Below are 115343 nucleotides of genomic sequence, written 5' to 3'. Positions count from 1 at the left end.
CTGCCCGATCTGCGCGCTCGGGATGTGGCTCGCGATGGCGAGCACGGGCGCGCCGGAGCGGTTCGCGTCGTAGAGGCCATTGATGAGGTGCAGGTTGCCCGGGCCGCAGGAGCCCGCGCAGACGGCGAGTTCGCCCGTCACCTGCGCGTCGGCGGACGCGGCGAAGGCGGCGACCTCCTCGTGGCGCACGTGGATCCAGTCGATGCCGCCCTTCGCGCTGCCGCCGGTGCGGCGCACGGCGTCGACGATGGGGTTGAGGCTGTCTCCGACGATGCCGTAGATGCGGCGCACACCGGCGGCCTGGAGCTGGGAGACGATCTGATCGGCGAGCTTCATCGAGCTGACTCCTCCGGCGGCACCTGCCGCCTCGTTCGTGAACACGTTTTGATTCCAGTCAAGTACGCGCGGCAGATCCCGTCAACGAGGCTGCGATGTGAAGTCTGGCATCCGCCACCGACAACCCCGTCATTCCGCGGCTTTCGACACCTCGCGGCACCCCTCGACGTGACGAAAGAGGCATTCGCAGGCACCCTGCCGACAAGGTGCACGCCGCGCGTCACGCCTCGACGATGTTCTGGCCCAGGTATTTTCCGGGCCGCGGGGCGCTCGGCAGCAGGTACACACCGGAGCCTATGGGCGTCGTCCAGGTGTTGAGGAGGTCGGCCTCGGCGAGGCGGCGCTGGATCGGCACGAACTGCGCGGCCACGTCGGCGCAGAACGCGACGAAGATCAACCCGCGGTCGCTCGTGCCGTCGGCGCGCGCGTCCTCGTAGTTGTAGGGGCGGCGCAGGATGCGCTCCCCCGTCTTCGCCGGCCGCGCCCGCGGCACGTGCGCCGCCGGGTTGATGACGCTGAGGCCGAGCTCGTCGGTCTTCTCCAAGTCGATCGGGTCGTGCGGTGACGCGCCCGTCAGCGGGGCACCGTTCGTCAGCCGCCTGCCGATCGCGTTCTCCTGGGAGGCACGATCGAGCGTCTGCCACACGTCGACGTCCATGCGGATACGGCGGATCACCATGCTGGTGACGCCCTCCATCCACGGCGCGTCGGTGGTGGCGGCGTTCCACACGCGGTCGGCCTCGTTGCCGTCGACGTTCGGCTGCTCCTGCCCGTCGAGCTGGCCGAACAGGTTGCGCGTGACACCTGCATCGCTCGGGCGCGCGCCGGCGTGGAAACCGCGCTGCTGCCAGCGCGGCGTCGCGATGCCCTTGAGCGCGCTGACGAGTTGCGTCGCCGCGTGACTCACCCCGACGGGGTTGGCCGCGTCGATCTGGATGACGAGATCCGTCTGATCCCAAGGCTTCTCGAACCGATCGATCGGCATCGTGGCGATCGGCGCGAGCCACGACGGAGCCTTCGCCCGCACGCCGCGCAGCGTGAACACGCGCGGCCCGAGGCCGACGGCGATCGCGACGCCGCCGGCATCGAACGCGAGTTCATGCGCGACGTCGGGCAGCGGCGTCGACCCCGCGACGAAGCGCGACGCGGTGTCGTCGACGACGACGAGCGCGCGACGCAGGTCGTCCTTCGTCGCATCGCGCGCGAGGTCGAGGCCAAGCCAGTGCGCGTGCGTGCCGGGCTGCGTCGTCACACCCGACTGACGCGGCGCACCGCTCGGCACCTGCCAGCGCGCCGGATGCGCCGACGCGCTGGCACGTGCGCGCTGAGGGGTCGAGGCACTCGAGGATCCCGAACCTACCGCCGCGGAACCTGGCCCAGCCCCTGACGCCGACGCGCCCGACCCCGCGCGATCGCACGCCGCGAGCGCAACGGCACCGAGGCTCGCGAACGACCCGGCGATCACTCCCCGCCGCGAGGCCCTGCCCCCGTCGGCGATTCCTGTCCCCTTCTGCGATTTTCGTCCACCTTCGCGCGCCACCCCGGCCGTCGCCGCCGCCGGGCCGGCTGGGCACTGCGGATCCACGCGTGACGGACCATCACCTGACCCCTCCTCGTCCTGACCGCGGCCCGCGCGGGGCACCTCTGTCGAGGCACCCCGCGCATCGTCACGATGCTGACGGCGAAGGCTCACTGGCCGCGACGGCGCCGCGCCATGAGCGCGACTCCGATGCCGACCACCACGACGACACCCGCCACCGCGGCGATGACGCTCCACGCGGCGCTGCCGTCAGCGTCCTCGTGCGCTTCCGCGGCAGGTGACGGAGCGGGCGAGTCGAACGTCGTCGTGGCCGTCGCGCGCGGTGACGGCGACGCGGCGCCGCCCGAGGACGACGCCCCCGTCGACGGCGCCGCAGTGCTTGCAGTGCCGCCCTTCAGCGTGAACGTGTACGACCCGCTGATGGGGTGGCCGTCGCTGGAGACGACGCGCCACGTCACGGTGTATGCGCCGTCACCGTGGCCGGCGAACGGGGCGCTGACGGTGCTGCCGTCGACCTTCGGCGTGGCCTTCGACGTCGACCCGTCCGGTGCCTTGACGGAGATCTGGTTGCCGACGGCGAGCGGCTTCTCGGCGAACGTCAGCTCGAGCGATGACGGCGCGCTCGTCACCGTCGCGCCGTTGTTCGGCGTCGTGCCGGTCAGTTCGTCGTGGGCGGATGCGGCGGGCGCGAACGCGATCGTCGTGGCGAGCGCGAGGGCGGCGTAGGTCTTCTTCATCGTGGGAGCCTTTCGGGCCGTCAGGTCAGTGGGAGGGGGTGGTCGACATGCCGGGCATGGTCGAGCCGGCCGAGTGCGAACCCATGCCGCTCGAGTGGGCGTCGCCGGAGTGGCTCGCTTCCGACGAGTGCTGCGCGTGGCCGGAGCCCGCGTACTTCTCCTTCGCACCGTCATAGGCGCGTACGGGGAAGCTGACGTCGGTGTGCGAGCCGTCCTCGAACGTCACGGTGAGCTTCTGCGTCTCGCCTGCCTTGAGCGCGTGCGAGAGATTCATGAACATGAGGTGGCTGCTGCCCGGCTTGAGCTCGAGCGAGCCGCCGGCGGGCACGGTGAAGGACTTCGTCTCCTTCATCTCCATGCCCGTCGCGGTCTTCTGCGTGACGTGCAACTGCACCGGCCCGGCGTCACCGCGAGCGCCGGTGACGACGATGGGCTTCGTCCCGGTGTTCTTCAGCGTGCCGAACGCGGCGCTCATGCCCGAATCGGCGGCCTTCGCCCAGGTGTCTGACGGCGTGATGCGCGACGCCATCGTGGCGTCGGCGCTCGACGTGGCTGACGTCGACGTGACCGGCGCCGACGATGCGGCGCTCTTGGAGTCTCCCGAGGTGCCCGAATCGTCCGACGAGCAGGCGGTGAGCGCTGCCGGCGTGGCGAGCGTCAGAAGGGCGACGGCCGTCAGGCGGCGGGTGCGGCGGGTGGCGGACGTGATGGTCATGTTCATGGTGAGGTCTTTCGTTCTGGGTGCGACGTGGCGTCGCGGCGGCTCTCACGGCCTGGGGAGTCGGTGGCGTCGCCGATGGATGCGACGAACGCTGCGGTGATTTCACGGCTGCCGGAAAACGCAGGACGCGCGGGGCGCCCGGGCCGCTCGATGCGCGACGGGGTGACGCCGACGTGGCGCGCGGCCACGGGCTGCTCATGCCGTCGTGCGCTCGTCAGGCCCCCTGACACCAGGGCTCACCGCACCGGCACGATGCGGACGCTCGGTCGACAGCAGTGAGGCGCATGTCGACAGCCCTGATGGCCAGGCCCGTGAGAGAGGGAAAAGATCCCGAGGATCAGTGCGAGAGAACGAAACTCACCGGTGGGGCGCGGCTGGCCCGCGGGGCGTGCAGCGTCACCAGGCGGGGCGCACGAATGTCGTCGAACACCGTGCAGGCCGTCGGAAATTCACCGAACGGCGCGAGCTGAATCTGCGGCACGAGGACGCGGATCGTCCAGGCGAGCGCCCTCTCGCCGTACGCGAGGAGCGCGGCGAACAGCCATGTCATGCCGATGTGGCTCGCGGCCATCGTCGCGCTCGTGCCGTCGGCGCTGACGTCGGCGGCGCTCGCGTGGTGCGGCATCGTCATGGAGGCGGGCATGAGCGTCGACATCGCCGCGTGCAGCGCGAGCTGCGCGACGGCCATGACGCCGACGAGCTGCGCGAAACTCCAGCGTCGCGTGCTCACCGCGTGCATGATCGGCGTGCCGATGACCGTCAGGCTGATGAGGAGCAGCACCGGTGCGCGATGCCCGCCACCGGCGACGTGCGCGGCGCCCGCCGAGCACGCCGTCAGGGCAGCGACGAGCAGGCTGCGCACCCAGCGCACCTGCTGTTTCTGCCCGAGCTCCACCCAGTCAGTCTACGAGCAGCACCCAGCGCGCCCGCCCAGCCACGCGGTGAGGCCGGGTACACCGCGTCCTCGGCGTGCGGGCATGCTCACCGCCCACCCCAGATGCGTGCCCCCTCGGGCGTGAAGCGTGCACAAGTCTTCGCTTCGGCCACACCTCTCGACGATGCCCATTTCCATGCTGGGCAGATGCGAACGTGGTATGGCGCACCCGCGACATGGCCGTCATCGCCGCTAGCGGCGGCAAGCGGCTGTTCGCCGATGACGGCATCAAGACGCGCCTGACGCTCGGCGAGAGCCAACAGTTCGCCAACGGCATCAACTTCGCGGTGTTCGACGTGGCACGCTGACCCCTCTTCCGCCCACCGGCCCGGCGGCGCATACCTGACGAAGGGCGCACCCCCCACCGCCCGCCATCGTCGTCTGCGGCCGTTGCCCGCCAGCCTCCCCCGGCAGCTCTTCGAACCGAGGCAGCATGCCGCGTCATGCCGAAAAACAGCCCCTTGTCCGCCCCAACCTACCGGCCCTAAGGGAAAAAATGACCCAAAGGGTGAAGCTGTTCATCCGAAAGACGCGCCCCCTTTACGTGAGCTCCGACACAGGAGATGGTCAGCATGGCGTCCTTCACACCAGGCGTCGATCGGTGGTTGCGTCACGTGGGCGCGTCCATCATCGCGGCAGGCGCCCTCTTCAGCGCCCCCTTCGTCCTGTGGGCTCTCGCGTACAAGACGTACACCTACGCCGAAACCGGGCACTGGTACGCCTGGGGCGCGCCGACTCAGATCGGCGTGTGCAACCGGATCATCTCCTACGCGCTCGTCGTGCTCAGCGTCATCGGCATCACCTTCCTCGGCGCCGGGCACGTCATGGCTCTTGTCCGCCGACGGCGCGCCGCAGCCCCCCGGAGCCACTCACCGATCATCGGCGCCATACGCCGCTGACGGCGTCGCTCACAGCCGCACCGCTTCTCTCGCGTCGCCGCCGACCGCGTCAGGATGACGCGCTGCGCAGATGACTCAGGCATGACGCGTCGCGCGAGTCACGAATGACGCACGCCGTCGCCGTCCAGCACGGCGGCGTAGCCCTCGCGATACGTCGGGAAGTCGAACGCGAACCCCGTGCGCCGCAGTCGCGAGTTGTCGAGTCGACGGCTCGCACTCCACTCCCCGCGCCACGACGGGTCGGCGTCGGCATCCAGGCGTTCGGCCAGGTACCTGGCAACCTCACCCGCCGACGCGGGCGCGTCATCGGTGACGAGATACAGCGCGTCGGGCTCCGCCGTCATCGTCAGCAGGTGCGTGATCGCGCGCGCCAGATCGTCACGATGCACGCGATGCGTCGTCCGTGACGGATCGCCGACGTCGCCCTCGCTCACCCGGTTGACGAACCATTCGCGACCCGGGCCGTAGATGCCGCTCGGGCGCACGACGATGCCCCGCGTCGACGCGGGAAGCGCTGCGAGAAAAAGCTGTTCGGCCCCGGCGAGCACACGGGCCGTCGGCGTCTGCGGAGCGGGCGGCGTGTTCTCGTCGACGAGACCGCCGGACGAGCAGACCGCCGTCGACGACACGAACAGGGCCCGCTCGGGCGCCCAACCCAGCGCGGCGATCGCCGCGAGCGCAGTACCCGTGGCCTCGACGAACGTCGCCCGATAGGCCTCCTCGTCGCGCGCGTCGGGCGTGAGGCAGACGACGACACGTTGCGGCCCACGCTCCCAGCCGCCGCGCTTCGTCAACGGTTCGAGCGCCGCGCGCACCGCGTCGACGCCCGCGCCGAGGTCGCAGGAGATGCCCGTCAGCGGCTCGGGCACGCGATCGGCGTGGCGTCGCAGCGCGACGACGTCATCGCCCGCGCGCGCCAGGTCGAACCCGATCTGCGTGCCCAGATCGCCGGCGCCGAACAAGAGAGAAGTAGCCATGCCCCCATCCTGCACGTCTCTGCCCCGACGATCTGCGTGCAAGTGCACCCGGGTGCATCTGGACGCAGATGGGGTGGCCCAACTCAAACACCTCCTGCGCCCAAGTGCACCCGGCGCATTTGGGCGCAGGAGGGGAGGGGCTACCCCCAGCCCGTCGCGGCGGCCATGACGGCCGACGCGCCCAGCCGCGCGGCCTGCGTCACCGGCCATCGCCGACGCTGCCAGCGGCCCAGGCCGCCGTCGGCGTTCAGCACCCGGGCGAGCGTCACTGCGTCGATGATGGCGTCGCTCGCGCCACGCGCGAGGTTCGGCAGCGACCCGTGCGCCGCGTCACCGATGACGACGAAGCGGCCCTGCACATAGCGACGCATCGGCGGGGCGACCCACAACCGCGTCGCGACGGTCGTGTCGTCGGCTGCGGCCAGCGCTGCCCGGACGGTGGGTGCCGCACCCGCGAAACGTCGTCTCGCCTCGTCGACGACCGCCATGACGTCGAGCTGCTCCGGCGCATACGCCCCACGCATCACGCCGACCCCGTGATCGGACGTGTCGCCCTGCGCCGACGCCATCGCGTGCGCGGTGAACCAATACCTGCCACCGCTCACCGGAGCGTCGCCGAAAAGCCTTCCCGCACCCCAGAACTCGCGTGCAAACGGGTTCGTTCCGTCCAGACCCTCGAGCGCGGGCGCGATACCGCGCAACGTAACCCAGGGCGTCGCACGTCGTTCGGCACGCCGAGGGTCGACGATGCCCCTCACCCGCGAGCGCACGCCGTCGGCACCGACGACGACGTCGGCGTCCAGTTCGCGAGGATCGTCGACGCGATGCGCGACGGGCGCGGGCGCCACCGCCCGCAACGCCACCATGAGATGCTCGCGCCGAACCTGCGCGACGGGTGGCGCGGGCGCCCGCAACAGCCGTCGCCCCGTCATCGTGTGCAGGTCGACTCGCTCGCACCTGCGAACCACTCCAACTCCAGATGACACACCGACTCCGCGGGCCCTACCGGGCGCAGCGCCGCTCACACCGTGCCCGCCGCCGAGCTGCACCCCCAGCTCTGCAAGCGCGCGCAGAGCGTCAGGCCACAACCCGAGGGCCGCGCCCGTCCGACGATCGGGTTGCGCCTCATGGACGGTGACGTCGAAACGCGCCGGGTCGAGCGCCGCTGCCAACGTCAGTCCTGCGACTCCACCGCCGACGACGGCCACGCGACGAACCACCATGTCTCCCAGCGTAGGACCCCGGCATGTGTCGAGGGACGGGGATCCAGGGACGGGGATCACACCCACCTGGACGCAACCTATAGATTTTCCATGCGTCTGCCCCTACGACATCCCCGCCGAAAGGAACACCGATGCGTTTCACTCGCACCACCACCGACACCGTCGCGGCCCTGTCGCTCACCGCTCTCACAGCGTGCGGCTCGGACTCGTCCAACTCCGCCTCCTCCGCGACGAGCGCCGCCTCCGGCGCAGCCGCGAGCGCGACGTCCTCCGTCTCCGGCGACGCCAGCTCCAACTCGAGCGCCAGCGGCTCGGGCGAGGCATCGTCGTCCGCGTCGTCCTCGTCGAGCGCCAAGCCGATCGACTGCCCGACCGAGAACACGCGCAAGTTCGCCAAGACGCGCTTCGCGACGGACATCGGCCTGACGGCCGGCACATTCCACCGCTACCTGTGGAAGCCCTACAAGGCCGGCACGTTCCAGAAGGGCGCCGACGGCCGCACGAAGGCCCTGATCAAGGGTGGCGCGACCGCCGCACTCGACCTCAAGCTGCTCGACAACGCCGTCAAGAACGCCCAGGCCAACCCGACGCTGTGCAAGACGATCGCGCAGCCGCTCGGCACCGCCGTCGAGAGCGTCAAGAACATGAAGGGCGACCTCACCTCGGGCAACTTCGCCTCGATCATGGCCGCCAACACGGCGCTGTCACAGATCATGTCCGGCTCGCAGCAGCAGGGCATCAAGATCGACGAGACGACGGACGAGTCGAAGCAGAACGAAGGCTGACCTCCCCCGTCCACGCGAGACCCCGCTGCACCGGCGTACCTGGTGCGGCGGGGTCCCGTGTCTTCGGATGCCGGCACCCTCAGTCGCTTCCACCGAACCGCGGCGCGGGAGCGGGCATCGTCACGCCGTCGACGTCGACGAACGCCTCGCGCCCCACGGCATGCGGGTGATGCGGTGCTTCCCAGGGTGTGAGGACGGGCGTGACGCACGCATCGGTGCCGTCGAACAGCTGCGCCCACTCGTCACGCGTCTTCGTCGCGAACGTCGCCGTCAGCACCTCACGCCAGCGCGACCATCCCGCGGCGTCGGTCTGCGCGGGCATCGTCGTGGCGTCGAGGCCGAGCCCGTCGACGAGGGCCGCGAAGAACTGTGGTTCGAGCGCTCCGACGGCGACGTGCCGGCCGTCCGCACACGTGTACGTGTCGTAGAACGGTGCGCCGCCGTCGAGCAGGTTCGTGCCGGGTTCGCCGCTCCACAACCCCACGGCGTGCAGGCCACGCAGGAACGTCGAGTACAGCGACGCGCCGTCGACCATCGCGACGTCGAGCACCTGCCCCCGGCCCGTCGTCGCCCGTGCGACGAGGGCCGCGAGGACGCCATTGGCAAGCAGCATGCCACCACCGGCGAAGTCGGCGAGCACGTTCGTCGGCGGATTCGGACGCTCACCGGGTCGCGCGAGCGGGTACAGCATCCCCGACAACGCGAGGTAGTTGATGTCGTGCCCCGCCGTCTGCGCGAGCGGGCCGTGCTGACCCCACCCCGTCATGCGCACGTAGACGAGTCGCGGGTTGAGAGCGAGCAGGTCGTCGGGGCCAACGCCGAGGCGCTCGGCGACTCCGGGACGGTAGGCCTCGACGAAAACGTCTGCCGCTGAGGCGAGTTCGCGGACGGCGGCGAGTCCGTCAGGCGTCTTGAGGTCGGCCACGATCGTCGTCTTGCCCCGGTCGAGCGCCGCCGTCGGAACGTCGAGCGCACCCGAACCTGGACGTTCGACACGGGTCACGTGAGCGCCGAGATCGGCGAGCATCATGCAGCCGAACGGTGCGGGCGCCAGGCTGGCGAGTTCGACGACCGTCACTGCCTCGAGGGGTTTCATGGCTTCTCCTGACCTTCGCTGGTGACGCCATCATCGCGCGCCGCAGGAGGCGCACGCGCAGTTCGGCGACCACTCGATGCGATCGGCCTCTAAGGTTCCATCGGGTCGGAATGTTCCCGTCCCACGATTCGAGGAGACACTCAGCCCGTGAGCACCGCTTCCCCCACGTCGCCCTCCCCCGCGCAGGACGCCCCCGACCTGCTCGACACCCACGACGTCCCCCGCACCCTCGACGAGGGTCACGCGCCGCGCAACCTCGGCCTGCTCGACCAGCTCGGCATGTGGGCGAACCTCGGCATGAGCCTGCTCGCGTTCGCGGGCGCGCTCGTCGTCCTGCAGCCGATGGGCGCGCCGGGCATGGGCGTCGGCGCGGCGCTCAGCGCACTCGTCGTCGGGACGCTCGTCGGCACAGCCGGCGTCTCGGCGATGGCGCTCGCGTCGTCGCAGCAGGGGCAGCCGTCGATGGTGATGCTGCGCGGCCTGTTCGGTGGGCGTCTGTCGTACGTGCCGAGCGTGCTCAACATGGTGCAGCTCGTCGGCTGGGGAACGTTCGAGATGGTGACGACGGCGTTCGCCGTCAAGACGCTCTGGGACGTGCCGAGCTGGCCCGTCATCGGCGTCATCGGGCTCGTGACGATCACGCTCGCGATCTACCCGTTGCACTGGGTCAAGGTGCTGCGCAAGTACGTGACGGTGGCCGTCATCGTCGTGCTCGTCTATCTCGCAACGCAATTGGCGACGCGTGACCTGCCCGCCTACCACGGCCACGGCTGGGACGGCTGGATGATCGCCGTCGACGCGATCATCGGGCTGTGCGTGTCGTGGGTGCCCGTCGCGGGCGACTACGCGCGCCACTCGACATCGCACCGCGCCGCCGTCATCGGCAGCTACGTCGGGTACAGCGTCACGCAGATCGCGGTGTACTGCATCGGCATGGTGGCGCTCGTCATTGCCGGTGGTGACGGTGACAAGGTGTTCTCGATCTTCCTCGGCATCACCGGCGGGACACTGTGTTTCTGGGTGCTGACGCTGCGCGAGATCGACGCGTGCTTCGTCGACGTGTACTCGCCGACCGTGTCGGCGCAGAACATGCTGCCGCGCGTCGATCGTCGCCTCATCTCGACGGCGCTCGGCATCATCTCGATGGTGCTCGCGTGGAGCATCGACATCTACGGTTTCGCGACGTTCCTCTCCCTCATCGGCTCGGTTTTCGCGCCCCTGCTCGGGGTGTTCCTCGTCGACTACTACGCGTTCGGCGGGCGTCGGCGCTGGAACACGTCGGTCGACGCCCCGGGCCGACCGCTCATGCTGCTGCCGTGGTTCGCCGGGTTCGTGATGTACCAGCTCATCTCCCCGGGCGAACTCGGCTGGTGGTCACGGATGTGGCACGACGTCGCGGGCACCCTGCACTTCACGGCACCGAGCTGGATGAGCGCGAGCCTGACGTCGTTCCTCACCGCGGTCGTGCTGACGGCTGTCGTCAACGGGGTGACGCGACGTGGCGCTGAGGCGAACACGACGGCCCAGGGCGTGTCCCGTTGAACGCCACCGCCTGGGCGCTGCTCCCGTCCGCGCCGCGTGAGCGTTCCGGACATTGAGGGCCGAAACCCTGCAGTGCGGCGTTTCGGACCTCAAGGCCGAGAGCGGATGGACGCGCGACGTGTCAGCAGACGGTCGATGCCCCAGAACGCGAGCGCCAGCACGAGGCCGAACAGCAGGATGACGACGAGCGTCACGGCCACCGAGCCGTACCCGTGCGCGTGCACGTTGACGAATGGGTACGGGTAGGCGTCGACGACGGCGCCGCGCACGAGCATGTAGACGATCCACACGCCGGGGATGGCGAAGCATGACGCGACGGTGCGCCGATCGATGCGGCCGCGCGGGCCCCAGACGAGCCACACGATGACGGTGACGAGCGGCACGGCGATGTGCTGCCACGGGTTCGTCACGAGGTCCCAACCGGTCGGGTGCGACCCCGGCGCGAGCAGCAGCGCGTAGACGATGGCCGTCACGGTGATCATGATGAGCGCGTCGAGGCGGACGACGCGCCGCCACCGCGTGTCGGCGTGCGGGGCCAGCGCGAGGAGCGTGCAACTGATCGCGACGATGACGTTCGACCAGACCGTGAAGTAGCTGAGCGTGTCGAACAACCGCGAGAGCGCTCCTGCGAAACCGCCGGGATGCACGCCGTACTCGTGCGGAGCGGGCGTCACGTGCGCGTACTGATCGGTCGCCGACAGCACGCAGACGAGGACGAACCCGATCCAGGCGAGCGCAGCGTTGAAGGCGAACGCCGCACGGGCGCCGGGTCGAAGCGTCATCGGATCAGGGTGCCACAGGTCCGCGCTCGAGATGCGCGGACCCGCGGCGACCGCCGTCAGGCCCCGGGGCTCGGCGAAGCAGGTTGCGCCCGTCGGGGATTCGACCAGCGCGAACAGCTCAGAGCTTGACCATCGGCATCGGGTTGAGACGCTTGCGCTCCTTCAGCCCCATGACGAACCCGCGCCCGAGCATGAGGTGCATGCCGTTGTCGGGAAACCGCTTCAGCATGGCGCGGTAGTCGTCACGGCTGACGTGCGGCGGAAGCGGCAGGCGGTAGACGTCCGTCGCGTCGGCACGTCGCATCGCCTCGACGAGGGGGTGCGGGTTGCGCGCCGGCCGGACGCGGTGGTGCTCGTCGATCATCGCGGTGACGAGCGCGGCGTCACCCTCGTGGCCGGTTCGCGAGAGCTCCTGCGCCGCAAGGCTTTCCGAGCCGGGCAGGTAGTCCCACGTGTGCTCGAACCAGATCGCCGCGTCGTGGTAGTACGAGGCGACGGCGACCGGCCCGACCCACTCGGGGCGCATGTCGACCTGCCCCATGACGAGCGCGGCGACGCGGCCAGTGGCCACTCAGACGTGCGGCATGCGGCGTCCAACGCACTGTGTCCAACTGGCGGGGTCCAAGTGACGCGACCCGACGGGCGGCCTGCAACGGGCGCCGCGCGGCGTACGGACAGTCCGAGCCCGAGTGCTGCCATCTACCCCGTCATGATCGGATGGAGCCATGCCTCGCCCCAGCATTCCTCGCGACACGCCGTTCCTCGCCCACTCCGTCTCCTGGACGGGTGGGGAGCCGCATCTCGTCATCGCGAGCCCCCGCGAGACCGAGCGACGAACGCTGAACCTGGTCGGTGAACGTCTCGCGTTCCACGTCGACCCGACGGGGCGATTCTGCACCGGCGTGTTCATCGCCACGGGGTCGAGCGGCGGCCGTCATGAGCCCTGCGACGGCGCGCGTCTCGCCACCACGGGCCGTCAGTGCGAGCGGTGCGCGAGTCGCGACGAGTCGCGCTTCATGCACCACGCGCATCGCGGTGGCCATGTACCGGAGGCGCTCGGTCGCTACCTGGCGCAACCTCACTGGCTCTACATCGCGACGTTCGCGGACGGCGCGCACAAGGTCGGTACGGCGTCCGATGCGCGCAAGCGAGTTCGTCTCGACGAGCAAGGCGCGGTGCGGGCCACGTACGTCGCACGCACGGACGACGGGCTCGCCGTTCGAGTTCTCGAGGACGCCGTCACCGAGCACGTCGGTGTGCCCCAGACGCGTCACAAGACGAGCAAGGCCGCCGCTCTCACCCGGGCGCTGCCCGAAACGGCGCTCGATGTCGCGCACGTCGACTGCGTCGCCGCCGTCGAGGCGCACCTGCGAACGCGCGGCCTCTGCGCGCGCTCGATGCCCCACGAGGCGTGGCAACCCCCGGCGCTGCACGCGGCGTTCTTCGACGCCGGCCGTGGCATCCACCCCGTCTACGCCCACCCCGTCACCGGCGGATCCCACTGCCTGACGCCCGTCAGCCTCGTCGGATCGGTCGCGCTGGTTCAGGTCAACGCTGCGTCCGAAGCCGAAGCCGAAGCCCAAGGCGCGGCCGAAGCCGAAGGCGTGGCCGGGGATGCGGCGGAAGGCACGGCCGATTCGCTCATGCTCGTCGACCTCGACGCACTGGGCGGGCGCCGCGTCACGTTCGACGACGCCGCTCGCTCGCCGGAATCCGTCGCGCAGCACAGTCTGTTCTGACGGGGTGCCGGGGGCTGACAGATGCGCGGTCGCAGGGCTCACGTACGTCTCAGGGCGCGTCGCACACCTCGCCCAGGCTCTGTTCTCCTGCCATGAGCGACATCGACGTCACCACCAGGCAGCCCCCATGCGCCCATATGCATCTGAGCCGACGAGCTCGTGCATCGCGATCGGACCTCATGCACCGTGGCTCACGCTTCCCCGCGCTCTCGCCGACCTTCTATCGCCGCCCTCTCTCCCACTCCGTCCCGCCACCAGGAGGCCCCGTGAACACCGACTACGAACTGCTCGATTCCGCACCGGATCTCGAGACCTACCTCGAGCTGCGACGAATCAGCGGCCTCACACCCCGCACCGCCGAGCAGGGCGCGCCGGCCCTGACGAACTCGTGGGCATGGGTGACGGTTCGTCATCGCGCGAGCGGCGACGTCGTCGCGATGGGCCGCGTCATCGGTGACGGCGGGTGGTACTTCATGGTCGCCGACATGGCCACCTCGCCGGAGCATCAGCGTCAGGGCCTCGGGCGGGCGATTCTCACTCGGTTGCTCGCGCGCATCGAACACGACGCGCCGTCCGGTGCCTATGTGACGCTCATGGCCGACGCGCCGGGCCGGCCACTGTACGAGAGCCTCGGCTTCGTCGAGACTGCGCCCCGCAGCGTCGGGATGCGTCTTGAACGTCGGCGTCCTCAGCCGTCGGACAACTCATCAACCTGACGCACCCGTCGACGCGACGCAGCCCCGCCTGTCCTCAACTGCTGGTCTCACCGCCTCGTCCGACGGCTGATAGCGCCTGCCGAGCAGCATCCGCACGACGAGGCCCAGAATGCCTGCCATGAACGCGATCATGATGACCGAGAAGAACACCCCGGGCAGCTCCCCGCCTTCACGACGCGCGGCGACACCCGTCATCACGCTGATCGCGGCGAACAGCAGCGTCGTCAGAGCACCGATGAGCATGAGGTCCTCGCGAACCAGCCGTTCGAAGTGTCGCAGCCGTTGCGGCGTCTGCAGCCAGTACTCCTTGTTCGGCGCGTTGATGCCTTGCGGCCAGCGCAGGACGAGCGACGTCACGAGGCGCAGCACGGCGCCGATGGCGATCGGGCCGACGACGAACGCGACGAGCGCCCCGGCGCGGCTCGACCAGTCGTCGGGTTTCGAGCCGTCCCAGTGCGTCGGGACGCGTTCGGGCAGGGTCGAATAGACGACGAGAACAGTGACGAGCCAGACGGCCACGGCCCCACCGACGATCACGCGCACGCCCCGGCTCATCGGTTCGGTCGGCAGCTGACGCGCCTGACGGGCCGTCTCGCGCAGTTGCTCGGGGTCGGGAAAGCCGGTGTCCCAGCGGGAGGTCTGCGTCACCACCTCACGCTATGCCACGCCCGGCACCTCTGGGGGAGACGGGCGCATCGACCCCGGCGCAACCCGTCCGGCGCATGGCCGGTCGCCCTTCCCCCTGCCCACGGACGAAGGATCCGCGCGCACCTGAAAGACTGCGACGACCCGTCATGCCGTCGCGAAGGAGCATCGATGTCCGCTCTACGGGAACTAATGCAGCCGAGCCGCCTCACCGAGGTCGTCGACATCGGCGCGAACCCCCTGGTCGACACCCCGCCCTATCTGCCGATGCTGCGCGACGGTCTGTGCCGCGTCACCGGATTCGAGCCGCAACCCGACGCCCTCGCGCGTCTCGAGCGCGCCGCCGGGCCGCACGAGCGCTACCTGCCTGCGGCCATCGGTGACGGCGAGCGTCACACCCTGCACGTGTGCGCCGAATCGGGATTCACGAGCCTGTTCGAACCGGACGCCCCGCAACTCGACCTGCTCACCGACTTCCCGCGGCTCGCCGAGGTCGTCGACCGCGTCGACGTCGACACGACCCGCCTCGACGACATCACCGAGATCGAGTTGCTCGACCACCTCAAGATCGACGTGCAGGGCGCCGAGCTGATGATCTTCCGAAACGGCCGCGAGCGCCTGCGCACGGCGACGAGCATCCAGCTCGAGGTGAACTTCCACCGTCTCTACGTCGATCAGCCGACGTTCGCCGAGGTCGACGTCGAGCTGCGCGCGCAGGGGTTCGTGCCACAGGCGTTCGTCGCGACGAAGACCTGGCCGCTCACACCGGTGCAGTGGGCCGATCGCGACGAACCGACCGACGAGGCGCACGCACGTCAGCTCGTCGAGGCCGACATGCTCTACGTGCGCGATCTCGCCCGCCTCGACGACGCCGAGACCGTCGACGACGAGGCACTCAAGCACCTCGCGCTCGTCATGCATCACGTGTACGACCAGCACGGCGTCGCGCTGCTCGCTCTGCGCGAACTCATCCGTCGCGGAGCGCTCGACCCGTCAGCCGAGGCTGCCTACCGCAGCCACCCGGTCTGACGCGCGGAGCGACGCCACCCGGACGACGCCATCGGGCCGCCCGTCAAGCCCGCCGTCACACCCCGTCAGGCGGGCAGGTCGCGCATGCGGGTGAGCCAGTCGGCGACGAGGGCGCTGACGAGGTCGGGGCGCTCGAAGTGAACGTTGTGGCCGGCGCCGTCGAGCGTCGCGAACGTGGCGCGCGGGTAGTGCTCCAGGTGGCGCAGCGCGTCGCCGAAGCCGACGAGGTGGTCCTGGCGGCCGGTGAGGATGAGCGTCGGTTTCTCGAAGGGCGCCTCGTCCTCGGGCTGCTCGCCCAGCTCGTAGTTCTCCGTCAGCTTCTTCATCGCGTCCTTGTCAGCCAGTTCGGCTCCGGGCGCGGCGAACTCGAGGAAGTGACGGGCTGTGTCGTCGCTCTGCACCACGGCGACGGCCGTGTAGTCGTCGGCCTTGTCCCCGGCCTGGGCGACGGCGTCGTCATCGCGTCGCAGCACCGTCTGCTCCGGCGTCTTACGGGCATCGGAGTCCGCGACGAATACCGCTGCAAGCAGGCCCAACCCGAGCACCTGCTCGCGACGGCGGTGCGCGACAGCGCGGGCGATCATCCCGCCGAACGAGTCACCGAGGATGGCGAACGGTGCGTCACCGATCTGCTCGTCGACGAACGCAAGCACACGCTCGACGACGTCGTCGGTGCTCGCTGCGTCACCGATCGGGGTGCTGCCGAAGCCCGGCAGATCGGGATAGAGACGACGCCAGCCCGTCGTCGCGACGTCCTCGCGCGCCGCACCCGCGGTGAAGGCCGACTCCAACGGCAGCACGAGCCGGTGGTCGGCGTCGAAGCCGTGAAGCAGCACGATGGGGGTACCGGAGCCGTGTTCGACGAAGTTCATGCCACGAGCCTAGAGACCCGGGGCTCCGGCAAACAGCGAACAGCGAACAGCGAACAGCGAACAGCGAACAGCGAACAGCGAACAGCGAAAGACCATGCCGCACAGGACGAATGACACCTCGCCCGGCAGGTCCGCGGGATATGTTGATCTGACGATGGATCTGCAGACGAACGACATCCTCACGGCCGAGGTGGGCCGGCGCATCTTCGACGCCGTCCTCACCCTCGACGAGGATGCGCTGCGCGCCGAGTTCGCTCGTGCTCGCGACGAACACGGCATCGATGCCCTCGTCGCCGACGTCCTCGTGCCCGCGCTGCACCACGTCGGCGTCATGTGGTCGGCCGGCGAACTCAGCGTCATGCACGAGCACCACGCGTCGAACATCGTCCGCTCCGTCGTCTCGGAGTTCAGAGGCGAGGCGGTTCGCACCGAGTCAGAGCGCGACGCGCGCCCCCGCGTCGTCCTGACGTGCCCGCCCGGCGAACTGCACGACCTGCCCAACCACCTGTTCTCGTCGATGCTCGTCGAACGTGGCTGGGCGCCGCTCGTGCTCGGCGCCAACACCCCGTGGGCCGCGACGAGTGCCGCCGTGCGCGCCACCAGCGCGCGGGCGTGCGTCATCTCGGGGATGAAGGCGACGTCGTTCGCGGCCCGCCGTTCGGAGCTGACGGTCATGGCGCGTTCGACACCCGTCTACGTCGCCGGCCCCGGCGCGACCCTCGCGGGCGCGCCCGGCGTCGTCGCCCTCGGGGACGACTGGCGCGAGGCCGCCGACGTCGTGACGGGCCGGCTCGCTGCGCCTCTCGTCGACCCGGCGCGGGTACCTCGCTCGGCCTGAACGCACCCGATGGCGTGTGAGGGTCGACACATCATCGTCCCGGCTGATCCGCCGGCCAGCGGCGGCGCAGCGCCCCTCGGGCCCTCAGCTTCTTGAGGGGTTGCGCCGAAGCGGCTCCCAGCCTCGCCATCCCCTCAACACCCTACGCGCACAGGCCGTTACGTCGTCTCACGACGTGGTCACCTGGCGTCCAAACCCCACCTTCGCAACCCGCGACGGCGACGAATCGACAGTCGATCTTTTGTCAATCTGCTTGATTTGCAGCCAGATTGCTGTTTGATGCCGGGTCGAGAACTCCCATAGCCTCGCGAAGAAACGTCAGACAACCGACCCACGTGTGAAAGGGGCAAACCACATGTTCGGACCGGACAGTGTTCGTCGACGATGGTCTGTCGACGAGGTGACGGTGACGCACCCCGACGTCATCAAGCGCGCCATCGGCGCCGCCGCGATCGGCAACATCACCGAGTGGTACGACTTCGGTGTCTACAGCTACATGGCGCTCACGATCGGTGACGTCATCATGCCGCTCGAGGGCTCCGCCGCGACGCTCATGACGTACGCGCTCATGGCCGTCGCCTTCCTCTTCCGCCCGCTCGGCGGCATCATCCTCGGCCCGCTGTCCGACCGCATCGGTCGCAACAAGGTCCTCGCGATGACGATGATCATGATGGCCGGCGCGACCGTCGCCATCGGCCTCATCCCGGACTACGCGCACGCCGGCGTCTGGGCCTGCGTCCTGCTGTTCCTGTGCCGCGTCCTGCAGGGCTTCTCGACCGGTGGTGAATACGGCAACGCGATGACGTTCATCGCCGAGTACGCGCCCGACAAGAAGCGCGGCTTCCTCGGCAGCCTCCTCGAGGTCGGCACGTTCACCGGTTACCTGCTCGGTGCCGGCATGTCGGCGCTCGTCATGGCGCTGTGCACGACCGATCAGCTGCACTCGTGGGGTTGGCGCCTGCCGTTCTTCCTCGCGTTGCCGCTCGGCTTCATCGGCGTCTATCTGCGTTCGAAGCTCGGCGACACCCCGGCGTTCGAGGCCCTCGAGGCCGAGTCGGAGCAGCGCGAGAAGGACAACAAGGTCTCGCTCAAGGACACGTTCAAGATGTGGCCCGCCATGCTCGTCTGCGGCGGCCTCGTCATCGCGTGGAACGTCACGAACTACATGCTGACGGCGTACATGCCGAGCTTCCTGTCGACGGTCACCGACCACAAGGGCGGCCAGGGCATCAGCGACAACATGAACAACGTCTCGCAGATCATCGTCATGGCGGTCTGCCTCGCGATCATCCCGCTCATCGGTCTGGCCTCCGACCGCATCGGGCGCAAGACGATCGTGCGCATCGGCTCCGTCATGCTGATCGTGCTGGCGTTCCCGTCGCTGATGCTCATCACGCGCAACACCGAGGGCTCCGTCATCGCGGGTCTCATCATCATGGGTCTGTCCCTCATCTGCTTCAGCGCCACGATGCCGTCGACGCTGCCGTCGCTGTTCCCGACGGCCGTGCGCGCCGGTGCGCTGTCGATCGCGTTCAACATCTTCATCTCCGCGTTCTGCGGCACGACGGCTCTCTACACGGGCGCTCTCGTCGACGCGACCGGCAACCTCATGTGGCCCGCGTACATCCTCATCATCGCGGGCGTCATCGGCCTCGTCTCGGTGCACTTCCTGCCCGAGTCGAACGGCCGACCGCTGTGGGGTTCGGCCCCGTCGGTCGAGCACGACCACGAGGCGCACGGCGTCGTCAAGGATCTGCACGCCCAGGCCGACCAGCTCAAGGCCGCCGGCGTCCGTGAGGACGCTCCGTACGAGGAGGCCGACGAGGTGCTCGCCAAGAGCTGAGCTGCGCACCTCGTCGCATGCCGAGCGGGCCGCCCCTCCCGCGTGGAGGGGCGGCCCGCTTCGTATGTGCGGGGCTGGACTGACGGGCTGAACGACAGGTGCCCGCCGCGCGTCGCTCGCGTCCGTCGATCGTCTCGAACGCGTGCCGCGAATGCCCGGCTCGTCGAGGACGCTGCGGTCGCCCGCCGGAGCGGTGCGTCAGACTGAATGGCATGCCCTATAACCCGCCGCACGACGCCGTCACGGACGTCGAGACGATCGCCGCGTTCCTCGCGGAACATCCGCTCGCGACGCTCATCACGCACGACGGCGTCACGCCGCAGGCGGACATGGTGCCGTTGCTGCTCGTCGACGATGACGACGCCCCGACGGGCAAGGCGCTCATCGGGCACGTGGCGCGTGCGAACCCCTTGTGGGAGAACGGCCGTCACGAGGGGCTGACGCTCGCGACGTTCGGGCCGCTCGAGCACTACGTCTCGCCGAGCTGGTATCCGAGCAAGGCCGAGCATCACCGCGTCGTCCCGACGTGGAACTACCTCGTCGCTCATGCCTGGGGAGAGTTGGAGGTGCACGACGACCCGAGGTGGGTGCGCGGCGTCGTCGCGAAGCTCACGGGCGCGATGGAGGGCGGGCGCGACGAGCCGTGGCGCATGGGGCAGGCACCGGGCGACTACCTGGACGACATGCTGACGAAGATCGTCGGCATCCGGATTTCCGTGCAGCGCATGGAGGCCCGGTTCAAGGTGTCGTCGCATCGCAGCGACGCCGACCGTCTCGGCGCGCGTGACGGCATCGCCACCGAGCTCGACGGACGCGGCGCGGCAGAACTCGCCGACGCGATGGGTGAGAGCTCAGTCGTCGTGATGCGGCAGCGTGATCTCGACGTGACGCAACCGCTGCCCGGGCTCGATCAGGAGACGTGATTCGCTGATCGCGCGCAGCAGGCGCAGCGACCCGTAGGTGAGGATGAACGCGAGCGGCAGCTCGATGAACGCTGCTGCGAGGATCGACCAGATGCGATCCTCTGGCGCCACCGTCGTCACGTCGAACCAGGCGTCGCAGACGAGCAGCATGCCCGTCGTGAACTACCCGAGGATGACGAGCTGACGCCGCTGCCACGCGCACCACGCCGTCACCGCCATGAAGGCGAGCAGCATGACGTCGAATCCGACCCACGCGAAACGCCAGTTGTGCGCTTCGTACACAGGCGGCAACGCGAACGCGAGATAGATGATCCATGGCACGAGCGCCAGCGTGCACACCGTCATGAGGATGATGCGGACGCGCCGCACCGCGCCGAGACGACTCACGAGGCGCGGCGAGATCGTCGGCGGTCGTTCGAGCCGACGCATGAGGTCGCGTCGTTGCTCGAACGTCATCGCCCGAATCTCGTCGTCACTCAGCATGGGTTCACCTTCCACGCGTGAAGCCATGACGGGTCCGCGTGGCGAGGGACCAGTCATGCTGTGCGGAAGGAACGCCGGCTCGCTTCACCATGACGCTGGCCGCGTTGGGGAGTGCTAGCCACTCTCGGTCGGCTGGCGTTCGGTGCCATCCCTCTCATCGGCTCCCCGCCGACGCCACGGGCTGTCGTAGCAGGCACAGCAGCGCTTACCTCACACCGCACGCACGCACTGTCATCCTCAGAGAACCGATGTGTGCCGGCTACGGCCGTTGCGCATCGCGGCAACGCCTCCTGCGGTTAAGCCGTACGCCTACACGTTGCTCCTGGACCGTGGTTCTGCGGAGCGGACCAGGCTCGCAGCCGTAGCTGGCGTGCGCGAAGGGGAGGCGTCTGTTGACCCACTCATCTCCCCTCGTGGCGGAAGAGCCCCGCAGGTGGATTCGCTGCGCTACTTTAGCCATGCGCATGGCCACGCTAACTATCTAGCCTGCGCGCGCCCCCGACCACGGGGGCCTAGCAGCGGCGTGAGGCCGATTGCCGAAGCTCCGATAGACAAGGTACAACTACATGAGTACGCCTGCGGATCCGAACCAGAGCCAGCCAGCCACCCACAAGGAAGCAAAAGCCAACGCCAAGGCGTCGAAAGCCTACGCCAAGGCTTCGCGCCCCTGGTACAAGAAGAAGCGTTTCTGGCTCCTTGGCCTAATCGCCCTCATCATCGTCATCACCGTGGCGACCAAGGGCGGCTCAGATGACAAGTCGACGAAGAGCACCTCAACCAGTCAGCCCTCGGGCGGCGGGTCGGCAGCCGCGCAGAACGACCCCGCGGCCAAGCTCACAGACGTGCAGAAGAACGCGCGCAAGGCAGGCGAAAACTACCTGTCCACTATGCCCTTCTCGAAGCAGGGTCTCATCCGGCAGCTTTCGTCGGACGCCGGTGACAAGTATTCAGTCGCTGACGCCACCGCCGCGGTGAACACCCTTGACACGAACTGGAAGGAACAGGCGGGCAAGGCCGCGAAAAACTACATGAACACTATGCCGATGTCGTGCGATCGCCTCATCCAGCAGCTGTCCTCGGACGCAGGTGATAAGTACACCCAGGAGGAGGCCACGTACGGGGCAAAGCAGACCACCGCTTGCGCGAAGTAACCTCGACGGCCTGGCGACGAGCTCGAATGTGGATCGTCGCCACGTCTTCTCAACAGTGCGCGAGGCGGGTGACCTACACGACGGGCCACCCGCCTCGCGCACTTTTCGCAGGATCCACTCGATTAGAGACGCGCCGGTGCCCAGCTATCTCCGGACGCGAAAGGTCAGACGGCGCCCCGGTGAGACGTCACTTCGTCTGCTCGTATGCCGCGAGTGCGGCCTTGCGCGTCTCGGCGAGGTCGACGATGGGTTCGCGGCCGTCGTCAGCGCCCCAGCGGCGGACGTAGCGCTCGTCGGGGTCGAACTTCTTGCGCTGCGTCTCCGGGTTGAAGACGCGGAAGTACGGTGCGGCGTCTGCGCCGCACCCGGCGACCCACTGCCAGTTGAACGGGTTGCTCGCGGCGTCGGCGTCGACGAGCGTGTCCCAGAACCACTCCTCACCGATGCGCCAGTCGATGAGCAGGTTCTTCGTCAGGAACGACGCGACGACCATGCGCACGCGATTGTGCATCGTGCCCGTCTCCCACAGCTCGCGCATGCCCGCGTCGACGAGCGGGACGCCCGTCTCGCCCTTCTCCCATGCGAGCAGCGCGTCCTCGTCGAGCGGCGGCCACGGGAACGCGTCGAACTTCCGATTGAGGTTCACCTCGTGAAGGTCAGGGTTCTCGTAGAGCGTGTGCCACGCGAACTCGCGCCAACCGACCTCCGACAGGAACGTCTCGACGTCCTTGCCACTGCGCCGCGCCGCATGCCAGATCGTCTGCGGGCTGATCTCCCCGAAGCGCAGATGCGGCGAGAGGCGCGACGTCGCCGGCTTCGACGGCTCGTCACGTTCGGTGGCGTAGTGGACGACGGCGTCGTCGAGGAAGTCGGCGAATAGCTCGTGCGCGGCGTCCTCGCCCGGCGTCCAGGCCTTGGCGATGCCGGTCGACCAGTCGGGTTTCGTCGGCAGCAACGCCCAGGTGTCGAGGTCGTCACTCGCCTGGCCGGCCTGCTCGACGAGTGCGGACGGCGGGGTGAGCGCTGACGGCGCGTCGAGCGGCTCACGCGGCTCGGGCTCGCTCAGGCACGCCTTCCAGAACGGCGTGAACACGCGGTACGGGGTGCCCCCACCCGTTGTGATGGTCCACGGCTCGAACAGCAGGTTCGCCGCATACGAGTGCACCTCGACGTCTCGCTCGGCGAACGCCTCCTTGATCCCGGCGTCGACGACGCGCTCCGGCCCGCCGTACCGGCGATTCCAGCCGACGAAGTCGACGTCGAACGTCTCGACCACATCGAGGACGACGTCATGCGCGGCGCCGCGTCGCAGGACGAGCGGGATGCCGAGCGCCTCGAGCTTCGCGCGCAAGGCGACGAGCGAGTGATGCAGCCACCACTTCACCGCACCGCCGAGCGGGCGGAGGCCGTCCGATTCCTCGTCGAGGACGAAGAGCGCGACGACGCCCGCGGGCTCGGACGACGCGCCGTCATCCGACTCCTGCGAGCCCTGGGAGGTGACGGCGTGATCGACCGCCGCACGCAGCGCCGGATGGTCGAACGTACGCAGGTCGTCACGGAACCAGACGAGAGAAGTCATGGAAGCCATTGTGGGGTCTGCCGATTCGCGCTGGGCATCATCGACACGTCATTCGGTGCGCGCTCGAGCCCCGGTGGGGGCATGACCCGTGGTCACCGCGCAGTGCGCCGCCCGCTCGTCGCAGCACACCTCCGCCCGACCTGGCGCCATATGTTCCACGTGAAACATGTCGCGCCAGGCCGACCGGTGGCGTCTGGCAGTTGCCTCAGTTGCCCTGCGTGCCCTGCTGGTTGACGCGGTTGTTCGAACCCTGGAGGCGATCGATGTGCTTGCTCGCCTCGGCCTTCGTCAGCGTGGCGGGCAGCGTCTCGCCCGCCTCCTTGGCGAGCGTGTCGAGGTACGACTTCTGCGCCTCGGTCATCGGCTCGTCGCCGGTGGCCCACTCGTCGGGGTCCCGCTGCAGGGAGGCATCGTTCGGGCCACCCTGCGTCGGCTCCGTCGCGCCGAGCATGTCCTGGCCCTGCTGAGCCTGCTGAGCCTGACCGTTCGGGGCACCCGGAGCGTGCGCCCCGAGGGTTTCGTCGGGCTGATTCGTATTCATGTCAGTCATGCTCGTGAGGCTAGACCGAGGCACCGACAACCGCTACACCCTCGGGCGTGATTTCGCCGGCGCGACGCACGCGCAGGACACATTCGGCGCACTGTCAGACGCGTCACGCCGTCGCCGGATCGCCGTCGAGACCTCCAGGGACAGAGCGGGCCGTGACCTCGGGGTCAGGGCCGGCCAGCACCTGGTCGGAGGCACTCAGCTCACTGGTTGGGCGTACGGGGGCTGGTGCCGCCGGTCGTCTTGTCGGGCACAGCGTCGGCGCCGTTGACGACGTTCGCCTCACTGTCGGTGCCGAAACCGCTGCCGCCTTCGGAGACCTCCCCAGCGCCGCCGGGCTTCTGGCCGTCCGCGTCGTCGTTCTTGGCTGCTTCGTGGATGTCTTCGCGAGTCATGTCTTCACTCTAGGACGCGCAGGCCGCTGGTTCACCACCCACGCGGATGGTCGGACGCGGCGAGCGCGCAGCACCGCGAAGGCGTCGAAGAAACCCTCGGAGAGGCGTTTCGACGACGTTTCGGGTTGACTAGAGGGCAAAGTGCTCGGCGCCCCGGCGTCGAACGAGCCTCTGCCGAAAGGTGAACCGTGACCTCGAAGAACACCGGTGCCCGCCACAACGCCGGCCTCGCCGCTGCCGGCGCCAGCCTGGCCGGAACGGCCCTCACCGCCCTCACCGCGGCACCCGAGAAGATCTCCTCCCTCGTGCATCGCCGCTACCCGACGGTCGCCGTCACGGGCATGACGGGCGTCGGCAAGACGCGCCTCGTCGACCGTCTCGCGCGCCGCACGAGCCCCGACGCCGTCACCGAGGCCGGCTCGGCGACGATGGAGCGTCGGACGTCGAAGTCGCCGCGGCTCAAGGGTTTCCGCTTCCGCGTCGTGCCCGGCGACAACGCCGCGACGCGCCTCGCAGCCCTCGACGAGGTGTTCTACGAGGAGCCGGTCGACGGCATCGTCCACGTCGTCTCCTACGGCCACGCGACGCCGCGACACGCCGGCGGCACGAGCGGCGCCGCGCCGTCACGCACGCGCGAGGAGCAGCTCGCCGCGGAGCTGGAGGACTGGACGATCACCGCGCACCGCATCGCCGCGATGGCGGTGCGCCGAGCCAAGCCGATGTGGGTCGTCATCGCCGTGACGAAGGCCGACCTCTACCCGAACGACATCGACGCGGCCGTCGACTACTACTCACCCGGCAGCAGTTCGCCGTTCGCCGCGAAGCTCGACGAACTGCGCTCCCTCGCCGGTGGAGCGACGATCTCGATCGACGTCCTGCCCGTCAGCGCCGAGAACTCCAAGGAGCTCGACGCCCTTGTCGGCAAGCTCGAATCCCGCATGGCGGCGCTCAGCGGCCACCTGTGACGTGAGCGAATCGGGCTGCCGGGCACGGGTTTCAGCCGGGTCGTCTCGGTCGGCATGGCGCCTTCGCCACGGCCGCCATCTCTGCCACAGTGGAGGTGCGGCACGGCGTGACGTGTCGGCACCGTTCGACGACAAGGGGAACTCATGCGCACCGTCCCAGCTCTCACCGCCGCGGGCCTGCTGACGCTCGCGCTCGCCGCGTGCGGAAATGGCCAGGACGGCGGGTCGCAGAACGCCACGGTGGCGCAGTCGTCCGCGTCGTCGACGACGCAGCAGGCCGCACCGAGCCAGACGCCCTCCGAGCGCAGCTCTTCCGCGTCGTCGTCGACGTCCCCGAGCACGTCCTCCAGCACGGCCGCGAGCGCCTCGTCCGCGTCGCCGAGCGCGAGCGACGGTGCGTCGGCGAGCGACTCCGCAGCGCCGCAGGCGAGCGCTACCGGCTCGGGCGCGGCGCCGTCCGGCAGCCAGAACTCGGCAGGGCCGACCGCCTCCGCGAGCAGCGCACCGTCGACGAGCGGCACCGCGACGGCGTATGCGTACGCGGCGACGGGATGGTCGCAGTTCACGACGCCCACGGGCCGCAACTGGTGCGACATGACGAAGGGCGTCGTCGGCTGCCACCTCACCCCCGAGGTCTCGGCGAAGCACGGCGGTGCGAACTACATCATGCTGACGCCGAAGGGCGTCGGTTTCCTCACCGGTGACCCCGGTTTCGACACCGACGGCGAGGCTGCGCGCTGGACGTCGAGCGTGCCGAACGCACCGGTGACGAAGAAGGACGGCACGGCCGTGCTCGGCTACGGCAGCAGCTTCACCTCCGCAGGAACGACGTGCACGAGCAACGTCAGCGGCATGACGTGCACGAACGCGGTCGCGAGCTTCACCGTCAGCACCGGTGGGGTGACGATGACGGGCAAGCTCGATCCGACGCGTCAGAACTGACGGCCCGCCAGATCATTGCCCGCAAACGCGTCGAGGATGACGATTTCCGGGCGATGATCGCTGACGGCGAGCGCGCTCAGCGGCGCCCCACGGCGTCGATGATGGCATCCTCGCGCGAGCCGGGGTCGACGTCGAGCACCTTCGCCCAGGCCGGCACCATCTCGGCGCCGAAGTAGCGGTGACCGTAACCGCCGGGCACCTCGTTGGAGACGAGCATGTCGGCGCTGACCTGCCAGAAGGTGACGAACGGAGCCCAGCTCATCTGCGCCATCGGCGTGTTGTCGCGCGTCTCACGCAGCCACTCGGGTGAGTTGAACATCAGGCGCGGCGACCACCACACGACGGGGTCGGACGGGTGCTGCAGGTAGACGACGCGCGGTTTCTGCCACGCGCCCAGAGGGCGGTCGTACTCGTCGGCGCCCAGCTGCGACGGTTCGCCCGCGAAACGGATGTGACGCCCGCCGTTGATGACAGGGTCAATGGTCGTCGAGCCGGGCGCGCGCTCACGCGTCAGCCGCGCTCGGTTCGGCGAGAAGGCGGGCGTGCCGCTGAGGACGCCGCCGTCGGTGCGCTCCAACATCTGCTGCGGCGAGTCGAACGAGTCGTCCGCGCCGTAGGCGCCGAGCGATTCGCCGGTGAAGTACACCTTCGGGCGCTGGGCCGCGGGCATGGCGTCGACGCGGCGCCGCACCTTCTCGAGGAGGATCTGCGACGCCTTGCCGGGATCGCGGGGCGCGGTGAGCAGGCCGAACGCCGACGGCAGGTTCGAGTACGCCATCCCGACCGCCGAGGTGTCGCCGCCGAGCAGGTACTCGAACGAGGCAGCGCCCCACAGGTTGACGTATCCGGTGCTCGTCGGCGTGATGACGAGCATCGCCTTGCGCTTCCAGGCGTCGGTGCGGTCGAGCTCGGCCACCGCGAGGTCGGCGCTCTTCTCCAACGACTGATTCGCGCCGACGAACACCCGCACCGGCTCCTTGGCTGGCTTCTTCGTCACGTCGGCGATCTGCTTCGCGTCCGGCCCCGCGGCGACGAACTTCGCGCCGTCCTGGCCGAGGCTGTTCCACGTCAGTGGCAAGCCGGGGCCACCACTGCGCAACGACGACGTCGGTGCGTACTCACCGCGCGGCATCTGCTGGTTGACGCGGTCTGCGTTGCCCCCGACGACGGCGAGGACGGCGGGTTCGACGACGACGTCGATCGCCACGACGACCGTCGCGACCGTGATGACCGATGCGACGAGACGGGCCGCTGCCTCCCGCACGATGCGTGAGGAGACCTTCGTGAGGAAGAAGCGGGTGAGCCCGGCGAGGCCGCGCCAGACGAGGATGAACAGGACGAACACGACGACCGCGACGAGCGTCGAACCGGTCGGATACCACCACCCCGGCCCGTCGACGTCGACCTGGCGGCTGACCTCCCGCTGCCAGTCGATCGTCGCCTGCGGGAAGCTGATGACGATCAGGGCCGCGAACGCGATGCCGATGCGGCCGAGCAGCACGCGTCGACGCGGGTTCATCGTGACACGCAGGCCCAACCAGCGCGCCGTCGCGTGGACGAGGCGCCCCAGCGCGAGGCCGAGAACGTACCCGCACACCCCGCTCAGCGCCGCGACGAGGCCCTGCATCCACCAGGGGCGCGGCAGCAGTGACGGCGTGTTCGCGATGATGTAGAACAGCGCGGCGAACACGAGACCCGTGTGCGAGAAGCGTGCGAGGAGCAACCTGACGCGCGGCGGCGCGGGGGCTGCGGTGGACGGCATGAGGCTCCTCGGATCGGGGTCTGCCCCATGGTCCCAGAGCGGCACGACGCATGCGCCCCGGTCGCGTCGTCACCTGCGGGGCTCGCGGCCACGCAGGTTCGACGCCGGGGCGCGTGCGTCGTGTTCAGGTGAGGCGTGCGCGCGTGCGTCGTGTCATGCCTGCCGACGCTCGCGGCAAACCACCGCGCTCAGCGGCGGCCGCCGTCAGCTCTCGTCGGCGTCGGCGTGCTGGCCTTCGTCGGTGCTGCCCTCGTCGCTGCGACCGCCGCTCGCGACATCATTGTTCTCGCCGCCGTCGCCGCCGGTCTGGGCGCCGGGGCCGCCGTCCTGCTGGTCGACCTCGGGGGTGTAGTTCTCGCTGCTCGTGTCACTCATGGCACGAACCTACTCCCGTGACGGCGCCGCGCGCCACCGTCCGCCGGGGTGCAGACGCCATCGGAGCCGACGCGTCCTCGACGCGTCAGGTCGCGGGCCCGGTCACGCGCCGGGCCGCGCCGCGTCAGTGGCGCGTCAGTGGCGCATCAGTGGCGCATCAGTGGCGCGTGACGAGGACGGGGCAGTCGGCGTGCGTGACGCAGTAGCCGCTGACGGAGCCGAGAAGCATGCCCGTCAGCTCGCCGTGGCCGCGGCTGCCGAGCACGAGCAGCGCCGCCTCCTTGGAGCGCTTGACGAGCACATTGCGCGTGTCGCCCTCGATGACGTGCGGTCGCACCTCGATGCTCGGGTGGTCGGCCTGCACCTTCGCGACGATCTCGTCGAGCATCTGCGTGCTCTCCTGCGCCGGGTCGAAGTTGGCTTCGAACGCCACGGCGTAGCCGTAGTTGGTGGGCCACTGCCACGTCGCGAGGGCCTCGAGCGGCTGCTTCGTCAGCTCGGCGTGCTGCGCGGCCCATTCGAGGGCGCTCAGCGACGACGGCGATCCGTCGACTCCGACGACGATGGGCTTGGTCGTGTTGTCAGCCATCCGAGGCACCTCTCGTGAATGTTGCGATGAGCCCGACGCCGGGTCTCACCTTCACGCTAGGGCCGCGACGCGCCCCGGGGCCAGGGACCTTTGGCACGGATCGAGCGACCACCCCATCGAACCCGGACGAACATTGCCCGCGAACGCGTCATCATTGACGCGTTCGCGGGCAATGTTCGTCCGGAGCCCTCGGCTTCGGGCGCTCAGTGAGCGTCGGCCGCGTGGCGGCCCGTCCTGCGGTGCGGGTTGGTGAACATCACCGCGGCGATGATGCCGACGATGAGCACCGCGGCCGGCAGGTACAGCGTCTCGCCCATGGCGCGGGCGAACTGCTCGGCGACCTGCGTCGGCATGTGACCGCCGCCCGCCTGATGCGCGCCACCCGCAGCCTGCTCACCGAGGTGGTGGCGAAGGCGCGAATCCATGAGGGAGGCGACGGCGGCGGAACCGATGACGGCGCCGATCTGACGTGTCGTGTTGTAGATGCCCGAACCTGCGCCGGCGAAGCGCGGTTCGAGGGTGCGCGTCGCCGTCACCGAGAGCGGCGCCCACATGAACCCGTTGGCCACACCGAGCAGGCAGGCGATGGCGAGCAGCCACCAGATCGACGTGTCGGCGCCGAGCATCCGGCCGTACCAGAACAGGGCGACGGAGAAGCAGACGAGCCCGAAGCCCGCGAGGATCGCGGGGTGCTTGCGGTCGACGAGACCACCGACGACAGGGGCGAGCAGACCGGAGATGACGGCCATGGGCGCGAGCAGCAGCGCGGCCTTCGTCGGCGAGTAACCGAGCACGGCCTGCGCGTAGATCATGATCGGGAACGACATGGCCGTGATCGCGAACCCGACGGACGTGATAGCGATGTTGGCAAGGGAGAAGTTGCGGTTCGCGAACAGGTGCAGCGGCACGAGCTGCTCACCCCTGTATCGCCGCTCCCACAGGATGAACAGGACGAAGAAGACGAGGCCGAGGATGATGAGCAGCGGCACAGAGATGATGCCCGTGATCGTGCCCCAGTCGTACTGCGCGCCTTCTTGGATGCCGAACACGACGCAGAAGAGCGCGACGGCCGACAGCGCGACCCCGACGAGGTCGAACTTGTGCGCGTGACTCGGCAGCGACGGCACGAGCTTCCACGCCATCGCGAGACCGATGAGGCCGACGGGCACGTTGACGAAGAAGATCCACTCCCACCCGGCATGGTCGACGAGGACACCACCGAGGATCGGGCCGACGAGCGTCGCGACACCCGCCGTCGAACCCCACACGCCCATGGCCTTGCCACGACCGTCCGCGGGGAAGATGCGCGTGATGATGGCCATCGTCTGCGGCGTCATGATCGCCGCACCGAGACCCTGGACGACGCGCGCGGCGATGAGGACGCCGACATTCGGGGCGAAGCCGCACGCGGCCGACGACAACGTGAACACGGCCAGGCCGATGAGGTAGAGGTTCTTCGGGCCGAAACGGTCACCGAGGCGTCCGGTGATGAGCAGCGGCACCGCGTAGGCGAGCAGGTACCCGCTCGTCACCCACAGGACGTTGTTGAGGCTCGTGTCGAGCTTGTCGACCATCGTCTCGGTCGCCACGGAGACGATCGTCGAGTCGACGAGGATCATGAAGAACCCGATGAGCAGGGCGCTCAGCGCAGCCCACGGGTTGATGTCGGGCGCGGCGCCCGGCGTCTTCGCGCCCGCATCTGCCGCAGTTCGGCGCCCCGACGCGGACTGCTGCGGCGGGGCGCCCGTGGCGACGGACGCGCCCGCGTCAGAGTGGGCGGCGCCTGCGGCGGGAGCCGCAGGCGCGCCCGACGTCGCGGACGCGTCGTCGGTCAGTGGCTGGTCGGCCATGTGAGTTCCTTCGATTCGATGTCATGGACGACGGAGGCGATGTAGTCGCGCTCGGTCGTCAAAGTGGCGAGGCGGTGTTCGTGGGCGAGCATCCAGATGCGTTTCGCGCCCTGGTTGCGCCCCTGCTCGAGGCTGTCGCGCATCTGGGCGATGTGCTCGTCCAGGACGGTGACGCGCTCGGTGAGCAGGCGCGCCGCGCGTTCCGGGCCGAGGGCCTCGAGCTCGCCGAGGGCGAGGGAGAACGAGAAGTAGGGGTTCTCGACGACGGTGATGGCGGAGCTGATCCACGCGACGAGGAGCTCGCGCCCCGCGTCCGTGAGGCGGTACGTCGTGCGGGGCGGGCGGTTGCCGTCCTGCTCGGTGCCCACGACCTCCGCGAGGCCGCGCGCCACGAGCCCGTCGACCTTGTGGTAGAGCGACGCGGGCCGCAGCTTCACCCACTGATCCTCCCGGCGCGCGCGGAGGGTCTGGATCATCTCGTACGGATGCATGTCGCGCTCCGCGAGAAGACTGAGGACGGCGACCGCCAGCGGCGCCACGTCCAGGGGGTCTGTTGTGGTCACGCGATGACTATTCCACATGGACTATTCAAAGACGAAACCCTCGTTCCCGTGACCTTGCTCACCCGCCCCGTACCCAACGGCGATCTACGTCCACCTCTGCGAATTTCGTCCACCTTCGCGACTCATGGCCACATCGGCGATTCTTGGTCACATTCACCCCTGAGCGAAGCGCACGGCTGCCCCGGCGCGACGCCCGTCGCGCCGGGGCAGCCGTAGACGTCAGGAGAGGTCGGCGAGGATCCGCTCGGCGAGGGCGCGGGCCGACTGCGGGTTCTGACCCGTGTAGAGGTTGCCATCGGCCCCTGAGGTCGCGGGTCGTACCGTTAGGGCATCGAGCAGATACTCGCTGACTGACCGGGCGAGCGAGTCTGTCAGCGACGAGCACGAGCGCGTTTCACGTGAAACACCACACCGTCAGGCCGCGGCGCCCTCACCCTCGACGAGGCCCTGCTCGACCCAATCGCGCGCCGACAGGCTCGTCAGCGCATAGACGACGAGCAGGTCGACGGAGAGGGACAGCAACGCGCCGAACGTCGGCCGCGTGCCCTGCAGGTACTGCCACATCTGGCTCGCCTGCGACAGGGTGACGAGAGCGATCATGATGAGTCGCGCCCACACCCCGCCGAAGAACGTGCGGTACGCGAGCCACAGGATCGGCACATACGTCAATACCCCGATCCACAGGGCGACGTTCGTCGGCAACTCGGCCGGAACGTCGCCGAGGACGTCCCGGCCGTTCGGCCCCAGAACACCGTCGCCGCCCCAGACGAGCGCCGCCATCGACACGAGGGCAGAGGCCACCGCGAGCACGCAGGCCGCGACGATCGACGGCGGGCGACGCCCCACCGTGCCGAGCACCTGCCCGTCCTCGCTGGCGCCGTACACCGTCGCGCCCGGGGCGACGGCAACGGCGGTGAGGTCGACGACGGGCAGGTCGCCGTCCGTCATCACTGCGTCGCCGCCGCCGTTGCGGCTGTGGTAGCCGCTCGTGAAGTCGTGGAGCATCTCGACGCTGACGGCCGCGTCGGCGTCCGTCACCGTGCGCAGCACGTGGTCGCGTTCGGTGTCGATGTCGCGCGCGATACGGTGCGTGACCTGCAGCGTGAAGAACGACAGGCCGACGCCGGAGTCGAACGTGCCCGACGCTAGCCAATCGACCCGCCGGCCGCCGGGCAGCAACCACCCGTCGGGCGTCGGCCAGAACCGTACGTGGTGGCGTTGTGACGGGTTGCCGTCGACCTCCTGCTGGTAGGCGAACTCCTGCGTGCGCCGGAACAGCACGAGCGGGCTGACGGGTGCCTCGGCGTAGCTTCGGCGCAGCAGCGACGACACGACGATGCGGACGCTCGACCCGAGCGTCACCGGGTCGGCCTTGACCCACCCGGCGCGCGTCATCGTCTCGTGGATCTGCTGTTCGTCGCCGATGAATGCGAGGTTGAGGGGATCGCCGAGGCGCCCGTCCGTCGTACGGCTGCAGCCGATGAAGTAGTCGGGCACGTAGATCGTCGTGAGGACGCGGTGCAACCGTGGCAGCGCCAGGTAGGCCATGACGGCCCAGAACCCGACGAGCAACAGGAGCAGCGACCACGACCACGTCGCCTCGCGTAGCAGCAGCACGGCGAAGACGAACGAGCAGATCATGACGGCGAAGAAGAAGACGTTCTCCAGCCACGCCAGCCCGAGATGCCGACCGAGCCCGCCCATCATGACGACCGGCTCAGCGGCCTCACCCGCGCCGGATTCGCGGACCGGGGCCAGGGCGCGCGAGGGGTCGGTGCTCGCGCGTGTCTCGCTCGAGCGTCGGTCGCGTTCCATGGTCCTCCCACCCGTCACGACCCCCTCCGGACGAGGGTGCGCACCCCATTGTCCCCCGCGTTCGCCCCGCATCCCGGCCGGCGGCGTGGCGGTGGCCGTTGCGGTTGGCGACCGAACGCCGGGAGGCCGAACGCCGACGCGCCCACCGTCGGCTGTCGAAGTTCTCGGCTCGAGCTCTCGTGTTCCACGTCACACACGGCAATACTGAAGAAGGAGGTGTGTCCAACACGCACCGACTCGAGAACAGGAAAATGCCATGAACCGTTTTGTCCGCACCACATGCTTGACGACGTTCGCCGGAGCCGCCCTGTTCAGCGCCCCCGCCTACGCAGCCCCTACGGCCGGGCCCGGCGTGTCGGCGACTCCAAGCATCACCTACACGACCGACGGCACCACCGTCGCATTCAACTTCAACCTCAAGGGCACGCAGCACTATGCCAACGGGCCGGATCACACGACGACTCGTACCCCTGGCCCCATCTCCATGAGTGTCGACTTCGGTGACGGCAAAGGCCGTACCGGCGGTGATTCCGGCGTCCTGCAGTGCACCTCGAAGGGCGTCTCGCCACTCAACTTCTCGTCTCCTTACCAGTACCGCTACACCAAGCCCGGCACATACAAGGTGAAGCTCGACTTCTGGTACTGCGGTGACGCCAACAACTCCCACGTCACGAAGACCGTCGACGTGAAGATCGGCGCGTCGGCGCAGCCCGTGCCCACGCCGTCCAAGCCGGGAACCCCCGGCGGCACGACGACGGGTTCGACCACTGTGGGCCCGAAGGTGCAGACCGACATGACGCACGAGGGCAGCTCGACGAACACCACCGCTGCGTTCGCGAGCGGCGCGCTTCTCGCCGCAGCGGGCGGCACGCTCGTCGTTCGCCGTCGCACCCGATGACGGATCCGGCGAGCGGCCAGTCTTGCTGGCGGCCCTCGCCGACACCCGGCAGCGGAACGGCCCGAACCTCACGAGAGGTTCGGGCCGTTCCGCGTGTACCCAGCCGGGGCGCCGGGCAGTGGCTCAGGTGAGTTCGAGGTACTCGTCCCAGCCACCGGGCGGCGTCTCGCCGGGAGCGAGGGCCTGCAGCTTCTTGACGACCTTCGGGTCCTGCGCGTCCATCCAGTCGCACAGCTCACGGAAGGACACCATCTTCGCGTCCTTGTGCGCGGCGACCTTGCGCATGACCTCCTCGACGGCGTCCATGTAGATGCCGCCGTTCCAGCCCTCGAAGTGGTTGCCGATGACGAGCGGAGCGCGGTTGCCCTCGTACGAACGGTTGAACCCGGCCATGTAGGAGTCGACGGCCTGCTTGCGCCACGTCGCGTGCATGGCCGGGTTGCCCTTCGTCACCTTCGACTGGTTGAACATGATGTTGTAGTCCATCGACAGCACCTGGAAGCGCGTGCCGGCCAGCGGGATGGACTGCAGGCTCATGTCCCACAGGCCCTTGTCCTTCTTCGGCCACATCTGCAGCGTGCTCTTGCTCGTGTCGTAGCGCCATCCGAGCTTTGAGGCCTCGGTGCGCAGGTTGTCGCCGCCCTCGAGGCAGGGCGTTCGTCCGCCGATGAGTTCCTTGTCGTAGTCGAAGGGCAGCGGCGGAAGGTCGTGGAACCCGGTGTTGGTGCGCCAGTTCGCGACGAACGAGCGGGCCTGCTCGATCTCGCTGCCCCAGTCGCTCGGCGACCACGTCGAGCCACCCGTCGGGCCGCAGAAGTGGCCGTTGAAGTGGGTGCCGATCTCGTGGCCCTCGGTCCACGACTCGCCGATGCCCTTGATCGTCGCGTGGACGCAGTCATCGGGCAGGAAGTTGATGTCGGTCGCACCAGGTTTGTGGTGCGGCGCATGGTAGAGCGTCTTCTTGCTCTCGGGCAGGAAGTAGATGCCGGAGAGGAACAGCGTCATGTGCGCGCCGGTTTCACGTGAAACCTTGCGGAAACGCGACAGCAACGGGTTGTCGACGAGCTCGGCGGCGCCGTCCCACGACACGACGACGAACTGCGGCGGCACGTCGCCCTTCTTGAGCTTCTTGGGCTTGTAGAGCCCCGGCTGCGGGCCGGTGTCGCTCATCGACCCGTCGCCGATCGTCTTGCCCTGCGGGCTCGCCGACGACGCCGACGCCTTGGCCGAGCTGCCGGCCTTGACGCCCTTGCCGGAGCCGTCCGACTTCGACGACGTGCTGCATGCGGCGAGCGCCCACACGCCCGCGCCGCTCAGCACGGTGCGGCGCGCCACCGCAGCCTTCGACAGCGCCTTCGCGGTGCCGTCGTCGCCTCGTCCATCGTTCGTCGTTCCGTTGCCGTCAGCGGCCATGCTCACGTGTTCCTCCCGTTTGCCCCCGGTGTTCTTGTCTGCCGTTCCACAGTACGCGGGACCCCTGACGAGCGCCCAAGTCGACGCGCCGGACGGTGCGTCAGAGCAGGTCCTCCATCGCACAGCAGAGCACCTCGACGGCCGTCGCCCGCGCGCGGCAGGTCGACATCGGCACCTGGCCGAAACGGCCTCGCGCGACGGGGCTGCGGTTCAGCGCCCGGGTCGCGTGCTCGTCCCAGGTGACGTCGACGAACCAGGCGCCGTCAGCCTCGACGACCGCGCGCACGCGACCGAAAGCGCACACCTCCTGGCGCACGGCGAGATAGGCCCAGATGACGTCCCCCGCCCGCATCGTGCGGTAGCCACTGCGCAGGCACCAGCGTTCGAGTGGCTGCGAGCGCCCGATGGCAGCCCACACCGCCGTGGCGTCCGAGCGGGTGCGCCAGTCGTCGGGCTGGTGCTCGGCGTGCGCTGCGGGGTTGATGGGCAGCAACCAGTGGGCGTCCGAGCGCGACGGCGTGGCTACGGAATCGATACTCGTCAGCTTTCCACGCCGCCGCGGTGTTCCGCCTAGTCTCGCTGGCATGACCGTGAATCACCTCACCGACGAGGATTTCCTGGCTCTCTACGGCAGGTGGGCGCCGCTGACCCCGAGTGACGTCAAGCACTTCTTCGCGAGCTACCCCGGCTTGTGGTGGATCGCCGGGGGCTGGGCCATCGAGGCCTTCACGGGTGCATCACGCGAACACGACGACATCGATCCGTCCGTACTGCGTAATGACCTGCCCCTGCTTCGACGTCATCTCGCAGGACGCCTGCACGCCTGGGCCGCCGCGGCGGGTTCATTGACCCCACTGCTTCCCGACGTCGACGCGGATGGCGCGCCTGACGACGTCCTCCCGCGCGGGTGCGGGCAGATCTGGGCGAGGCCGGATGCCGCGAGCGCCTGGGAGTACGACATCCTGCTCAGCCCGGGGAGCGAGCAAGAGTGGGTCTACAAACGCGATTCCCGCCTTCGCCTCCCGATGACGCGAGCCCTGTGGGAGCGAGACGGCGTGCGGTACCTCCGGCCGGAACTGCAACTGCTCTTGAAATCGCGCGGGTTACGCGTCAAGGACGAGCGCGACTTCACCGTCACGGCGCCACTGCTCGAGCGTTCGACACGAGAATGGCTGCGGGATGCCCTGACGCTTACCGAACCGAACCACCCCTGGATCGCTCGGCTGGACGATCTCGGCGCGTGATGTCGTACGGCTCGCGGTGACCTTGCCCGAGATCGCGTCGGGAACGACGCGATCTCGGGCAAGGTCATCACGTTCAGCCGTGCACCGCGGGCGCCTGGCCCTGACGTCGCGCCACCACGCGGTGCACACCCTCGAGCGCGGCGACGCCAGCGAGCGCGCAGGCAGCCGCGATCGCCATCCTCGACAGGTTCGTCGGGTCGAGCGAGAACCAGCGACGGGTGAACGGCAGCAGGAACATCGGGACGTAGGCGAGGAAGCACGCCGTCACGAGCGCGAGACGCAGGCGGTCGAGCGGACGCGCGACGATGACGAGCACCCACCAGCTGCACGCGATGAGCGTCGTGAGCGTCGCCGTCGCGATCTGGGTGTGCCCGGCGCCGAACCCTGCGTCGGTGACGGCGTCCGCACCGCCGCCCTGGCCGTGGCGCACGAGCAGGTAGCACGCGAGCGTGACGGCGGCGATGACGAGCCCCGACGGAATCGCGAACCGCATGACGCGCGGCACGAATCCGCTGCGCGCTCGTTCGCTGTTGGGCAGCAGTGACAGCACGAACGAAGGAACGCCGATCGTGAACCAGGCGGCGATCGTCAGGTGGATCGGCTCGAACGGGTACGCGAGCGAGGGCGTGTGGAACAGGTGCGCCCCGAGCCCGAGCAGGCCGATGACGAGGGCGAGCGTCACCGCGTAGATCGTCTTCGTGAGGAACAGGTGAGCGACGCGTTCGATGTTGCCGATGACGCGGCGGCCCTCGGCGACGACGTGCGGCAGCGTCGCGAACTTGTTGTCGAGCAGGACGATCTGGGCGACGGCGCGTGTCGCGTCGCTGCCGGAGCCCATGGCGACGCCGACGTCCGCGTCCTTGAGGGCGAGGACGTCGTTGACGCCGTCACCGGTCATCGCGACGATGTGGTCGCGGCTGTGCAGCGCCCGCACCATCGCGCGCTTGCCGTCGGGCTTGACGCGGCCGAACACGACGCTCTTGTCGAGCGCGTCGGCGAGTTCGGCTGTGTCCGTGGGCAGCTTGCGTGCGTCGAGCGCCTGGTCGGCCTCGCCGAGGCCGAGGGATTCGGCGACGGCGCCGACGCTGCGCGCGTTGTCGCCGGAGATGACCTTCACCTCGACGCCCTGGTCATGGAAGTACTCGAGTGTCTTCGCGGCGTCGGGGCGCACCTTCTGCGCGAGCACGACGAGGGCGCGCGGCGTCAGCTCGCCGGGCGCGTCGTCGGCGTCGACGCGCGTCTCCGCCTCGGCGAGCAGCAGAACGCGAGCGCCGCTCGCGCCGACCTCGGTTGCGCGCTCGCCGTCGGCGCTGTCGGGGTCGAGCAGGATGTCGGCGGCGCCCATGACCCAGTTGCCGTGCCCGGCGAACGAGACGCCCGACCACTTCGTCGCGGAACTGAACGGCGCCCGCGCCTCGACGCCCCAACCCGGCGCATCGCCGAACGCGTCCTTGACGGCGAGCATCGTCGCGTTCGGGTGCTCGTCGGCGTGCGCGAGGGCGGCGAGTGCCTCCTTCGCACTGCCCTCGTCGGTGTCACCGAGCGGTTCGACGCGTTCGAGCGTCATGCCCGGCTCCGTAAGGGTGCCCGTCTTGTCGGCGCAGACGACATCGACGCGCGCGAGGCCCTCGATCGCTGGCAGCTCGTTGACGAGGCACTGACGGCGCCCGAGGCGGATGACGCCGACGGCGAACGCGACGGACGTCAGCAGCACGAGGCCCTCGGGCACCATCGGGGTCAGTGCGGCCACCATGCCGAGGACGGCCTGCTTCCAGTCGTCGCGCGCGAGCAGCAGCTGGTTGACGATCGTGATGAGGCCGGCGGGGATGAGCAGGTAGGTGATGACCTTGAGGATGCTGTCGATGCCGCTGCGCAGTTCGGAGCGCACGAGCGTGAATTCGCCGGCGTCGGCCGTGAGCTTGGCGGCGTACGAATCTCCACCGACGGCGGTGGCGCGCATCAGCCCCGAGCCCGCGACGACGAAGCTGCCGGAGCGCAGTTCGTCGTCGCTGCGCTTGTCGATCGGGTCTGATTCACCCGTCAGCAGTGACTCGTCGACGTCGAGGTGATCGGCGCGCACGACGACACCGTCGACGGCGATCTGCGAACCGGACGACAGCTCGACGATGTCGCCGGTGACGATGTCCGTCGTCGGGATCTTCTTCGCCTCGTCGTCGCGCCGTACCGTCACCTCGGCCGTGTTGACGATACTGAGCTGCTTCAGCGTGTGACGGGCGCGCAGCTCCTGCGCAATGCCGACGATGCTGTTGATGACGATGGCGAGCCCGAACAGCGCGTTGCGCAGCGAGCCCGTCGCGACGACGAGGGCCACGAGGATCGCGAAGATCGCGTTGATGCGTGTGAACAGGTTCGCTCGCACGATCTGCCACGTCGAGCGCATGCCGTCGTCAGGGGCGTGGTTGACCTCCCCGCGACGCGTCAGTTCCTCCACCTCGGCCGTGCTCAGGCCCGCCTCGTGCTGTTCCCGCTCTCCCATCGACCCATTGTCTCGTGACGGCCTCCCCCGCGTGGCGCGAGGGCCGGGCCGAGACTCAGGGTGGCGGGTCACTCACAGGTAGGCGGGCAGCCGCGCGCCTACCTGTGAGTACCCGCCATCATGGGCTGCGATCAGATCTTCGACGCGCGATACCCCGCCTTGATCGCGGCAGCCGGCGTCGAGAAGCACATCTCGGGGTGCGTCTTCGCGTAGAAGCGCTGGCCGGGCCTGTGGAAGATGTGGCTCGACGCATTGCCCTTGATCGGCGCCCAACTGGGGCAGTTGACGCTGCCCTTCGGCATGACGATGGCGCTGCCGCGCGATGGCGCGGGGGCCGTCACCTTGACGTAGACACGCGTCGATGTCGAGGCCTTGTTCGTCGACGTCGCCTTGAGCTGAACGCTCCAGTATCCGCTCGCCTGCGGGGCCATCGACGTCGCGAAGTTGCCGCGCGCATCGGCCTTCAGCGTGCGCTGCGCGGTGTTCGGGGCAGAACCGTCAGCGTCGAAGAACACGACGACAGACGCACCCGGAGTCGCCGTCCAGGTCTTCGCCAGCTTCTGCGCCTGGCCCTTGAGCGTGATGCTCGAGCCCTTCGTGACCGTCGTCGGTGTCACGGCAAGGTTCGCGACGCGCGTCGTGACGGTCGCCGCGGCCAGGGCGGGCGTGGCGGTGAAGGCGGTGGCGGCGGCGAGCGTCGTCGCGCCGGCCAGGGCGAGGGCACGGTTCATCTGGGCGTTTCCTTCGAGGTGGGAGGGGTGACGGCGGTCGGCACGTCACCCGCCGATCCTAGAGGTCATTGCGCTTTCAAGTTCTTGCTTTGCCCGAATCTCACCGCTGGGCCGCCTGCCTCGTCGAAAGGGGGCTGACTTCGTGCACACCGGCGACGGGCCACGTCGTCTGCCGGTCAGCGCCCCATGTAGGTGCTGAGCCACGCGAACGCATCGGGCATGACGCGCTGGTACGTGCCGAAGTTGTGGCCGCCGCCGTCGACGACCTCGAACTTCGTCGTGAGGGGTGCCCGCGCAGTCGCCATGAACGCGCGGGTGTTCTCGATGCCCTCGTCACCACCTTCGGCCTGGCCTATCGCCGCGAAGATCGCGTTGTGGGGAATCGGCAGGTGCTGGATCCGCCACGTCAGGTCGTTCTCCTGGTGCAGCTTCTCCTGCCCACCGAACAACGAACCCGTCATCTCGTCCTCGTGCGGGCTGAAGTATCCGGAAAGGCTTGCGGCGGCCGAGAACTGCTCGGGATGCATTAGCGCGAGTTTCGCCGCACAGTAGCCGCCGGTCGAATGCCCCATGGCACCCCAGCCGGTGTCACTCGTGCGCAGTTCCTTCTTGATGAGCGTGGGCACGTCCTTGCTGAAGAACGTCAGTGTCTGCGGGCCGCCCGGCACGTCGACGCATTCGGTGTCGCGGGGCGGCGCGAGCGTCGGCTTCATGAAGACCATGATCATCGGCCGCGCTCGCCCGGCCTTCACCTGCTTTTCGAGTTCGGCGGGGTATGCGAGGCGGTCGACGAGCTGGGGTACGTCACCGGGGTAGCTGGCGATCGTCTCGACGACGGGAAACCTCTCGTTCTCGTGCCCCTTCTGGAAGTACTGAGTCGGCAGGTAGACGAGCGCGTTCGTCGACAGTCTGCTGCTCGGCCCGTGCAACACGAGGGTGAAGACGCCACCCTTGCTCGGCAGTTCGTCCTTCTTGCTCCACCCCGTCAGCCCCATCGACGCAGGCAAGCCCTCGGCTGCGGGTTCACCGTTGGTGGTGACGGTACGCACGTCACCGGCGGCGCCGAGCAGGTCGTCCCATGAGCCGTAGAACATGCCCCAGTCGTTGACGGCCACCATGACGAGCAGGACGGCGCACAGTTGCGACAGCACCACCGTCACCGTTCCCCTGAGCAGGCGGGGCAGACGAAGCCGGGGACGCTCGCTGATCGCGGCGATCGTGAAGACGACGAAGAGCACCGTGAGCAGTGCGAGCAGGGGCCAACCGGTGAGGGACACGACCGCATCTTCTGTGACGTGGCTGTGAGAACGTCGAGAACGTGAACGCAGAGGGCCTACCCCACGTATCGGCCACCCGCGCCGGGTCGTGCCTGTCAGTCACCGGAGGGCAGAATCGTTGACCTGACGCTTGAACTCGATGCTGAGCGACTCGCCGCCAGCTAAGACGTCCTCTGGGTTCACAGCCATATTTCATGCTTATGGAACGAGTGGCACACCGTCACTCAAAGTCATGAGCATGGATCGTTCAGCGCTCATCATCAGAGCGGCCGTTCTGTTACATTGGGGACTGCTGCACGATCTGGTGACAGTTGGGGTCTCAGGCCGCGGTAGCGGTCTGGGTGGTCATGATGGTCTCGTACTCGATGGGGGTCAATCGTCCCAGTCGGGCTTGGCGGCGGCGTCGATGGTAGGTCCGTTCGATCCAGGTGACGATGGCGGTCCGTAGCTGCTCGCGGGTGGCCCAGGGGCGGCGGTTCAGGACGTTCTTCTGCAGCAGTGCCCAGAAGCTCTCGATGGCCGCGTTGTCGGCACAGGTCGCGACGCGGCCCATGCTCCCGCGCAGCCCGTTGCGGTGCAGGGCGGCCACGAACTTCCTTGATCTGAACTGCGATCCACGGTCAGCGTGGACGATGCACCCGGTCACGGTCATGCCCTGCGCGGCGCGGGCGGCGACCGCGTTGTCCAAGGCGTTCACGGCCAGACGCGACTTCATCCGCGAGTCGATGGAGTAGCCCACGATCCGTCCCGACCAGGCGTCCTTCATCGCGCACATGTACACCTTCCCCTCAGCGGTCTTGTGCTCGGTGATGTCGGTGAACCACACCTGGTTCGGGCCTGTCGCCAAGGTGGTGAACTCGCGGTTGACGAGGTCGTCGTGCACCGGCGGTCCCGGACGGCGGGCCTTGGACCTGCGGGGCTTGCCGAAGGAGCTCCACCAGGCGTTGTCCGAGCAGATCGCCCACGCTGTCCGGGCCGACATGGGCTGCCCGCCGTGGTGACGGGCCTCGTCGGCCAGGTAGCGGTACCCGAACTCGGGGTCGTCACGGTGGGCGTCGAACAACGCGTTCGCCCGGTACGCCTGCGCGTACTCGGCGTCGGTGACGGGCTTGGTGAGCCACCGGTAGTAGGGCTGGCGAGCGATCTTCAAGACCCGGCACGTGACCGCGACAGGGATGCCGTCGGCGGCGAGCTCGCTCACGAGCGGGTACAACCTTTTCCCGGCAGGTTCGCCTTGGACAGGTACGCCGCCGCGCGGCGCAGGACCTCGTTCTCCTGCTCCAGCAACCGGATCCGCCGGCGGGCCTCGGCCAGCTCGGCCAGGTCGCTGCCCGACACCGGTATCGGGGGCCGGGTGCCGTCGTCGATATCGGCTTTGCGCATCCACGTCGACAACGTCATCGGGTGGATCCCGAAGTCCTTCGCGACCTGCTCGAGCGTCACCCCCGGCTCACGGTTACGGGCCACGCGCACAACGTCGTCGCGGAACTCCTGCGGATAGGGCTGAGGCATGAGTGCATCCTTCCAGGCCACCCTGGCGGGCAAGCCACGTCAGATGTCACCTATCCGTGCAGCAGTCCCTAGGGTCCTCGGTGGCCCTATTGCCCACCTTGCGGGTAGTGACTAGACATGCCGGGTCAAATCGTGGGGTACGCGCGCGTCTCGTCGACGTCGCAGAATCTAGCCAGAAAACTAGAGGCACTCGGGGCGGTCGACGAGCTGTTCACCGATCACCAATCCGGCAGGAGCCGCGCCGATCGCGCCGGCCTGTCGGACGCGCTGCGCTACGTGCGCCGCGGGGACACGCTGCGCGTCGCATCCATGGATCGCCTCGCCCGATCACTCATCAACCTCGAGCAGATCGTCTCCGACCTCACCGCGCGCAAGGTGAGCGTCGAATTCGTCAAGGAACGCCTCACCTTCTCACCCGACGCCACGGCCGACCCGTTCGCGACGTTCCAGCGCCAACTCATCGGCGCCGTCGCCGAACTCAAGCGCTCCCTCATCCGCGAACGCCAACGCGAAGGCATCGACCTGGCCAAAGCACGCGGCGTCTACAAGGGTCGCGCCCGCCGCCTCACCGACGAACAGATCGCCCACGTGCGCCAGGCAGCGGCCGCGGGCGAGCCCGAGGCCAAGCTCGCCGCCGACCTTGGGGTCTCGCGCCGCCTCATTTACGACGTCATCGCCGGCAACGGCTCAGAAGTTCTGACCGCCCATGTCCTTGAACCGTGAGTAGTGACCCTGGAACGCGACGGTGATGTCGGCCGTCGGGCCCGCACGGTGCTTGGCGACGATGATCTCGGCCTCGCCGGCCTTCTCCGACTCCTTGTTGAAGTAGTCGTCACGGTGCAGCAGGATCACCATGTCGGCGTCCTGCTCGATCGAACCCGATTCACGCAGGTCCGCCATCTGCGGGCGCTTGTCGGTGCGCTGCTCGGGGCCACGGTTCAGCTGCGAGATCGCGATGACGGGTACCTCGAGCTCCTTCGCGAGCAGCTTGAGCGCACGCGAGAACTCCGACACCTCCTGCTGACGTGATTCGACGCGCTTGCCCGAGCTCATGAGCTGCAGGTAGTCGATCGCGATGATCTTCAGGTCGTGGCGCTGCTTGAGCCGGCGCGCCTTCGCGCGGATCTCCATGAGCGACATGTTCGGTGAGTCGTCGATGAACAACGGCGCGTCCGAGACGCGGCCCATCGTCGTCGCCAGACGCGTCCAGTCCTCGTCACGCATCTGGCCTTTTCGCATGTGCTGCAACTGAATTCCGGCCTCGGCCGACAGCAGGCGCATCGTGATCTCCGTGCGCCCCATCTCGAGCGAGAAGAACGCGGCCGTCATGTTGTGATGAATCGCGGCGCTGCGAATGATGTCCATGCCGAGCGTCGACTTTCCCATGGCCGGTCGTGCCGCGATGACGATCATCTGCCCGGGGTGCAGACCGTTCGTCAGCCCGTCGAGCTCGGAGAAACCCGTCGGCACGCCGACCATCTGCCCGTCGGTGCCGGAGGCCTGCTCGATCTCGTCGGCCGTCGCCTCGATGACGTCGCCGAGCCGCACGTAGTCCTCGCCGCCACGCTTGTCGGCGACGGCGTACACCTCGGCCTGCGCGGCGTTGACGATGTCCTCGACGTCGCCGCCCTCGTCGCCGTAGCCCATCTGCACGATGCGGGTGCCGGCGTCGACGAGCCGGCGCAGCACGGCCCGTTCGGCGACGATCTGCGCGTAGTACCCGGCGTTCGCGGCCGTCGGCACCGACGCGATGATCTGGTGCAGGTACGCCTGCCCGCCGATGCGCGCGAGTTCGCCGCGCTTCGTCAGCTCGTCGGCGACGGTGATGGCGTCCGCCGGCTCACCTCGGCCGTACAGGTCGGTGATCGCGTCGAAGATCGTCTCGTGCGCCGGGCGGTAGAAGTCGATGCCCTTTACCTCGGCGATGACGTCGGCGATCGCGTCCTTGCTCAGCATCATGCCGCCGATGACGCTCTGCTCCGCCTGCAGATCCTGCGGCGGCAGCTTGCCCGGCGGCATCGACGACGAACCCGCCCCGTCGAACTCCGGCGGCGCCTCGTACGGCTCCAGCTCAGCCACGCTCACAACTCCTCGAATCGGGTGCCACCCGCCCGGCCGACGCCGCACGATCCGTCATGACCCACCCTTGCACTCACCACCGACAACAGTAGGCAGACGCCCCGTCCGTTCACGAACCCGTCTGTGGACGGTGCTGTGGACAAGGTGTTGGAAACGCCGGTGGCGGTTGTGCACAGACGCGGGACAAACCTGTGGATGATTCGCCCGCCCGCCGTGGGAACCGCGCCACTGCGGTGATTCGCCGATCCACACCCTGTGGACGAAGATTACTCCCGGTCGTCGACAACCTGGGTTGTCGTCCACAGCCCCGAAAGCCCCGAAAGCTCCCCCACCAGCCGGTCACGTCGCGTTCACGGCCCGCTTGGCGCCCATCGTCCTGCGCGACGCGGACCACCACGCCGCATCAGCCCCACGAGCACCTCGCTGGAGCGAGCGAGGACACCCCGACGCACGAACGTTCGCCGTGATCATCTTCCGAGGGTGGAACTCTCACATGCGGTCGAGTTCCGCCCCCTGAAGCATGGCGAACCAGTGGGGGGCTGATGCGCCGGGGTGCCCTCCCACTCAATCAAGACCACCCCGGCTTCTGGGCGTCACGACACACCTCAGCGCTGGATCGAAACTGTTTTCACAGGTTCACACGCACGGCGCGTGAGCGCCTGCCACCCGTCGACAGCCCGCGCGGTCGACACCCAGCCTGCGCGGCATCCCACGCCGCGCCGCCACGGCAGCGCACGTGAGGCACCCCACCCGGGCAGGCCGGGTGGGGTGTCGCCGTCAGGATCCGTTGCGCGAGACGCCGATCGTGCCCGGGACGTAGGTGGTGCCGAGCTCCTTCGAGTCGGCGATCTTGATGCTCGTGTAGGAGGAGCAATCAACGATGCCCCAGTGCAGGTGCGGTCCCGTCGAGAAGCCGGTGTTGCCCGACAACGCGATCTTCTGCCCCTGCGAGACTCGCTGCCCCGCAACGACGTTCATCGACGACAGGTGCGCGTACTCCATGCAGAAACCGGAGGCGTCCTTGATGAGGACGGTGTTGCCACCGGTGACGTTGTTCTCGGTCTTGAACACGACGCCCGACGCGGAGGCGACGACCTGCGTCCCCGTCGGAACCCCGAAGTCGACGGCGTGCTTGTCGTAGTACTTGTGATGGCTCGCTGCCCCGTACGGACCCTGCGTGATGGGCGCCGGGTAGCCGTTGAGGAACGGCAGCTCGTACGGCGCGTCCGGGTGGACGAGCGGCGGGACGCCCGGCTGGCCGGGGGTACCGGTGTCACCACCGGTCGCCTGGTCCGTGGCGAGAGCGAGGGCATACGTCGTCTTCGCCCCGACGACACCGTCGACGACGAGGCCGTGCGAGCGCTGGAACGTCACGACCGCCGACTCGGTGAGCGACCCGAACACGCCGTCGACGTTCACCCCGAGCTTCGACTGGATGGCGCGCACGAGCGGGCCCGAGTCGCCGCGTCGGACGACGTCGCCGGCGCTCGGCTGTGCGGACGACGCGTCGAGCGCCGCCCACGTACGGGGGCCGACGACGCCGTCGACGTCGAGGCGGTTGGCGCGCTGGAAGTCCTTGACGGCCGCTGTCGTGACCGGGCCGTACCAGCCGTCGACGACGAGAGCGAGGCGAGCCTGCAGGGTCTTGACGGCCTCGCCGCGCGAGTCGAAGGTCAGCACGGGCGAGATGGTGGGAGCGGGCGCCGGCGCCGGCGTCTCCTGCGCCGCGAAAGCCGGGGCAGCCATCACAGCCGCTCCGGCGACGGGCAGCGTCGCGCCCACGCCGAGCGCGAGGGCGGATCGGGAGCCGCGGGCTGCGGCAGCACCGACGCACGCGGACTCGACGCGGCCGTGGCGCGTGGCAAGGTGCTTGGGCAAGTACTTCGTCATGGCGGTTCGCTCCGTCGTCGAAGAGCGCCAGTCGACTCGCAGTGGGCGCTCGTGCTCACGTGTCGCACGGGGGTGCGACATGTCGAGGATGCACGAGCCGAACGTCGCCGCAAAGCACCCCGAAAATCACATGCATGTCGTTCTGGCACCCCGTGATCTTCCCGTGATCACGCGGCTGACGGGCACTTTCGGCATGGTTCCGGGGAGCACGAAACGAACATCCTTTCGAGCCTCGAAAAAATGTTCGACGAAATATTCATCATTCAGTTTTGTCCACGATGTGGGACGGCGCTCGGTCCGTCGTCCGCGTCAGCTTCCCCACTGTCGGTACGACCGGATCCGAGCGCCATCCCCTGCCATCGCGGCAGTCTCGACGCCGTCTTTCAGCGCAGCACGCGCGCGTAGCTCGACGGCTTGCCGTAGATCGCGCGAACACCCACGGTGGAACCTGGGTGCGGTGCGTCGATCATCATGCCGTCGCCGAGATAGATGGCGACGTGATACGCCGGGTAGCCGTAGAACAGCAGGTCACCCGGCTGCGGGTTCGTCGTGCTCGGGAAGTACGCCTGCTGCTGCGCGGAGACGCGCGGCATCGTGATGCCGTACTGCTTGAACACGTACGAGACGAAGCCGGAGCAGTCGAAGCCCGACGGCGTCGAACCGCCCCACACGTACGGCACACCCTGGAACGTCTTGGCGTACGCGATGATCTGCGCGGCCGTCGCGGACGGAGCAGGCGTCGTCGGCGTCGTCGGCGTCGTCGGCACCGTGGGAGGCGTCGCCGGCGTCGTGGGCACCGTGGGAGGAGTCGGCGTCGTGGGAGTCGTCGTCGAGCAGCCCAGCTTCGCCCACGTCAGCTTGCCGACGATGCCGTCCGCGTACAGACCGTTCTGCGCCTGGAACGAGACGACCCCTGCACGAGTGGCCCGCCCGAAGATGCCGTCGACCTCGACTCCGAGCTTGCTCTGCAGCACCTTGACGAGCGCGTGCGTCGAACCGAAGCGCAGCGTCGTGGTGTTCGCGGAGCACGTCGTCGGCGTGGTCGGCGTTGTCGGAGTGGTCGGCGTTGTCGGGGTCGTCGGCGTCGTCGCCGCAGCGAGCTTCGCCCACGTCAGCTTGCCGACGATGCCGTCGGCGTACAGCCCGTTGCTGCGCTGGAACGACTTGACAGCCGACAGCGTCGCAGGGCCGAAGATGCCGTCCGCGTTGACCTGGAGCTGCGCCTGGATCGCCTTCACCGCTTCCCCACGGGAGCCGAAGAACAGGACGGGCTTGACGGTCGGTGTGGTCGCGCTCGGCGTGGTCGTACCCGTGCCGGGTGCGGCCATCGCGGGCGCGGCCGCGACGAGGGCTCCGGTGGCCGGGATGGCGAGCGCCACCCCGGCTCCGAGGCCGGATCGAAGAGCGAGCTGCGGGCGCACGGTGCGCTCGCGTCTCCTCATGTGCAGGGGAGCATGTGTACTCAAGTGAGCAGCCTTTCTACGGTTTTCGCGTTCCAGCGCACCGCGTCTCCAGGGTGGAGACGCACGCCACTGCCACACCCTCGCCAGCCCCCGCTCACAAAGGTGCAGGCTTCACTCTGCCCGAGCGTTTCCTGAGTGTGAAATGAAAGTTGCCGACACGCCCGGTAAATGCTTGACTCGACGCGCGCCGCGCGAGATAAGCGGCCACGACGCCCACCTGGATATTTTCCCGTCGTTCCGCGTAGTTTCGGGCCAATACCAGGAGTCAGGGGGCTCCGCCGAGCAGGCGCGCCGACGCGGTTGCACGAGAGGACATTTTTTCTCATATGATGAGACGGGTAGCGCGAGAAGTGCAGGAACCCGACTCCCTGGGGCCCCAGATTCGCGCCCTTGCCGTGCCGGCCTTCTTCACGCTCGTGGCCGAGCCTTTGTTCCTCATGACCGATTCGTCGATCGTCGGCCACCTCGGCGTCACGCAGCTCGCGGCGCTCGGAGCCGCGAGCGCCGTCCTGCTCAGCCTCACCGGCATCTTCGTCTTCCTCGCCTACGCGACAACCGCACTCGTCGCACGCCGCATGGGCGCGAACGACGAGGACGGAGCGATCGGGGCGGGCCTCGACGGCGTGTGGCTGGCGTTGGCGCTCAGCATCCCGCTCGCCGCCGCGACGTTCGCCGCAGCGCCACTCGCGGTGCGCGCGATGACCAGCGCGCCTGAGGTCGTGGACGCTGGCGTCACATACCTGCGGATCAGCGCGCTCGGCATCCCGGCGATGCTGGTCTGCCTCGCAGCGCAGGGGCTGCTCAGGGGCCTACAGGACACGCGGACGCCGCTGCTCGTCACCGTCACCGGATTCGCCCTCAACGCGGCGCTCAACGCCATCCTCGTCCTCGGTCTACACACCGGCCTCGCCGGCTCGGCCGCCGGCACCACGGCCGCGCAGTGGCTCATGGCGCTCGCCCTGCTCGCCTCGATCGGCCGACGGGTGCGCCATCTCGACGTCCGCCCCCACCCGGGACGTGTCCTGGGTGCGGCACGCGCCGGGGCGCCGATCCTCGTGCGTACGATCGCGCTGCGCGCCGTCCTGCTCCTCACGACGGCCACCGCCGGGTTGTTCGGCCCCGGGACCCTCGCGGCGCACCAGATCGCATCGACGATCTTCACCTTCCTGACGTTCGCGCTCGACGCCGTCGCCATCGCGGCGCAAGCGCTCGTCGGCGAATCACTGGGCCGCGGTGACGCCTCACGCACCCGCGAACTGACCGCGACGCTCACTCGATGGGGTTGGCGCTGCGGACTCGTCGGCGGTGTGGCGACGCTGGTCACGGCGTGGTGGGTGCCCCTGCTGTTCACCTCCGATGCGACGATCGCGCACACGACGAGCGCCGCCCTCGTCGTCATCGCCCTCGTGAGCGCACCGTCGGGCGTGCTGTTCGTCCACGACGGTGTGCTCATGGGTGCCGGGGACGGCGCGTTCCTCGCCCGTGCGCAACTGGCGCTTCTCGTGGGCTACCTGCCGCTCGTGTGGGTCCTGAGCACCTCGCGGGATGCCGTCACAGGCTGGGGGGACGCGTCGCCGCTCGTCGCGGTCTGGGTGCTGTATGCGCTCTACCTGCTCGCGCGCATGGCCGTGCTCGACCACCGGCGTCGAGGCACCGCCTGGATGCACCTCGAGAGCGCCGGCTGACGCCCCGGTCCCGCCGCCCCCGATGCTCGCGGGCCGCGAATGCCCCATGGGCCGCCCTCACCCACTATCTTGAGGTCATACGCAGGCATCTCTCAGGGAGTTCCCATGACGCACGACCTCGATGATCGACTGCTCACGAGTCACGGCGTCAGCCGCCGTACCGCACTCACCGGAGCGCTCGCACTGGGCGCCACCGGCGCCGTCTCGACGCTCGGGGCGACCCAGGCCTCGGCCACCACGGTGGGGCTCTACGACAAGATGCACGCCATCGACGCATCCACGACCGGCGGGTTGTCCGTCGCCGTGCACGATCGGCGCAGCATGCGGGTGTGGCAGTACAACGCGCCGTTCCGCAACGAGTGCGCGAGCATCGTCAAGGTGCTCATCCTCGCGACCGTCTGCTCGCGCGCCCAGAAGGCGGGGCGCGGCCTCACCGCGTGGGAGAAGAGCCAGGCCTCCCCGATGATCCGCGTCAGCGACAACAACGCGGCGACGAACCTGTGGCGCAGCGTCGGCGGCGCACCCGCGGTGCAGGCCGTCGCGAACAGCCTCGGCATGACGTCGACGCGCGCTGCCGGAGCCTGGGGCCTGACGACGACCTCCGCCTACGACCAGATCGTCCTCATGAACGAGATCAGCTGGCGCGGCAGGCTGCTCAACGCCGCCAACCGTGGCTACATCCTGACGCTCATGGGCCAGGTCGCGGCGGATCAGCGTTGGGGCGTCGGCTCGATCGGCACGAGTCAGGTGAAGAACGGCTGGCTGCCCTACGCCGGTCTGTGGCGCGTCAACAGCATCGGCCACGTCGGCGGAAACCGCAACCACACGCTCGCCATCCTGCAGCGCACCCCGACGATGGCGATCGGCACGTCCGTCGCCAACCGCGTCGCCGCGACCATCCACGCGCACCTCGCGACCGCCCTCTGACGCACGCACGACGAAGCCCCGCCCACGGACGAACCGTGGCGCGGGGCTTCGACGTCGGCCCGCCCCGGACGAGGCCGGGGTGGGCCGGTGAGGATCAGGCGCGGGCGACCTTGACGTCGACCGTGGCCTGCACCTCGGGGTGCAGACGCACGAGCACCGAGTACTCGCCGAGCGAACGCATCGGCGTCGTGATCTCGATCTTGCGCTTGTCGACGGAACCGGCGCCGGCTTCCTTGATCGCGTCGGCGATCTCACCGGTCGTGACGGCGCCGAAGAGGCGGCCGTTCTCGCCGGCGCGAGCCTTCAGCGTCACCTTGGCGTTCTCGAGGTTGCCCTTGACGGACTTCGCCTCTTCGAGCGTCTTGATGGAACGCGTCTCGCGAGCCTTCGTGATCGAGTCGACCTGCTTCTGGCCGCCCTTCGTCCACTCCGTGGCGAGGTTGTTGCGCAGAAGGTAGTTGCGGGCAAAACCGGGCTTGACGTCGACGACGTCGCCGGCCGTGCCGAGCTTGGAAACCTCGTGGGTCAGGATGACCTTCATGTCGGTGTTCCTTTCCTCGATCAGCGAGCGGAGCTCGAGTAGGGAAGCAGAGCCATCTCACGCGCGTTCTTGACGGCGTTGGCGATGAGGCGCTGCTCCTGGACGGAGACACCGGTGACGCGACGGGCGCGGATCTTGCCGCGGTCGGAGATGAACTTGCGCAGCAGCGCAGCGTCCTTGTAGTCGATGTTCTCGACCTTCGCCGCCTTCAGCGGGTTGGCCTTCTTCTTGGGCTTGCGCACAACGGGCTTTGCCATCGTGGTGCTCTCCTTCTATGAGAGCCCGAGTGGTGACTCGGGATAGCGAGTGTGTGAGTGGCCGGCACGTGCGTGCCGGGCCGGTGGGGCGTCATCGTCGTGGTGACGCCCGGGAAGAGGAGGAACGATCAGAACGGGGGCTCGTCGTACGACGGGCCGGTGGACCAGCCACCGTTGCCGCCGCCCTGCGAGCCGTTCGACTGGCCGCCGGCGTTGCCACCCGAGTTGCCGCCGAAGCCGCCACCCGAGTTGCCACCGGTCGCCCACGGGTCGTCGGTCGGGCTGCCACCGAAGTTGCCGCCCTGAGAACCCGAGTTGCCGCCGAAACCGTTGCCACCGCCGGAGTTGCCCCCGAAGTTGCCCTGGCTGACGTTGCCGCCGCCGTTGCCACCTCCGAAGTTGCCACCCTGGCCACCGCCGGAGCGCTGGGTCTTGTTGACCTTCGCCGTGGCGTACCGCAGCGACGGGCCGACCTCGTCGACCTCGAGCTCGGTGACGGTGCGCTTCTCGCCCTCCTTCGTCTCGTACGAACGAGACTTCAGACGGCCGGTGACGATGACGCGCGAGCCGCGCTGGAGCGACTCCGAGACGTTCTCCGCTGCCTCGCGCCAGATGGAGCAGGACATGAAGAGCGCCTCGCCGTCCTTCCACTCGTTCGACTGGCGGTCGAAGACGCGCGGGGTCGAGGCGATGCGGAAGTTCGCCACGGCAGCGCCGTTCGGCGTGTAGCGCAGCTCGGGGTCGGCAACGAGGTTGCCGACCATCGTGATGTTGACGTCACCTTGCGCCATGGGTGGTTCCTCCTACTGAATGTGGGGAGTTCTCAGGCGTCCTTGCGCAGGATCTTGGTACGCAGGATGGACTCGTTGAGTCCAAGCTGACGGTCAAGCTCTGCAGCGGTGGCCGGGGTCGCGTTGAAGTCGACCACGACGTAGATGCCTTCGGACTTCTTCTTGATGTCGTAAGCCATGCGGCGACGGCCCCAGACGTCGACGTTGTCGACGGTGCCGCCGTCCTTCGTGACGACAGAGAGGAACTTCTCCAGCGAGGGCTGGACCGTGCGCTCGTCGAGCTCACCGTCGAGGATGATCATCATTTCGTAATGACGCATGCGGTAACCCACCTCCTTTGGTCTCAAGCGGTCACGGTCTCTCCGTGACAGGAGGGTTGCAGCGTTGCCGCGCCCTCTCGTCGTCGCACGCACCACGATGGCCCATCGAGCCGTCGGGGAGCACGCGCCGGAGCCACAGGTTGTGGATGAGACGGCACGAACCCCTCAAGACTACCCGTAGCCGTCACCGGCGACCAATCTCTGTGGATGAACTCAGGCTGACGCGGCGTTCGCGTGCTGCCGAGCGGTGAGGCCGGCGCGGCGCTCGTCGGCGTCGTCCTCGGATGACGCGACGGTCGACGGACGCGTCGCGCGGATCGCCGCGGTGACCAGGTAGACCAGCCCGGCCAGTCGCACCAGGGTGAAGAAGCAATACCAGCCGGAGGGCAGCGCCTTCGCCATGTTCGAGGCACGCGCGATGAACCCCCACACGGTGATGAAGTAGACGAACTCGGCGCCCGCCCAGACGAGGTGGTCGCGCCACGGCAGCGCGCTGAGCGCGATGAGCGGCAGGACCCACAAGCACGCCTGCACCGGCAGGGCACGCGACGTCAGCATCACCGTGACGAGCATGAGCAGCGCGATGGGCGCGAGCGGCAGCCGCTCACGACCCTGAGCGAGAATCGCCCCCAGCGCGATCGCCGCGATCCACCCGAGCACGGCGAGGCCCGTCAGGACGGCAGGTGACAACGTCACGTCCGCGAAGCTGAGGATGTACCAGAGCGAGCCGTACCCGGCGCCCTGCTGGCGCCAGGCGGTGAACGAGGTGAACGGGTCGCCGCCCCACACGGCGATGACGGCGAACATCGCGACGCACGTCGCGCCCGCCCCGAGGAAGAGTGCCAGGGCGCCCTTCGTGCGGCCGCGCACGAGCGCGACGACGAGCGCGGCCACGAGGACGGCGCCGAGCGTCGGACGCGTCAGGAGGGCGCCCGCGAGCGCCACCCCCGCGAGCGGGAAGCGCGTGCGCTCCCAGGCCAGCAGTCCGGCTGCGACGAGGGCGACACCGAGCGCGTCGAACGAGATGAGCGCACTCGTGATGAGCACCGGCGACAACGCGATGTGGGCAGCCACCCAGGGGCTGTCGGGTCGCGACGCGGCACTCGCGCACACGGCGAGGGCGATGAGCAACGCGACGACGGCGGCCCCCCACGCGAACATCCCCTGCTGCAGCCGTAGCTGCGAACCGCCGGGCACGATCGTGCGCACGAGCCAGGTGATGAGTGCCGTCAGCGGGGGCTGGCCCTGCATCGTCGGGTTCGACCACGGCGACGATCCGGCGGGCGCGGCGACGGCGACGGGCAGGTCGGAGTAGCAGGCGCGCCACAAGGATCCGGGCGTCGCCCACCCCGTCGAGACACAGTGGTTCTTCTGCAGCACCCCGAGCGCGACGAAGACCGCGCTCAGCGCACTGAGGACAACGGCGGCCGGGCGCCACCCGCGTCGCCCGACGACGGCGTGACGCCCCAGCGGCCCACCGACGACGTGACTGGCCGCTACGGCCACCGGGTCGGTGCGCGTCGGGGCTCGACCCGAGCTCGGAGCGGTCGTCGGGTGCGCAGGCGTGGCCGTGTGCGTCATGGGGTCAGCCTAGGCGGGGGTGCCCGGTCAGCGACTCGCCGAGGCTCCCGGGGATCACCGGCCGCTCGCGACGGCCGATGACGCCGCCGTCTGCGGCGGGCTCGTTTCACGTGAAACAGCCGCGCTGGAGGAGGCCGGCAGCGTCGCGTCAGGCGCCGTCGACCCGGGCGACGCCGGGCCCGGGGCGTCCGTCGCGTCGGGCTGGGTGGGCTGGACGTTCGACTGCGTCGGCTCCGGGTAGGGCTGCGACGCGGCGCTGGAGGGCGCGGCGTACGTCTTCGTCGGGGTCGGTGACGCAGACGTGGACGCCGACTCGGGCTTGTTCTCGTTGTAGTACGAGCGCTTGGGCAGTTGCGTCTTCTTCTGCCCCTCGAGGGCGGCATCCATGAAGTCGACCCACACCTTGCGCGGCAGACCCGCGCCGTAGACGTCGCTCGCCGTCACACCTGGCAGATTCTGCATCGGCTGCGCCGTCTTGCCGTCGGTGCTGTAGTACATGCCGACACTCGTCGTGATCTGGCCAGGCGTGAAGCCGTTGAACCAGAGGTACTTGTTGCCCGAGGCCGTACCTGTCTTCGACGCCATGGCGCGCCCGAGCTCGTCCTGCGCGCCCGCCGCGGTGCCGTAGACACCCGTCTTGCCTAGCGCCCACGTGAGGTCGTCCGCGATCGCCTTGTCGTACACCCGCTTGCCCTTGGTGTCGACGGTGTAGGAGTACTTGCCGTCGAACGACTTCACGGTCGAGATGAGGTGTCGGTCGTAGAACACGCCGCCGGAGTTGAGGGTGTTGTACCCCGTCGCCTGGTCGACGACGCGGCTGTCACCCGTGCCGAGGACGTTGAGGATGTTCGTGTCGTTCATCCCCCCGAGCGTCTTCGGCATGCCCGAGGCCTGCGCCGCCTCGAGCGTATTCGCCGGCCCGATCTCCCGGTTGAGCCGGACGAACGCCGTGTTGATCGAGTACGCGAGCATGTTGCTGATCGGCTGCCAACCCCACGACTCGTTCTGGTTGTTCTGCACGTACTTGCCGGCACCGATCGGCAGATAGTTGTTGCCGTTGTACTGGGTGTCGACCGACTTGCCGTGCTGCAGCGCAGCGATCGCGGTGTACAGCTTCATCGATGACGCCGTCTGCAGCATCGCCTGATCTGCGTCCGAGTAGGGCGACTTCACCGGGTCGTAGTCGGCGCCGCCATACATCGCGACGACGCCGCCGTCGTTCGCACGTTCGGCGACGAGGCCGGTGTGCAGCTTGCCGAGCAACGTGTCAGGCGTGTGCTTCTCCACCGCCGCGACGGCCGCGTCCTGCGCGCGCTTGTCGATCGTCGTCGTGATGCGCAGACCACCGCGGTCGATGTCCTCCTGGCTGAGCTTCAACTTGCGCGACAGTTCGCCGCGGACGGAGGCGATGACGTAGCCCTGCGGCCCGTCCGCGTACTTGATCGGCTGACGCGGATAGAACTTCGGCATGACGGCCTTGTTGCGTTCCTCGGCCGTCAGCCACCCCATCTTGACCATGCCGTTGAGCGTGTACGCCATGCGCTCGTTGGCACGCTGCTCGGAGTTGGGCCCGACGCTCGGATCCATGTTCTCCGGGTTGTTGACGACGGAGGCGAGGAACGCGCCCTCCACAGTCGTCAGCTGGGAGACGTCCTTGTGGAAGTACGACTGCGACGCAGCCTGGATGCCGTACGTCCCGCGCCCGAAGTAGACGTTGTTGAGGTAGGCCTGGAGGATCTCGTCCTTGCTCATCTCCTGGTCGACCTTGAGGCTGATGACGACCTCCTTCACCTTGCGGGTGACCGTCTTGTCCTGCGTCAGGAAGTAGTTCTTCACCCACTGCTGCGTCAGCGTCGAGCCGCCCTGGCTGCCACCGTCACCGGTGAAGTCGTTGATGAAGGCGCGCGCGATGCCCGTCGGGGAGATGCCGCGGTTCGAGTAGAAGCTGCGGTCCTCGGCGGCGATGAACGCGTGTTGAACGTCGATCGGCACCTTGTTCAGCTCGACGGGGTCACGGTTCGTCGTCGTGAAGCGGCCCATCTCCGTCTTGCCGTCGGCGTAGTAGACGACGGAGACCGCCTGCGTCGCCTGGGCGTTGGCCTTGGGGATGTCGATGAACAGGTAGAGGCCGATGAACGTGAGCACGGCCAGCAGCACGAGGCTCGCGAGGGCGAGCAGGGCGGCGCGCACGATGCGGAACGGCAACGAGTGCGCGCTCTTCTTCCTGCTCCCCCGTCGACGCCGCGCCGCGGGACTCGCGCCCTGGGCGCCCCGCGCACCGGCGCGGGAGGTGGGTGCCTTGGGACTACCGCTGTTCGACGGACGCGACCCGCCCCTCGACGGGGGTCGCTTCGAACCGGAATCGTTGACCACGGACGTGCCTCACTTTCGCGCGACGCACGACGTGCGGCGTCATTCTCATCGATCAGCGTACCGAGCGGGCTCCCGCCGCGTCCTCGTGGTGGCTGTCAATGCCTGTGCGTGAGCCGTGCCCGGAGCGCCAGCGTCGGGGCAACAGGGTGGTGGAAGTGGCGACGTGGGCAGGCCGTCGGGCGCAGTGCGACGTCCTGTTGGCCGCGGGGCGCTGCCGGCAGGTGACGTGCGCGGGCTGCATCTGTTTGGATGCTCTTCATGAGCCGACGGTCTCTGGAACGCGCGATGGCGACGTACACCTCCCGCTATCCCCGCACGCGGCGGCGTACGGACGACATGGTGCGCAAGGTGCGTTCGATCATCGACGACGCCGGCATCAACTATCTGTCGATCACGGGGCGCGCGAAGTCGCCGGCATCGTTCTCGGACAAGGTCGCTCGTCGTGCCAGCGAGTTGGGGCACACCGATTTCGACCCGGCGCTCGACATCACCGATCAGGTCGGCGTCCGCATCATCACGTACGTGCACAGCGACATCGAGCCCGTCGCACAGTTGCTCGCGGAGAACTTCACGGTGCTCGAGGATCGCGACATGGGTCGTGAGACGGCGAGCGAGGGACGGTTCGGCTACGCGAGTCGTCACATGCTGATCTCGAACGATCCGTCGGCGACCGCGTACGACGCGGCGCAGTGCGTGTCGGTGCAGTTGCGCACGGTGCTGCAGCACGCGTGGGCGGAGTTCGAGCACGACGCGCGGTACAAGGGTGACGTGCCGGCGGAGTTCGCGCATGAGCTGGATCGTCGTTTCACGTTGGCGGCGGGGCTCATCGAGCTCGCCGACCGTGAGTTCTCCGTCATTCGCGACACGTTGTCGAGTGGCCTCTCGCAGCAGGGTGAGGGCCGGTTCGAGGACGGGTTGCGCGTCGACGCCCGCGAGCTCGCGTCGTTCCTCGCGGGCCGGTACGAAACATCGGGCTTCGCCCGGCCGGAGGCGTACGTCGAGGCCGCGAACTGGTTGACGGAGCTCGAGGTGACGTCGATCCCGATGCTGGCTGACGAGCTGAAATCCGTCGACTCGGAACGCATCTCACGTTCGATGGGCTACCGTCACCAGCCCGGTGCCGTGCGCCGGCTCGAGGACGACCTCCTCGCGCGTTACCGCGAGCGTTTCGTCGAGCTACCGGCGAACGAAGAACGTCGCGATTCTCTTCGCGGCCGCTTGCAACGGTTGGGCCGCGTCGGAGATTGAGCAGGCGTGTGAGCCGAGTGATGCGCACCGAGGCGCTCACCCAGTGAGGGACAAGGGGTGACGCAGCGCCGACGTCCAACCCCGCCACGCTCCATCTCCAGGCTCAGAGACCCGCAGCCCCGACCACCCGCGACGCGGACTCGGGATGACGAGAGCCGCCCCGGCCGAACACCGAGCCTGCGAGGTGTGCGGTCGAGGCGGCTCTCGTCATCCCGCCCGAAGGCCTGTCGCACCGAGGCGGCGCGGCGATCCTGGGCGAGCTTGCGAGCTCAGGATCCGCGCCACCCGGAAGACGGGCCGAGGGATCAGGCGAACGTCTTGGCGTCGATGACGAAGCGGTAGCGGACGTCGGAGTTCACGACGCGGTCGTAGGCTTCGTTGATCTGGTCGGCGTTGATGAGTTCGATCTCGGCAGTGACGCCGTGTTCGGCGCAGAAGTCGAGCATTTCCTGCGTCTCGCGGATGCCGCCGATGTTGGAGCCGGTGAGGGACTTGCGGCCGCCGATGAGGTTGCCGGCGTTGACTTCGAGGGCTTCGGTCGGCAGGCCGAGCAGCACCATCGCGCCGTGGGGGCGCAGTGTCGCCATGTAGGCGCGCACGTCGATGTGGGCGGAGACGGTGTTGATGATGACGTCGAACTGGCCCTTGTGCTCCTTGAGCGCGTCGGGGTTCTCCTTCGTCGCGATCCATTCGGTGGCGCCGTACTTGCGGCCGTCCTCTTCCTTGGAGCGCGTCTGGCTGATGACGGTCACCTCGGCGCCCATTGCCTTGGCCAGCTTGACGGCCACGTGGCCGAGACCGCCCATGCCGACGACGGCGACCTTGGAGCCTTCGGTGACGCCCCAGGTGCGCAGCGGCGAGTAGGTGGTGATGCCGGCGCACAGCAGTGGCGTGACGGCGGCGGCGTCGAGGTTCTCGGGGATGTGGAGGGCGAACGCCTCGGAGACGACGATGGCCTGCGAGTAACCACCGGCGGTCGGGCGCCCGTCGTGACGGTCGATGCCGTTGTAGGTACCGACGGCGTTCGGGCAGTTGTTCTCCTCGCCCTTCTTGCACCATTCGCACTCACGGCACGAGTCGACGAGGCAACCGACACCGGCACGGTCGCCGACCTTGAACTCGGTGACGTCGGAACCGATCTCGGCGACGCGGCCGACGATCTCGTGGCCGGTCACCATGGGGTAATTCACCGGGCCCCACTCGCCGCGGACGGTGTGGATGTCGGAGTGGCAGATTCCGGCGTACTCGATCTCGATGCGGATGTCGTCGGGGCGCAGGTCGCGGCGCTCGACGGTGCCGGGCTCGAGGGGCTTGTCGGCGGCAATGGCCTGGTAGCAGGCAACAGTCGTAGTCATGATGCTGACGCTACGCCGACGCGGAGTGAGAAGCATTGTCACGTCGGCGAGCGCCGTCTCACATGGGTTCCGTGAGGTCACGAAGGCGTTCGGCGATCACGCCGACGTCGTCGAGACTCCCGGCAGCGACGTCGACCATGAATTCATATCGTTCGTCATCGCTGCCGACGAGATGAGTCCCGTTGAGGGCGAGGAACAGCCAGAGCGCACCGAGCGCCGTCCGCTTGTTGCCGTCGACCAACGCGCGATTCTTGGCCAGGGAATGGACGAGTGCGGCTGCCTTCATCAGGATCCCCGGGTAGACGACCTCCCCGAAGACCACCGCTTGCGGCCGAGCCAGGGCCGATTCCAGCAGACCCCAGTCCTGCTGGCGCGCCGCGCCGACCGCCGGTCAGGGCGCCTCGAGCCGTGAGTTGAGGGCCGAAACTCTGCCATGCAGGAATTCGGGCCTCAACTCGACGACAACGACGAGGTCGACGACGGACGCTCTCCGTCCAGTAGGTGCAGTGAAACCTCCCAGCAACCGGAATACCCCCTAGGGGTATTAGCGTTGCGCCTGACATGAGCGAACACGAACACCATCACGGCTCAGGTCATGACATGTCGTCGATGGCTGCGTCGGCCACGCTGCACTGCCTCACCGGATGCGCCATCGGCGAGATCGTCGGGCTCATCGCCGCAACGGCCCTGGGATGGGGCAACGGCCTCAGCACGGCCGTCGCGATAGCCCTCGCGTTCGTCTTCGGGTACACGCTGTCAGCGACACCGCTGCTGCGCTCAGGCATCCCCGCCAAGCAGGCGCTCCTGCTCGTCCTCGCAGCGGACACCGTCTCGATCGCCACGATGGAGCTCGTCGACAACCTCGTCATGTGGCTCGTACCGGGTGCGATGGACGCACGGTTGATGGACCTGCTGTTCTGGGTCTCGATGGCGGTGGCTCTCGTCGCGGCCTACGTCGCCGCCTACCCGGTGAACAAGCACTTGCTGCGCCAGGGCAGAGGTCACGCGATCACTCACCACGCCAGCGGTGCAGCGATGGACAACAAGCCCCTGGCGTACGCCATCACCGCGTTCCTCCTCGGCGGCGCCGTGGCATCGCTCGGCACACTGCTGTGAACCCACGCCGCTCTGACAGAACTCAGAGGGACGTCCGCTATGTTCGTCGAACACGCCCCCGAAGCGAAAGGCCGCACCTCATGAACCGTCGAAATCTGGCCGCCACTGCGGCCGCCGTGGCATTGGGCGCCGGCACCGCATGTTCCTCCGGCAGCGACCATTCCTCGCACTCAGGCATGCCGACGTCGGCCGCGGCCACGTCGACGTCGGCCTCCTCCGGCCATGGTCACATGCACGAGATGGACGGCGGCCCGGCCCCGGCGGACATGACCCAGGCGAAGAACCCGAGATTCCCGGTGGGCAGCAGGGTCACGCTGACGACCGATCACATGGACGGCATGAAAAATGCCCCCGCGACCGTCGTCGGGGCCTACCGCACCGCCACATATGCGGTGAACTACCAGCCCACCACCGGCGGTGCGATGGTCAAGAACCACAAGTGGGTCGTGCAGCAAGAGCTGAAGAGCGCCGGCACAAAACACCTCGCCGACGGGGAAGCCGTCACCATCACAGCTGACCACATGGACGGCATGCAGGGCGCCGAGGGCACCATCGCGTCGTCCACCACTCAGACGGTATACATGGTCGACTACACGGCCGACGGAATGACGATGAAGAACCACAAGTGGGTGGTGGAGGACGAGATGAAGTCTCGTTGAGGTCGCACCGATCGTTGCGCCGGCCCGGCTGCGCCCTCGCGTGAACGCACAACTCGTCGCGTGCAGGGTCGCGACGCCCAGCGACGTTCCGACGAGCGTGACGAGCAACGCGCCGGGCCCTTTCGACCGGCCGACGCGGGGTGTCGCGCGGCCGGGTGCGTGCGCAGACTACCCACCCGTGGGGTCTGAAACTCCGCAATGCAGAGTTTTAGACCCCAAGCCATGAGTTGAGGGCCGAAACCCTGCAGTGCAGAGTTTCGGCCCTCAACTCGTCAACCCGTTCAGGTCGCCGGACGGCGCGACATCGATGCCGACTCAGCGCTCTTCCTCTTCTGAGCGCTTCCTCAACGCTCACTTCGGCAGGATCCTCGCTTCGCTGCGGTCCTACCTCCGCTCGCTTGATCGTCAGCGCTCTTCCTCTTTTGAACGCTTCCTCAACGCTCACTTCGGCAGGATCCTCGCTTCGCTGCGGTCCTACCTCCGCTCGCTTGATCGTCAGCGCTCTTCATCACCGCGGATGAAGGCCTCCAACATCTCGCGGCCGACGGTGTCCTCGCGCTGCTCGGGCGGGCTCTTCATGAGGTAGCTCGACGCCGACAGCAGCGGGCCGCCGACACCACGGTCCTTGGCGATCTTCGCGGCGCGGATGGCGTCGATGATGATGCCGGCCGAGTTCGGCGAGTCCCACACCTCGAGCTTGTACTCCAGGTTGAGCGGCACGTCACCGAACGCCCGGCCCTCGAGGCGCACATACGCCCACTTGCGGTCGTCGAGCCACGCGACATAGTCGGACGGGCCGATGTGCACGTTCTTGTCGTCGATCTTGCCGGCGAGCGAACCGGAGAGGTTCGACGTCACGGCCTGCGTCTTCGACACCTTCTTCGACTCGAGGCGCTCACGCTCGAGCATGTTCTTGAAGTCCATGTTGCCGCCGACGTTGAGCTGGTACGTGCGATCCAGCGCGACACCGCGGTCCTCGAACAGCTTCGCCATGACGCGGTGCGTGATCGTCGCACCGACCTGGCTCTTGATGTCGTCACCGATGATCGGCACGCCCGCGTCCTCGAACTTCTTCGCCCACTCCGGGTCGGACGCGATGAAGACGGGCAGCGCGTTGACGAACGCGACACCCGCGTCGATCGCGCACTGAGCGTAGAACTTGTCGGCGCTCTCCGAACCGACGGGCAGGTAGCTGACGAGGACGTCGACCCGCGCGTCCTTGAGCGCCTGCACGACGTCGACGGGCTCCGCGTCCGACTCGTCGATTGTCATGGCGTAGTACTTGCCGACACCATCGAGGGTGTGCCCGCGCTGCACGATGACGCCCGTCGGCGGCACGTCCGCGATCTTGATCGTGTTGTTCTCGGAGTTGTTGATCGCCTCCGACAGGTCGAACCCGACCTTCTTCGCGTCGACGTCGAACGCCGCGACGAACTCGACGTCACCGACGTGGTAGTCGCCGAACGTGACGTGCATGAGACCCGGCACGTGTGCGTCAGCGGACGCGTTCTTGTAGTACTCGACACCCTGCACGAGCGAACTCGCGCAGTTGCCGACGCCGACGATGGCGACGCGAATATTTCCCATGGAACTCACTCCGTTGTGGACGAGCCTTCGATCCTGACGAACGACGCGAGCGCCGCCCGAATCGTCAGGTCTCGGAGGCGAGGGGGCGCGGATCGGCAACAGCCTTCCGCTCGATCTCGATGAGTTCGTTCACCCAACGCACCTCACGCTCCGTCGACTCGATGTCATGACGGAACAGCTCCGCAATGTACGAATCGCGTGTGCTGCGGCTGTCCATCGCCTGTTCGCGGGAGCGCTCGAGACGCTCCTGCAACCGCAGACGTCGCCCCTCGAGGATGCGCAGGCGCACCTCTGCGCTCGCGCGCGAGAAGAAGGCGAAGTGCACGTCGAAGTTCTCGTCGTCCCACGATGCCGGGCCGGAGCGCGACAACTGATCCGCGAAATGATCCCGACCCTCGTCGGTGATCTCGTACGTGATGCGCGGGCGCCGACCGCCGGGAGCGAACGACGCGCTCTCGGAGATGAGGCCCTTGCGGGACAGCTTCGCGAGACACGGATACAGCGACCCGTAGCTCACGACACGAAACGCACCGAGCACACCGGTGAGCCGCTTGCGCAACTCGTACCCGTGCAAGGGCGCCTCATGCAGCAGACCGAGGACGGCGAACTCGAGCACCGTGCCACGACGTGACATGCCACTCTCCTTCGCCTCGAAACAGTCTGCGTCGCACCGCGCGACACGAATGCTCAGTTTTTCAAACGGACGCGCCACACGGAAATGACGAGCGGGTGAACGCTCAGAGACATTCCTAACAGATGTATCGAGTCGAGATATCGAAACGCGGCAAACTTCTTCCGAACGGGTGGGGATGGCGAGAGGCCAGCGCCACCCGTCGGCACAGCGCCACGCCGGAGGATCTGCGCGCCACGCCGGCTGACCGGAGTAGGTCCCCGGGCCGCAAGGACGCCCTGGCGTGAGCCTTCCGCGCGACCCTTTGCCGCCCGTGAGGGCGCGCGTCAGGCCAGCGCGAGGGCGACGAGGGCGCCGGCGATCATGAACGGGCCGAACGGCATGCGCGCCTGCCGTCCCCTACCGCGCGCGAGCAGCACGACGCCCCATGCACCGCCGAGCAGGAACGCCGCGAACGCGCCGGTGAGCCACACGTCCCACCCTGCCCAGGCGAGCAGCGCGCCGAGCGTCGGGGCAAGTTTCACGTCGCCGAGCCCCATGCCGGAGCCGCCGCCGAGCAACGCGAGAGCGAGGTAGCACACGCCCAGCGCGACGGCACCAGCGATGGCGCGGTGGGCGGCGTCAGCGTCGAAGACCGTCGTGCCGGAGCGGTGTGCGTCGACAAGACCCGCCAGCACGAGACCACCCGCGACGACGCCCGCCGCGCGCAGCGTCAGCGCGTTGGGCAGGCGATGGACGTCGAGATCGATGACGGCGAGCCTGACGAGGGTGGGCGCGACAAGTGCGAGCGTCAGCACGAGGCCGGGCCGCGTACCCCACCACACCTGCATCGCCGCACCCATGAGCACGACGGCGAGCGTCGATGCTGCCAGCCACACGATGTCGAGGCGTGCGAGCGCCGGCGCGCGGTAGGTGACGCCCTGACGATGGCCTGCGGCGACGACCTCGCGCGCACCGAGCGTCAACGCACCGAGGAGGAAGAGCATGACACCGGTCACGGGCAGCAGCATGCGTCGATCATGTCAGCGCAACAGGCATCGGACGCCGTTGCCGATCGAGCAGTTTCCGCGCCAGGCACGAGACCGGCGACGAGACTGGCCGGGTCGGCCCTGCGAAACGAGCGCGCGTCACCGCACCGCCGCGAGCAGCCGCGCACACACCTCGCGGCCACCGAGGACGCCGGACGCCGTCGTCACCTGCAGGCCCGGGCACGTCCAGTCGAGATCGTCGAGCTCCCCGTGGCGTGGACGGACGGGGGCGTCGACGGACGTCAACAGGTCCGTGTCGAGCAGCGAATCGCCCGCCGCGGCCGTGAACGTCGAACCCGTGCGACGCCGCACCTCCGCCAGGCCTCGCGACTTGCGCAGCGGCCGCGGCACGACGTACAGCTTGCGGCCCTGCAGCGACACCTCCCAGCCGCGCTCACCCGCCCACCCCGTCAGGTCGCGCACCACCGACGCCGGCAACTCGGCGCGCTCCACGACGAGGTAGGCGAACATGCCCTCGGCGTCGCGCAGCTTGCGCAGCCACCCCGGATCGGCGATCGCCTCGAGGTGCTCGCGGATCTCGGCGAGAGGCGCGCACGAGCCGTCGAGCTCGTCGAGGACGGCACGGTGGTAGTCCTCGTCGCTGACGCCGTCGACGAGCAGGAACCCACCGTTCGTCGTGACGGCGTACTGCGGGTCGATCGGCAGCCGGATGCGCTCGTACTGCGCACGCGTCCGCGTCGTCGACGGCACGAACGTCGCCACGCGATGCATCTCCTGCACGAGCGCGACGGCGTCGACCGTCAGATACGACAACGGCAGCTTGTCGTACACCTCCGCCACGAGCAGGACGGGTGCGTCGGCGTCAGCGCCGGCGAGTGCGAGCGCCTTCGCGGAGTAGACGAGCGTCCGGTCGAGGTCGCACGCGACGATGGCGTCCCCGCCTGAGGGCCGGGGCGGCGCGGCGTCCGCGTAGGCCGCGACGAGGGCGCGCAGCTCGTCCGTCATCGGCATCGAAACGGGATGCGTCGTCATGCTCGCTCCTTCGGGTCGCGTGTGGCCGAGGTGCCGTCATCGCCGGTCGCCCCGCGGGTGAAGCGCGGGTGGATGAGGCCGACGCAGCTGTAGTCGAGGCCGGGATACTCCTCGACCGGCACGCCACGCGCCGCGGCGAGCGCCTCGATGTGGCGCAGATCCCCGCCAACGCCGGGCGCGACCAGGATCTTCCAGGGCACCCGGCGCAGCAACACGCGGGTCGTCTCGCCGACGCCCGGTTTGACGAGGTTGACGCTGCCGATGCCGAACTCCTCGGCGAGCTTCTCGACGGTGGCCCACCCCGTCCACCGAGGTGGCTCCGCCGCGCATCGCGCCTGCGCCTCGGCGCGGATGTCGTCGGCGTCCGCGGCCGGCGGGAATGCTCCCGTGACGGCGTCGACGAAGAGTCCCGACACGTCGTGCGGCGCGAGTTCGGCGTAGAACTTGGCCCCATGGAACTGGCCGGGCCCGATCAGAGCGTCGTTGAGCACGGTGCGTGACACGAGACCGGAGACGGTCGAGTTGAGGCAGGCGGAGGGGATGAGGAAGTCATCACGCGTGCCCCACATCGTCGTGCACGACCCGGTGTCGGCGAGCACGGCGAGCGTCGGATCCAACTGCACCCCCGTGGCTTGCTCGTACTCTTCGAGCGCCGCGACGAGTTCGCGGCTGATCGCGCCCTTGCCCGTCCAGCCGTCGACGAACAGCACCGAAGACGCGTCGTGCCGCGCCACGATGTGATCGAGCGCCACCGTGTCGATGCCGCGCCCGCGCACGATCGAGACGGCATAGTGCGGCACGTCGAGCCCGCGCGCCTGACGAGCCCAACGCTTCATGAGCACCCCCACGGGAGTGCCGGCCCGGGCGAGGGAGACGAGGACGAGGTCATCGCCGCGCTCTGCGAGCGCGAGCTCGGCGACGGCGGCGACCGCAGCAGCCACCCGGGCCTTCGACATCTCCAGCGCATCACGGAACAGCTTTCCGTAGGCCGCGTCCGGTTGGTACTCGACGGGCAGGCTCTCGGCATAATGCGCGCCGCCGGACTGGATGGCTTCCTCGCGCTCCTCGGTCGGCGCCTCGAGCGTGACGCCGGACAGATCTTCGAGCAGCCACGTCACCTCCTCGGGCGCGTACGAACCAAACGTCGGGCCGACGAGTTCGCGCGCCGGGGCCGTCGCCGGCTCGGGCAGCCGCGCGACGACGACGCAGTCCGTACTGGCCGCGAGCGCCTCGATGACGCCATCCGGGGCGTGCAGCTGCGGCGTCAGGCTCGGCGGGTCGACGCACAGGACGATCGTCCGCCACGGTGTTTCACGTGAAACGTTGTACGTGAAACGCGGGCCGTCACCGTCGGCCGGGTCATCGAAGGCCGGGAACGTCAGCGCGTTGCGGATGGCATAACCGGGGTCGTCCACGGCGAGTACGGGCGAGCGGGTGGTCGTCGAGAACCGCGTGGCGACACCGCGTTCGCGCAGCGCGCATGCCAGACGCAGCGGCGCGTCCATCAGCTCTTCGGTGCCGAGGACGAGCACCTCACCGTCGCCGTAGGGCAGAGCCTGTGCGACGACGGTCGCCGCCTCCGGAAGCGTCGCGGTCAGGGGGGCGAGCTGCGCAGGCGTCACCCCATGACGCCCCGTCAACGGGGTGCGGGGCGGCCACGGCACGTCGACCTCGGTGATGGTTCCCCGGGCAGCATTCGGTGCGGCCGTCGAGACATTGGCGCGCCCCGATGCCCACGCAGCCTTCGATTCGGGCCCCTGCTCCGGGCCGGCATCTCTCAGGACGCTCGCGCGCGACTCCACCTGCTCGACGAGCCGCTGCCCGCGCTCGAGCACGTCGCTCGGCAGGTCGAGGTGACCGGCCGCGAGCGAGACGACGTCGATCTGCACGCCGAGCTCAGCGGCGCGGGTGGCCATCGCCGCGCGATCCTTCGCGTTGCGCATGTCGACGAGCGTCGCGATGACGTAGCGCTCGCGCGGCAGGCTCTCGTGCAGCGCGGCGATGGTGTTGAGCACCGTGCGGCCCGTCGACAGTTCGTCGTCGACGAGGACGAGCGGCACGACGCGCCCAGCAGAACGCCGCGCGAAGAAGCCGTCGTCCGAAGGCAGGACGAGGTGGCTGGTGGCGTGCGAGTGCTCCTCCTCGAAGGCGCCGACGGGCGTGAACCCGGCGACGGGGCGTCGCGTCGAGTGGATCGCCGGCGCCCGCAGCACATCCGCGACGCACTGGCCGAGCGCCGTCGCCGTCTCGGCGAACCCCATGACGACGCATGCAGGTGAGTGCTGCAGATCGACGAACGAGTCGACGGCGCAAGTGAATTCATCGACCACCCGCGCGTCGTCAGGAGCCCGGAGAGCCTCGTGCAGCGCCTGTCCTACGCGTGCGAGAGCACCATCGACGACGTCATGGCCCTGCGCACCCGAGTCGTCGCTTCCCGCGTCACTGCTACCAACCGCCGCTCCTGCGTCGAGAACCCGACGCACCAGCTCGCCGAGCGCCCGGCCACTGCCGCGCACGATCTGCGGGTCGACGGGCACGTGCTTGCCGAGGACGTTCGAGACGAGCAAGTGTGCGCGACGAGGGTTGCGTCGCACCGCGAGCCCGACGAGGTCGTGCAGATCGAGCCCCGGCAGCGCCTGCGTCGTGCGCAGGTCGGCACCGAGGCGTTCGGCGACCCACTCGCCCGGCCACGTCGTCGTCATGGTTTGCTCCTTCGTCATGCCTGCTCACCGGCTGGGTTGCCCGCGCCACGACCCGAGAGGGCCTCGACGTGCGCGAGGAGGAAGTCGACCATGCCCAGACCGGGCCGCGCGACACCGAACAGTTCGGCGCGCGTCATCGTGCGCTCCGCCCACCCCCGATGCGGGCCGGCTTCGTTCATCTTGTTGCCGGCGCTGGAGGCCTGCACCCCACCACCGCTCGCATGCTTGGCGAGGATGTCGACGGCGTCGGCGTGCTCCTCGCTGGAGACGACGCTCAGCGCGTGCACGATGCCGACGTGCTGGGGGTGGATGATCGTCTTGCCCGTGAGCCCGTTCGCCCGATCCAGTGCGAGTTCGCGTACGAGGCCGTCGAGGTTCTCCTCGAGCAACTCCTCACGGATGTCGTCGTGCTCGAGCGCACGGAACGGGGTCTCGCGCAGCTGCGGTTTGAACAGGCGGCGCGAGTTGGCGAAGTACTCCCAGACGGGCCCGGAGATCGGAAAGCCGGTGCCGTCGGTGCGGCCGAACACGTTGACGATGTCGTACACCACGTCCGCGACGGGCCCGATGTTGTAGATCGTCAGCTCGCGCGGGCGACGCAGCCCGAGCGCGGCGCCCAGGTCGGTACCACCGATGCGCACGCAGGCGACGACGTCGCGATGGGGTGCGAGCAGCGTCGAGACAGCCGACAGCAGGCCGCCGCGCGTCTCCCGATGAAGCAGGCCGGGCGTCTCGACGACGGGCATCGCGAGCAGGCGATACCCCGCGAGCGCGCTCGCCTCCGCGAGAGCGTCGAAGTAGGCCGGCGCGTTCGCGCCTGTGAACTTCGGCATGACGAAACCCGCCAACACCGCTGAACTCCAGGTTGATTCGCCGCCTGGCCCCTCGTTCACGAGGGTGGCGAGGTCGCGCAACTGCTGCGGCGTGCGCACCCGGACGAAGATCAGCGGCAGCGCCGCGGCGACGTCGTCAGGCGTCGGAAACCGCGCCGCGAGCGCCGCGAGGTGCGTGACGATGTTGGCCTGCGCTGCCGGCACCTCGCTCTCGGAGATCGAATCCTCGAGGCACCACACGGTGCTGACGAGACCACGCGCGTAATGCGTGACGACGTCATCGGCGAGCTGCGGGCGCGTACCGGGCATGTAGAGGCTCGCCCCGAGACCCGAACCGACGTGCTGCGCGTCATCACGCGCCGAGAAAGAACGAGGCGGGCTCGCGAAGATGGCCTCGCGGGTCGATTCGTCGAGATGGGAATAGTGCTGCACCGCATGCCCTCCCTGATGTCGGTGTGCCTGCGCCCAAGTCTGCCCCGTCGACGCCCGTCATCCGCCAACGGGACGCCACGGCATGTGAGGATCGAGACATGACCCAGCTCACCAAGGGCGCCAACGTCGCCGTCCCCAGCGATGCCGTCAACATCGTCGTCACCTGGACGGCGGCACCCCAGGCGCCGACCGTCGACCTGTCCACCCTGCTCGTCACCGCCACCGGCAAGGTCCGTGACGACTCGGACTTCGTGTTCTACAACGCCCCGCAGCACGCGTCGGGCGCCGTGCGTCTCGGCCCCTCCTCGCCCGGATCCGCGTCTGTCGAAGCCCATCTCACGGGCGTCGAGGACGTCGTCGAACGCATCGTCGTCGTCCTCAGCGCTGACGGCGGCCCGTTCTCGCAGGTGCCCGGCCTCACCGTGCGCGTCGACGATGCGACGAGCGGCCAGGTCGTCGCCCAGTTCGGCGACATGGGCGCGACGAGCGAGACCGCCCTCGTCGCCGGCGAACTGTACCGACGCGCCGGCGCCTGGAAGTTCCGCGCCGTCGGCCAGGGCTGGGATTCCGGCCTCGCCGGCCTCGCCACCGACTTCGGCATCAGCGTCGACGACGCCCCCGAACAGCCCTCGTCGTCAACGGCGCCGGCTGCCGCCCCTGCGTCGGCTCCTGCCCCGGCACCGGCGGCACTCCGGCCTGCCGAGCCCTCGCCGGGCGAGCAGCCAGGCAGCGACACGAGCCGGCCGTACGCGGCGCCGGTGTCCCCGACGCCCGCGCCGCTACAGCCTCCACAGCAGCCGTCGGCACCGCAGCAGGCCCCCCTGCAGCCGCCCCACCAGCCCCAAGCTCCGCTTCGGGCCCCGCTTCCACAGCAGGCGCCGCTGCAGCCACCCCACCAGCCGCAGGCCCCGCAGTACGAACCCCTGCAGCCTCCACACCACCAGCAGGCTCCCCAGCAGCTGCCCTCGCCGCAGATGGCACCGCCTCCCCAGATGGCGCCTCCCCAGATGGCGCCGCCTCAGATGCCCCTGGCCGCGCCGGCCACTCAGGCCGCGCCGTCGGTCGTCAACCTCGACAAGGGCCATGTGAGCCTGCGCAAGGGTGATCGCGTCAGCCTGACGAAGACGGGCGCGCCGCCGATGAGTCGCGTGTTCATGGGTCTCGGGTGGGATCCGGCGAAGCGCGGACGCAACATCGACCTCGATGCGTCCGTCATCGCCTTCGACGCGAACGGGCGTGAGCTGGAGATCGTCTGGTTCATGCACAAGAAGGAGTTCGGCGGCGCGATCGTGCATCTCGGTGACAACCTCACCGGCAAGGGTGACGGTGACGACGAGGTCATCACGCTCGACCTGACGGCGATTCCGCCCACCGTCATGCACCTGGCGTTCACGATCAACAGCTACTCGGGGCAGAAGTTCACAGATGTGCGCAACGCCTACGCCCGCCTCGTCGATGCGCAGTCGGGTGCCGAACTCGTGCGGTTCTCGCTCAGCGAGTCGGATCGCGCGACGGGTGTCGTCATCGCAGCGCTGAGCCGCACTCCGCAGGGCACGTGGGACATGCGCGCCATCGGCCAGTTCGCCAACGGCCGCACCGTCAAGAAGCTCGTCAAGCCGGCCGTGCAGATGCTCGGGCTGTGACCACACACGTGTGAGGGGTGAGGGCCCGAAGGCCCTCACCCCTCACACGTCGCAGGAACTGCTCAGCCGACGTTGACGCCGAAGTCGCGCGCGATGCCCGCGAGACCGTCGGCGTAGCCCTGGCCGACGGCGCGGAACTTCCACTCGCCGTTGTTGCGGTAGACCTCGCCGAAGATCATCGCCGTCTCGGTCGAGGCATCTTCCGTCAGGTCATAGCGCGCGAGCTCGGCGCCGTCAGCACGGTTGACGACGCGGATGAACGCGTTCGCCACCTGCCCGAAGCTCTGCCCGCGCTGCGGCGCCTCGTAGATCGACACCGCGACGACGACGCGCTCGACGTTCTGCGAGAGCGTCGACAGGTCGACGTTGATCGACTCGTCGTCGCCCTCACCCTCACCGGTGAGGTTGTCACCGGTGTGCTCGACGGCGCCGTCAGGGCTGCGGAGGTTGTTGAAGAAGACGAAGTGCTGGTCGTCGATGACGCGGCCGTCAGCACCGAGCAGCAGCGCCGAGGCGTCGAGGTCGAAGTCGGCGCCGGTCGTGGTGCGCACGTCCCAGCCGAGGCCGACCGTGATGGCCTGCAGGGACGGGGCCATCTTCGTCAGGGAGACATTGCCACCCTTGGAGAGCGAAACACCCATGAGATTTCTCCTCGTTCGATGTGAGTCGTACGGATCGTGCGTCGAGATCGAGCCGGACGCGACGCGTCAGCCGACGTTGACGCCGAAGTCGCGCGCGATGCCCCCAAGGCCGTTCGAGTAGCCCTGGCCGACGGCGCGGAACTTCCACTCGTCGTTGTTGCGGTAGACCTCGCCGAAGATCATCGCCGTCTCGGTCGAGGCGTCCTCCGTCAGGTCGTAGCGCGCGAGCTCCGAGCCGCCAGCCGCGTTCATCACACGCATGAACGCGTTGCGCACCTGCCCGAAGGTCTGCTGGCGCGTCTCCGCATCGTAGATCGACACCGCGACGACGACCCGGTCAGCCTGCGGCGGCAGGCCCGACAGGCCGATCTTGATCTGCTCGTCGTCACCCTCGCCCTCACCGGTGAGGTTGTCACCGGTGTGCTGGACGGTGCCGTCCGGGCTCGCGAGGTTGCCGTAGAAGACGAAGAAACCGTCGTCGATGACCTTGCCCGACGCGTCGACGACGATCGCCGAACCGTCGAGGTCGAATTCCGTGCCCGTCGTCGTCCGCGCGTCCCATCCGAGACCCACGACGACGTCGGTGAGACCGGCGGGCCCGGCCTCCTTGGTGAGTGAGACGTTTCCGCCCTTGGCGAGGCTGACAGCCATGACTGCTCCTTGATCACCTGATGCTCCGGTGGCCGTGACCAGCGTGACGCAGGTCTCGGCCCTTGCTCGTGACACTACCAACGCACGAGACGCTGCGAAGGTTGCAGCAGTACGCTCTGTGCGAACACTCGAACGCACCGACGAAGCCAGGGAGGCAGTGACGATGGGCTTGTTCGATCGGCTGGGCGAGCGCGCAGCGTCTTCAGCAGCCCCAGCGGCCCCATCCGCCCCCGAGCCCGGCTCGGTGGAGGCGATCGCCGCCGGCAACGTCACGCTGCTGCAGTTCCTGCGCCGCGAATCCGGCCGGATCCCCAACCGCGCCTACGTCCTCGCGCGCACCATCGCCCAGCACCTCGACGACGTCGTCGCGGACCCGTCGGCTCACCTGCTCGACGTCGGCTCCCGCATCACCCTCGAACGCATGGCGACGACCCACCTGCCCGACACGATCAACGCCTACCTCGCAGCCCGCACCATGCCCGACGCCGACGAACTCCTCGTCGAACAGCTCGCGACGCTCGAGGTCGCCGCGTCCAAGGCCGCCGCGCGCTCCATCGAAGCGGCGCGCGACGCGTTCCTCATCCAGGGCAGCTTCCTCGAGGACAAGTACGGTTCGTTCCATGTCTGATCTCGTCCCCGGCGCCAACGTCTCACTGCGCGAGGTCCCCGGCCTGCGCCTGCTGCGCATCAGCCTCGAATGGGACGCCGGACGCGAGAACGTCCTCGACGAACGTCTCGGCGTCGCCGCGCTCCCCCTCGTCGACGAGAAACTGCCCGGACGCAGCCACGTCGTGTTCGGCAACCAACCCACCTCACCCGAACAGTCGACCCGCCTCGGCGCCTCGAACGGCGTCGTCGAGATCGACCTCGACGCCGTCCCCGCCGACGTCGGGCGCGTCGCCGTCATCGTCTTCATCCACCCGCGCCCCGGCGCCGCGCGCCGCTCCCTGTCGCAGCTGCGCTCGCTGCGCGCCGTCGTCACCGACGCGGAGAAGGGCACGCCCATCACCCGCTCCGTCGACCTCGCCAAGAGCGCCGGCAACGTCACCGCGCTCATCGCCGTCGAGGTGTACCGCCGCGGCAGTGAGTGGAAGGTCAAGGTCAACGGCCAGGGCTTCGACGGAGGACTCGACGCGGGCCTCGCGCAGTTCGGCCTGCCGGCATGAGTGACGGCTTCCTGCGTCCGCCCTCGGCGGGCGGCCCGGGCAGGCCGGACAGCCCGACGCTCGCGCCGCCCGGGATCTCCGCGCCACCATCGACCCCGGGCCCATCGACCCCGGGCCCGGCGTCCGCGGCGGGGCAGGCGCAGCCCGCCGCCTCGCCGAGCGCGTCCTCGCCGACGACGAGTGGCCCGCGTCCTTGGCTGTGGGTCCACACCGCGCGACCCAACCCTCTCGAGGCGCCGTCCGCGACGCCGGTGAGCACGCCGTCAACACCGGCCACGACGGGCGCCCCTGCCGTCAGCCCGCCGGCGGCGGGCCACCGTTCCACGTCGGCCGGCACCCCGCCCGGGCCTGCCAGCGCCTCCCGCACGCCGGCGTCGTTCCCGCCCGCGCGCGTGTGCCACGACGCACCTCGCGGCCTCGAGATGACAGGCGGGACGACGACGCAGCTCGACGGCGCGATCACCCTCGACCGTCTCGCCTCCGGTTACGGTGCCCTGACGATCTCGTGGTCGCACACCGGCGAGGGCCGCGATCTTCTCGCACTCGTCGACGGCTCCACCGTCGACCCGCGCGGCGACGAGTTCGTCATCGACCTGCTCCCCGGCCTCGACCGCATCCTCATCTGCACGGGCACCGCGCGCGGCGTCGAGCTGCCCGCGTCGAGCATCATCGTGGCGAACGGTTCGACGCGCGTCGAGTGCCGACTGCCCGCAGGCACGAGTTACGGCGTCTGGCCCCGCCTCAGCCTCGTCGGGGTCGACGAGTTCGTCGTCCTGCTCGACGAGCACGACCCCAGCTCCGGCGACCTCGGGCCCGTGGCCGCTGCGTACGGCCACGATGCGGCGACGTTCGTGCGTGCGGGACGCTGACGGCCACCCGTCCCCATCAGGACGAGTGGCCGCGCGCTGTTCGTGAGGGCTCAGCCGCCCAGGTGCTCGACCTGACCGCCGGCCGCCTCGATGCGCTTGTTGCGCACCAGAGAGCTGAGGTAAGCAGTGCCGATGAAGCCGACACCGATGAGCCCGGTGACGACCTCCGGCACCTCGTGCTTGATGCTGATGAGCAGGATCGCGGCCAGCGCTCCGATGGCCCACATCGCGCCGTGCTCGAGGTAGGCGTAATCGTCGAGCGTGCCCTGACGCACGAGGTACACCGTCAGCGACCGGATCCACATCGCCCCGACGCCGAGGCCGAGCGCGATGATGAAGATGTCCTGGCTGATGGCGAACGCGCCGATGACACCGTCGAACGAGAACGACGCGTCGAGCACCTCGAGGTACATGAACAGGAAGAACGCCGCCTTGCCCGCCGTGGTGCCGACACCCTTCGACGCGGGTGCCTGCGCCGCAGTGTCGCCGGCCTTAGTGGCGACGCTGCGCTCAGCGTCGTCATCGCCTGCCGCAGCGTCGTCGTCATCCTCGCCCTGGCTCTCGAACAGGTCACCGAGACCGCCGACGAGCAGGTACGTCATGAGGCCGAGGATGCCGGAGAACAGGACGGTGCCGGGCTCCTTCGCGAGCGTCTGCGACACGACGGCGAGCACGAGCAGCGCGACGACGACGGAGAGCTGATCGAGCTTGCCGATCTTGGCGAGGGGACGCTCGATGGGGCGCAGCCACTGCAGGTCGCGCTTCTCGAAGACGAAGTCGAGGAACAGCATCAGCAGGAACATGCCGCCGAACGCGGCGATGCTCGGGTGCGCATCGTGGAGCATGTGCGCGTATGTGCCGGGGGTCTCCTGGTCGCCGCCCTTGATGGCCAGGTCGATGGCCTCCATCGGCCCGACGTGACCCGTCAGGCACACGATGAGCAGGGGGAAGACCAGGCGCATGCCGAAGACGGCGATGAGGATGCCGACCGTCAGGAAGATTTTCTGCCAGAAGGCGTTCATCCGTTTGAGGATGGTCGCGTTGACGACGGCATTGTCGAAGCTCAGGGAGACCTCGAGCACGATGAGGATGGCGACGATGGCGAGGCCGGAGGGCCCACCGATCAGGAAGCCGCCGACCAGGCCGGCGATCGTGATGGCGGCGGACCATCCGAACGTCTTGAGGAGCATGAGGATCCGTTTCCGAAGGGGACGCGCCCGGCGACATCGGCACGGGCTGCGGGGTCATCGCTCAGCCTAGCCGCGCAGCGACGGGGAACGTCCGCGGCACGACGGAGCACCACCGTGTTTCACGTGAAACTTGGCGCCGCAGAGCCGGACGGGGAACGTTCCCCGGGCCTCAGCGCGTTGTCACCGGCGTGGACTAGGCTCGACGCAACCGAGATGTCTTGGCCGCGTGACCAAGGAGGAGCACGATGACGAACCCTGAACCCCAGCCCATGCTCGCCCCGCCGAAACCGGTCGACGTGGTCGAGCCCGAGAAGGCTGCGGCGATGGTGCCGATCGACGAGCAGCACAAGCAGCTCGCCGTCACGGAGGCGACGCAGACCGTCGCGAGGTTCGAGGAGATCGACCCCAACGACCCGGCGTTCCGCGCGCGGCTCAAGGAGATCACCAACATGGGCCGCGAGGAGTCCATGAAGGCTGCGCAGGTGAGCAACTCGATCCTGCAGCGCCCCTCCCTCGCCGGCAAGGACAGCGCCCAGAACAAGGTCGGCAACACCCTCGCCGAGCTGCGTCAGACGGTCACCGACCTCGACCCGCACCGCGCCGACCTCAAGGGTGCGAAGAAGCTGCTCAAGTGGATGCCGGGCGGCGACAAGGTCGACCGCTACTTCATGAAGTACCAGTCGAGCCAGACCCACCTCAACGCCATCATCGCCGCGCTCGAATCGGGCCAGGACGACCTGCGCAAGGACAACGCCGGCATCCAGCTCGAGCAGACGCGCCTGTGGGAGTCGCTCATCCGCCTGCGCGACCTCGACGAGAAGATGACGCAGCTCGACGCCGCCATCGAGCAGCGCGTCGCCGAGCTCGGCGCCCGCGGTGAGACGGAGAAGGCCGACGCGATGAAGTCGCAGGTGCTCTTCACCGTCCGCCAGCGCCGTCAGGACCTCGCGACGGAGATCGCCGTCGCCACGCAGGGCTACATGTCGCTCGGGCTCGTCCTGCAGAACAACGACCAGCTCATCACGGCCGTCGACCGTGCCAAGTCGACGACGGTCGCCGCGCTCTACACGGCCGTCATCGTCTCCGAGGCGCTGGCGCGTCAGAAGCTCGTGCTCGACCAGATCAACGCCCTGCGCTCGACCACGTCGAACATGATCGAGTCGACGTCGCAGCAGCTGCGTCAGCAGGGCGCCGAGATCAACGCGAAGTCGACCGAGTCGCTCGTCGAGGTGCAGAAGCTCGAGAACGCGTTCACCAACGTCTTCGCGACGATGGACGCGATCGACTCCTACCGCAGCGCCGCGACGGACTCGATGGCCGCGACCATCACGTCCCTGCAGACGCAGATCAAGCGTGCAGAGCCGTACATGGAGCGCGCCCGCAAGCAGCAGCTCGAGAGCAACGAGAACATGCGCGGCCAGCTGCCCGGCGGGCCCGCCTGAGCCTCGTGACGCACCGCTTCGCAGGAAGGATCTGACGTGGGGTGGTTCTCGCGCGACGACGCGCGCCAGCAGCAGCCCAGCGGGCCGACTCCGGGCACCGTCGAAGCCGTCGAGGCGGCGCTGCACCCGTACGTGCGGTGGCTGCGTTCCCTCGGCGCGCAGGTGCCCGGGCGAGCGATGGTGCTGTGCCGTCTCATCGGAGACCACCTCGAGGACGTCGTCGCCGACCCGTCGGCGCGCCTGCTCGACGTGCAGACCCTCGTGACGCTGGAGCGCACCGCGAGCGCCCACGTGCCCGACACGATCAACGCCTACCTCGCGGCGCGCGGCGTCGCCGGGGCGCAGGACATGCTGATCCAGCAGCTCACGACGATCGAGCACGTCGCCTCGTCCGCGGCGCGCCGTTCGATCGACAACGCCCGCGACGCCCTGGAGATCCAGGGCGCGTTCTTGGAGGAGAAGTTCGGCCATGGCTGACGAATCCCGCGCGCCCGGCACCGGCGCCTCACTCGACGGCGTCCGCATCGTCTCGCTCGACGTGCGCTGGAACACCGGCGCGCAGACCGCGCTGGGCGACCGCCTCGGCATCGCCGCGATGCCGCTCGTGCGCGACCGCGTCGAGAGCCGCGAGCACGTCGTGCACTCCAACCAGCCGGCCACCCCCGACGAGACGACGCGCCTCGGTATCTCCGACGGCGTCGTCGAGGTCGACCTCGCGGCAGCCCCCGCGGACGTCGAGCGCATCGTCGTCCTCGCGTTCGTTCAGCCGCGCGCCAACGCCCCGAAGCGCACCCTCGACGAGGTGAGCAGCCTCGACGTCAGCGTGCGTGACGACGCCACGGGTCGCGAGATCACGCGCTCGGGCAACCTCGCGTCAGCGGCGGGGCCTGTGTCGGCGCTCGTCGTCGCGGAGGTCGTGCGAGGGGATGCCGGGTGGCGTGTCGAGTTCACCGGCCGCGGCTACGACGCCGGCCTCGACGCCGCGATGCAGCAGGCCGGGAGCCGGCTGTGACGCTGCAGCCATCGCCCGGTTACGGCTCCGGGCAGGGGGATTCGTCGCCCACTCCATCGTCGGGGGACGCCTTCTCACTTCCCGTAGGCACCGATGGCTACGCGCAGGATCAGCCAGACCGGGTGCAGCCCCCGACGCCGGCGCCGCTGCCTGCGGACGCACCGGAGGATGCGCCGTCCGAGCGCGGTGTGCCGGATTCGCAGCTCGGCAACCCCGATGGTGCCTGGCTGCGCGTTCTCGCGCGGCAGACGAGCCCGTCGGTGACGGACATGGCCCCGTCCACGGGCGAGCAGGGCGTCGCGGTGGGGCAAGGCGGCGAAGCGCCCGCTCCGAGCGGGCGGGTCGAGGTCGTGCCGGCACGTCGACGCCCGTCTCCGCCGCCGCTGGGCGTCAGCGTCGTCGGTGGGCGCACGGTGAAGCTGCACCGCGTCGCCGCGCTCGACCGGCTTGCCTCGGGCGTCGGCTACCTGACGGTCGAATGGCTCGTGCGTCGGCGTGGTCTCGACCTGCTCGCGCTGCAGGACGGCTCGAGCGTCACCCCACGCGGCAACACGCTGACGATCGACATGACGCAGCCGATGAACCGCGTGCTCATCGCCACGGGGACCCAGGGCACCATGCCGCTGCCGCCGTCGGAGATGCGGGTGAGCAATGGTTCGACGCAGGTCATCGTCCCGATCGATGGGGGCACGAGCCTCGGCGTCTGGCCGCGCCTGACACTGACGCGCGTCGACGAGTTCGTCGTCATCCGCCACGAGCACGACCCGCTGTCCGGTGTGCTCGGGGCCGTCGCGTCGGCGTATGGCTACGACGAGCGCTCGTTCGCCATCACGCACACGCACCTGTTGGGCTGACGTCCGCCGCGCTCGCCTAGAGGCCGCGTCGCCGGCCCACGCGCACCTTCCACGGCTGAGGGCCGAAACCCTGCAATGCAGAGTTTCGGCCCTCAACTCGTCTCGTGAGAGCTGCGATCCCGCAGCGCGCGGTCTCGGCTCCGAAGGAATCAGTCGACGTCGATCGGTGACGCGGCCACCTTCGGCGCGTCGTCGTGGCGCAGTTCGTGCTCGAGCGCCTCGAGTTCGCTCACGCCGGCCATCTGCGCCGTCAGCTCGTCGAGGCCGATCTCGCGCTTCGACGCATCGAGCGTCACGCGGCCGAGCTTCAGGACGACGAAGTGGTCGCCGACCAGGTAGGCGTGGTGCGGGTTGTGCGTGATGAGCACGACGCCGAGGCCGGCGTCACGCGCCGCCATGATGTATTTCAGAACGACGCCGGATTGCTTGACGCCGAGCGCGGCCGTCGGCTCGTCGAGGATGATGACCTTGGCGCCGAAGTAGATGGCTCGGGCGATGGCGAGACACTGCTTCTGCCCGCCCGAGAGGCCACCGACGGGACGGTCGAGGTCGGGCACCGCGATGCCCATCTTCGTCAGTTCCTCGTCGCAGACGGCCTTCATGCGCTTGATGTCGAGCGCTCCGAACGGGCCCTTCGTCAACTCGTTGCCGAGGAAGAAGTTGCGCCACACCGACTGCAGCGGCGCGAGCGCGAGATCCTGGTACACCGTCGCGATACCGGACGAGAGCGACTGGCGCGGTGACGAGAAGTGGCGCACCTCGCCGTCGACGACCATCTCGCCGCTCGTGTAGTCGTGCAGGCCCGACATGATCTTGATGAGCGTCGACTTGCCGGCACCGTTGTCACCGAGCACGCACGTCACCTCGCCGGGTCGGACGGTGAGGTCGACGCCACGCAGGGCGTCGACGTTGCCGTAGGCCTTGCCGACGTCGACGAGCTGGACGATGGCGGTGTCATCGTGGGAGTTCACGCCGGTGGCGCCCCTCGTCTCGCCCGCGCTGTCCGTGCCCGAGGAGGCCGTTTCACGTGAAACATCAACCGCGGGGGACGCGGTGCGCTCAGCCGACGCTGTTCGGGTCTCTTCGGCCGCCTCGCGTCGGGGGGCAGCGTCATCCGGCATCACCGACTGCGTCGCGCCAGCAGTGTCACCCGTGCCCGGCCTTCCCGTTGCGCCCGGGCGGCGGCGGCCGTCGTCACCGGTCTTGATGCGGATCATCGGGCGTCCGCCTTTCGCTTGACGTAGGTGTTGAGGAGCACGGCGGCGAGCAGCATGACGCCGAGGAACGTCTTGAACCAGTCGGGGTTCCAGCCGGCGTAGTTGATGCCGAGCTGCGTCATGCCGAACATGAGCGCACCGAAGCTCGCACCGACCGCGGAGCCGTAGCCGCCCGTCAGCAGACAGCCACCGACGACAGCCGCGATGATGTAGATGAACTCGTTGCCGATGCCCTCACCGGACTGCACCTGGTTGAACGCGAACAGCAGGTGCATGCCCGACAGCCAGGCGCAGAACCCGACGAACATGTAGAGCCCGACGCGCACCTTCCACACGGGCACACCGACGGCGCGGGCCGCTTTCTCGTCGTCGCCGATGGCGAAGATCCAGTTGCCGACCTTGGTGCGCAGCAGCACGAAGGCGGCGATGATCGTCAGGACGATCCAGAACAGCACCGGGATCTTGAGGTTGACCGGCCCGATCTTCATCGAGGCCGCGAAGAATGCGTGCGCGGAGTCGAAACCGGCCATGTCGGAGATGTCGTTGCTCGCGACGCCACCCGTGACGGAGCGCGTCACGCCGAGGTTGACGCCCTGCAGGACGAAGAACGTCGCGAGCGTGATGAGGAAGCTCGGCAAACCGCTGCGGTTGAGCATGAACCCGTTGAGCGCACCGATGGCGAGCGCGATGAGCAGGCTCAAGCCCACTGCGGCCCACACGTGGAAGTTGAAGTACCAGGCGAGAAGCGACGCCGACAGCCCCGCCGTCGTCACCGCGACACCGGCCGACAGGTCGAACTCGCCCGCCACCATGAGCAGCGCGACGGGCACGGCCATGATGCCGATCGTCGCGGACTGGTACAGGATCGTGCCGGTGTTCGCCATGTGACGGAACGGCTCGGCGACGAGGAGGAAGAACACGGCGATCGCGAGAACCCCGAACAGGGCACCGATCTCGGGGCGTGACAGGTAGCGCGCGAGGACGTTGCGGTTGCGGACGCGGTCGTCCGCTGAGCTGGCGGGCGCGGGCGTCGCCGGTGACGAACTCGGCTCGCTCGACGTGGCAGGAGTCGACACGCGAGGCTCCCTTTCGAGTGTGCGGGCAGGCGAAGGGGTACCTTCACCGTCCTTCATGGTAGAGGACAGGTGTATCGAACCGATACATTTCCCGACCGCGCCGCGCGGCGCTCGCTCACTGAAGGACGACGAGGACGTCGCCCTCCTGCACGACGTCACCGGGCTGGACCCGGATCTCGACGACGGTGCCCGGCTCCTCGGGGACGACGGGGATCTCCATCTTCATCGACTCGAGCAGGACGAGTTCATCACCGGCCTCGACGCGCTGGCCGACGCTCACCGCGATGGAGTGGACGTTCGCGACGAGGTCGGATGCGATGTGTTGTGTGCCCATGCCAGCATCGTGGCAGAGGCGCGCTGTTACCCGCGCGTTCGCGGCGTCAAGCCGACGAGGCCGTTCGTCGAACCCGTGACGGGATGGGTGAGCGCACGGTGACGGCCCGTCAGTGGACTTGCCGACGGTTGCATCTGCGACGAGGGCGCTGACGGCGAACTGGACGGCGACGGCGACGCCGACTGCTGTGACGTCGAACCCGCCGAGGCTGCGAACATGGGGAACGTCTTGCCCATCCACGTGAAGACGTCGGGGAACGTGCTCTGCCACACGCCGACGCGGTGGCCTGCGTGAGGCAGATCGACCTGGGTGACGTCGTACGCCGTCGCCGCCTTGATGAACGACTCGCTGGAGGCGCCGGACAGCTTGTCCGCGCCCGAGACGAGCACCCACAGCGACTGCGGGTGCGGGTTCTTCTTGACCTGCGCGATGAGGTCGTAGCGCTCGGGAACCTTGCCCTTGAACGGGTTCCACGTGTCGAACTGCGGCGAGTAGTACCCACCGAGGCTCGCGCCTCCCGCGTACCGGTCGGGATGCAGGATCGTCGCCATCGACGAGCACCAGCCTCCGGCCGAGACGCCGATCGTCGTCCACGCCTCACGGCTGGCCTGGGCGCGGAAGTTCTTCGTGATGTAGTCGGGCACCATCGACGTCAACCACGTCTCCATGTTGAGGCCGCCGCCGTCGACGCACTCGGTGTCGATGCCACCCGGCATCTCCTGCGGCACGATGATGATGGCGTCGCGCATCGCGCCGCGGCTCACCGCGTCACGCAGCGAGGCGTCGAGGTGGAACACGCGCTGGTAGTCGAGGGTGCCGCCCGGGATGCCGTGGAAGGCCTCGATGACGGGGTACGTCCGCTTCGTGTCGCTCGTATACGACGGCGGCAACCACACCATGACACGGCCGATGTCGTTGCCCTGCATACGAATACCGGGCACGTTGATGTTGATCCACTGCCCCGTCGCGGACGGCTTGAGGTGAAGGCCGGCCTCGTAGCGAGCGCGCTGGGCGGCGTACTTCGAGTCGGCGGCGGCGTCGCTCTCCTGCGCCTGCTGCGCCGCCTCGCTCTTCTGCTCCTGCGTGCGGGCCTGGCCGTGCGTATGCTGCTCGATCGTGGGCGGCGTCCCGGTGACGGCGGCCTGCACGTCCTGCCAGGACGAGTACCACCCGTACTTCGCGTTGAGCGTCACGACGGCGGCGAGCACGAGGACGAACGTGCTCGTCAGCATGCCACCAAGCCGCATCGCAATGTGCTTGAGCGACTTCGTGCCGAACGCATGGCCCCGCAGCGCCACGAACAGCGTGATGAGCAAGCCCAGAATCCAGATCATGACCGCGAACGTCATGCTGTCCGGCTCGATCATCTCCCCGCCCTTCCCGTAGGGCACCTCGCGGTTCGAGGCACCATCGACGGACCCTCCCCAGGCCCAACGCTCAGCGCATCACACTCAGGTGAGTGCCAGCTGTGCCACCGCCGAACCAGAGGTGCACGCGCGATGTGCTGGGAACGAAGAGCCGGGGCCGGGCAGGGCTCAGCGGCGGCCGGACTTGGCGTACTTCTCGACGTCGGCGACGTTCGACTTGTCGATGAACGCGGGCCCGGTGAGCACGGGTTCGCCACCGCCGACGATGTTGCCGTTGTTCTTGCGCAGCCACAGCGAGTCGACCGCGAGGTATCCCTGCAGGTACGGCTGCTGGTCGACCGCCCACTGGATCGTGCCCGCCTTGATCGCGCCGAGCACCTCGTTGCTCGTGTCGAACGTGTAGACCTTGGCGTCCGAGCTCGCGTCCTTGACCGACTTCGTCGCCGCCATCGCGTACGGGCCGCCGAGGCCGAGGACGGCATCGATCGTCTTGTCCTGCTGCAGCTTGCTCGTGATCGCACTCTGCACGCTCGGCATGTCCGTGCCGTTGACGTAGATGTTCTCCGTCGCGTCGAACTTGCTCTTGACGCCCGCACAGCGATCCATGTGGCCGACGTTGCCCTGCTCGTGGATGACGCACAGCACCTTCTTGGCGCCGCCGCTCTTGAGCTTGTCGCCTGCCGCCTCGCCGGCGATCTTCTCGTCCTGGCCGAAGTAGCTCTCGACGCCCATCTTCTTCCAGTCGTCCAGGCCGCCGTTGAGCGCGACGACGGGGATGCCCGCCTTCTTCGCCGCCTCCACGGAGCCCTTCATGGCATCCGGCTTCGCGAGCGTCAGGGCGATGCCGTCGACCTTCTTGTCGACGGCCTGCTGCACGAGGTTCGACTGCTTCGAACCGTCCGGGTCGGAGGTGTACTCGAGCTTGACGTTGTCCTTCGCCGCCGCATCCTCGGCGCCCTTGCGCACGATGTCCCAGAACGTGTCACCCGGGCCCGAGTGCGTGACGAGAGCGACCGTCATCGTCGGAGTGTTCGCGTGACCGGCGTTGTTCGACGCCTCCTCGACCGCCTTGCGCCCACCCGTGGAACTGCACGCGGCGAGCGAGGTGGCGAGCACGGCGACACTCGCCATCGTCAGGGACTTGCGCATGTGGATGATCCTTCTCCGGGGCGCCGACGGCGCGGACGTGACTATCAGCGTCCATTGTGCCCCACCTGATGTCTCGGTTCGATACATCGCGGGTCGGCGGGGTGCCTGTGTCGGCGGTGGGGCGTGGGTGCCCGGTGGGCCAGGGCGCTGTCAGGATGGCGGGTAACTCACGCGTCGGCAGGCAACTGCGCGCCTACCTGTGAGTTACTCGCCACCTCGTGGGGCGAAAGGTGCGGCGTCACGCTCTCGCCGGCACCCACGGGCGTCGAGGAGCGCCCACACGATCCACAGCGCTCCGGCAACGACGTACGTGTTGCCCAAGACCTTCTGGACGAGGCTCCACGACAACTCGGCGTCCTCGTAGTGAGGTGGCCACCACGTCGAGCGCGAGACGAAGACGAACAGCCACACCATGAGGAGCGCACCCGTGGCGACGGCCCAGCCGGGCGCCCGCTCGGCGGCACCGATGCCCCGCGCGTCGCCATGGTCTACGTCATCGGCCGCATGCTCGCCATTTCCCCCGCGCGCACCCCGGAGCTGACGGGCGAGCGCCGCCACGAGCACCAGAGCGGCCGGCCACGCCCAGACCCAGTGATGGCTCCACGAGATCGGCGACATCGCGAGCATCCCGAACGACGCGGCGATCACCGACTCGAGTTCACGACCGCGACGGTGGAGGTAGGAAGCCGCGACGAGCGCCGCCAGACCCGCCAGCGCCTGCGCCACGAGGACGACGGCGTGCGGCAGAGGCTCACCGGCCCACCGCGGCAGCACCCCGGTGAGGGCCTGATTACCGGCGAAGAAGGCCGAACCCACGCGCGACGGATCGCGCACCGCATCCGTCCAGAAGACCGCCGCGCCATGCGGATTGAACAAGAACCCCACCGCGACGGTGGCGGCGAACGTCGCGCACACCGTCGCCGCAGCCCGGAACTGCCGCGTGAACACCAGATAGGCGACGAAGAACAGCGGCGTCAGCTTCAACCCCGCAGCCAGACCGACCATGACACCGCGCGCACGATGACGGCCCGTCAGATCGAGCAGACACAACGCCAGCACGATGAGGTTGACCTGCCCGAACGAGAACGTCGCCCACACCGGCTCGAATGCGATCGCCAGCACGCCGACCGGGATGAACCACCACCGCATCCCTCGGCCACGACGCCCGAGGCGGGACGCGGCGGACAGCGCGCGCCGCGTGACGAGCATGAGCGCGGCGCACGACGTCGCCGTCACGAGCGTGGCTGCCACGGGGAACGGCAGGTGCCCGAGCGGCGCCATCACCATCGCGCCGAAGGGCGGGTACGTGAACGGCAACGACGCGACGGGGTACTGCTGGTCGTAGAGGTCGGGCGAGAACGCGTGCCGAGCCCCCAGGAGATAGACGCGCAGATCGATGAGCCACGTGTCCGGATCTTGCGCGGCCAGCTTGTGCAGGATGAACGCGGTGACGGCTGCGATGGCGAGCAGCGCCCCGGCCACAAGCGCGGCCCCGGAGCGCATCCGGGTGCGACGGTCGCTGGAGCTGGCCTCGGCCGGCGGCTCAGAATGCACCGGATCGCGAGCCGGGGGTTCGACCATGGTTCTCGTCATGGGACGTCGACGCGCGCGGCGAGATCGGGGTAGGTGAGCACGAGACCATGATCGTCGACGGTGAGGTCGACGCTGACGTCGCGCGTCGCCGAGCGGTAGTGCACGACCGAGAACACACGCGGGTCGAGCACCGTCATCGCCTCCGTCAGCGCCTGCGGACCCGACGAGTACACCTGCGGCGACGGCATGACGGCGAGATCCGGAAGGCGCACCCACGCCGTCGTGATCGACCGTTCTCCGACGCCGGCAGCGTCGACCCCGAGACGACGGATCGGCATCGTGTTCGTCACCGGGCAGCCGCCGAGGTCAACGTCGACGGCGTCGCTGAGGAGCAGTTCCATGCCGTCCTCCATGCCGAGCGGGGCCAGCCAACCGGGCGCGTCGCCCGACCCGTCACCCTCCCAGCGCCACAGCGAGCGAGCTCCGTCGTCACGGCGCCAGAGGTTGAGGTGGCGTTGCCACACCGGCTCCCGCCAGCCGCCCTCGTCTGCTGTTTCACGTGAAACGTCGTCTGTTTCCGGTGAAACAGGCGCGTAGCCCTCGGCGTCGAGCGTCACGAACTTCGTGCGCCAGAGTGAATCCACGACGAGATCCCACTGCACGCGCCACGTCTCCGTCGACTGCCGGCCGGTCGCGACGAACCCGCCTTCCTCGGCGAAGTCGATCGACGCCACGTCAAGACGCGTCTCGTCGTCGAGGCCCTGCCACGCCACGTCCACTGCCGTCATGGCACCAGCTTGTCAGGCACGCCAGCCGTGACGGCGGCAACACGCCCGCCGCAGTCCACGGCACCCGCCATCGGCCCGCGACGCGCACCCGCGAGAACACGAATGACGCAATGACAACACGAACAGCGCAATGCCCCCGTCAGCCCTGCGACTCGGGCTGCTGCGCCCACCATTCACGCAGCCGCTCGCTCGCGGCGTCCTTGCCGATGACGCCCTCATCGAGGCGCACCGCGAGCAGGTGCTTGTAGGCACGCCCGAGTACCGGCCCGGGCTTGATGCCGAGGACGGCCTGGATCTCGTTGCCGTCGAGCTCGGGCCGCACGGCGGCCAGCTCCTCTTCGGCCTGGAGGCGCTCGATGCGCGCCTCGAGGTCGTCGTAGGTCGCTTGCAGCCGGGCTGCTTTGCGCTTGTTGCGCGTCGTCGAATCCGCTCGCGTCAGCAGGTGCAGGCGCGGCAGCAACGGCCCTGCGTCCGTGACGTAGCGGCGCACGGCCGAGTCGGTCCACTCACCGTTGCCGTAGCCGTGGAAACGCAGGTGCAGCTCGACGAGACGGGAGACGTGCTTGATCGTCTCCTTGTCGAAACGCAGCGCGCGCAACCGCTTGCGCGTCATCTTCGCGCCGACGAGTTCGTGATGGTGGAAGCTCACGCCGCCACCCGGCTCGAAACGTCGCGTGTCGGGCTTGCCGATGTCGTGCAGCAGAGCCGCGAGGCGCAGCACGAGATCCGGCCCCTCGACCTCGGTCGGCGCCTCGACCCCCGGCACCTCGCGCGGTCCCTCGAGCGCCATCGCCTGCTCGAGCACGATGAGTGAGTGCTCGTACACGTCCTTGTGACGGTGGTGCTCGTCGATCTCGAGCGCGAGCGCCGGAAGTTCGGGCAGCACGTGTTCGGCGATGCCCGACTCGACGAGCAGTTCGAGCCCTCGGCGCGGCGTCGGTGACATGAGGAGCTTGACCAGTTCGTCCCGCACGCGCTCGGCCGAGATCATCTCGATCGACGCGGCCATTTCGCGCATCGCCCTGAACGCTTCGGGCGCGACGTCGAACCCGAGCTGCGACGAGAAACGTGCCGCGCGCATCATGCGCAGTGGGTCGTCGCCGAACGAGACCTCCGGGTCGGTCGGGGTGCGCAGCACACCTGCAGCCAGGTCGGCGAGACCGCCGTACGGGTCGACGAACGTCAGGTCGGGCAGGCGCAGCGCCATCGCGTTGACGGTGAAGTCGCGGCGGACGAGATCGTCGTCGAGCGAGTCACCGAACTCGACCACCGGCTTGCGCGTCTCACGGTCGTAGGCGTCAGCGCGGTAGGTCGTGATCTCGACCTGGACGCCACCCTTGCGCACCCCGATCGTGCCGAACGCGCGGCCCAGATCCCACGTCGCGTCGGCCCATCCGGCGACGATGCGCTCGGTGTCATCGGGGCGGGCGGACGTCGTGAAGTCCAGATCCGGCGAGGTGCGGGAGAGGAAGGCGTCGCGCACCGGCCCACCGACGAGAGCGATCTCGTGCCCGGCCCCGGCGAACAGCTCACCGAGCTGCCGCAGCAGCGGCATGACCGGTTCGAGATGCGCGATCGCTGTCCCGAGCATCCTCGCCCCCGACGCCGGAGGCGCCGCGGTCGTGCCCGTCCGGGCGTCCTGCTGGGTGGAGGTGGAGGTGTGCGTCACTGGTCAAGGGTATCGAGTCGCCCACCTCCGGCCGCACCCCCGTTGCGCTGCCGCGTGATGGCTGCCGCCACGCCTGAGTGGTAGCCGTCGCCTCGCGGCCAGCGCCTCTTCGCAACGGGCTTCCTCAAATGGAGTCGCTGCGATGAACAACGCGGGCGATCGTCGCCCCCCGTCGCCATGTTCCACGTGAAACATCGCCTCGTCCTCGCACGACGTCGGTCGCATCCACGCCAGCATCGAATCGACGGTCCCCCCATGAGCACCTCAGCAGACGTGCCGCCGTTCCTACCCGCTCGGCGCATCCGCGCGGTCGCTGCCGCCTACGGTGCGGTCTCGGGGCGGTGGCCGGCCTCGCGCTGACCCTGATGAACGGTGCGCAGCACCTCATCTGGCACGGGCCCAGAGCCCCGTACGATCTGCCGCCACCATCTGGCTCAGCGGTGTCATCATCGTGCCGCTGCGGCGCAAGGATGACCACCTCGACACCCTCGACTCCCTCATCACCGACTCCGAGGATCCCGTCGCCGTGCGCTGGCGGCGCACGCTTCACCTGTGCGCCCTCGGTGTCGCGGCCGTCGCCGGCTTCCTCGGCTGCGTCGTCATCCATCAGGCCACCAGCGGTGAGCACGTCGCCCTCGGTCTGCCGACCGTCGGCGGCGGTCAGGAACAGATGCTGTGGGCCTTCGTTCCCGCAGCCGCGGGCGCTGCGATCGCCGCGCTCTTCAACGCCGGACAGCCGCTGCTGGGCAGATGGCTCGATGCGGTGCCGGCACCGTCATGGGTGCAGGCCATGCTCGCCACGATGGCCGTCGCCCTCCTCGCGGCCTTCCTCCCGCAGGCCCGATTCTCCGGACACGAGCAGATGCCGGAGATCGCCGCCTTCATCCACGACGGCGCATGGGTGACGCTCGCGGCGCTGGCCTGCGCAAGCCCCTCGCCGCGCTGCTGTTGTGCGCCCTCGGCGCCGGCACCGGCGCCCTGATCCCGCTCATGGTCGCGACGCTCGTCGGCGCCGTCATCGCTCGTCTGTTGCCGGAGCGCGAGCAACACTGACGGGGCACCCCCAGGCCGCCCACGAACGGCCGCGACGGACGTCAAGACCGGGCGCCGGCGAGTTTTCCGCATCATGCCGGGGCCTGCGGGCGAGCGCGGGCGCAAACGCCGAACCCTCTCGTTAAGGTATGAGAATGACCGTCTCCTCGCACCGCGTGCACCGGGCTGCGCGCCTTGCGACGCTCGAGGAGATCTCTGCGGGCGGCGTCGTCGTCGACGTTCGCGACCACCAGGCCTACCTCGCTCTCATCGCGCGCCACAATCGCGCCGGACGCGTCGAGTGGTGCCTGCCGAAGGGCCACATCGAAGCCGGTGAGACGCTCGTCCAGACCGCGGAACGCGAGGTGGAGGAGGAGACCGGCATCAAGGGCCGCGCCCTCGTGACGCTCGGCGTCATCGACTACTGGTTCTCCGTGCCCGGCTACCGCATCCACAAGATGGTGCACCACTACCTGCTCGAAGCCGTCGGAGGCGAGATCAGCATCGAGAAGGACCCGGACCACGAAGCCATCGACGCGCAGTGGTTCCGCCTCGACCGCGCCCACGAACACCTGACGTTCCCCAACGAACGCCGCATCGCCGCGACGGCGTGGGCCCGCCTGACCGGTCATTGAGTCGATGACGAGACGAGCCCACCTCGCTGCGTTCTCGGGCCTGCTCGCCACCTGCCTGGCAAGCGGCCCGCCATGCTTGACGAGCACTGCCGCAGCGTCGACGGTGGCGAACGCATCGTCCGTGGCCGGCATGTCGGCCCATGCCGCGAGCACCTCGCGCGCCGCGACGAAGAGTTCGGCGCAGAGCGGTCCGATCGCTGTGTCGCTGACGGGCTCGACACCCCCCACCCTGAAGAGCGGTGACTCGCTCTCGCTCAGCGTGCAGGTGCGCAACACGGGCTCGACGCCGCTGACGAACGCAACCACCCGCATCAGCGTCGCCAAGCGTGCGCTCGACACGTTGGAGGTGCAGTCACGCTGGAGCGCCGGCGAGGTCGCGATGACCAACCCCGTCACGGCGACGACGAACGTCGAGACGCTTGCACCGGGCGCGAGCACCAACGTCACCGTGACGATCCCGGCGAACCAGCTCGACGTCAGCTTCTCGATGGCGACGATGCCGCTGCAGGTCGATGTCACCGGAGGCGGCTCCACCGCGACGATCCGCAGCTTCGTGACGACGCAGGCCGATTCGATGAAGTTCACGCCGATGTCGACGTCCGTCGTCATTCCCATCACGCTTCCGGCCGACCCGAAGCTGTTCACCGCGAGCGGTCGCGAGCGCTTCGACGCGTGGAACAAGGCCATCGGGCCGGGCTCGGACATCCAGCGTCTCCTCGCCTCGAACCCGGGTGCCCCCGTCACGTGGATGATCGACCCGGCGGTGCTCGATCCCGCTGCGGCACAGGACGGTTCGCTCCCGACGGAGGCTGCCGCGGACCGGGCGACGACGTCGACGCCCAGTTCGTCGAGCTCCGCGTCGGCCTCGCCCGGTGACACGGGTTCCGCCGGCAGCACGCCGTCCTCGTCCTCCGCGTCGTCGACGGCGAGCGCCGGTAGTGCCTCGCCCAGCAACACCGCACCGAGCGGGGCATCGACCTCGTCGACCTCGTCGAGGGACGCGTCCTCGTCGTCAAGCAGTTCCTCTTCGAGCAGCTCGTCCTCGCAGGATCCTGCTCCGGCGACGACCGTCGAGGCACTCGCGGCCGGCCTCGTCGCGACGTTGAAGGACCGTCCGAGCGATCAGCAGGTCGTGTTCACGCCGTACGGCGACCCCGATCTGTCGTCTTTGACGGCGGACGATCGGCCCCCGGGCAGCGACGCCGTGCTGCGGCGCGCACTCGCCCGTCCACTGTCGCCGGCGTTGAAGGAACTGTCGACGACGGTGGTCGCCGCGCCGGCTGCGCCGCTCAGCGTGTCGGCGACGAACCGGTTGTCGCAGGTGTGGTCGTCGGTGCTCGGCGGCAAGCCCCTCATCATCACGCCCAACGTCACGCTCGACGGCTCCGACTTCATCTCGGCCTCATCGGCGGCGCGGCGCAGCACGTCTGGCATCCCGATGATCGGGTACACGAGCGCCCTCAGCGCGCCGCTGAGCTCGGACGGCGCCGACAGCGACGTCGAGGCCGGGTTGCGCGAACAGGCCGCGGGTCTCGCTCTCTACCAGCAGTTTCCGTCGGCCGACCGCAGCCTCATGGTCATGGGCGATCGCCTCGGCACGACGTCGCCGTCGCGTCTGGCGCAGGTGCTGTCGGCCATCGACACGGCGCCGTGGATGACGACGAGCGCCCTCGACGTCTCGAGCAGACGCTCGGCGGGCACCGTGGCCAAGCTGTCGACCGAGGCACCTGCCTCGGACGGCGTCTGGCCCCGGCCCAGCACGCAGGCCTTCGATGCACGCGACCTGCAACGCGCATCGCGCACCCTCGCGTCGCTGACGCAGGTGGCGGGCGCGGTCGTCGACGGTGACGACATCGTGCCGGCGTGGAGCCGCAATCTCGATCAGCTGACGAGCACCCGCTGGCGCGGCACCTCGCCGGACGTCGACGAGCTCGTCCAGCATGCCTCCGCCGCCGTGTCGACGATCCCCGAGCACGTCAGCGTCGTCCCGGCGCGCATCAACTTCTTCTCCGACTCGGGCACGATCAGCGTGACGGTGAAGAACGACCTGGCACGCGACGTCAAGGACGTCAGTCTGACGCTCACGCCACGCACGTACGCGGTGCAGTTCCGCTCGCAACCGGAGCCCGTGACGATCAAGGCGAAGGGCCAGACGACGGTGCGCGTCCCCCTCGCCGCGCAGGCTGCGAGCCTCGTCGACGTCGATGCGAGCCTGACGGCCGCGAACGGCGTCGCGCTCGGCCCGGACACGTCTGACACGTCCCCGTTGCGCATCAACGCGCGCCCGACGGGTACGTGGATCTTCTGGGTGCTCGGTATCGTGGCGTTGCTCGTCTTCTGCTACGGCCTCGTGCGCGGCAGGAAGGCGGGAACCCGCCGACGCGATGAGCTCGCGCGGGACATCCAGCTGGAGGAGTAGCCGATGTCGAACGCCGAACCTGATCCGTCGCGCCCGAACGGCGCGGCGTCCGGATCGCTCGGCGCGATGTACGAGACGGCGGTACGGCACACCATCGCGATGCCGAACGTCGCGGGTACGAGCATCGGTTCGGCCTACGAGTCGTGGTTCGAGGCCGACCAGGAGGCGCAGTGGTTGCGCAACCTCGAGTCCACGCGCAGCCACGCGAGCAGCGACCACACGCAGGTCATCGACCTCGGCGAGGTCGACGCCTACCGCGAGCGCCGCGAGGCCGAGGACGCCTGGAACCTCGAGGCTGACGACGCCTTGGCCGTCTCCGGCAGACCCGGCGCCCAGCGAGGCTCGGGCGCCTCTCGTGTTTCACGTGAAACACGAGGCGCGCGGACGGCCGCCATCCCGACGACGGGGGCCGCAGGCCCGGCGACCGACGCCGTCGAGACGCCCGCCGACGGCCCCCAGACCGCAGCAGCGAAGTCCTCGGGAACAGGCGGGGTTCTGCGCAACAGCGCCATCATGGCGGCCGGCACGCTCGTCTCACGCATGCTGGGCCTGCTCCGTTCCGTGCTGACGGTCTGGGCCCTCGGCTCGACGACGGGCATCGCCAACACGTGGGCGACGGCCAACAGCCTGCCCAACATCATCTACCTGCTCCTGGCCGGCGGTGTCATCAACGCCGTTCTCGTCCCGCAGATCACGCGCGCGCTCGAGCACTCCGACGGCGGCAAGGCCTACACGGACCGCATCGTCACGCTCACGCTGACGATCCTGCTCGGCGTCACCGTCATCGGCATGGCCCTCGCCCCGTGGGTCTACCAGATCTACGACCACAAGAACGTCACGGGCGACAAGCTCCACGTCGCCACGGCGTTCACGCTCATCTGCCTTCCGCAGATCTTCTTCTACGGCGTCTACACGATCCTCGGTCAGGTGCTCAACGCGCGCGGACGCTTCGGGGCGTTCATGTGGAGCCCCGCGCTGGCGAACGTCGTCATCATCCTGGGGCTCGTCTGGTTCATCGCGGCGTACCCGCACGGTCAGAACGGGGTTCCGCCGTACTCGGGGTGGACCACGGAGATGATCCTCGTCCTCGCGTTGCCCGCGACGCTCGCGATCGTCGCTCAGGCCCTGGTGCTCGTCCCCGTGCTCAAGCGTGCAGGGTACTCGTTCACCCCGAACTTCAAGTTCCGGGGCGTGGGTCTGCGCAGCGCTTCGACGATGGCCGGCTGGGCGTTCGCGGCCGTCATCGTCCAGCAGCTGGGCCTCATCGTCACGTCCCGGCTGCTCAACTCCCAGCCTGACGGTGAACCCGGAAAGGGAGCGCAGGATCAGGCGTTCCTGCTGTTCACCCTCCCGCACTCCCTCATCACCGTCAGCCTGGTCACCGCGCTGTTCACGCGGATGTCCATCGCCGCCGGCCGCAACGAGACGGACAAGGTGAAGGACGACATGACGACAGGTATCCGTCTGTCGGGCCTTGCGTCGGTCATGCTGACGTTCGGCTGTTTCGCGCTCGTCTTCCCGCTCGTGTCGGCCATGTTCGGCGCGGATCCGGACACCCGGTGGGCCATCGGCTCGATGGCCATCGCCATGCTCGTCGGCCTCGTGCCCTACTCGCTGTGCCTCGTCATCCAGCGCGTCTTCTACGCCTACAACGACGCGAAGACCCCGTTCTGGATGCAGATCATCTGCACGGGGATCGCCGTCGGACTGACCGTGCCCTGGTTCTTCCTGCAGGACACGACCATCCTCGGTCACCCCGGCGCCCACTGGGTCGGCGTCGGCGTCGGTCTCGCGCAGACGATCTCCAACGTCGTCCAGGCCGCGGTGGGTTTCGTCCTGCTGAGGCGCCGCTTCGGCGCCGTCGACCTGTCGGAGACGGTGCGCACCTACGTCCGTCTGGCGATCGCCGCGATCATCGCCACCGGCGTCACGTTGCTCGTCAGTTTCCTCATCCACCAGGTCGCGCCCGTCACGCGTGTCGAGAGCCTCGTCGAACTGCTCATCATCGGCCCGCTGTTCCTCGCCGTGTACTTCCTCGTCGCGAGCCGCCTGCGCGTGCAGGAGATCAACAGCCTGCTCGGCCCGATCACCCGTCGTCTGCGTCGAGGCTGACGTCCCCTCGCGGTCGTGACGCGTCATCGTCACGGCCGTTCGCGGCGATGCCCCCAGACCTCGCCGCGCCGAAGGTGCGCCGTAGCGCGTGGTTGCCCGGCGGGCTGCTTAGGATGAACCGAGCCCGGCGTCTCAGCGACGCGCGGGCCGTGGTTCACCGACGCGACGAGGAGTGCGAGTGCAGGGCATCACGAAGGGCACGGTGCTGGGCAACCGGTACGAGCTGACGTCCGAGATCTCGGACGCCCCCGGTCTCGCACGCTGGATCGCGCGTGACGAGAAACTCGGGCGTGACGTCGCCATCACCGTCGTCGGGTCGCGTTCGGCGCACGCCGACGCGGCGCTCGACAGTGCCCGCCGCGCCGCGGGCGTCGAGGACCCGCGCCTCGTGCGCGTGCTCGACGCGGGGCGCGACGACGAGTTCGCGTACATCGTCGAGGAGCCGCACACGGGCGCCTACAGCCTCGCCGACCTCGCACGCTTCGAACCGATGCATCCCGAGGAGGCGCGTCGCATCGTCGGTGAGACGGCGAGCGCCCTCGAGGCCGCGCGTCAGCGCGGCCTGCACCACCTCATCCTGACGCCGCGTCACGTCCTACGCCTCGCCGACGGTTCCATCGCCGTCACCCAGGTCGCCGTCGGTGGCTCTCTCGCCGGGCGTGACGACGTCTCCAGCTCCGAGGCGACCGCCATCGACACGCGTGCGCTCGTGGATCTGCTCTACACGGCCTTGACGGGCACGTGGCCGGGCGACCCGCAGGACATCGAGGGCCTCAAGGGCATCGAACTCGCGCAGCGTCGCGCCGACGGGCAGATCGCGACACCCGCCGAGATCGTCGACGGCGTGCCGAGTGATCTCGACGCGATGTGCCGCCAGGTCCTCAACACCGGTGACGGCCCGCGCACGCCGGGCGAGGTCGCGCGTCAGCTCGCGCCGTGGTCGGCGCAGATCATCACGGCTCCGGGTCGTGGGCGACGCAGCGTCGAAACCGATGACGACACCGCTGACGAGCCCGAGTCGACGTTCGTCGTCCGCCGGGCCGACGAGCGCGCGGGTTCCGGCGACGGTGCAGGCAAGCGCTCGGCCGTCGGAGCCGTCGGTGCTGCGGCCCTCGCAGCGGCAGGTTCGAGCAAGGGTGGCTCGGACAAGAGCGCCTCCGGCAAGGCCGGTGCGACGAGCAGCGGCGTGAGCACCGTCAAGAAGAGCGGCACCAAGAACGGTTCGTCCTCCACCGACGACGTGCGCGGCGACGACGCCACCGACCCCGGCGCGAAGCCCGCGGTGGCTCTTCCGCGCAAGCCCGCCCCGCGTCGTGTCAACGAACCCGACCCCGCTGACGCGACGATGGTGGGCCGCCCCGTCGCATTCGACGCGGACGAGACCACGCAGTTCAACCTCGACGACGAGGACGCCGCGTACGCCCGCACCTCCTACGACCCGTCGTTCGAGGAGCTCGAGCCCCCGGTACCGGGGTTCAACGGCGGCACCGACGACCCTGACCCGGCGAGCAGCAAGCTCGCCCTCGTCCTCGTCGGCCTCATCGTGCTCGGTGCGCTCGTGCTCGCCATCTTCGGGCTCCAGGGCATCGCCGGCAGCTCTGACAAGCCGGACGCCGCCGCGAAGCCCAGCACGACCGCCTCGTCGCCGAAGGGTTCGAGTGCGCCGTCCTCTGCCTCGAGCGCTGCCCCGGCAGGCACCCCCGTCCAAGCCGCCGCAGCCACGCTCGTGAACGCGCAAGGAGCGCGCCAATCCGGCTCGCTGGCCGCGGCCAACGCCATCGACGGCAACCCCGACACGGTGTGGATGAGCCTGCGCTACCGTCGCGCCTCCTGGGGCGGTGACCCCGACATGGGTGGCGTCAGCATCGACCTGGGTTCGCAGACAGCCGTCAAGACCATCAAGGTGACGCCCGGCAAGCGCACGCCGCTGACCGCCGACGTCTACGTCAGCGACACCCCCGGCAAGACGGGCACGAAGGTCGGCTCGATTTCGAGCGCGACGAGTGAGCAGACGATCTCGACGAACGCGTCGGGCCGCTATGTCACTGTCTTCATCCCGACTCAGACGAAGCCCGCCGGCCAGTCGTACTACGAGTCGTCGATCGCCGAGGTCACGGTCTCGAAGTGAACGGATCAGTGCTTCGGGACAGCACCGACGAAGAACTCGTCCAGGCTCATCGTGAGGGCGACCCGGACGCGTTCGGCGTGCTGTTCGAGCGCTACAAGGACAGGATGTGGGCGGTCGCCCTGCGCACGACCCGCGACCCGGAGCTCGCCGCGGACGCCGTGCAGGAGGGTTTCCTCGCCGCGTTCAGACGCCTCGAGTCGTTCCGCGGTGATGCGAAGTTCTCGACATGGCTGCACCGCGTCGTCGTCAACTCCGCACTCGACCGGCTGCGCCGACTGAAGCCGACGCAGGAGTGGCCCGAGTACGACATCGCCGACACGCGGGACGCGCATGCGCAGACCGACGTCCGCCTCGACGTCCGTCAGGCCCTTGCGCAGCTGCCCGAGGGGCAGCGCCTGTGCCTCGTCCTCGTCGACATGGAGGGTCTCAGCGTCACCGAGGCCGCGACGCACCTCGGCATCGCCGAGGGCACCGTGAAGTCGCGGTGTGCGCGGGGGCGCACTGCCCTCGCGGGCATGCTCGCGGATCGATGACGCCGAGGCGTCATCCCGAAGACGTGGCTCACGTCACGGAACCACCGTGCCCGCCTGCGCGTCAGACACAATGAAGCGCCCGTCCACGCTCATGAGAGGAGGCCTGACATGACCCGCAACTTCCGCGACGAGTGGGAGGCGTCCGCGCACGCCGACGACCAACCGGTCGCGTCGGCCGAGGTGCAGCAACAGATCGCTGCCCTGCTGCGGACGGAGGCCTCCCGCGACGCTCCCCGCATGCCCGACGACGTCGCCACGCGCGTGCGCGACGCGCTGACGAGCGCGTCCCGTGAGGCGGGGGTGCCCTCGGACGAGAGGCTGTCGGACGTGCGACGTCCGCCCGAAGATCTCCAGCGCGATGAGCACCCCAGGATGCCCCCGGCGGTGCCGCTGCCGCAGCGTCCTGGAACGCAGCAGCGCCCTGCGGCCCCGGCTTCCGAAGGACAGATGAATCCTCCGGCGGCGTCGCAGAGACCGTCAGGGGCCACCGTCACCTCCCTGGACGGCCATCGTCGCCGACGCACCCTCGGGCGCGCGGCGCTGGCGCTCGGCGCCGCGGCGGCCGTCGCCATCGGTGCGGTGACCCTCGTGACGAACCGTGACGAGTCCCATCCGAGTGCCCAGCCCACGGCAGGGGCGTCGATGGAACCTGCCGAGGAGAACTACGCCTCACGCGTGCGTGTCACGCAGACGCAGACGAAGTACACGTCGACGGATCTCGCAACGCAGGCTGCGGCGCTGCGGACGTCGAAGTCGCCTGCGATCGAACCCGCGCAGGCCAACGCGCAATCCCTGGGCCCCCTGGCCACCGGCGAGGGCGTGCAGGCCTGCCTGCAGGCCGTCGCGAAGGGCGTCATCGAGAAGCCCGACGCCGTCTACGCCGACTTCGCCACCTACGACGGCACCCCCGCCGTCATCGTCGTCGCCGTGAAGGGCCGCACGTCGACGGCCTGGGTCGTCTCGCGCACCTGCAGCACGGCCACCGACCTCGAGGCGGGGCCGACGTCCGTCACGACGTGAGGGCCGGGGTCGACGGTTTCGCATCGACTTGCTCGCCAGCCCGGTGGCTCGACGCCGCGGTACGCCTCGGCATGCGCTCGGAATGTCCCACGACTAGAGTGCGTTGTGCAGGGTGACAGCGGGCGCGCGACAGCGCCGAGACCTTCCCCGGGCAGCCCGTGACAAGACAACGAAGGAAGCTTTCGTGAGCGACCAGGCCGTGCGCAACCTCATCATCATCGGCTCCGGCCCCGCCGGGTACACCGCCGCCGTCTACGCGGCGCGAGCCAATCTCGAACCGCTCGTGTTCGAGGGCTCCGTCACCGCTGGTGGCGCCCTGATGAACACCACCGAGGTGGAGAACTTCCCCGGTTTCTCGGACGGCATCATGGGCCCCGACCTCATGGAGAACATGCGTGCGCAGGCCGAGCGCTTCGGCGCCGAGCTCGTGCGTGACGACGTCACATCCGTCGATCTCACCGGTGCCGTCAAGACGGTCGTCGACGGCGAGGGCGTCACCCACCGCGCGAAGGCCGTCATACTCGCGATGGGCTCGGCATACCGCGAACTGGGCCTTCCCGACGAGAAGCGCCTCTCCGGCCACGGCGTCTCGTGGTGCGCGACGTGCGACGGCGCGTTCTTCCGCAACCAGGAGATCATCGTCGTCGGCGGCGGCGACTCGGCCGTCGAGGAGGCCACGTTCCTCACGCGCTTCGCCGCGAAGGTGACGATGGTGCACCGGCGCGACGAGCTTCGCGCCTCCAAGATCATGGCCGAGCGCGCCGAGAACGACCCCAAGATCGAATTCGCCTGGAACAGCGAGGTCGTCGCCATCCACGGCGAGGACAAGCTGACCGGCGTGACGCTGCGCGACACCGTCACCGGTGACGAGCGCGAGCTCGCCGCGACCGGCCTGTTCATCGCGATCGGCCACCTGCCGCGCAACGAGCTCGTCACCGGGCAGATCGAGCTCGACGACGAGGGTTACGTCGTCGCGCAGGAGCGTTCGACGCACACGAACGTCGACGGCGTCTTCGCGTGCGGCGACCTCGTCGACCACACCTACCGTCAGGCCATCACGGCCGCCGGTTCGGGCTGCTCCGCAGCCCTCGACGCCGAGCGCTTCCTCGCCCACCTCGACGCGGCCGGCGAGCCCGCTCCCGACGCGTCCCTCACCGCGGAGCCGCAGGGCGCCGACGCGGCGCGCTGATCATCTTCGACCGACCAAGAACCATCGACCACGGCTGCCGCTTCGCCGGTGCCGGCACAGAGGAGAACATCATGGGAGCCACCAAGCCCACCACGGACGCCACGTTCGACGCCGACGTCCTGAAGAACAGCAAGCCCGTCCTCGTCGACTTCTGGGCCGAGTGGTGCGGCCCCTGCCGCGCCGTCGCGCCGATCCTCGAGGAGATCGCAGCGGCGAACGCCGACAAGATCGACGTCTACAAGCTCAACACGGACGAGAACCCGGCGATCTCCGCGAAGTACGGCATCACCGGCATCCCGACGATGAACGTCTACCAGAACGGTGAGGTCGTCAAGACGATCGTCGGCGCCATGCCGAAGCCGAAGCTGCTGCGCGAGCTCGAGCCGTTCCTCGGCTGAACCGAGCCGCATCACGATACTGTCGGGCGCGCAGCGTCCGACGACGAAGCCCCGGCCCACCAGACATGGTGGGCCGGGGCTTTTCGTCTCTACCCCCGTGCTGCCCTCCCCTTGCGCCCAGATGCACCCGGGTGCACTTGGACGCAAGGGGGGCGGCCGTCAGTGGTTCAGCGGTTCTTGTCGAACTCTCGCTTGATGGCCGCCCCGCAGATGCCGAGGACGACGAGGCCCAGCACCGCCATGCCCCAGTCGCCGTGCATGACGTCGCCGATGACGAAGTAGACGAAGATCAGCGCGAAGAGGCAGAAGATGACGAGCTGCGGCGTCGCTGTGCGGCCCCGACGGCGGTCGATGGCGTTGTCGCTCAGCGGATCCGTGCCGTCGATCAGCGGAGCGTCGGTGATGTCGGAACGCGTCAGATGCCCGTCCTGCGTCTGCGCCGTGGCCGAGCTGCCGTCAGAATGATCGACCTCAGGAGCCTCATCCGGGTCGAGACGCTCAGCCACGTTCGATCCCGAGAGCGTCCATGATGCGGTTGAGGTCATCGACGGAGGCGAACTCGACGGTGAGCTTTCCCTTGTTCTTGCCCATCGTGATGCCGACGCGGGTGTCGAGCTTGTCGGCGAGGTTGCTGGCCCAGTGGTCGAGGTCCGGGTTGGTTTCACGTGGAACAGCGCTCTTGCGCGGCTTCGTGTCGTCACCGAGCGCGATGATCTCCTCCGTGGCACGCACGGACAGCCCCTCGGCGACGATGCGCTGCGCGAGCCGCTCCATCGCGGCGGGGTCACTCATGCCGAGCAGGGCACGGGCGTGGCCGGCGCTCAGGACGCCTGCGGCGACGCGACGCTGCACCACCGGCGGCAGCTTGAGCAGGCGGATCGTGTTGGAGATCTGCGGGCGGCTGCGGCCGATCTTCGTGGCGAGCTCGTCGTGCGTGCAGCCGAAGTCCTCGAGCAACTGCGCGTAGGCTGCCGCCTCTTCGAGGGGGTTGAGCTGGCTGCGGTGCAGGTTCTCGAGCAGGGCATCACGCAGCAGATCCTCGTCCGTGGTCGAGCGGACAATGGCCGGCACGGTCGCGAGACCGGCCTCCTGGGAGGCGCGCCACCGCCGCTCGCCCATGATGAGTTCGTACGGCGTCTGCGCGTGCTCCGGGTCGCTCTCGGGCACGGGCCGCACGACGATGGGCTGCAGCACGCCGATCTCGCCGATCGAATGGACGAGTTCGGCCATGTGTTCCTCGTCGAACACCGAGCGCGGCTGCTTGGGGTTCGGGCGGATGAGCGACTGCGGGATCTCCGCGAACGAGGCGCCGGGCACGGGCGCGAGGTTCGACGCGGCACCACTCTCGCCGGCCGCCCCATCACGCTGCGCCGGCTGCGCTTCGAGCTTGGCCACCTCTGTTTCACGTGAAACGCTCGGCGCCTGCCCCGCGGGCTGCGTGACGGCGGCCGCGGCGGCGGCGAGGTCGTCGTGACGTCGATGGGTCGTGGCGCGCGACTCGGTTCGGGGTTCGGTGCCGCGCGGCGCCTGGTGCGACGGGCGCGGCGTCAGGGCCTCGCTGAAGCGGCTCGCACGGGCCTCAGGGGCGCCGGATTCGTCGCCGTCCTGCGCACGCGAGGCCTTGGAGTCGGTGAAGAAGACGTCCGTCGGGCGCGTCACCCGCGTCGGTTCGGTCGTGTTGGGAATGAGCGCACCCAGGCCACGGCCGAGTCCACGTCGCTTGTCGTTCATCGAGGTCCACTTCCTACACGGTGGGTCAGGCGGGATGAGTATGAGAAGGCTGCGGACGACGTCGCAGCATGACGGCGATGGCCGTCGGTCGTCGCGGCGTCGGTCATCGTCCGATGCGCCCCGACGGCTCGGGCACGCTCGCACCGCGCAGGGCGATCTCCCGTGCCGCGTCGCGATAACTCGTCGCGCCGGTGCTCGTCGGGTCGTACGTCATGACGGTCTCGCCATGGCTCGGCGCCTCCGAGATGCGCACCGATCGCGGCACGAGCGCGCCGAGCACCTGCTCGGGGAAGTGCGCGCGCACCTCGTCCGCAACCTGCGCGGAGAGGTTGGTGCGCCCGTCGTACATGGTGAGCAGGATGGTCGAGACGTGCAGCCCGGGGTTGAGGTGCATCTTGATCATCTCGATGTTCTTGAGCAGCTGGCTCAGCCCCTCGAGCGCGTAGTACTCGCACTGGATCGGGATGAACACCTCGTCGGCGGCGACGAACGCGTTGACGGTGAGCAGCCCCAGGCTCGGAGGGCAGTCGATGAAGACGTAGTCGAAGCGCTCGTCCGGGGTCGAATCCGCCAGTTGCGCGTTGATCGCGCGGTGCAGACGGGATTCGCGAGCCACCAGCGAGACGAGCTCGATCTCCGCTCCGGCGAGGTCGATCGTCGCGGGCGCACACCACAGGCCGGGGATGTCGGGGCACTGCGCCATGACCTCGTCGATCGGCGTTCCCTCGACGATGACGTCGTAGACGCTCGGCACGTCGGAGTGATGTTCGATGCCGAGCGCGGTCGAGGCGTTGCCCTGCGGGTCGATGTCGATGACGAGCACCTTGAGCCCCGCTTGCGCGAGCGCCGCCGCGACGTTGACGGTCGTCGTCGTCTTGCCCACGCCACCCTTCTGGTTCGCGACGGTGAGCACCCGCGGATGGGTCGGGCGAGGCAACTGCTCGACGCTCGTGAAGCTCACGCGAGCCGGCCTGGGCTCGGCTGACGGTGCCTCGGGTTCGGCGTGGAGCACATCGCGTCGTCCTTCGTCGTCCATGGGGTTAGCAGCCGCGCCGTGATCGTGCGGGCCGTTTTCGGTGTTTTGCGGGTCGCCGTGATCTGTCACGCCCTGCCAGTCGGTGTCCGTCGCACGCTCGAAACTCGGCACGCGCGGACGGGCATGGCGGCGAGCCCGCCGTGACGGGAGGGGCGAGCGGGCAGCCATCGCCGGGTCAGCCTCCACGCTCTGCGGCTGCGGAGCGTCTGCGGGCTCGGACTCGGCGTGGTGACGCGGGACGTACCCCTGGTCCTGAGACGCATCGTCGTACGACCCTCCGTCCAGAGACTCGACGCCCTCGGACACCTCAGCCGTACCCTCGCCTGCGGATACCGCCTCTGCCGGTGCCTCGTCTGCCGGCGCCTCATCGCCCGCGGGCTCGGCCAACGTCACCGTCGTGGCGGCATCCCCCACACCCTCGCCGTCAGAGACGGCGACCTCAGCCCGTGTGTCAGCTGCGCCATCGGCACGACGGTCGTCATCGCCCCGGGCGTCGGTGGGACCAGCGGCCTCGACGCCATCGGCCGACTCAGTTCCATCCGCGTCGCGCGGCGCGGACTCCGTCGCGGTCGATGTTTCACGGGGAACAATCGCCCCGCCGAGCAGGATGTCGTAACCGAGCGCAGCTCGCACGTCAGGGACGGCATCGCCGGCTGGGGCGGCATCCTCGCCATCCTGCATCTCGCGAGGTGAGGGTTCCGATTCCCTCATGGGTGCGGCGTCCTGGTCAGCGGCCGACGGCTCAGCGACCTCGTCAGCGGCATCCGTCGTGCGCTGGCCGGTGACCTCCGAGACCTGCGGATCCATCATCGGCTGAGGTGTTTCACGTGAAACGTCAGCACCGACCGGGCCCTCAGCCTGCTTGGTGACGACCGGATTCACCACCGTGACGACCGCATCACCGCCGAGGCTCTCTGCCGCTGCGGTGGAGATACCCTGCCATCCGACGGGCTCTGGGCTCGGGCCCGTGTGCGCGACGCCAGGCCTGTGGGTGGGCCAGCCGACTGGGGCAGTGGATGTCACCGGTTCTCCTCGGATTCGCGTTGACGGCAAGACCCCATTGTGTCACCTGTCGCGCAGGGGGCGAACGCGGCTGTCCCCAGGCCTGACGTTGCCGTCACACCTGGGGACAGGGAATCACGTGGGGTGGCGCACCGGCACCGGAGAGAAGCTCAGGCGCGCCGATCCGGACGGCGGGACGGCTTCTGCTTGGTCTTGTCGATCGTGCCGGCCTGCTTGCGCGTGAGTTGCGGCGCGACGCCGTCGACGGTGAGCCGGACGGTCACCGTCGGTGGCTCGACGGTGCCCTCGCCCCACGTCTCCACCTCAGCCGTGCGAACACGCAACCGGCGCAGTACGGCCTCGTCCTCGTCACGCTCTTCGGCGGCACTCGAGCCCTTGAGGACGAACATCTCGCCGCCCCGGCTCACGAGCGGCAACGACCAGCGCGCCAGTTCCCCGATGCGCGCGACGGCACGTGACGTCACGACGTCGAACGTGCGCTGCCCCCACAACTCGTCCGCGCGGGCGCGCACCACCTCGACGTTCGGCAGGTCGAGTTCTTCGACGACGTCGGCCAGCCACGTCGTCCGTCGAAGCAGAGGTTCGACGAGCGTCATCGTGAGGTCGGGGCGGGCAATGGCGAGGACGAGGCCGGGCAGCCCGGCGCCGGCACCGATGTCGGCGACGTGAGACCCCCGGGCGATTCCAGGGTGGACGACGGCGCAGTTGAGGACGTGCCGTTCCCACATGCGCGGCACCTCACGCGGGCCCATGAGCCCGTGGCTGACGCCGGTGTCGCACAGGACGTCGACGTAGCGCCTCATGAGCGGCAGCTGGTCAGCCAGGAAGGCCGCTGCCGTGTCGGGTGCCGGAGGCGGCGAAGACGCCTGCGGGGCCGCAGGCGTCTTCGCGTCGTGCTCGTGAGCGGGCTGCGTCATGCTGCCGTCTCACGCTCGAGTTTTACGTGAAACACGATCATTCGGGCAGCACCACGACGTAGCGGTTCGGCTCGGCGCCCTCGGATTCCGACGTCAGCCCTGCGGCGAGCACCACATCGTGCACGACCTTCCGTTCGAACGCGGTCATCGGCTCCATCTCGACCTTGGCGCCAGTCTTCTTCACTTCCGCGACGGCGTCAGCAGCCTTCGACTCGAGAGCGCTTCGTCCCTCGGCACGATGGCCGGCGATGTCGAGCATCGCGCGGCTGCGCTCGCCCGTCTCAGCCTGGACGGCGAGACGCATGAGTTCCTGCAGGGCATCGAGCGTCTTGCCGCCGGAGCCGACGAGGGAGCGCGGCACCTGGCCTTCCTCGGAGTCGACGATGGAGACGGCCGCGCGGCCTCCCTCGACCTCGACGTCGATGTCACCGTCGAGGTCGGCGATGTCGAGTAGCTTCTCGAGGAAGTCCGCCGCGATCTCACCTTCGCGCTCGAGGTTGGTGACGCCAGAGCGTCCCGGTGCCTGTTCGGTCATGATGACGTCCCTCTCACTTCTTGCGCTTCGAGCGCGGCGTGTTCTTCTTCGGCTGGTTGCGCGGCCCGGTCTGCGGCGCCTTGGTGGCCCGGCCGTTCTCGCGCACCGGGTTCGTCGCCGCGGGTGTCTCGACGACGCTCGACTCGACGACGTCGTCACTCGAAGCCGCCTTCTTCTTCGACATGGAGACCTTCGATGCCCCGGCGGGGCGTGCACCCGTCTTGACGCCCTGCTGTTCGCGGGCCTGTTCCTGCGCCTTCTCCATGGCCTGGGCGAAGCGGCCCTTCGGCTTGCCCTCGTTGGCCTTGCGCAGATCGTCCATCGTGACGGTCTTGTGCTCGCGCCCCTTGGCGCGGTTGCGCTCCTCGAGCTTCTTCTCGGCGGCCGATCCGGGCGTCGGCATGCGGTGGATGACGAACCACTGCTGGCCCATCGTCCACACGTTCGTGACGAACCAGTAGATGAGGACACCGATCGGGAAGTTCACACCGGAGATCGCGAAGAAGATCGGCATCAGGTAGATGATGATCTGCTGCTGCTTCGCCATCGGCCCCTCGAGTGCGGCCTTCGGCATGTTGCGTCGCATCAGCTGGTGCTGGGTGATGAACGACGTCGCCGACATGAGGACGATGAGCAGGATGGCGACCCACTTGGCCGATCCCCAGCCGTCCGTGCCCATGAAGGTGTCGGACAGCTTCGCACCGAACAGCTTCGAGCTCTCTGCCTGGCCGGCGAGCGACTTCGTGAGGAAGCCGATCTCATCGTGACGCCCATCGGCGATCTTGCTCAGGTTGTTGAGCACCCGGAACAGCGCGAAGAAGAACGGCGCCTGGAGCAGGATCGGCAGGCACGAGCCGAGCGGGTTGGTACCGGTGGTCCGGTACAGCTCCATCATCTCTTCCTGCTGCTTGGCGCGGGACTCAGGATCCTTCTTGCCCTTGTACTTGGCCTGGATCTTCTGCATCTCTGGCTGCACGAGCTGCATGCGACGCGACGCGTGGATCTGCTTGACGAACAGTGGGATCAGCAGGATGCGCAGCACGATGACGAGGCCGGCGATGGACAGCGCCCACGTCCAGCCGGACGCCTCGGGCAGGCCGACGAGCGAGAAGAGCTTGTGCCAGCCGACCATGATGGCGGCGACGAACCACTCGAGTGGATAGAGCAGGGTGTCCATCAATCATCCTTCGCAATGATGTGGGCGTGAGTCGACGCCGCTCGCAGACGAGCAGGCGTCAGGAGGTCTTCTTCTGAGGAACGTGGTCGACCCCGCCGGGGTTCCACGGATGGCAACGGCCGAGCCGCTTGAGCGTGAGCCAGGTGCCCTTGATCGGGCCGAATCGCTGCAGGGCCGTGAGGCCGTACGTCGAGCACGACGGGTAGAACCGGCACGTGGCAGGCAACGCCGGGGAGATCCACCGACGGTAGAAACGGACAACCACGAGCAGCGGCCATACGACGACGCGGCGCCAGCCGTGCTGTTCGTCCGGCACCGGTGTGGCTGACGCGGCGTGGTCGACGGGCACATCATCGCCGGCCGGCGCTCGAGGCACCCCGGCACTCATCGTCGAACCCTGGACGCGTCCTGATGCGCCCGGTCCGATGGTTCGCGTGAATCCGTTTCACGTGAAACATCCTGTGGTTGCTGACGTCGCGTCGCCTTGGCGAGCATCCGATCGAACTCCCTCGCGACGTCGTGGCTCGAGGCACCGGCGATCGCCGGGTTCGCGCGCACGACGATGTCGAGCCCGGGGTCGATCTCGCTCAACGCGTCCCGGGCGACGTGCCGCAGCACGCGTTTGGCCCGCGAACGCACGACGGCGTTGCCCACGGCCTTTGAAACGACGAAACCGACGCGCGGCCCCACCCGATCCTCGGGTGAAAGGCCGAACGCGTCGGCGTCGATCACATGAACGGCGAGCAGCGAGCCACCCGCGCGCCCTGCACGTCGATCCCGCAGGACGGCGCGGTACTGCCCTGCGTCACGAATGCGATGCTGAGCAGGGAGCACGGCCGGTCGTGGGCCGAACTCAGGCGGAAAGCTGCTTGCGACCCTTGGCGCGGCGGTTCGCCAGGATGGCGCGGCCGGCGCGGGTGCGCATGCGCAGACGGAAGCCGTGCGTCTTGGCGCGGCGACGGTTGTTGGGCTGGAAGGTGCGCTTGCTCACGTCGAACTCCATTGGGGAAGGGCGAACGCTCGCGCGCCGCCGTCGTGCTGATGGTCAGGGTTGTCGCGCCACCCGCACGTGACGGGCTCCAGGCTCTTCGAACCTTCGGCATCCCACTCCTGCAGCACCGGCAATGGCGGCCCACAGGGCCTGCCCATCGGCGAAAATACCTTGGAACGGCACGCATCGAGGCGGTGGATCACCGTCATCGGGGCGCAGACAATCGTCATCCAGCTTACGCATGCGGGGCCAACAGGGTCAAAACGTCCGAACCTCCACTCCATACCTAACAGCGCGCGCACGCGAATAACACATCTGTGATTCACACGTCGCTGCACAAATCCAGTCGACACGCCGTTAGCCTGGCGAGAAAACGACATTCCCCTCATCTGGCGCCACATCGCCCGACGAGCCCCACGACACACCGTGCACAGGCTGTGGATAACTCTGTGGATATGGGGCCTACTATGGGGAGACGCCAAGCCCGCCTCGTCGCCATCACGGCCTCGAGCACCAACGACCGACCGGCTGCGACCCCCGCAGCGCCAGGAGGAGCCACGTGACCACCGACGAACCCGTCGACTACGAGCGCACCTGGCACGCCGCGTTGGAGGACATGGACAAGCACGGCATCGGCTCGCGTGATCGCGCCTACCTCAACCTGACGCGCTTCGTCGGGCTGCTCGGTGACAACGTGCTGCTGTCCGTGCCCTTCGACCAGACGAAGCGGATGCTCGAGGGGCCGCTGCGCGAACCCGTGGCGAAGGCACTGTCGGATCAGCTCGGCCAACAGGTGCGCGTCGCCATCAGCGTGGACGAGAGTCTCCAGGCAGCGGTGCGCGACCTCGACGACGAGGGTGACGCGTCCGACGAGAACACCTCTGCAGCAACCGAATCCGGTGATGGAACGCTCGGGTTCACCGTACCCGGCCAGGGCGCACCCCGGCCGACGAAGGCCGACCCGGGCGTCGTCCTGCCGCCTCGTTCGACGGGCTATCAGCGCGATGCCGCTGCCGCTCCGAGCGACACCGAGGCCCCGCGCCTCAACCCCAAGTACACGTTCGACACGTTCGTCATCGGTGAGAGCAACCGGTTCGCGCACGCCGCCGCCATCGCCATCGCCGAGGAGCCGGGCCAGGCCTACAACCCCCTGTTCATCCACGGCGACTCGGGGCTCGGCAAGACCCACCTGCTGCACGCGATCGGTCACTACGTGCACGACTACCACCCGAAGCTGCGGGTGCGATACGTCAGCTCCGAGGAGTTCACGAACGACTTCGTCAACTCGATCCGTGACGACCGCGCCGCGACGTTCCAGCGCCGCTACCGCGACGACGTCGACGTCCTGCTCATCGACGACATCCAGTTCCTGCAGGGCAAGGAGCAGACGCAGGAGGAGTTCTTCCACACCTTCAACGCGCTGCACTCCACCGGCAAGCAGATCGTGCTGACCTCGGATCAGCCGCCGGAGAAGCTGACGACGTTCGCCGACCGCATGCGCAGCCGCTTCAAGTCGGGGCTGACGACGGACGTCCACCCGCCCGAGCTGGAGACGCGCATCGCGATCCTGCGCAAGAAGGCCAACGCCGAGCGCATGGACATCGGCGATGACGTGCTCGAGCTCATCGCCTCGAAGATCTCGACGAACATCCGTGAGCTCGAGGGCGCGCTCATCCGTGTCGCCGCTTATGCGTCGCTGCAGAAGGAACCGGTCGACCGGGCGAAGGCCGCGTTCGTCCTCAAGGACGTCGTGCCGAGCGAGACGGGGCAGATCACCGTCGGCCACATCATCGCCGAGACGGCCGTCTACTTCGGGGTGACGGTCGACGACATCAAGGGGCCGTCGCGCTCACGCAACCTGACGATGGCGCGTCAGATCGCCATGTACCTGTCGCGTGAGCTGACGGAGCACTCATTCCCACAGCTCGGACAGCACTTCGGTGGGCGCGACCACACGACCGTCATGCACGCGGAGAAGAAGATCCGCCAGCTCATCGGTGAGCGTCGCCCCGTGTACGACCAGATCACGGAGCTGACGACGCAGATCCGCCGTCGCAGTCACTGACTCCACGGCACATCGGCGTGATCGGCGTCACTGTAGGAGCCTGACGCTGAGACAATGCGCGGATGGGTGGTCAGCGTCGACCTGTTGTCGTTCGCCGTCATGAGCCTGTTCCACGGGCCGGTGTCGGACGCCGTGGGCCGCAAACCCGTCATGACGGTGGGGATCGGTGTCTATGTCCTCGCCTCCGTCGGCTGCGCCCTGGCGCCGTCTCTACCACTGCTGCTCGTCTTCCGCGCGTTCCAGGGGTTCGCGGCCGGGGCGGGTCAGATCATCGCGCGTGCGGTGATCCGCGACCTCTTCTCCGGCCCCGAGGCTCAACGCCTGATGAGCCAGGTGTCGATGATCTTCGGACTCGCGCCGGCCTTCGCGCCGATCCTGGGCGGTGCCTTGCTGGCGGTGGGCGACTGGCGCTCGATCTTCTGGTTCCTCACCGCGTTCGGTGTGGTCATGACCATCTGCGTGAACAGGTTCCTGCCCGAGACACTTCCCGTGGAACAACGCTCGTCCCTCGCACTCGGGCCCATCGTGAGCGCTCTCCTGGCGGCACTGCGCAGCGGTCGGTTCCTACGCATCGCGCTGGCCGCGTCGCTCGCGTTCGCAGGACAGTTCTTGTTCATCTCGAACGCGCCTCTCTTCCTCGGCGGGCTGCTCGGGCTCGGCGAGAACGAGTACTGGATGTTCTTCGTGCCGATGGTGGTGTGCATGATCGCGGGCTCCTGGCTGAGCGCGCGGGCAGCCGGGCACCTCAGCGCCGCCCGTCAGGCGTCGTACGGCCTGCTGTTCGCCCTCGCCTCAGCCACGGTCGGCGTCGTCATCGCACTGCAGCCGTGGGGCAGCGACGTCCCGTGGGCGCTCGTCGCGCCTGCCCTGACGGCGTTCGGGGTTGCGGTCGCTCTGCCGGTGCTCCAGCTCGCGCAGCTCGACGAGTTTCCCCAGGCGCGTGGCACGGCGGCTTCCGCCGGCACCTTCGTCAATCTCGTCTTCGCCGCTGCTCTCGCCGGGGTGATCGGACCGTTGGTGGCCACAGACCTCGTGACGATGGCGCTCGCCGCCTTCTGCTGCGTCGCATCGGGCGCGTTGCTCTGGGCCGCCCACGTGGCGGCGCGTCGATGAGTGCGTGAGTGAACGGCGGGCCAACGCCCGACAGCTGCCAAACTGCCGTTCGGCGGCTCGCAGGTGCCACCCACATGGTTGTCCACAGAATCTGGGGAAAACCATGTGGGCAAGGTGTGGGTCGCGGACGGCCCGCGAACATCCGAAGGTCCCCGAACCCCGGAATGGCGCTCATCCACACCTGTGGACAACGCTGTGGAAATGTGGATGACATGGATGTAGTTCAGGTCTGGTCCACGGCGGACGCTCAGCCGGCATCGAGTGACTCACCCCTCATCCACGGGGTTATCCACAGTTTCTGGGGATGAAGCAGTGGAAAACCCGTCCGATCAGGGGAAAACCCACCCCGCAACGACAGCCGGTTGTGGATGAAGATTTTCTCTCCACAACCGGCTGCCACCGTCCACAGCACCGATCCCCACGTCACCCACACCCGAGATCCCAGTGCTGACGAGGGCGAACAGGGGTTTTCCCCACCATCCACACCCCCTATGACGACGACCAACATCTTCACCATGGCGAGAAAGCGCCCCACGTATCCACACCGCATCCCACTGCCGACGAGCCGGCAACGTCCCCCGTCAGCACCCCTCGTCGTCTCTTGGGCCAGGCCGACGACCTGAGCTAGGCTCACGAGCGCACAGCTGTGCCTGTGGCATCGACGCGGAGTTCGTTCGCAGCAGAAAGCCACCCCGCACGTGACGAGACATCGCACGAGGGTCACAGCTCGCCTGCGACGACGAACGATGAGGGACGGTGGACGTGAAGCTCCGGGTTGAACGCGATGTGTTGGCCGAAGCGGTGGCCTGGGCAGTGCGCGGTCTGTCGCAGCGCCCGCCCGTCCCCGTGCTCGCGGGTGTCCTGCTCGAGGCGAGCCCCGAGGGTCTGACGCTGTCCGCGTTCGACTACGAGGTCTCCGCGAAGGTGACGGTCGACGCCGACGTTGAAGAGGCGGGCACCGTCCTCGTCCTGGGCCGCCTGCTCGCCGACATCACGAAGAGCCTGCCGCACAAGCCGATCGAACTGGTCAGCGAGGGCTCGAAGGTGCAGGTCACGTGCGGCAGCGCGAAGTTCAGCCTCCAGAGCATGCCGACGGGCGAGTACCCGACGCTGCCCGCCAACCCCGATCCGACGGGCGTCATCGCCGGGGACGTCTTCACGCAGGCCGTCGCGCAGGTCAGCGTCGCGGCCGACCGCGGTGACACCCTGCCGATCCTCACCGGCGTGCGCGTCGAGGTCTCCGGCAACAAGCTGACGCTGCTCGCGACGGACCGCTACCGCCTCGCGATGCGCGAGGTCATGTGGAACGCCGGAGACGAGGGCGCCGAGTACGCGGCGCTCGTGCCCGCGCGCACCCTCGACTCGCTTGCCAAGTCCCTCGGTGCCGCCGGCAACGTCTCGCTCTCCCTGAGCGGCGCGTCGACGGGTTCCGGTCTCGCCGGTTTCGAGGCCGGCCAGCGTCGCATGACGACGCGTCTGCTCGACGGCGACTACCCCAAGGTGACGAGCCTGTTCCCGACGAGCGTCGACACGACGGCGATCGTCGAGACGGCGCAGCTCGCCGAGGCGTGCAAGCGTGTCTCCCTCGTCGCTGAGCGCAACATGCCCGTCCGTCTGCGGTTCGCCGAGGATTCGGTGCGCATCGAGGCCGGCACGGGCGAGGACGCGCAGGCGTCGGAGACGTTCGAGGCGAAGATCGACGGCCCCGAGCTCGAGATCGCGTTCAGCCCCCAGTTCCTGCTCGACGGGCTCGGCGTCGTCGGCACGAAGTACGTCCGCCTCGGCTTCACCCAGCCGACGCGTCCGGCTGTCCTGTCCGGTCAGGACGAGATCGACGGTGACGCCGACGACAGCTACCGCTACCTCATCATGCCGGTGCGTTTCGCGAACTGACGGCCGTTCGGACAGCGTTCGCGCCCCTGCCCGGACGGGCGTAGCGTGAACCCTGAGTTTTCGTGATGCGCGCGTTCCAGACGTGCGTGTCGGACATGCAACGTCACGAAGGAGCAGACCCATGCAGCTTGGTTTGATCGGTCTCGGCAAGATGGGCGGCAACATGCGCGATCGCATGAAGGCTGCGGGCATCGAGGTCATCGGCTACGACACGAATCGCGAGATCAGCGACGTCGCGGACCTCGCCGAGCTCGTCGAGAAGCTCGACGCACCGCGCAACATCTGGGTCATGGTGCCGGCCGGCAAGATCACCGACTCCGTCATGTCCGAGCTGCAGGGCCTGCTCGCCGAGGGCGACCTCGTCATCGACGGTGGCAACAGCAAGTGGTCCGACGACCAGGGCCACGCCGAGCAGTTCGCCAAGACGGGCGTGCACTTCATGGACTGCGGTGTCTCCGGCGGCATCTGGGGCAAGGAGAACGGCTACGGCCTCATGTGCGGCGGTGACGACGCCGACGTCGAGCGCATGATGCCGGTCTTCGACGCGCTGCGCCCGGAGGGCCCCCGCGAGGAGGGCTTCGTCCACGCCGGTGAGGTCGGCGCCGGTCACTACGCCAAGATGGTCCACAACGGCATCGAGTACGGCCTCATGCACGCCTACGCCGAGGGCTGGGAGCTGCTCGAGGCGAAGGACATCGTCACTGACGTCCACGGCTGCTTCAAGGCCTGGACGCGCGGCACCGTCGTGCGTTCCTGGCTGCTCGACCTCATGGTGAAGGCGCTCGAGGAGACGCCGCACCTCGAGGGCGTCTCCGAGTACTCGACCGACTCCGGTGAGGGTCGCTGGACGCTCGAGGAGGCCATCGCGAACGCCGTCCCGATGCCGGTGCTCGCCGCCGCGCTGTTCGGCCGTTTCGCCTCGCGCCAGGAGAACAGCCCGCAGATGCAGGCGGTCGCCGCACTGCGCGGTCAGTTCGGCGGGCACGAGGTCATGCAGTTCGGTCGCGAGCCGTGGCGCGCCGCGAAGGAGGGCCAGGCCGAGGTCTCCGGCGCCGCCGAGCCGAAGAAGGACGCGGGCGCCGCGCGCCCGGGCGCTGCCCCCAACGAGCACTGATCGGCGTTCGCTGATCTGACGATTCGACCCCAGGGCATCCGAGCCACCGACCGAAAGCGCTGTGAGACTCCGCCATCTGTCGCTGCGTGACTTCCGCTCCTACACGGAGGCGGAAGTCGAGCTCGCTGACGGAGTGACCACATTCGTGGGCCTCAACGGCCAGGGCAAGACCAACCTGATCGAAGCCGCCGGTTACCTTGCGACCCTGGGGTCGCATCGTGTCTCGACGGACGCTCCCCTCGTCCGCTTCGGAGCCGAGCGGGCCTTCGTGCGCGCGGCCGTCGTCCGTGATTCACGTGAAACAGTGCTCGAGCTCGAGATCATTCCGGGCAGGGCCAACCGGGCACGCATCGGGCGCGCGGCTGCGGGGCGTCCCCGTGACATCCTCGGGGCGCTGCGAACCGTGCTCTTCGCGCCGGAGGATCTCGCGCTCGTCAAGGGGGACCCCGGGGAACGTCGCCGATTTCTCGACGACCTCCTCGTCGCGCGGCAACCGCGCTGGGCCGGTGCTCGTTCGGACTACGACAAGATTCTCAAGCAGCGCAACGCCCTGTTGCGCTCCGCCCAACCGGCGCTCAAGAAGGGCGCGCGAGGCCTTCGCCTCTCGGCGGATGAAGAGGTTTCACGTGAAACAGCGCTCGACACGCTGGTCGAGTGGAACACGCACCTCGCGTCAGTCGGTTCTGCCCTCGTCTACGCCCGTCTACGGTTGTTGAAAGATCTGGCCCCCTACGTGGCCCAGGCGTACGACGAGGTGAGTGCCGGGCGTTCTGATGCGCGCCTCGCGTATGTGTCGTCACTGCCGGAGTCGACCTCGGCGCGCATCGCCTCGGGTGAGGTTCCGGAGCGCGTCGAGCTCGAGAAGGCCTTTCATGAGGCGTTCGAGCTCCAGCGGACCCGCGAGATCGAACGTGGTGTCACCCTCGTCGGGCCGCACCGGGACGACGTCACCCTGACGCTCGGAGACCTGCCCGCCAAGGGCTATGCGAGTCACGGTGAGTCGTGGTCGTTTGCGCTCGCCCTGCGCCTCGCGGCCTTCCACCTGCTGCGTCATGACCTCGGCACCGACCCCGTCCTCGTGCTCGACGACGTCTTCGCCGAACTCGACGCGGGGCGCCGCGAACGGCTGGCCGACATGGTGAGCGACGCCGAGCAGGTGCTCATCACCGCCGCCGTCGAGGAGGACGTTCCCGCGCGGCTTGCCGGCCAGGTCTTCCACGTGACGAAGGGCCACGTAGGGCCTCGAGGCGATGGTTCCCTCGAGGAGGCGCCTGGCGGCGTCCAGCCCGAGGCTCACCCCAGTGTGCCCGAGGCCGAGGACGCCCCGGATGGGCCCGCCCGTGATGCGGACGACCGTGATGACGGTGACGCGGCTGATGAGTGAGACCAGCGGCATCGATGCGGGGGCAGCGGACGATCAGGCCCCGGGCACTGGCACCGATAGTGCCGAGGCGCCGGTCGGGTCGAGCGCTGAGGACGAGCGCGCCGTCGCCGCGCGGTTGGCGCTCGCTCGGGCTCAGCGCAATGCCGCCGAGCGGGGTTTTCGTCCGGGCTCGCGTCCTGCGCCCCGGCGTTCCCGCTCGACGCAGAGCTTCACGCCGTCGTCGAATCGCGATGGACGCGACCCCCAACTCATCGACTCGACGATGAAACGCCTCCTGCTCGAGCGGGGGTGGAACGTCGACGTGGCAGCTGGCGCCGTCATGTCGCGGTGGGCCGATCTCGTGGGTGCGGGCGTGGCCGAGCACGCTCGGCCCCTCACGTTCGAGGACGGCGTGCTCACCGTGCGCGCGGAATCGACGGCCTGGGCCACGCAGCTGCAGCTGCTCACCTCATCCCTGCTGGCCTCCCTCGCTGACGGCGTCGGTGAGGGCGTCGTCAACGAACTGCGGGTCGTCGGCCCGAGCGCCCCGAGCTGGGTGCGCGGCCCGCGTCGTGTCGCGGGGCGCGGACCACGCGACACCTACGGCTGACGGCTGCGCCTGTTTCACGTGAAACCTTCCCGGTTTCCTGTGCAGAGCGCCTCCAGCGAAACCCCGCAGCATGTCCGCGTCACCCCGTCGACGCTGAGAGAGGAGCCCGAGGGAGGCCGGCTGAGCCAGAGGCCGATGAGTGCCCTCGAGGCCCCGGTCGACGATCCCCGGCACGTCGAGGCCTCGTTCCCGCGTGCACGAGGCCCTCTGGAGCGTTTCGTGGCTATGTTCTGAGCCGTGCTACCGGTAAGATGGACATGATTTGCACGTTGTACCGCGTCAGAGCCCGCACGCACGTCGTTGCGGGAGTCACGCCTCGGGTTTCCCGCTCCGAGAGCCGGCGCTCTGCAACGGTGCCACGCACGGTGAAGGAGCACAGTGGCCGACAAGCCCAGCGACGACTCGATCGACCCGACGACGCAGGATCCCTCGCTCGCAGACGCAGCCGACGG

At 68.7% G+C, this 115343-nt stretch carries 111 protein-coding genes (2 of these 111 cut by a window edge); 45 read left to right on the top strand and 66 right to left on the bottom strand.

Annotated elements, in window-relative coordinates; all coding sequences use genetic code 11:
* The 5 genes from ABH936_RS03035 to ABH936_RS03015 form a co-directional block, all read right to left on the bottom strand.
* On the bottom strand, positions 1-336 hold the start of the coding sequence (locus ABH936_RS03035) for a pyruvate dehydrogenase (RefSeq protein ID WP_404602641.1). The gene continues 1410 nt to the left of window position 1, outside the view; only the first 336 of its 1746 coding nucleotides appear in the window; the start codon lies at positions 334-336; its stop codon lies beyond the left edge, outside the window.
* Between the two features lie 220 nt (positions 337-556).
* Positions 557-1588, bottom strand: a complete 1032-nt coding sequence (locus tag ABH936_RS03030; protein WP_404602603.1) for a Dyp-type peroxidase — start codon at positions 1586-1588, stop codon at positions 557-559.
* A gap of 437 nt (positions 1589-2025) precedes the next feature.
* Positions 2026-2613 (bottom strand): copper resistance protein CopC, encoded by a 588-nt coding sequence (locus tag ABH936_RS03025; RefSeq protein WP_404602601.1) that lies wholly within the window; start codon positions 2611-2613, stop codon positions 2026-2028.
* A gap of 25 nt (positions 2614-2638) precedes the next feature.
* Positions 2639-3334, bottom strand: a complete 696-nt coding sequence (locus tag ABH936_RS03020) for a copper chaperone PCu(A)C (RefSeq protein ID WP_074046415.1) — start codon at positions 3332-3334, stop codon at positions 2639-2641.
* Positions 3335-3671: 337 nt separating this feature from the next.
* Complete coding sequence (locus ABH936_RS03015; protein ID WP_074046416.1) at positions 3672-4229, bottom strand: hypothetical protein; 558 nt, start codon at positions 4227-4229, stop codon at positions 3672-3674.
* Between the two features lie 194 nt (positions 4230-4423).
* Between ABH936_RS03015 and ABH936_RS03010 the strand changes: the two genes are divergently transcribed.
* Both ABH936_RS03010 and ABH936_RS03005 read left to right on the top strand, forming a co-directional pair.
* Entirely contained in the window at positions 4424-4576 is a 153-nt protein-coding gene (locus ABH936_RS03010; RefSeq protein ID WP_171969955.1) for a hypothetical protein, read from the top strand.
* A gap of 264 nt (positions 4577-4840) precedes the next feature.
* Positions 4841-5167 (top strand): hypothetical protein, encoded by a 327-nt coding sequence (locus tag ABH936_RS03005; protein WP_143181593.1) that lies wholly within the window; start codon positions 4841-4843, stop codon positions 5165-5167.
* A gap of 98 nt (positions 5168-5265) precedes the next feature.
* Here ABH936_RS03005 and ABH936_RS03000 read toward each other — a convergent pair whose 3' ends face one another.
* Both ABH936_RS03000 and ABH936_RS02995 read right to left on the bottom strand, forming a co-directional pair.
* Entirely contained in the window at positions 5266-6144 is an 879-nt protein-coding gene (locus ABH936_RS03000) for an NAD-dependent epimerase/dehydratase family protein (RefSeq protein ID WP_074046602.1), read from the bottom strand.
* Between the two features lie 140 nt (positions 6145-6284).
* Positions 6285-7367 carry an FAD-dependent monooxygenase gene (locus ABH936_RS02995; protein ID WP_074046603.1) on the bottom strand — a complete coding sequence of 361 codons (1083 nt, stop codon included), beginning with the start codon at positions 7365-7367 and terminating at the stop codon, positions 6285-6287.
* A 131-nt stretch (positions 7368-7498) separates the two neighbouring features.
* Between ABH936_RS02995 and ABH936_RS02990 the strand changes: the two genes are divergently transcribed.
* Complete coding sequence (locus ABH936_RS02990) at positions 7499-8152, top strand: hypothetical protein (RefSeq protein ID WP_404602597.1); 654 nt, start codon at positions 7499-7501, stop codon at positions 8150-8152.
* Between the two features lie 79 nt (positions 8153-8231).
* On the opposite strand, the gene ABH936_RS02985 is transcribed toward ABH936_RS02990, so the two are convergent.
* Positions 8232-9248 (bottom strand): CaiB/BaiF CoA-transferase family protein, encoded by a 1017-nt coding sequence (locus ABH936_RS02985; protein ID WP_074046604.1) that lies wholly within the window; start codon positions 9246-9248, stop codon positions 8232-8234.
* 147 nt (positions 9249-9395) lie between these two features.
* On the opposite strand from ABH936_RS02985, the gene ABH936_RS02980 reads away from it, so the two are divergent.
* Entirely contained in the window at positions 9396-10790 is a 1395-nt protein-coding gene (locus ABH936_RS02980) for a purine-cytosine permease family protein (RefSeq protein WP_404602594.1), read from the top strand.
* 89 nt (positions 10791-10879) lie between these two features.
* Here the strand turns inward: ABH936_RS02980 and ABH936_RS02975 are convergent, their stop codons facing one another.
* Positions 10880-11572 (bottom strand): Pr6Pr family membrane protein, encoded by a 693-nt coding sequence (locus ABH936_RS02975; protein WP_404602592.1) that lies wholly within the window; start codon positions 11570-11572, stop codon positions 10880-10882.
* Between the two features lie 118 nt (positions 11573-11690).
* Positions 11691-12143, bottom strand: a complete 453-nt coding sequence (locus ABH936_RS02970) for a hypothetical protein (RefSeq protein WP_404602590.1) — start codon at positions 12141-12143, stop codon at positions 11691-11693.
* Positions 12144-12297: 154 nt separating this feature from the next.
* Here ABH936_RS02970 and ABH936_RS02965 point away from each other — a divergent pair, with 154 nt between their 5' ends.
* Together ABH936_RS02965 and ABH936_RS02960 are read left to right on the top strand one after the other, a co-directional pair.
* The gene (locus ABH936_RS02965; RefSeq protein ID WP_404602588.1) at positions 12298-13311 is read left to right on the top strand and encodes a DUF2797 domain-containing protein; all 1014 of its coding nucleotides are present in this window, start codon (positions 12298-12300) and stop codon (positions 13309-13311) included.
* Positions 13312-13577: 266 nt separating this feature from the next.
* Positions 13578-14027: a GNAT family N-acetyltransferase gene (locus ABH936_RS02960; protein WP_131941918.1), complete on the top strand. Its 450-nt coding sequence runs from the start codon at positions 13578-13580 to the stop codon at positions 14025-14027.
* Here ABH936_RS02960 and ABH936_RS02955 read toward each other — a convergent pair.
* A complete protein-coding gene (locus ABH936_RS02955) occupies positions 14019-14675 on the bottom strand; it encodes a DUF1648 domain-containing protein (RefSeq protein ID WP_404602585.1) in 657 nt (218 codons plus the stop codon). The two genes, ABH936_RS02960 and ABH936_RS02955, sit on opposite strands and share 9 nt — an antisense overlap.
* Before the next feature lie 168 nt (positions 14676-14843).
* Between ABH936_RS02955 and ABH936_RS02950 the strand changes: the two genes are divergently transcribed.
* The gene (locus ABH936_RS02950; protein ID WP_404602583.1) at positions 14844-15701 is read left to right on the top strand and encodes an FkbM family methyltransferase; all 858 of its coding nucleotides are present in this window, start codon (positions 14844-14846) and stop codon (positions 15699-15701) included.
* Between the two features lie 65 nt (positions 15702-15766).
* On the opposite strand, the gene ABH936_RS02945 is transcribed toward ABH936_RS02950, so the two are convergent.
* Positions 15767-16573 (bottom strand): alpha/beta fold hydrolase, encoded by an 807-nt coding sequence (locus ABH936_RS02945; RefSeq protein ID WP_074041217.1) that lies wholly within the window; start codon positions 16571-16573, stop codon positions 15767-15769.
* 154 nt (positions 16574-16727) lie between these two features.
* On the opposite strand from ABH936_RS02945, the gene ABH936_RS02940 reads away from it, so the two are divergent.
* The 3 genes from ABH936_RS02940 (at position 16728) to ABH936_RS02930 (ending at position 20177) form a co-directional block, all read left to right on the top strand.
* Positions 16728-17411 (top strand): B12-binding domain-containing protein, encoded by a 684-nt coding sequence (locus ABH936_RS02940; RefSeq protein ID WP_074041216.1) that lies wholly within the window; start codon positions 16728-16730, stop codon positions 17409-17411.
* Between the two features lie 355 nt (positions 17412-17766).
* Positions 17767-19254, top strand: coding sequence for an MFS transporter (locus ABH936_RS02935; RefSeq protein ID WP_404602580.1), 1488 nt, complete (start codon positions 17767-17769; stop codon positions 19252-19254).
* Positions 19255-19466: 212 nt separating this feature from the next.
* Positions 19467-20177 carry an FMN-binding negative transcriptional regulator gene (locus ABH936_RS02930; protein ID WP_404602578.1) on the top strand — a complete coding sequence of 237 codons (711 nt, stop codon included), beginning with the start codon at positions 19467-19469 and terminating at the stop codon, positions 20175-20177.
* Here the strand turns inward: ABH936_RS02930 and ABH936_RS02925 are convergent.
* Together ABH936_RS02925 and ABH936_RS02920 are read right to left on the bottom strand one after the other, a co-directional pair.
* Positions 20106-20327, bottom strand: a complete 222-nt coding sequence (locus ABH936_RS02925) for a hypothetical protein (protein ID WP_200829312.1) — start codon at positions 20325-20327, stop codon at positions 20106-20108. The genes ABH936_RS02930 and ABH936_RS02925 overlap by 72 nt on opposite strands.
* 12 nt (positions 20328-20339) lie before the next feature.
* The gene (locus ABH936_RS02920; protein ID WP_200829313.1) at positions 20340-20660 is read right to left on the bottom strand and encodes a hypothetical protein; all 321 of its coding nucleotides are present in this window, start codon (positions 20658-20660) and stop codon (positions 20340-20342) included.
* Positions 20661-21226: 566 nt separating this feature from the next.
* Here ABH936_RS02920 and ABH936_RS02915 point away from each other — a divergent pair.
* The gene (locus tag ABH936_RS02915) at positions 21227-21811 is read left to right on the top strand and encodes an Ltp family lipoprotein (RefSeq protein ID WP_131941930.1); all 585 of its coding nucleotides are present in this window, start codon (positions 21227-21229) and stop codon (positions 21809-21811) included.
* 187 nt (positions 21812-21998) lie between these two features.
* Here ABH936_RS02915 and ABH936_RS02910 read toward each other — a convergent pair whose 3' ends face one another.
* The 3 genes from ABH936_RS02910 to ABH936_RS02900 form a co-directional block, all read right to left on the bottom strand.
* Complete coding sequence (locus ABH936_RS02910; protein ID WP_131941932.1) at positions 21999-23390, bottom strand: deoxyribodipyrimidine photo-lyase; 1392 nt, start codon at positions 23388-23390, stop codon at positions 21999-22001.
* Between the two features lie 205 nt (positions 23391-23595).
* Positions 23596-23931: a DUF3072 domain-containing protein gene (locus ABH936_RS02905; RefSeq protein WP_074046536.1), complete on the bottom strand. Its 336-nt coding sequence runs from the start codon at positions 23929-23931 to the stop codon at positions 23596-23598.
* A gap of 209 nt (positions 23932-24140) precedes the next feature.
* Entirely contained in the window at positions 24141-24332 is a 192-nt protein-coding gene (locus ABH936_RS02900; protein WP_040014585.1) for a hypothetical protein, read from the bottom strand.
* A 188-nt stretch (positions 24333-24520) separates the two neighbouring features.
* Between ABH936_RS02900 and ABH936_RS02895 the strand changes: the two genes are divergently transcribed.
* Both ABH936_RS02895 and ABH936_RS02890 read left to right on the top strand, forming a co-directional pair.
* Positions 24521-25297 carry a GTPase domain-containing protein gene (locus ABH936_RS02895; protein ID WP_131941934.1) on the top strand — a complete coding sequence of 259 codons (777 nt, stop codon included), beginning with the start codon at positions 24521-24523 and terminating at the stop codon, positions 25295-25297.
* Between the two features lie 144 nt (positions 25298-25441).
* Positions 25442-26239, top strand: a complete 798-nt coding sequence (locus tag ABH936_RS02890; protein ID WP_131941936.1) for a hypothetical protein — start codon at positions 25442-25444, stop codon at positions 26237-26239.
* A gap of 76 nt (positions 26240-26315) precedes the next feature.
* Here ABH936_RS02890 and ABH936_RS02885 read toward each other — a convergent pair whose 3' ends face one another.
* From ABH936_RS02885 to ABH936_RS02860, 6 genes are all read right to left on the bottom strand, one after another.
* Complete coding sequence (locus ABH936_RS02885; RefSeq protein ID WP_131941938.1) at positions 26316-28001, bottom strand: alpha/beta-hydrolase family protein; 1686 nt, start codon at positions 27999-28001, stop codon at positions 26316-26318.
* 204 nt (positions 28002-28205) lie between these two features.
* Complete coding sequence (locus ABH936_RS02880; protein ID WP_006945135.1) at positions 28206-28376, bottom strand: hypothetical protein; 171 nt, start codon at positions 28374-28376, stop codon at positions 28206-28208.
* A 157-nt stretch (positions 28377-28533) separates the two neighbouring features.
* The gene (locus ABH936_RS02875; protein ID WP_006945137.1) at positions 28534-28965 is read right to left on the bottom strand and encodes a universal stress protein; all 432 of its coding nucleotides are present in this window, start codon (positions 28963-28965) and stop codon (positions 28534-28536) included.
* 203 nt (positions 28966-29168) lie between these two features.
* Positions 29169-30815 carry a DHA2 family efflux MFS transporter permease subunit gene (locus tag ABH936_RS02870; RefSeq protein WP_131941940.1) on the bottom strand — a complete coding sequence of 549 codons (1647 nt, stop codon included), beginning with the start codon at positions 30813-30815 and terminating at the stop codon, positions 29169-29171.
* Positions 30797-31378, bottom strand: coding sequence for a PadR family transcriptional regulator (locus ABH936_RS02865; RefSeq protein ID WP_241725745.1), 582 nt, complete (start codon positions 31376-31378; stop codon positions 30797-30799). The genes ABH936_RS02870 and ABH936_RS02865 overlap by 19 nt, the downstream gene beginning before the upstream one ends.
* Before the next feature lie 414 nt (positions 31379-31792).
* Positions 31793-33193: an LssY C-terminal domain-containing protein gene (locus ABH936_RS02860; protein ID WP_404602570.1), complete on the bottom strand. Its 1401-nt coding sequence runs from the start codon at positions 33191-33193 to the stop codon at positions 31793-31795.
* Positions 33194-33449: 256 nt separating this feature from the next.
* Here ABH936_RS02860 and ABH936_RS02855 point away from each other — a divergent pair, with 256 nt between their 5' ends.
* Positions 33450-34091, top strand: a complete 642-nt coding sequence (locus tag ABH936_RS02855; protein WP_136788961.1) for a hypothetical protein — start codon at positions 33450-33452, stop codon at positions 34089-34091.
* A gap of 123 nt (positions 34092-34214) precedes the next feature.
* Here ABH936_RS02855 and ABH936_RS02850 read toward each other — a convergent pair whose 3' ends face one another.
* Both ABH936_RS02850 and ABH936_RS02845 read right to left on the bottom strand, forming a co-directional pair.
* Positions 34215-35504: a hypothetical protein gene (locus ABH936_RS02850; RefSeq protein ID WP_082740624.1), complete on the bottom strand. Its 1290-nt coding sequence runs from the start codon at positions 35502-35504 to the stop codon at positions 34215-34217.
* A 100-nt stretch (positions 35505-35604) separates the two neighbouring features.
* A complete protein-coding gene (locus ABH936_RS02845) occupies positions 35605-36090 on the bottom strand; it encodes a hypothetical protein (protein WP_006945048.1) in 486 nt (161 codons plus the stop codon).
* Here ABH936_RS02845 and ABH936_RS02840 point away from each other — a divergent pair.
* A complete protein-coding gene (locus ABH936_RS02840) occupies positions 36089-36748 on the top strand; it encodes a hypothetical protein (RefSeq protein WP_259880156.1) in 660 nt (219 codons plus the stop codon). The two genes, ABH936_RS02845 and ABH936_RS02840, sit on opposite strands and share 2 nt — an antisense overlap.
* A gap of 73 nt (positions 36749-36821) precedes the next feature.
* Here ABH936_RS02840 and ABH936_RS02835 read toward each other — a convergent pair whose 3' ends face one another.
* The 4 genes from ABH936_RS02835 to ABH936_RS02820 all read right to left on the bottom strand — a co-directional run bounded on the left by ABH936_RS02835 (position 36822) and on the right by ABH936_RS02820 (position 42765).
* Complete coding sequence (locus ABH936_RS02835; protein ID WP_404602567.1) at positions 36822-39245, bottom strand: HAD-IC family P-type ATPase; 2424 nt, start codon at positions 39243-39245, stop codon at positions 36822-36824.
* Between the two features lie 131 nt (positions 39246-39376).
* On the bottom strand, positions 39377-39976 hold the full coding sequence (locus tag ABH936_RS02830; protein WP_038566091.1) for a hypothetical protein: 600 nt from the start codon (positions 39974-39976) through the stop codon (positions 39377-39379).
* Between the two features lie 176 nt (positions 39977-40152).
* The gene (locus tag ABH936_RS02825) at positions 40153-41253 is read right to left on the bottom strand and encodes an alpha/beta hydrolase (protein WP_404602564.1); all 1101 of its coding nucleotides are present in this window, start codon (positions 41251-41253) and stop codon (positions 40153-40155) included.
* Positions 41254-41572: 319 nt separating this feature from the next.
* A protein-coding gene (locus tag ABH936_RS02820) for an IS3 family transposase (protein ID WP_404602562.1) occupies positions 41573-42765 on the bottom strand; the annotation gives its coding sequence in 2 pieces (ribosomal slippage) (positions 41573-42472 and positions 42475-42765; 1191 coding nt in all).
* 117 nt (positions 42766-42882) lie between these two features.
* Here ABH936_RS02820 and ABH936_RS02815 point away from each other — a divergent pair.
* Positions 42883-43488: a recombinase family protein gene (locus ABH936_RS02815; protein ID WP_404602560.1), complete on the top strand. Its 606-nt coding sequence runs from the start codon at positions 42883-42885 to the stop codon at positions 43486-43488.
* Here ABH936_RS02815 and dnaB read toward each other — a convergent pair.
* The 3 genes from dnaB to ABH936_RS02800 form a co-directional block, all read right to left on the bottom strand.
* Positions 43453-44850, bottom strand: coding sequence for a replicative DNA helicase (dnaB, locus tag ABH936_RS02810; protein WP_074041083.1), 1398 nt, complete (start codon positions 44848-44850; stop codon positions 43453-43455). The two genes, ABH936_RS02815 and dnaB, sit on opposite strands and share 36 nt — an antisense overlap.
* A 771-nt stretch (positions 44851-45621) precedes the next feature.
* Positions 45622-46734, bottom strand: a complete 1113-nt coding sequence (locus ABH936_RS02805) for a peptidoglycan-binding protein (RefSeq protein ID WP_051805402.1) — start codon at positions 46732-46734, stop codon at positions 45622-45624.
* Between the two features lie 383 nt (positions 46735-47117).
* Complete coding sequence (locus ABH936_RS02800) at positions 47118-48200, bottom strand: NlpC/P60 family protein (RefSeq protein WP_150112677.1); 1083 nt, start codon at positions 48198-48200, stop codon at positions 47118-47120.
* 323 nt (positions 48201-48523) lie between these two features.
* On the opposite strand from ABH936_RS02800, the gene ABH936_RS02795 reads away from it, so the two are divergent.
* Complete coding sequence (locus ABH936_RS02795) at positions 48524-49882, top strand: MATE family efflux transporter (protein WP_404360716.1); 1359 nt, start codon at positions 48524-48526, stop codon at positions 49880-49882.
* Positions 49883-49987: 105 nt separating this feature from the next.
* Positions 49988-50809: a serine hydrolase gene (locus ABH936_RS02790; protein ID WP_051805404.1), complete on the top strand. Its 822-nt coding sequence runs from the start codon at positions 49988-49990 to the stop codon at positions 50807-50809.
* A 94-nt stretch (positions 50810-50903) separates the two neighbouring features.
* Here the strand turns inward: ABH936_RS02790 and rplI are convergent, their stop codons facing one another.
* The 6 genes from rplI to ABH936_RS02760 all read right to left on the bottom strand — a co-directional run bounded on the left by rplI (position 50904) and on the right by ABH936_RS02760 (position 56504).
* Positions 50904-51350, bottom strand: a complete 447-nt coding sequence (gene rplI / locus ABH936_RS02785) for a 50S ribosomal protein L9 (RefSeq protein ID WP_006944736.1) — start codon at positions 51348-51350, stop codon at positions 50904-50906.
* Positions 51351-51370: 20 nt separating this feature from the next.
* Positions 51371-51607, bottom strand: coding sequence for a 30S ribosomal protein S18 (gene rpsR / locus ABH936_RS02780; protein WP_006944621.1), 237 nt, complete (start codon positions 51605-51607; stop codon positions 51371-51373).
* A 128-nt stretch (positions 51608-51735) separates the two neighbouring features.
* Positions 51736-52398 carry a single-stranded DNA-binding protein gene (locus ABH936_RS02775; protein WP_062256943.1) on the bottom strand — a complete coding sequence of 221 codons (663 nt, stop codon included), beginning with the start codon at positions 52396-52398 and terminating at the stop codon, positions 51736-51738.
* A 32-nt stretch (positions 52399-52430) separates the two neighbouring features.
* Positions 52431-52718: a 30S ribosomal protein S6 gene (rpsF, locus tag ABH936_RS02770; RefSeq protein WP_038569923.1), complete on the bottom strand. Its 288-nt coding sequence runs from the start codon at positions 52716-52718 to the stop codon at positions 52431-52433.
* Between the two features lie 213 nt (positions 52719-52931).
* Positions 52932-54299 carry a hypothetical protein gene (locus tag ABH936_RS02765; protein ID WP_404602554.1) on the bottom strand — a complete coding sequence of 456 codons (1368 nt, stop codon included), beginning with the start codon at positions 54297-54299 and terminating at the stop codon, positions 52932-52934.
* Between the two features lie 54 nt (positions 54300-54353).
* Complete coding sequence (locus tag ABH936_RS02760; RefSeq protein ID WP_051805406.1) at positions 54354-56504, bottom strand: transglycosylase domain-containing protein; 2151 nt, start codon at positions 56502-56504, stop codon at positions 54354-54356.
* Positions 56505-56930: 426 nt separating this feature from the next.
* Here ABH936_RS02760 and ABH936_RS02755 point away from each other — a divergent pair, with 426 nt between their 5' ends.
* Complete coding sequence (locus tag ABH936_RS02755) at positions 56931-57920, top strand: GTP pyrophosphokinase family protein (protein ID WP_038569927.1); 990 nt, start codon at positions 56931-56933, stop codon at positions 57918-57920.
* A 305-nt stretch (positions 57921-58225) separates the two neighbouring features.
* Here the strand turns inward: ABH936_RS02755 and ABH936_RS02750 are convergent, their stop codons facing one another.
* Together ABH936_RS02750 and ABH936_RS02745 are read right to left on the bottom strand one after the other, a co-directional pair.
* Positions 58226-59275, bottom strand: coding sequence for an NAD(P)-dependent alcohol dehydrogenase (locus ABH936_RS02750; protein WP_038569929.1), 1050 nt, complete (start codon positions 59273-59275; stop codon positions 58226-58228).
* Positions 59276-59333: 58 nt separating this feature from the next.
* Positions 59334-59597: a type II toxin-antitoxin system death-on-curing family toxin gene (locus tag ABH936_RS02745; RefSeq protein ID WP_051805410.1), complete on the bottom strand. Its 264-nt coding sequence runs from the start codon at positions 59595-59597 to the stop codon at positions 59334-59336.
* A 239-nt stretch (positions 59598-59836) separates the two neighbouring features.
* Between ABH936_RS02745 and ABH936_RS02740 the strand changes: the two genes are divergently transcribed.
* Positions 59837-60391 (top strand): DUF4396 domain-containing protein, encoded by a 555-nt coding sequence (locus tag ABH936_RS02740; protein WP_051805412.1) that lies wholly within the window; start codon positions 59837-59839, stop codon positions 60389-60391.
* 80 nt (positions 60392-60471) lie between these two features.
* Positions 60472-61050: a YdhK family protein gene (locus tag ABH936_RS02735; RefSeq protein WP_038566188.1), complete on the top strand. Its 579-nt coding sequence runs from the start codon at positions 60472-60474 to the stop codon at positions 61048-61050.
* Between the two features lie 495 nt (positions 61051-61545).
* On the opposite strand, the gene ABH936_RS02730 is transcribed toward ABH936_RS02735, so the two are convergent.
* From ABH936_RS02730 to ABH936_RS02705, 6 genes are all read right to left on the bottom strand, one after another.
* A complete protein-coding gene (locus ABH936_RS02730; protein WP_038566190.1) occupies positions 61546-62637 on the bottom strand; it encodes an inositol-3-phosphate synthase in 1092 nt (363 codons plus the stop codon).
* A gap of 64 nt (positions 62638-62701) precedes the next feature.
* Complete coding sequence (locus ABH936_RS02725) at positions 62702-63271, bottom strand: PadR family transcriptional regulator (protein WP_038566193.1); 570 nt, start codon at positions 63269-63271, stop codon at positions 62702-62704.
* Positions 63272-63594: 323 nt separating this feature from the next.
* Positions 63595-64278: a prepilin peptidase gene (locus tag ABH936_RS02720; RefSeq protein WP_051805414.1), complete on the bottom strand. Its 684-nt coding sequence runs from the start codon at positions 64276-64278 to the stop codon at positions 63595-63597.
* A gap of 117 nt (positions 64279-64395) precedes the next feature.
* Complete coding sequence (locus ABH936_RS02715) at positions 64396-65289, bottom strand: HAD family hydrolase (protein WP_197418856.1); 894 nt, start codon at positions 65287-65289, stop codon at positions 64396-64398.
* The gene (locus tag ABH936_RS02710) at positions 65286-67991 is read right to left on the bottom strand and encodes a phosphoribosyltransferase (protein ID WP_038566195.1); all 2706 of its coding nucleotides are present in this window, start codon (positions 67989-67991) and stop codon (positions 65286-65288) included. Before ABH936_RS02710 ends, ABH936_RS02715 begins: the two co-directional genes overlap by 4 nt.
* A gap of 14 nt (positions 67992-68005) precedes the next feature.
* The gene (locus ABH936_RS02705) at positions 68006-69256 is read right to left on the bottom strand and encodes an HpcH/HpaI aldolase/citrate lyase family protein (protein WP_038566198.1); all 1251 of its coding nucleotides are present in this window, start codon (positions 69254-69256) and stop codon (positions 68006-68008) included.
* A 98-nt stretch (positions 69257-69354) separates the two neighbouring features.
* On the opposite strand from ABH936_RS02705, the gene ABH936_RS02700 reads away from it, so the two are divergent.
* On the top strand, positions 69355-70899 hold the full coding sequence (locus ABH936_RS02700) for a TerD family protein (protein ID WP_038566201.1): 1545 nt from the start codon (positions 69355-69357) through the stop codon (positions 70897-70899).
* Between the two features lie 62 nt (positions 70900-70961).
* Here ABH936_RS02700 and ABH936_RS02695 read toward each other — a convergent pair whose 3' ends face one another.
* Entirely contained in the window at positions 70962-71540 is a 579-nt protein-coding gene (locus tag ABH936_RS02695) for a TerD family protein (RefSeq protein ID WP_038566204.1), read from the bottom strand.
* Between the two features lie 66 nt (positions 71541-71606).
* Complete coding sequence (locus ABH936_RS02690; RefSeq protein ID WP_038566207.1) at positions 71607-72191, bottom strand: TerD family protein; 585 nt, start codon at positions 72189-72191, stop codon at positions 71607-71609.
* Between the two features lie 163 nt (positions 72192-72354).
* On the opposite strand from ABH936_RS02690, the gene ABH936_RS02685 reads away from it, so the two are divergent.
* Genes ABH936_RS02685 through ABH936_RS02675 form a run of 3 tightly spaced genes read left to right on the top strand, consistent with a single transcriptional unit; the run spans position 72355 to position 74226 of the window.
* A complete protein-coding gene (locus tag ABH936_RS02685) occupies positions 72355-72819 on the top strand; it encodes a hypothetical protein (RefSeq protein ID WP_235181972.1) in 465 nt (154 codons plus the stop codon).
* Complete coding sequence (locus ABH936_RS02680; protein WP_006944616.1) at positions 72812-73357, top strand: TerD family protein; 546 nt, start codon at positions 72812-72814, stop codon at positions 73355-73357. Before ABH936_RS02685 ends, ABH936_RS02680 begins: the two co-directional genes overlap by 8 nt.
* Positions 73354-74226: a hypothetical protein gene (locus ABH936_RS02675; protein ID WP_404602545.1), complete on the top strand. Its 873-nt coding sequence runs from the start codon at positions 73354-73356 to the stop codon at positions 74224-74226. The genes ABH936_RS02680 and ABH936_RS02675 overlap by 4 nt, the downstream gene beginning before the upstream one ends.
* A gap of 50 nt (positions 74227-74276) precedes the next feature.
* Here the strand turns inward: ABH936_RS02675 and ABH936_RS02670 are convergent, their stop codons facing one another.
* On the bottom strand, positions 74277-75416 hold the full coding sequence (locus ABH936_RS02670) for a DUF475 domain-containing protein (RefSeq protein WP_062256915.1): 1140 nt from the start codon (positions 75414-75416) through the stop codon (positions 74277-74279).
* A gap of 245 nt (positions 75417-75661) precedes the next feature.
* Here ABH936_RS02670 and ABH936_RS02665 point away from each other — a divergent pair, with 245 nt between their 5' ends.
* The 4 genes from ABH936_RS02665 (at position 75662) to ABH936_RS02650 (ending at position 78724) form a co-directional block, all read left to right on the top strand.
* Positions 75662-76858 carry a toxic anion resistance protein gene (locus ABH936_RS02665; RefSeq protein WP_006944600.1) on the top strand — a complete coding sequence of 399 codons (1197 nt, stop codon included), beginning with the start codon at positions 75662-75664 and terminating at the stop codon, positions 76856-76858.
* 36 nt (positions 76859-76894) lie between these two features.
* Entirely contained in the window at positions 76895-77335 is a 441-nt protein-coding gene (locus tag ABH936_RS02660) for a hypothetical protein (protein ID WP_006944815.1), read from the top strand.
* Complete coding sequence (locus tag ABH936_RS02655) at positions 77328-77870, top strand: TerD family protein (protein WP_074039998.1); 543 nt, start codon at positions 77328-77330, stop codon at positions 77868-77870. The genes ABH936_RS02660 and ABH936_RS02655 overlap by 8 nt, the downstream gene beginning before the upstream one ends.
* Before the next feature lie 122 nt (positions 77871-77992).
* The gene (locus ABH936_RS02650) at positions 77993-78724 is read left to right on the top strand and encodes a hypothetical protein (protein ID WP_074040001.1); all 732 of its coding nucleotides are present in this window, start codon (positions 77993-77995) and stop codon (positions 78722-78724) included.
* Positions 78725-78873: 149 nt separating this feature from the next.
* Here ABH936_RS02650 and ABH936_RS02645 read toward each other — a convergent pair whose 3' ends face one another.
* The 8 genes from ABH936_RS02645 to ABH936_RS02610 all read right to left on the bottom strand — a co-directional run bounded on the left by ABH936_RS02645 (position 78874) and on the right by ABH936_RS02610 (position 87779).
* Entirely contained in the window at positions 78874-79695 is an 822-nt protein-coding gene (locus ABH936_RS02645; RefSeq protein WP_074040002.1) for an ATP-binding cassette domain-containing protein, read from the bottom strand.
* A gap of 242 nt (positions 79696-79937) precedes the next feature.
* Positions 79938-81017, bottom strand: a complete 1080-nt coding sequence (locus ABH936_RS02640) for an ABC transporter permease (protein WP_006944611.1) — start codon at positions 81015-81017, stop codon at positions 79938-79940.
* Positions 81018-81132: 115 nt separating this feature from the next.
* Positions 81133-81351: a biotin/lipoyl-binding carrier protein gene (locus tag ABH936_RS02635; protein WP_006944789.1), complete on the bottom strand. Its 219-nt coding sequence runs from the start codon at positions 81349-81351 to the stop codon at positions 81133-81135.
* A 26-nt stretch (positions 81352-81377) separates the two neighbouring features.
* Positions 81378-82685, bottom strand: coding sequence for an alpha/beta hydrolase (locus tag ABH936_RS02630; RefSeq protein WP_404602540.1), 1308 nt, complete (start codon positions 82683-82685; stop codon positions 81378-81380).
* Between the two features lie 201 nt (positions 82686-82886).
* On the bottom strand, positions 82887-83867 hold the full coding sequence (locus ABH936_RS02625) for a sugar ABC transporter substrate-binding protein (protein ID WP_200874223.1): 981 nt from the start codon (positions 83865-83867) through the stop codon (positions 82887-82889).
* A 204-nt stretch (positions 83868-84071) separates the two neighbouring features.
* Entirely contained in the window at positions 84072-85448 is a 1377-nt protein-coding gene (locus ABH936_RS02620; RefSeq protein WP_051805415.1) for a glycosyltransferase 87 family protein, read from the bottom strand.
* An 8-nt stretch (positions 85449-85456) separates the two neighbouring features.
* The gene (locus ABH936_RS02615) at positions 85457-86188 is read right to left on the bottom strand and encodes a putative glycolipid-binding domain-containing protein (protein WP_081873517.1); all 732 of its coding nucleotides are present in this window, start codon (positions 86186-86188) and stop codon (positions 85457-85459) included.
* 139 nt (positions 86189-86327) lie between these two features.
* Positions 86328-87779, bottom strand: a complete 1452-nt coding sequence (locus ABH936_RS02610; RefSeq protein WP_038566235.1) for a CCA tRNA nucleotidyltransferase — start codon at positions 87777-87779, stop codon at positions 86328-86330.
* 529 nt (positions 87780-88308) lie between these two features.
* On the opposite strand from ABH936_RS02610, the gene ABH936_RS02605 reads away from it, so the two are divergent.
* The 9 genes from ABH936_RS02605 (at position 88309) to trxA (ending at position 99323) form a co-directional block, all read left to right on the top strand.
* On the top strand, positions 88309-88839 hold the full coding sequence (locus ABH936_RS02605; protein WP_038566238.1) for a hypothetical protein: 531 nt from the start codon (positions 88309-88311) through the stop codon (positions 88837-88839).
* 205 nt (positions 88840-89044) lie between these two features.
* Positions 89045-89524: an NUDIX hydrolase gene (locus tag ABH936_RS02600; RefSeq protein ID WP_006944822.1), complete on the top strand. Its 480-nt coding sequence runs from the start codon at positions 89045-89047 to the stop codon at positions 89522-89524.
* 4 nt (positions 89525-89528) lie between these two features.
* On the top strand, positions 89529-91943 hold the full coding sequence (locus ABH936_RS02595; RefSeq protein ID WP_150112680.1) for a DUF6049 family protein: 2415 nt from the start codon (positions 89529-89531) through the stop codon (positions 91941-91943).
* 3 nt (positions 91944-91946) lie between these two features.
* Positions 91947-94055 (top strand): murein biosynthesis integral membrane protein MurJ, encoded by a 2109-nt coding sequence (gene murJ / locus ABH936_RS02590; RefSeq protein ID WP_051805419.1) that lies wholly within the window; start codon positions 91947-91949, stop codon positions 94053-94055.
* Positions 94056-94233: 178 nt separating this feature from the next.
* Positions 94234-96183 (top strand): protein kinase family protein, encoded by a 1950-nt coding sequence (locus tag ABH936_RS02585; RefSeq protein WP_038566244.1) that lies wholly within the window; start codon positions 94234-94236, stop codon positions 96181-96183.
* Positions 96180-96716: an RNA polymerase sigma factor SigM gene (sigM, locus tag ABH936_RS02580; RefSeq protein ID WP_235181973.1), complete on the top strand. Its 537-nt coding sequence runs from the start codon at positions 96180-96182 to the stop codon at positions 96714-96716. Before ABH936_RS02585 ends, sigM begins: the two co-directional genes overlap by 4 nt.
* Positions 96717-96824: 108 nt before the next feature.
* A complete protein-coding gene (locus ABH936_RS02575; protein ID WP_038566250.1) occupies positions 96825-97736 on the top strand; it encodes a hypothetical protein in 912 nt (303 codons plus the stop codon).
* 184 nt (positions 97737-97920) lie between these two features.
* Entirely contained in the window at positions 97921-98925 is a 1005-nt protein-coding gene (gene trxB / locus ABH936_RS02570) for a thioredoxin-disulfide reductase (protein ID WP_038566252.1), read from the top strand.
* A gap of 71 nt (positions 98926-98996) precedes the next feature.
* Entirely contained in the window at positions 98997-99323 is a 327-nt protein-coding gene (gene trxA, locus ABH936_RS02565) for a thioredoxin (protein WP_006944697.1), read from the top strand.
* Positions 99324-99490: 167 nt separating this feature from the next.
* Here trxA and ABH936_RS02560 read toward each other — a convergent pair whose 3' ends face one another.
* From ABH936_RS02560 to rpmH, 9 genes are all read right to left on the bottom strand, one after another.
* Positions 99491-99829, bottom strand: a complete 339-nt coding sequence (locus ABH936_RS02560; protein WP_144693800.1) for a hypothetical protein — start codon at positions 99827-99829, stop codon at positions 99491-99493.
* Complete coding sequence (locus ABH936_RS02555) at positions 99822-101054, bottom strand: ParB/RepB/Spo0J family partition protein (RefSeq protein WP_144693798.1); 1233 nt, start codon at positions 101052-101054, stop codon at positions 99822-99824. Before ABH936_RS02555 ends, ABH936_RS02560 begins: the two co-directional genes overlap by 8 nt.
* A 103-nt stretch (positions 101055-101157) precedes the next feature.
* Positions 101158-102258: a ParA family protein gene (locus ABH936_RS02550; RefSeq protein ID WP_404602640.1), complete on the bottom strand. Its 1101-nt coding sequence runs from the start codon at positions 102256-102258 to the stop codon at positions 101158-101160.
* 1004 nt (positions 102259-103262) lie between these two features.
* Positions 103263-104030, bottom strand: a complete 768-nt coding sequence (gene rsmG, locus ABH936_RS02545; RefSeq protein WP_404602532.1) for a 16S rRNA (guanine(527)-N(7))-methyltransferase RsmG — start codon at positions 104028-104030, stop codon at positions 103263-103265.
* Between the two features lie 37 nt (positions 104031-104067).
* A complete protein-coding gene (locus tag ABH936_RS02540) occupies positions 104068-104565 on the bottom strand; it encodes a protein jag (RefSeq protein WP_404602530.1) in 498 nt (165 codons plus the stop codon).
* A gap of 13 nt (positions 104566-104578) precedes the next feature.
* On the bottom strand, positions 104579-105742 hold the full coding sequence (gene yidC / locus ABH936_RS02535; protein WP_404602528.1) for a membrane protein insertase YidC: 1164 nt from the start codon (positions 105740-105742) through the stop codon (positions 104579-104581).
* 58 nt (positions 105743-105800) lie between these two features.
* Positions 105801-106130, bottom strand: coding sequence for a membrane protein insertion efficiency factor YidD (gene yidD, locus ABH936_RS02530; RefSeq protein WP_260852896.1), 330 nt, complete (start codon positions 106128-106130; stop codon positions 105801-105803).
* A complete protein-coding gene (gene rnpA, locus ABH936_RS02525) occupies positions 106127-106576 on the bottom strand; it encodes a ribonuclease P protein component (protein ID WP_404602525.1) in 450 nt (149 codons plus the stop codon). Before rnpA ends, yidD begins: the two co-directional genes overlap by 4 nt.
* A gap of 19 nt (positions 106577-106595) precedes the next feature.
* Positions 106596-106733 carry a 50S ribosomal protein L34 gene (gene rpmH, locus ABH936_RS02520; RefSeq protein ID WP_006944663.1) on the bottom strand — a complete coding sequence of 46 codons (138 nt, stop codon included), beginning with the start codon at positions 106731-106733 and terminating at the stop codon, positions 106596-106598.
* Between the two features lie 559 nt (positions 106734-107292).
* Here rpmH and dnaA point away from each other — a divergent pair.
* The 7 genes from dnaA to gyrB form a co-directional block, all read left to right on the top strand.
* On the top strand, positions 107293-108798 hold the full coding sequence (gene dnaA, locus ABH936_RS02515; protein WP_062256879.1) for a chromosomal replication initiator protein DnaA: 1506 nt from the start codon (positions 107293-107295) through the stop codon (positions 108796-108798).
* Positions 108799-108852: 54 nt separating this feature from the next.
* On the top strand, positions 108853-109911 hold the full coding sequence (locus tag ABH936_RS02510) for an MFS transporter (protein WP_404602522.1): 1059 nt from the start codon (positions 108853-108855) through the stop codon (positions 109909-109911).
* Positions 109912-110673: 762 nt separating this feature from the next.
* On the top strand, positions 110674-111804 hold the full coding sequence (gene dnaN / locus ABH936_RS02505) for a DNA polymerase III subunit beta (RefSeq protein ID WP_404602639.1): 1131 nt from the start codon (positions 110674-110676) through the stop codon (positions 111802-111804).
* Between the two features lie 121 nt (positions 111805-111925).
* The gene (gnd, locus tag ABH936_RS02500; RefSeq protein WP_038566270.1) at positions 111926-112918 is read left to right on the top strand and encodes a phosphogluconate dehydrogenase (NAD(+)-dependent, decarboxylating); all 993 of its coding nucleotides are present in this window, start codon (positions 111926-111928) and stop codon (positions 112916-112918) included.
* A gap of 61 nt (positions 112919-112979) precedes the next feature.
* On the top strand, positions 112980-114302 hold the full coding sequence (recF, locus tag ABH936_RS02495) for a DNA replication/repair protein RecF (RefSeq protein ID WP_404602519.1): 1323 nt from the start codon (positions 112980-112982) through the stop codon (positions 114300-114302).
* Positions 114295-114891, top strand: coding sequence for a DUF721 domain-containing protein (locus ABH936_RS02490; RefSeq protein ID WP_404602517.1), 597 nt, complete (start codon positions 114295-114297; stop codon positions 114889-114891). The genes recF and ABH936_RS02490 overlap by 8 nt, the downstream gene beginning before the upstream one ends.
* Positions 114892-115269: 378 nt before the next feature.
* Positions 115270-115343: the beginning of a DNA topoisomerase (ATP-hydrolyzing) subunit B gene (gene gyrB, locus ABH936_RS02485; RefSeq protein ID WP_165584314.1), read on the top strand. 2068 nt of this gene lie beyond the right edge of the window; 74 of the gene's 2142 nt are visible here — the first part of the coding sequence; its start codon is at positions 115270-115272; its stop codon lies off the right edge, out of view.

Origin of the sequence: Dermacoccus sp. GAS27A (assembly GCF_044909235.1) — a bacterium.
GTDB classification, from domain to species: domain Bacteria; phylum Actinomycetota; class Actinomycetes; order Actinomycetales; family Dermatophilaceae; genus Dermacoccus; species Dermacoccus nishinomiyaensis.
Note: the sequence above shows the minus strand (reverse complement) of the source record. Positions and strands in the feature narration are given on the sequence as shown.

Coding starts and splice junctions, on each gene's coding strand:
- ABH936_RS03025 (WP_404602601.1), bottom strand. CDS start 2,613: ATGAAGAAGACCTACGCCGCCCTCGCGCTCGCCACGACGATCGCGTTC.
- ABH936_RS03020 (WP_074046415.1), bottom strand. CDS start 3,334: ATGAACATGACCATCACGTCCGCCACCCGCCGCACCCGCCGCCTGACG.
- ABH936_RS03005 (WP_143181593.1), top strand. CDS start 4,841: ATGGCGTCCTTCACACCAGGCGTCGATCGGTGGTTGCGTCACGTGGGC.
- ABH936_RS03000 (WP_074046602.1), bottom strand. CDS start 6,144: ATGGCTACTTCTCTCTTGTTCGGCGCCGGCGATCTGGGCACGCAGATC.
- ABH936_RS02995 (WP_074046603.1), bottom strand. CDS start 7,367: ATGGTGGTTCGTCGCGTGGCCGTCGTCGGCGGTGGAGTCGCAGGACTG.
- ABH936_RS02990 (WP_404602597.1), top strand. CDS start 7,499: ATGCGTTTCACTCGCACCACCACCGACACCGTCGCGGCCCTGTCGCTC.
- ABH936_RS02985 (WP_074046604.1), bottom strand. CDS start 9,248: ATGAAACCCCTCGAGGCAGTGACGGTCGTCGAACTCGCCAGCCTGGCG.
- ABH936_RS02975 (WP_404602592.1), bottom strand. CDS start 11,572: ATGACGCTTCGACCCGGCGCCCGTGCGGCGTTCGCCTTCAACGCTGCG.
- ABH936_RS02965 (WP_404602588.1), top strand. CDS start 12,298: ATGCCTCGCCCCAGCATTCCTCGCGACACGCCGTTCCTCGCCCACTCC.
- ABH936_RS02950 (WP_404602583.1), top strand. CDS start 14,844: ATGTCCGCTCTACGGGAACTAATGCAGCCGAGCCGCCTCACCGAGGTC.
- ABH936_RS02945 (WP_074041217.1), bottom strand. CDS start 16,573: ATGAACTTCGTCGAACACGGCTCCGGTACCCCCATCGTGCTGCTTCAC.
- ABH936_RS02940 (WP_074041216.1), top strand. CDS start 16,728: ATGGATCTGCAGACGAACGACATCCTCACGGCCGAGGTGGGCCGGCGC.
- ABH936_RS02935 (WP_404602580.1), top strand. CDS start 17,767: ATGTTCGGACCGGACAGTGTTCGTCGACGATGGTCTGTCGACGAGGTG.
- ABH936_RS02930 (WP_404602578.1), top strand. CDS start 19,467: ATGCCCTATAACCCGCCGCACGACGCCGTCACGGACGTCGAGACGATC.
- ABH936_RS02925 (WP_200829312.1), bottom strand. CDS start 20,327: ATGCTGCTCGTCTGCGACGCCTGGTTCGACGTGACGACGGTGGCGCCA.
- ABH936_RS02920 (WP_200829313.1), bottom strand. CDS start 20,660: ATGCTGAGTGACGACGAGATTCGGGCGATGACGTTCGAGCAACGACGC.
- ABH936_RS02915 (WP_131941930.1), top strand. CDS start 21,227: ATGAGTACGCCTGCGGATCCGAACCAGAGCCAGCCAGCCACCCACAAG.
- ABH936_RS02910 (WP_131941932.1), bottom strand. CDS start 23,390: ATGACTTCTCTCGTCTGGTTCCGTGACGACCTGCGTACGTTCGACCAT.
- ABH936_RS02905 (WP_074046536.1), bottom strand. CDS start 23,931: ATGAATACGAATCAGCCCGACGAAACCCTCGGGGCGCACGCTCCGGGT.
- ABH936_RS02900 (WP_040014585.1), bottom strand. CDS start 24,332: ATGACTCGCGAAGACATCCACGAAGCAGCCAAGAACGACGACGCGGAC.
- ABH936_RS02890 (WP_131941936.1), top strand. CDS start 25,442: ATGCGCACCGTCCCAGCTCTCACCGCCGCGGGCCTGCTGACGCTCGCG.
- ABH936_RS02885 (WP_131941938.1), bottom strand. CDS start 28,001: ATGCCGTCCACCGCAGCCCCCGCGCCGCCGCGCGTCAGGTTGCTCCTC.
- ABH936_RS02880 (WP_006945135.1), bottom strand. CDS start 28,376: ATGAGTGACACGAGCAGCGAGAACTACACCCCCGAGGTCGACCAGCAG.
- ABH936_RS02875 (WP_006945137.1), bottom strand. CDS start 28,965: ATGGCTGACAACACGACCAAGCCCATCGTCGTCGGAGTCGACGGATCG.
- ABH936_RS02870 (WP_131941940.1), bottom strand. CDS start 30,815: ATGGCCGACCAGCCACTGACCGACGACGCGTCCGCGACGTCGGGCGCG.
- ABH936_RS02860 (WP_404602570.1), bottom strand. CDS start 33,193: ATGGAACGCGACCGACGCTCGAGCGAGACACGCGCGAGCACCGACCCC.
- ABH936_RS02855 (WP_136788961.1), top strand. CDS start 33,450: ATGAACCGTTTTGTCCGCACCACATGCTTGACGACGTTCGCCGGAGCC.
- ABH936_RS02850 (WP_082740624.1), bottom strand. CDS start 35,504: ATGGCCGCTGACGGCAACGGAACGACGAACGATGGACGAGGCGACGAC.
- ABH936_RS02840 (WP_259880156.1), top strand. CDS start 36,089: ATGACCGTGAATCACCTCACCGACGAGGATTTCCTGGCTCTCTACGGC.
- ABH936_RS02845 (WP_006945048.1), bottom strand. CDS start 36,090: ATGCCAGCGAGACTAGGCGGAACACCGCGGCGGCGTGGAAAGCTGACG.
- ABH936_RS02835 (WP_404602567.1), bottom strand. CDS start 39,245: ATGGGAGAGCGGGAACAGCACGAGGCGGGCCTGAGCACGGCCGAGGTG.
- ABH936_RS02830 (WP_038566091.1), bottom strand. CDS start 39,976: ATGAACCGTGCCCTCGCCCTGGCCGGCGCGACGACGCTCGCCGCCGCC.
- ABH936_RS02815 (WP_404602560.1), top strand. CDS start 42,883: ATGCCGGGTCAAATCGTGGGGTACGCGCGCGTCTCGTCGACGTCGCAG.
- ABH936_RS02805 (WP_051805402.1), bottom strand. CDS start 46,734: ATGACGAAGTACTTGCCCAAGCACCTTGCCACGCGCCACGGCCGCGTC.
- ABH936_RS02795 (WP_404360716.1), top strand. CDS start 48,524: ATGATGAGACGGGTAGCGCGAGAAGTGCAGGAACCCGACTCCCTGGGG.
- ABH936_RS02790 (WP_051805404.1), top strand. CDS start 49,988: ATGACGCACGACCTCGATGATCGACTGCTCACGAGTCACGGCGTCAGC.
- rplI (WP_006944736.1), bottom strand. CDS start 51,350: ATGAAGGTCATCCTGACCCACGAGGTTTCCAAGCTCGGCACGGCCGGC.
- rpsR (WP_006944621.1), bottom strand. CDS start 51,607: ATGGCAAAGCCCGTTGTGCGCAAGCCCAAGAAGAAGGCCAACCCGCTG.
- ABH936_RS02775 (WP_062256943.1), bottom strand. CDS start 52,398: ATGGCGCAAGGTGACGTCAACATCACGATGGTCGGCAACCTCGTTGCC.
- rpsF (WP_038569923.1), bottom strand. CDS start 52,718: ATGCGTCATTACGAAATGATGATCATCCTCGACGGTGAGCTCGACGAG.
- ABH936_RS02765 (WP_404602554.1), bottom strand. CDS start 54,299: ATGACGCACACGGCCACGCCTGCGCACCCGACGACCGCTCCGAGCTCG.
- ABH936_RS02755 (WP_038569927.1), top strand. CDS start 56,931: ATGAGCCGACGGTCTCTGGAACGCGCGATGGCGACGTACACCTCCCGC.
- ABH936_RS02750 (WP_038569929.1), bottom strand. CDS start 59,275: ATGACTACGACTGTTGCCTGCTACCAGGCCATTGCCGCCGACAAGCCC.
- ABH936_RS02740 (WP_051805412.1), top strand. CDS start 59,837: ATGAGCGAACACGAACACCATCACGGCTCAGGTCATGACATGTCGTCG.
- ABH936_RS02735 (WP_038566188.1), top strand. CDS start 60,472: ATGAACCGTCGAAATCTGGCCGCCACTGCGGCCGCCGTGGCATTGGGC.
- ABH936_RS02730 (WP_038566190.1), bottom strand. CDS start 62,637: ATGGGAAATATTCGCGTCGCCATCGTCGGCGTCGGCAACTGCGCGAGT.
- ABH936_RS02725 (WP_038566193.1), bottom strand. CDS start 63,271: ATGTCACGTCGTGGCACGGTGCTCGAGTTCGCCGTCCTCGGTCTGCTG.
- ABH936_RS02720 (WP_051805414.1), bottom strand. CDS start 64,278: ATGCTGCTGCCCGTGACCGGTGTCATGCTCTTCCTCCTCGGTGCGTTG.
- ABH936_RS02715 (WP_197418856.1), bottom strand. CDS start 65,289: ATGACGACGCATCCCGTTTCGATGCCGATGACGGACGAGCTGCGCGCC.
- ABH936_RS02710 (WP_038566195.1), bottom strand. CDS start 67,991: ATGACGACGACGTGGCCGGGCGAGTGGGTCGCCGAACGCCTCGGTGCC.
- ABH936_RS02700 (WP_038566201.1), top strand. CDS start 69,355: ATGACCCAGCTCACCAAGGGCGCCAACGTCGCCGTCCCCAGCGATGCC.
- ABH936_RS02695 (WP_038566204.1), bottom strand. CDS start 71,540: ATGGGTGTTTCGCTCTCCAAGGGTGGCAATGTCTCCCTGACGAAGATG.
- ABH936_RS02690 (WP_038566207.1), bottom strand. CDS start 72,191: ATGGCTGTCAGCCTCGCCAAGGGCGGAAACGTCTCACTCACCAAGGAG.
- ABH936_RS02685 (WP_235181972.1), top strand. CDS start 72,355: ATGGGCTTGTTCGATCGGCTGGGCGAGCGCGCAGCGTCTTCAGCAGCC.
- ABH936_RS02680 (WP_006944616.1), top strand. CDS start 72,812: ATGTCTGATCTCGTCCCCGGCGCCAACGTCTCACTGCGCGAGGTCCCC.
- ABH936_RS02675 (WP_404602545.1), top strand. CDS start 73,354: ATGAGTGACGGCTTCCTGCGTCCGCCCTCGGCGGGCGGCCCGGGCAGG.
- ABH936_RS02670 (WP_062256915.1), bottom strand. CDS start 75,416: ATGCTCCTCAAGACGTTCGGATGGTCCGCCGCCATCACGATCGCCGGC.
- ABH936_RS02665 (WP_006944600.1), top strand. CDS start 75,662: ATGACGAACCCTGAACCCCAGCCCATGCTCGCCCCGCCGAAACCGGTC.
- ABH936_RS02655 (WP_074039998.1), top strand. CDS start 77,328: ATGGCTGACGAATCCCGCGCGCCCGGCACCGGCGCCTCACTCGACGGC.
- ABH936_RS02635 (WP_006944789.1), bottom strand. CDS start 81,351: ATGGGCACACAACACATCGCATCCGACCTCGTCGCGAACGTCCACTCC.
- ABH936_RS02630 (WP_404602540.1), bottom strand. CDS start 82,685: ATGATCTGGATTCTGGGCTTGCTCATCACGCTGTTCGTGGCGCTGCGG.
- ABH936_RS02625 (WP_200874223.1), bottom strand. CDS start 83,867: ATGCGCAAGTCCCTGACGATGGCGAGTGTCGCCGTGCTCGCCACCTCG.
- ABH936_RS02620 (WP_051805415.1), bottom strand. CDS start 85,448: ATGGTCGAACCCCCGGCTCGCGATCCGGTGCATTCTGAGCCGCCGGCC.
- ABH936_RS02615 (WP_081873517.1), bottom strand. CDS start 86,188: ATGACGGCAGTGGACGTGGCGTGGCAGGGCCTCGACGACGAGACGCGT.
- ABH936_RS02610 (WP_038566235.1), bottom strand. CDS start 87,779: ATGCTCGGGACAGCGATCGCGCATCTCGAACCGGTCATGCCGCTGCTG.
- ABH936_RS02600 (WP_006944822.1), top strand. CDS start 89,045: ATGACCGTCTCCTCGCACCGCGTGCACCGGGCTGCGCGCCTTGCGACG.
- ABH936_RS02595 (WP_150112680.1), top strand. CDS start 89,529: ATGACGAGACGAGCCCACCTCGCTGCGTTCTCGGGCCTGCTCGCCACC.
- murJ (WP_051805419.1), top strand. CDS start 91,947: ATGTCGAACGCCGAACCTGATCCGTCGCGCCCGAACGGCGCGGCGTCC.
- ABH936_RS02575 (WP_038566250.1), top strand. CDS start 96,825: ATGACCCGCAACTTCCGCGACGAGTGGGAGGCGTCCGCGCACGCCGAC.
- trxA (WP_006944697.1), top strand. CDS start 98,997: ATGGGAGCCACCAAGCCCACCACGGACGCCACGTTCGACGCCGACGTC.
- ABH936_RS02555 (WP_144693798.1), bottom strand. CDS start 101,054: ATGAACGACAAGCGACGTGGACTCGGCCGTGGCCTGGGTGCGCTCATT.
- ABH936_RS02550 (WP_404602640.1), bottom strand. CDS start 102,258: ATGGCTGCCCGCTCGCCCCTCCCGTCACGGCGGGCTCGCCGCCATGCC.
- rsmG (WP_404602532.1), bottom strand. CDS start 104,030: ATGACGCAGCCCGCTCACGAGCACGACGCGAAGACGCCTGCGGCCCCG.
- ABH936_RS02540 (WP_404602530.1), bottom strand. CDS start 104,565: ATGACCGAACAGGCACCGGGACGCTCTGGCGTCACCAACCTCGAGCGC.
- yidC (WP_404602528.1), bottom strand. CDS start 105,742: ATGGACACCCTGCTCTATCCACTCGAGTGGTTCGTCGCCGCCATCATG.
- yidD (WP_260852896.1), bottom strand. CDS start 106,130: ATGAGTGCCGGGGTGCCTCGAGCGCCGGCCGGCGATGATGTGCCCGTC.
- ABH936_RS02510 (WP_404602522.1), top strand. CDS start 108,853: ATGCGCGGATGGGTGGTCAGCGTCGACCTGTTGTCGTTCGCCGTCATG.
- gnd (WP_038566270.1), top strand. CDS start 111,926: ATGCAGCTTGGTTTGATCGGTCTCGGCAAGATGGGCGGCAACATGCGC.
- ABH936_RS02490 (WP_404602517.1), top strand. CDS start 114,295: ATGAGTGAGACCAGCGGCATCGATGCGGGGGCAGCGGACGATCAGGCC.